Origin of the sequence: Micromonospora lutea (assembly GCF_016863535.1) — a bacterium.
In the GTDB taxonomy this organism is placed as follows: domain Bacteria; phylum Actinomycetota; class Actinomycetes; order Mycobacteriales; family Micromonosporaceae; genus Micromonospora; species Micromonospora lutea.
In genome coordinates this window covers 1-115,343 of record NZ_BOPB01000020.1, presented here as the reverse complement: position 1 = coordinate 115,343, position 115,343 = coordinate 1, and the positions used below count along the sequence as shown (strand labels likewise).

The window sequence follows — 115,343 nt, the reverse complement described above, 5'->3', positions numbered from 1 at the left end:
ACGGTCGGAAGCCGGTGCCTGTGCAACGGTCTCGTCGCCGCCGTCGGTCTGGGCCAGCGGCGACCGGACGGCTATCGCGAGCCAGCGCTGCTGACCCTCGGGCAGGATCTGGCGTTCCTGCCGACGCTGGTCGGCGACGGCGACGACTACGGCGCCGCTGATGTCGTCCACTACCTGCTCGGCACGTCGGTCACCGCGGAACCGTCGGTCCATTCCACGCCCATGCCGTGAGCTGCCCCGCCGAGCACCTGCACTGATGTTGAAACTCTCCGGACAGGGTCCAACGACCCTGCGGACGGCGCCCCACACCGGGGTAACGTTCACGGCGGTCCTGAGTACCAGCGACAAGCCCCGGCTGGCTGGTCGGCAACCCTCCTCCGCGGCGGGGTGCCTCCGGGGGCGACCTGGCCCAGCCGCAGCGGCGGGGCAAGCGCGGATCGGGCGCCCGATCCCCTGATATCCATGGGAGTCGACGTGCGTACAGCCTCGATCCACCCCCTCGAACAGCCGCCCACCATCGACTTCCCGCACGCGCGGACCGAAGCGCAGCCGGGGCGGGGCGCACTGGCCGTGCTGGGCGGCGACCTGATGGTACGGGTCGCCGACGGCCGGCTGCTGCCGTACGCCAATCTCGACATCGCGGCCACCGCGCCGTGCGCCGTGGTGGCGGCCGAGGCGGTCACCCGGCTGCTGCCCTCATACGCCAGCGTCCACCGCGGCGCCGGTGTCCTGTCGCAGCACTGCACCCGCGCCTATGAGCAGGCACGCGCCGCAGTGGCACGGTTCGTCGGCTGCCGCCCGGGCGACCAGGTGGTGTTCACCCGCAACAGCACCGACGCGCTGAACCTGCTCGCCCACGTCGTTCCGGCCTCGACCCCGGTGCTGACCTTCCTCGGTGAGCATCACGCGAATCTGCTGCCATGGCGGCAGACGGTGCATCTCCCGCTGCCCCGCACCCCCGGTGAGGCCGTGGCCGCCGTGGACGAGGCGTTGCGCCGGCACGGTCCCGCGCTGGTGGCGGTGACGGCGACCAGCAACGTCACCGGCGAGGTGTGGCCGGTCGCCGAGATCGCCCGGGTGGCCCGCTGGCACGGCGCCCGTGTGGTGGTCGACGCCGCCCAGCTGGCGGCACACGGTCCGGTGAGCCTGGCCGACCTGGACGTGGACTATCTCGTGCTGTCGGGTCACAAGCTGTACGCGCCGTTCGGTGCCGGCGTGCTGGCCGGGCGCGCTGACTGGATGGATGCGGCACGGCCGTACCTGTCCGGTGGCGGTGCCTCCCGACACGTCGGTTCCGACGGGACGGTCCAGTGGGCGCTCGGACCGGGCCGACACGAGGCCGGCACCCCGAATCTGGTCGGTGCGGTGGCGATGGCAGCCGTCTGCGAGGCGGTGACCGCGACCGGCTGGGCCGCACTGACCCACCACGAGCAGCAGCTACTGGAGCGGCTGGACGCCGGCCTGGCCACGGTGGCGGGCGTACACCGCCTGGTGTTGTTCGGTCCCGCGCATCCCCGCCTGGGAATCGCGGCCTTCGCCGTCGCCGGGCTGGACTCGGCCGAGGTGGCCCGGCGACTCGCCGACGATCACGGCATCGGTGTTCGGGACGGGCTGTTCTGCGCCCACCCGCTGACGCGGCACCTGCTGGCCTCGGCACCGACCCGACTGCCGGGAACCGCGGTCCGGGCCAGTCTCGGCGCCGGGACCACGCGGGAGCAGGTGGACCGACTGGTCGCGGCCGTCGCGCGGATCGCCGCCCAGGCACCATCGCAACGACCGGCCTCCCGGGACATCGCATGATCGACGACATCCGCGCGGCCTACCGCCGCGATCCCGCACTGCACGGCCTCCACGCCGTGGAGGTACTGCTCTACCCAGGGTTGTGGGCGGTGTGGAGTCACCGCGTCAGCCACTTCCTGCACCGGCGCGGCCTTCCCCTGCTGCCCCGGATGCTCAGCCAAGTCACCCGGTTTCTGACCGGCATCGAGATCCACCCCGGCGCGTACATCGGGCGGCGGCTCTTCATCGACCACGGCAACGGCGTCGTCATCGGGGAGACCGCGCGGGTCGGCGACGACGTCACCATGTACCACGGCGTGACCCTCGGCGGTGCCGGCTGGTGGGCGGACGCCAAGGGCGCCCGCCGCCACCCGATGATCGGTGATCGCGTGGTGCTCGGCGTCGGAGCCTCGGTCCTCGGCCGAGTCCACGTGGGTGACGACGCCCGAATCAGTGCTCACTGTCTGGTGCTGCACGACGTGCCGCCCGGCGCCCGGCTCCGCAGCCCGACCGCGTGCGCCGTCGGCGATCCGGACAGCGCCATCCCGACCACCGCGAAGGAGCAGTAAGTGATTCATTCCGATGTGACCGCGCTGATCGGTCGCACGCCGCTGGTGCGGTTGGCGCGCACCGCCGCGGAGCTGCCGGTCACGCTGCTGGCCAAGGTGGAGTCCGCCAATCCGGGCGGCAGCGTCAAGGACCGGATCGCCCTCGCCCTCGTCGACGCCGCCGAGACCAGTGGCGAACTGCGGCCAGGCGGTCTGATCGTCGAGGCGACGAGTGGCAATACGGGGATCGGGCTGGCCATGGTCGCGGCCGCTCGGGGCTACCGGCTCACGCTGACGATGCCGGCGAGCATGAGCCTTGAACGACGGGCGCTGCTGTCCGCGTACGGGGCGACGATCGTGCTCACCCCTGCCGAGGACGGCATGCCCGGCGCAGTACGCCGGGCCAGGGAGATAGCGGATGCCGAGGGCGCCTGGCTGCCTCGGCAGTTCGACAACCCGGCCAACCCGGAGGTCCACCGACGTACGACCGCCGAGGAGATCTGGGCGGACACCGCCGGCCAGGTGGACCTGTTCGTCGGCGGCGTCGGCACGGGTGGCACTCTCACCGGCGTGGGGCAGGTGCTGCGGTCCCGCAAGCCCGACCTGCGGGTGGTCGCGGTGGAGCCGGCGGAGTCGCCGGTCCTTTCCGGTGGCCGAGCCGGCCCGCACGGCATTCAGGGGATCGGTGCGGGTTTCCTACCCGAGGTGCTCGATCCCACCGTGTACGACGAAATCGTCCAGGTCGACGTCGACCAGGCAGCCGCCGCCGCCCGCCGCCTCGCGCGTACGGAAGGGATCCTCGCGGGCGTCTCCAGCGGCGCGGCGCTGCACGCCGCCGTCACGTTGGCGCTTCGACCCGCACACGCCGGAGCCACGATCGTGGTGGTGCTGCCCGACACCGGCGAGCGGTACCTCAGCACGAAACTGTTCTCCTCACCCGACGCGGCCTGACCGCACTGGTGACGGACGCCCGGCCGGCACCAACCCGGGCGGTCATCTCCTACCTCGGGACGAGGATCGGGTCGGCAGCCTCGGCGGCCCCTCCCAGCCCGGGCGGGAGGAGCGCGGCCGGGTGCCGCGGCTGCGGTAGGGCACGTAAGGGCGGGTGAGATAGCCGACGGGCGCACTGAAGGCGTGCACCAGGCGGGTGAACGGCCAGAACGCGAACAGCGCGAACGCTGAGACGACGTGGAGTTGAAAGCCGACCGGTACGCCGGCCATCAGCTCCGGGTCAGGGCTGAGGTAGAACAGCGACCGGAACCAGGGCGAGACGGTCTCGCGGTAGTCGTAACCACCTTCGGTGATGTTGCCCGCCACGGTGTTCCACAGCCCCAGGACGATGACGACCGCGAGGAACACGTACATGGTCTTGTCGTTGCGGGTGGTGGCGGCGAAGACCGGCCCGGTGAGGCGGCGACGGGCGATGAGGATGACCATGCCGGCCAGCGTGCAGAAGCCGGCGACGGTACCGATGAACACGGCCATCAGGTGGTAGGTGTGTTCGGTGATGCCGACCGCTTCGGTCCACGACTTGGGCACGATCAGCCCACCGACGTGACCGATCAGGACCATCAGGATGCCGAAGTGGAACATCGGGCTACCCCAACGCAGCACCGCCGACTCGTACAGCTGCGAGGAGCGGGTCGTCCAGCCGAACTTGTCGTAGCGGTAGCGCCAGATCAGCCCACCCACCAGGATCGCGATGGCCAGGTACGGGTAGACCACCCACAGCAGCACGTTCACCGGCGGCCTCCGGTGGTGTCGACGAGTCCGAACGGTCGCCCACGAGCTTGCCGCATGATTCGGCATCATGGGTGCCAAACCGGGTCGACGGTGGCGGGCAGGGCCTACGCGGTGGGCTGCGGCGAGGTGAGCCGGTCCCAGGCCGGAATCGGCAGTGCGATGACCGCGGCCGGGAACAGGCCGTGCTCCTCGTTGTCGATGTGTCGGCGCAATCGGTCCAGGGCGGCCAGCACCTCCGGCCAGTCCGGCGCCGTGCGGTCGAGGGTACCGAGGACGCCGTGGATGTCGTCGTGTTCGTCGCACAGCCGATCCACGGCCTCGGTGAGGCTGCCCTCGGCGCGTAGCTCGACGAACAGACCACGTTCCTCGGTGTCGGTGTGCGGCATCAGCAGCGCGAGCAGGTCGTCGAGGCGGGCGACGGGGTCACCCGTACCCGAGGTGATCGCCGCGCGCAGCCGCCCGGCGGCGTTGACGATCGCCTCGTGTTCGGTGGTCAGTTGGCCGATCAACGGGAACTCCCGGCAACCGCAGTAGTTACACATGATCGATCTCCCGACGGTGGTCCGGTGATACATCCAGCTTGCCCCGACAGGTCTTGGGCGAGTAGGGCCGATGGGCACGTAGCGCGGCGGGGCGGACGGCCGGCACCGATCGTCGCGCCGGCGCCGGGGCTGCTCCGTGCACCGCCCCGGCGTCGGCCGTCGAAACGCTCAGGCCGCGACAGGCAGCCGGTGCAGGCGGATCTGCCAGACGTCGGGGCCGTTCTGCAGCCACTCGGCGGTCACCTGCCCGGCGAAATGGGAATCGATCTCGGCCAGCAGGGGCCGCGGCGCGTGCGGGGCGACCAGAACCATCGCGGCGTCGGCGGGCAGGGCGTCGAGGGCGGCGAGAACTCGGGCGTGGCGCTCCCCGTGGGGCAGATCCCGCACATCCAGTCGAGGATCGATGCTCAGCAGCGGGGCGTCCGCCTCCGCGCCGGCGGCATCGCCTCCGCACCCACATCCACCGCTACCGCCGCCGCAGCCACCCGCCGACGAGCCGGTCTCGGTACCGACGATGTCGTGCATGCCGTCGAGCAGCGCGGCCAGCGACACCATCTCGGCGTTGACCAGCAGAGGCACGACGAACTCGTTCTCCTTGGCCAGGTGGACGGCGAACACCGCCTGCAACGCGCGGGCGGCGGCGGCCGCCACCGTCGGGGAGGTGGTCTCGTTCAGTTCGATGACCAGCGCCGTGATGGCGCGATGCTCACCGAGCATCGCCTCCACCAGCAGCCTGCCCGCCGGCAGGTCGGCGGCGGCCGGATACAGGGCCGTCTCCTCGGCGGACGCGTGCGGCAGCAGCTCGCCGTGCAGCCAGGCCACCAACTCGTCGCGGCACGACCACGCCTGCCGGGTGTCGCCGAGATCGACGGCACCGACCAGTCGCACCACATGCCCGGTCAGTGTGGCGGACAACTCGCTGTGGTGGCGCACGACCGCGCGGGCGGCCTGTTCGTCAGCGACGAGTTCCGACTGTGACATGAGACCCTCCAGGGTTTCTACGTCGTTTGACGTTGTAACGTTATGCGACATGGATACTCCGCCGAAAGGCCCCAGCGGGGAGACGATCGACACTCCCCGTCACCGCGCTCTGGGTTCGACCAGCCGGGTGTCGATCCTGCGCCTGGTACGGGCCGCCGAGAGCGGCGTCACCGCCACCGAGGTGGCCGAGCGCACCGGGCAGCACCTGTCCACGACCCGCGCCCACCTGGACCGGCTCACCAAGGCCGGGCTCCTGGTCAAGGCCCGCGCCAGCGGCGGCCTGCCGGGCCGTCCGGCGTGGCGGTACCGGGCGGCGGCGGCCGATCCCGCCCCCGCCGCCTACCGGGACCTGGCGGTTGCCCTGCTGGGACACCTCTCCCGCAGCGGCGGCGACGTCAAGGCCACCGCAACCCAGGTGGGCCAGGACTGGGGCCGACAGTTGGCCGCTGCGGCACCGCCCAGCGAGGATCCGGTCGACACCGTCCTGGCGGTCCTGAACGGCTTGGGTTTCAGCCCGCGACGCCAGCCCACCGCCGACGAGGGCACCCGAACGGAAGTACACCTGCTGACCTGCCCGTTCCTGGAACTGGTGGGACAGAATCCCGACGCGATGTGCGGCCTGCACCTCGGCGTCGTCCGGGGAGCCCTTCGGCACGACGACGCGCCGGTGGTGCTGGAGCCCTTCGGCGCGCCCGCCGCGTGCGTCGTGAGACTGCCCGCGGCGAGGCGAGCGGCCGGGCGACAGCCGTGAGCCGCCCGGTCGCGGTGCCCGTCCGGTGGCGGCTGCCCGCCCTCGCCACCGCCGCGGCCGCACTGCTCGCCGGCCTGTACGCGGGCCTGCTGCTGCTCGGCACGCCGATCCCCGCGCCGCCGGTGGCGCTGGAGCAGGTGCACGGGCCGCTGATGGTCCTCGGCTTCGTCGGCACGCTGATCGCGCTGGAACGCGCCGTCGCGCTCGGCGCTCGATGGGCGCTGCTCGCCCCCACCTGTTCCGGGCTCGGCGGTCTCGTGCTGGTCGCCACTGGACCGAGCCTGGCCGGCAAGGTGCTGCTCATGTCCGCGTCGGTGGTCCTGCTCGGGATCTACCGGGCGCTGTGGCGTCGCCAGCCCGGCGTCGCGCTGCTCGCCCAGGCCGCCGGCGCGTTCGCCTGGTACGCGGCCGCGCTGCTGTGGCTGGCCGGCTACCCGGTCGCCGAGACCGTGCCGTGGCTGATGGTCTTCGTGGTGGCCACGATCGCCGGCGAACGCCTCGAACTGGCGCACGTCACGCTGCGCCACCCGCACACCGAGCGGTGGTTCCTCACCGTGCTGGCCGCCCTGCTGGCCGGAGCCACGGCGAGCACGCTGTGGCCGTCGACCGGCCCTCACCTGCTGGGTGCGGGCGTCCTCGCCGTCACCGCGTGGCTCGCGATCTTCGACGTCGCCCGCCACACCGTCCGGGCGACGGCTCTCCCCCGCTACGTCGCGGTCGGTCTGCTGTCCGGTTACGGGTGGCTGGCCCTGGCCGGGGTGTTGTGGACCGGAGGTGGACCGGTGGTCGACGGCCCCCGGTACGACGCCACGCTGCACGCGGTCTTCCTCGGCTTCGTCATGTCGATGATCTTCGTACACGCCCCGGTGATCCTGCCGGCGGTACTGCGCCGGCCGCTGCCGTACCACCGGGTGCTCTACGTGCCCTTGGCCGTGCTGCACACCTCGCTGCTGGTCCGCGTCGGCCTCGGCGACGCCGCCGGCATGGAGCAGGTGTGGCGTTGGGCCGGAGTCGCCAATGTGGCCGCGGTGCTCAGCTTCGCCGGCTGCGCCGTTGCACTGTCACTCCGTCAGCGGAAGCCGGCGCGTCCGCCGACGCGGGTCCGTCGACGGGTCGCGGTAGGTGTGTCATGAAACCCACGGTGGTCAGTGACGCGGCCCCGGCCGGCAGCGGTGGCCCCGTCGGCCGCGCCACCTGGCACCGCCGCGTCGCAGTGCTGCCGCTGGCGTACCTGGTCATGCTCGTCGCCGTCACGCTCGTCCATCCGGTTCTGCCGGGCTGGCGCTGGCTCGGCATGCACCTGCTGCTGCTCGGCGTCGCCACCAACGCCATCGTCATCTGGAGCGCACACTTCACCAGTGCCGTGCTGCGCAGCCCGGCGCCGGCCAGCCGCCACGGTGAGGGACTCCGGCTCACCGTGCTCAATCTCGGCGTCGTCGGCGTGCTCGCCAGCGGCGTCGTCGGCCGACCGTGGATCGGCGTGACCGGTGCCGGCCTGGTGTTCGCGGCGATCGCAGCACACCTGGTGTGGTTGGTCGCGCGCCTGCGCGCGGCGCTGCCCGCCCGCTTCACCGTCACCGTGCACCACTACCTGGCCGCCACCGGTGCCCTGCTGATCGGGATTCCGGTCGGCGCCTGGATGCTCGTCGTCGACGACGACAGCCGGCCGCGACTGCTGTTGTTCCACGCCCACGTCAACCTGCTGGGCTGGGTGACGTTGACCGTGCTGGGCACCCTGCTCACCCTCTGGCCCACCGTGCTGCGTACCCGCATGGCCGACAGCGCCGGCACCGCGGCCCGGCGAGGGTTGCCGACGGCGATCGCCGGGCTCACGGCCGTGGGCATCGGCGTGTTGGCCTGGTGGCCGGCGTTGGCCGTTGGCGGGCTGGCGCTGACCGCCACGGCCGTCCTGCTCACCGCGGTGCCCGCCGGGCAGGCCGCCCGCCAGAAGACACCGGCCTCCTTCCCGAGCTGGTCCATCACGGCCGCCGCCGGCTGGCTGCTCGTCGCGCTCGGCGTCGACGCCTGGACGCTGCTGTCCGCGCCCGACCCGGCCGGGGCGGCGGACCGCTTCGGTGCCGTGCTCGTCCCGTTCCTCATCGGCTTCGTCGGCCAGGTTCTCCTCGGCGCCCTGGCGTACCTGCTGCCCATGGCGCTCGGCGGCGGACCGGCCCGGGTACGCGAACGCACCGCCCGACTGGACCGTCACTGGCCGCAACGACTCGCCATGACCAACGCCGCCCTGGCCGTCTTCGTCCTGCCGACACCCCCGTACGTACGGATCACCACCTCGCTGCTCCTGCTCGCCGCCCTGCTGCAGTTCCTCGTGCCCGCCGGGCACGTCCTGCTCGCCTCCCGGAGACAACCGTGACACCACCCGTCGCCACGACACCGACACCGACGCGCCCGCTCGGCGGCGTGGCGGTGGGGCTCGCCCTGGTTCTGGTGGCCGTCCTGATCGGTATGGCCGCCCAGCACAACACGGCGCCGGCGATCACCTCCACCGCGGTGGCGGCAGGCGTGACACCCACCGGGCAGACCACCACCGTCGCCGTCACCGCAACCGGTATGCGATTCCACCCGGACCGCATCACCGTCCCGGCCGGAGACCGGCTCGTCATCGAACTGACCAACGACGACCAACGCCGCCATGACCTCGTGCTGGCCACCGGAGCCAGGACCCCCATCCTCTCCCGCACCAGCACCACCCGCCTGGACGCCGGCATCATCGGTGCCGACGTCGAAGGCTGGTGCTCGCTGCCCGGGCACCGCCAGGCCGGCATGACCCTGACCATCACCACCACGGCGACACCGGCCGGGACCGACAGCCACTCCCACGCCGCGCCGAACGACGATGCGTCGTCCGCGACTTCCATCGACGCGATGGCGGAGCCCTCGACCGGCTTCACCGCCCGCGACGCCACCGCCCCGCCCGTACCGAACGGCCGGCTCCACCGCATCGAACTGCGGGTACGAGAGGTCGTGCGGGAGGTCGCACCCGGCGTACGGCAGCGGCTCTGGACGTTCAACGGCACGTCACCGGGGCCGGTCCTGCGTGGCCGGATCGGCGATGCCTTCGAGGTGACCCTGATCAACGACGGCACCATCGACCACGGCATCGATTTCCACGCCGGCGCCCTCGCCCCGGACCGGCCCATGCGACCCATCGACCCGGGGCAGCGGCTGACCTACCGGTTCACCGCCACCAAGGCCGGGATCTGGATGTACCACTGCTCGACCATGCCGATGCTGCACCACATCGGCAACGGCATGTACGGTGCGGTCATCATCGACCCGCCCGACCTGCCCGCCGTGGAACACGAATACGTCCTCGTGCAGTCCGAGCTGTACCTCGGCCCCGACAGCCAACCCGGCGACCTGGCGAAGATGCAGGCCGAACGACCCGACGCGGTGGTCTTCAACGGTTACGCCTCCCAGTACGCGTACCAACCGTTGACCGCCGATGCCGGTGAACGGGTGCGCATCTGGCTGCTGAACGCCGGTCCCAACCGCTCCAGCGCCTTCCACGTCGTCGGCGCCCAGTTCGACACCGTCTACGCCGAGGGCCGCTGGCAACTGCGGCCCGACGAGCCCGGGGCGGCACAGGTTCTCGATCTCGCTCCGGCCGCCGGCGGTTTTGTCGAGACGGTTCCGCCCGAGCCGGGAAACTATCCCTTCGTCACCCATGCCATGGTCGACGCCGAACGCGGCGCCCGTGGCATGATCCAGGTCAGGTGAGCGGCCGATGTCCACTTCCGTGCCCAGCACCGTCAGATCCGCCACCGGGACGCGACCCCGCAGGCGTCGACAGTTCATCCCACCTCAGCACGGCGCGTGGGCGATGCTCCTCGTGCCGTGGCTCGCGGCGGTCCTCACCGTCGGACTCCGCTGGCCGCACCTGCCACTGCTCGGTGCCTGGCTGACCGGCTACCTGTTCAGTTACTACCTGCTGCAAGCGGTCAAGACCCGCCGTCCCGGCCGGGTCCGCGCACAGCTGTGGACGTACGGCGCACCGACCGCGCTGCTCGGCGGGCTGGTCCTGCTGCTGCGCCCGGAACTGCTGTGGTACGCCCCCGCCTACGCCGCTCTGCTGGCCGTCAACGTGGTCCACGCGCGGCGGCGCACCGAACGCGCCCTCGGCAACGATCTCGCCTCCGTCGCCCAGAGCTGCCTCATGGTGTTCGTCTGCGCCACCGTCGCCGGCCAGCCTCCCGGGACGGTCGGCACCGTGTTCCTCGCGGTCGCCGCCTACTTCATCGGCACCGTCCTGTACGTCAAGACGATGATCCGCGAACGCGGCAACAGCACCTACTACCGAGCCTCAATTGGCTACCACATCATCAGCGCCGCCCTGGCCGCCTTCCTCGGTCTTGCCCTGCTCGGTGTGTTCCTGCTCCTCCTCGTCCGCGCCGCCGTCCTCCCCCGACATCGACTCACCCCGAAACAGGTCGGTGTCACCGAGATCCTCGCCAGCGTCCTCCTGCTGCTCGCCACCACGATCTGACCGGCGACGGTCGCTGCCGCCTCGGCGAGCGCTGCAGACACCCCTGCGCTGGCGCGATCGGACAGCGCGCCGCACCCGACCTCCCCCGAACCGGGCTGGCCCACCGATTGCGAAACTGCTTCAATCTGCGTCGGCAGGAGCAGTCGGGGGCGGCCACACTTGCCGGCCAGGTGACACCACGTGCCTGACCGGTGGGCCTGACCGCCATCTCCGGCAGGCTCGACATCGGCAGGATTCGGACGGAGGACGGAATGTCCAGTACACCGCCGTCCCTGCCGCAGCCGACCGCGCGGACGCCCGAGTTCGGCCGGGACGCGCTCATCGTGTGCGAGAACCTGGTGCGGATCTACCAGACCGGTTCGATCGAGGTGCAGGCACTGCAGGGACTGGACCTGGCTGTGGAGAGCGGTGAGCTGGTCGCCGTCGTCGGTGCCTCCGGGTCGGGCAAGTCGACGCTGCTGTCCATCCTGGCCGGCATCGACGCCCCCACCGCCGGGCGGGTCCGGGTCGACCGCTGGAATCTGCTGGCGATGTCCCGCGCGGAGCGGGTGGACTACCGGCGGCACACCGTCGGGTTCGTACGGCAGCAGACCGCCAGCAACCTGATTCCTTACCTGACTGCTCGGGAGATGGTGGACCTGCCGATGACGGCGGCCCGTGTCGCGAAGCAGGAGCGTCGAGAGCGCGCGGCCGAACTGCTGGACAGCCTCGGTGTGGCCGACTGCGCCGACCGGCGTCCCGGGCAACTCTCCGGGGGACAGCAGATGCGGGTCGCGATCGCGGTGGCGCTGGCCAATCAGCCGCGGGTCCTGCTCGCCGACGAGCCGACCGGCGAGCTGGACGCCGCCACGTCCGCGGAGGTCTTCGGCGTGCTGCGGGACGTCAACCGGCGCTACGGCGTCACCGTTGTCGTGGTGACCCACGATCCGGAGGTCAGCGGCCAGGTCGAACGGACCGTCGCGATCCGGGATGGGCGCACCAGCAGCGAGGTGCTGCGCCGCGCCACCGTCGACGCGGAGGGCGACACGCACATGATCGCCGAGGAGTACGCCGTGATGGACCGGGCCGGGCGGGTGCAGGTGCCCCGCGACTTCCGCCAGGCGCTGGCGCTGACCCGGCGGGTCCGGCTGGCCCTGGAACCCGACCACATCACGATCCGCCCCGACTCGGGACGCGGCGAATGAGCAGCGCACCGCTGCTGCGGGTGCGCGGCGTGCACCGGCGCTTCCGCACCGGGCCGACCGTCGTACACGCTCTGCGTGGCGTGTCGTTCGATGTGGCCGCCGGTTCCATGGTGGCGCTCGTCGGCCGGTCCGGCTCGGGCAAGACCACCCTGCTCAACACCATCGGCGGCCTGGATCGCCCGGACGCCGGCAGCGTGCACGTCGACGGCACCGACGTCACCGCGCTCGACGAGGACGGCCTGTCCCGGCTGCGACGGGAGAAGGTGTCGTACGTCTTCCAGAGCTTCGGGTTGATCCCGGTGCTGTCGGCTGCGGAGAACGTCGCCGCCCCGCTGCGACTGGCGCGTGTCGCTCCGGCCGAGCGCGAGCGGCGGGTCGAGTTGCTGCTGGAGCTGGTTGGCTTGGCCGACCACGCCCGGCAGCGGCCGGCCGAGTTGTCCGGTGGCCAGCAGCAGCGGGTGGCGATCGCCCGCGCGCTGGCCGCCTCGCCCCGGCTACTGATCGCCGACGAGCCCACCGGGCAGTTGGACGCTGAGACCGGCCTGTCGGTGATGGCCCTGCTGCGTGGGGTGGTCGAATCCGAAGGTGTCACCGCCCTCGTGTCCACCCACGATCCGGTGATGATGGCATTGGCCGACCGGGTGATCCACATCCAGGACGGGCAGCTCGCCGAAGAGGCGGCCGGGCAACCGGACGAGCCCGTGCCGGACGCCAGGTGACGCGCCGATGCTGAGGCTGGTCAGCCGGCGCGCCCGCGCGCAGTGGCCGTTGCTGGCGGCGCTCATCGGGGTCGTCACGGTCGGTGCGACCCTGCTGGGCACCTGCACCCTGCTGAGCACCCGCACCGCCGAGCGAGCGCTGGAGGTCGCCATGGCCCGCGCCGCCCCCGCCGCCGTCGACGTGACCGTCTACACCGGCACCGTCGAGGGCCGGGACGCGCGCTCCGTCGCCGTCGACACCCGCGATGTGGTGACCGACGCGCTCGCGCCATTCCCGGTGACCACGACCACGCGGGCGTCGACAGTGCTGCGGGCGCTGCCGCCCGCGCTCGCCCCGGGCACCACCGTCGGAGCCCAGGCGTACCTGTCGGGGCTGGACGACCTGGCGACCCGAGCCGAGCTGGTCGCCGGGCGTTGGCCGCACGACCGTGGTGACGCTGTGGTGCTGGAGTCCACCGCCCAGCTGATCGGCCTCGCCCCCGGTCGCCGGGTACGCCTCGGCACCGAGCTTGCCCACCCGCCCGTCCCGGCCATCGACGTGACCGTCGTCGGTGTGGTACGCCCGTTGCCGGGGCGGGGCTGGGACCGCGACCCGCTGGCCGCGGCAGGCTCCGCCATGGGCTACCGGGACGGCCGCTTCCAGCAGCCGGTCAACGCCTACGGTCCGTTTCTCGTCGACCTCGCCGACCTGGTCACCACCGGCGCCACCGTCAACCGGATGGAGGTCACCGCCCATCCGGACCTGTCCCAGGCCAACCGCCGCGACCTGGAGACCGCGGCCGAGGCCGTCCGCACTGCCGACCGCCGGCTGGCCGGCACCCTCGGCGACCGCGTCCGGCTCGCCCGTGTCTCCTCCGAGCTGCCGCTGACCCTGCGGGCCGCCGACGATCAACGGCATGTCACCGCCGCCGTCGTGCTCGCCATCGCCGTCCTCGGCGGTGTCCTGGCCGCGACGGCACTCGTCCTCGCCGGCCGGCTGACCGCGGACATGCGCGCGGACGAAACCGCCCTGCGGTCCGCCCTCGGCACCAGCCGCCGGCAACTGGCCGCCACCGCGACACTTGATGCCGGGCTCGTCGCCGTCGTCGCCGCCGCGCTCGCGATACCGGCCTCGTCGGCCCTGCACGCCGGCCTGACCCGTCTGCCGTCGCTGGACGGCGCCGGTCTGGCCGTCCGGCCGGCCATCACCGGCGCCCAGGTCCTGGCGGTCGCAGGCGGCGCGCTGCTGCTCGCCGCGGTACTCACCATCCTGGCGATCCGAACGCGCCCGGCAGCCGGCGACCGACACACGCGCCACGAACTGCTGGCCCGATCCGGCGTCGACCTGATGCTCGCGGTTTTCGCCGCCATCGCATGGTGGCAGTTGTACGCGCAACCCACCGCCGCCAGCCCACGCGCCGACGTGGTCCGGGTGCTCGCGCCGGCGCTGCTGCTCACCACAGGCGTCGCCCTGGCGCTGCGGGTGGTACTGCCCGCCCTGCGCGGCGCCGACCGGTTGGCGTACCGTGCCCGTGGGCTGGCGCTTCCGCTCGCGGTTTCCGAGGCCGCCCGCCGGCCCCAGGCGGTCGCCGCCGGACTGCTCGTCGGGCTGGCCTGCGCGGCCGGGACCTTCGGCCTCGCCTTCGACGCCACATGGCACCAGTCACAGCGCGACCAGGCGGCGCTTTCCGTCGGCACCGACCTGGCCCTCACCCTCGACACGGCTCCGGTGGCCGGAGAGGGCGCGGTCGTCGGCGCGGCCACGGCGGGAGCAGTGAGTCCGGTCCTCGACCGCGGTACCGCCGTCGGTCAGTGGCTCGGCACCGCCGGCGATGCGCCGCGCCTGGTCGCCGTCGACACCACCCGCGCCGACGCGCTGCTGCGCGGGCGGCTCGACCGCGACCGCACCTGGACGGACGTGGCAGCGAGGCTCGCCCCACCGACCCGCGTCATCGGCCTGCCCGTTCCGGCTGGTGCCCCGCTCGTGTTGAGCGGCACCGCGACCGGTGACACGTCGCTCACCGTCACGCCTCGGCTGCTGCTGCAGGACGCCACCGGTCTGCGCATACCCTGTGCCGGTTCTCCCGTGCCGCTCGACGGCCGGGAGCACCGGCTGCCCGAGTGCGCTACCGGCGACGGACTGCGCCTCGTCGCGGTGTCCCTGCCGGTGGCGGCCGGGCCGGATGTCGGGTCCGTGGGCGGTGGCCGCACCGCCCTGGCCGTCACCCTCACCGTGCCGCCCACCGGATCGGCTGAGGGATCGGAGTGGACCGCCACGTCCGTGCCGCCGGTCCCGAGCAGGGTGAGTGACCCGACCGTCGTGCTCTCCGCCGCGCCGACGGGAACCGCGCTGCGGATGGCGGCGACGGTCGACCTCGGCGGCGGCGAGGACGCCGCCCGCGCCCTCGTCGCCACCGCCTTCCCGGATCCCGGCCCGGTGCCCGTCGCCGTCTCCAGCCGCTTCGCCAACGAGGTCGGAGCCGAGGCCGGCAGCCAGCTCAGCGTCACGGTCGGCGCCACGCCCGTCCCGATCGTCGTCACCGAGGTCGTGCCAACCGTGCCGTCCGCCCCCGGTGCCGTCGCCGTCCTGGCCGACCTGGACACGCTGTCCCGCGCCCGCGTCCTCACCGGCGACCTGACCTTCCCGGTCGACGCCTGGTGGGTCGGCCACCCAGCCGGTCCCGGTGCCGCCGAACGGGCCACGGCCCTGCACCTGGGCACCGTCACGACCCGCGAGGCGGAGACCGCCCGTCTCACCAGTGGCCCGCTGCACGCCGGGCTGCCAGCCGCGATCCGGCTGATCGTTCCGGCTGCCGCCCTGCTGCTGCTCACCGGCGTCGTCCTGCACGTCACGTACGACCTGCAGGTCCGCGCCGTCGAGGTGGCGCGGCTGCGCGGCCTGGGGATGTCCCGACGCGGTATCCGGGCCGTGCTGTTCGGCCAGCACGCCGGCGTTCTGCTTCCTCTGCTCGCGGCGGGCGCGGCCGTCGGCGCGCTCGCCACCCGCGTCGTCGCTCCCCTGCTCGTACGCTCCGACACCGGCGCCGCGCCCGTTCCGGCCGTCCAGCCACACTGGCCGTGGCCAGCCGAGGTCGCGCTGCTCGCCGGACTCGTGGCCGGATGCATGGTGGCGGTCGCCGTTGTGGTCATCGTCCAGGTTCGCCGGGCCGACGCCGCGCACCTGCGGGTGGCGCCGTGAACCGGTGGCTGGCTCGCCGGTGGCCGGCACCGCACTGGCCCAGCGTCCGTGGCCGTGGCCGTACCGACGTCGGACCGCTGCTGCTCACCGCCGCCGTCATCGCGGGCGTCGCGCTGCTCGCCGGGGCCGCACCGGCGCTGCTCCGTGCCGCCGCCGACAACGCCGTCCACGACGCGGTCCGCCGCGCCGGCCACGCCTCGAACGTCCTCGTACACGCCAACTGGGAACGCGACGACGGCCCGACCGGCGGACGGGTCCGGTTACCCCGCCTCGCCGACGACGTCGACGACTTCCGCGCCCGGGCGACATACCTGCTCGGGCCCGACCTGGACGCCGCGCTGCTCCCGCCCATCGCGGTGGTCGACAGTCCGATCCTCAGCATCACCGGCGGCAGCGTGCCGCGCACCTTCCAGGTCGCCTACCTGGCTGGTGATCTTGGCGGTCCGGACGTGACCTGGATCGCCGGCAGCGCGCCCGGCCCCGCGGTCCCCGAACGGTCCATCGAGATCCCCTCCAACGGACCGCCCTGGCCGGTGCAGGTCGGCCTCTCCGAGGCGGAGGCTGCGGCACTCGACCTCGGCCCCGGCGATCGAATCCCGGTCCGGGACGGCCAGGGTCCCGACAAAGACGTCCACATCAGCGGGATCTACCGACCCGTGGACAGCGCCGACCCCGCCTGGCGGCTCATCCCGGCGCTCCTGCATCCCGTGCCCGGCGCCGACGGTGTGGGCACCACCCGGTTCGCCGGCCTGCTGTCGCGCGAGTCGCTGCCGGACGCACGGCTCGCCTTCGACGAGGACCAGCTGCGGCGCACCGTCCAGTTCGCCCCCGAACCCGAGGCGCTCGCCTGGAACGCCACCGCGAGGCTCGCCAGTCAGGTGGTCAAGCTCAAGGCAGCCTCCGGCCCGTCAAGCGTTCGCGACCAGTCTCTGAAGTGGGAATCACAGCTCGACACCGTCCTGCGCGACGCCCGTACACAGATCAGCGCCGCTTCCGCACAGGCCGCCGTCCTGCTCACCGGAGTCCTGACCGTCACGGTGCTGGTCCTGCTGCTCACCGCCGACCTGCTGGTTCGCCGCCGTACCCCGGCGCTGAACGCCGCCCGGCAACGTGGTGCGGCGCTACCCGACCTCGGTGCGGAACTGATCATCGAGTCCACCGTGGTGTCTCTGTCGGCCGCCGCCGTCGGGCTCGCACTTGCCCGCGCAGCTGCTCCGGGTGTCTCGTGGACCTGGACCGTTCCCGCGGTCCTGGCCGGTGCTCTCGCCGGGCCGGCGTTCGGGACCCTGGCCGTTGCCCGCGCCAGCCGGGACCAGCGCCAGCCCGCCAACCCGGCCGCTCGGCGCTGGACGCTGGCCACCGGCAAGCTGCGCCGCGCCGCCGTGGACGCCGCTGTCCTGGTCGCCGCGGTCGCCGCCTTCGTCACCCTGCACCAGCGCGGGCTCCTGCCTGTCGCTTCCGACGGCGACACCGGTGAGCTGACCGGCGACCTGGTGCTACCGGTCAGCGCCGTCGCTCTGGGCGTGCTCGCCGGCGCGCTCGCCTTGCTGCGGCTGCTGCCCGTGGGAGTGCGCTTCGCCCTCCGACAGGCCCTGCGCTCGCGCCGCCCGCTGGCCGTGTTCGGTGCCGCGCGGGCGGCCGCAACGGCCGGACGCGTACTGCCGCTGCTGGTTCTGGTCAGCGCCACGGCGCTCGCGTCGTTCGCGCTTGTCGTCGGCGCCACCGTCGCCCGGGGTCTGACCGACAGTGCGTGGAGCACCGTCGGCGCCGACGCCCGCCTCGACGTCGGTGCCGACGTCGAGGCCGCGACGCCCGCACTCGCCGAGCGCATCGCTGCCGCGCCCGGGGTTGGGCAGGTCGTCGTCGCGCAGGTGACCGACTCGGCGCGCGTCTTCACCGAATCGACGCTGCTCACCCCGCGTCTGGTCATCGTGGACGCCGCCGCGTTCCAGCGCCTGCTGGCCACCACCCCGCTGCCCGACGCGCCGGCGCTGGGTCGGCTCACGACGCCCAACCCTGACCTCGTGGGGGTCCCAGCGTTGGTCCGATCGAGCGACGGCAACCTGCCGACCGGCACGCGGCTGCAGCTCACCCGGGATGGTGCCCCGGCGATCCGTCTCACCGCGGTCGGTACCGCTCCCTCCGTCGGCGGCGCCGCCGACGTCGTCATCGTGGACGCCGCGGCCCTCGCCGACGCAGGTTTGCCCGTGGTTCCCAACACCGTCTGGGTGACCGGCCCCGGCGCGGCGCGGGCCGTGTCGAGCAGCGGTGTCGCTGCCGACGTCGTGCTGCGCGCGGACGTCCTGCAGGCGCAGCGAGTGGCTCCGCTGACCGCAGGGTTACTACGGCTGGCGTGGACGGCCGCTGCGGTGTTGCTGGCGCTGGGGTTGCTCGGCCTCACGCTCGCCGCCGCCGCGGGTGCGTCGGAGCGGTGGCAGACCCTGACCCGGCTGCGGACCCTCGGCCTGCGGCCACGCGACGCTCGCTGGGTCGCCGCCGGAGAGCTGTTGCCGCCGGTCGTGGTCGCCGCGGTGGGTGGCCCGCTCCTCGGGGCCCTGCTCGCACGCCTGATGCTCGGCCCGCTTGAGCTACGGCTGCTGACGGGTCAAGCCGCCGACCCGGCGGCGGTTCTGCCGTGGTGGCTGCTCGGTGTGGTGAGCGCGGCACTGCTGACGGCGGCCGTCGCGGTCGTACCTGTCGAGTCGGCGCTGCGGCGACGCGACCGGCTCAGCGAGGTACTCCGCGCCGGCGAGTGACCGGCTGGTGGTACCCCGTCGTTGACGGGTCCCGGGGGCCCGTCTCTGCGCGCGCCTTCTCGACTCGGCATGATTCTCGACGGAGACCGACTGATCGGGGCGGCAGGGATGTGCGGCACGGGCGAGTTCCGAGCGACCGTCCGCTACGAGCGGAGCCAGGGTCTGTGATCGGTAGACGGCACGGTGATCGGCGTCGCTACGAGGCCGTGGGCGCGGTCTCCCGGCTCACCCCGTTCCGGTACATCGTGGACGGCATGCGTCGCTGGGCAGCCACATTTCCGGCGTCCCGGATCCGCACCACCACGGACTCCTCGATGTTCGGCTGATCGCCAGAGCTGCTGGAGCGAGCGTTCACTCAGGTACCACTTCCTGGCAACCGGGGCTGGTTACGTTCAGCGCTCCCCCACAGCGAGGAGATTCGATGAACCGGCGTAGCATTCTGCGGGCCACTATGGTCGGGGCGGGTGCGGTGGCGTTGCCGTTCACCACGTGGTCGGCTGCGTACGCGGCACCGGCGCAGAACGGGGTCGGACCGTACGGGCCGCTGCAATCGGCCAACGCACACGGGATCCAACTGCCGGCCGGGTTCACCAGCCAGATCGTCGCCCGCTCGGGCCAGGTCGTCCCCGGCACGTCCTACGTGTGGCACAACGCGCCGGACGGTGGCGCGGTCTTCGCCAACGGCACCGGCTGGATATACGTCTCCAACTCAGAGACCAGCGCCGGCTCCGGCGGCGGCGCGTCGCGGATCGTGTTCAACTCCAGCGGGGCGATCACCGGTGCCTCACGGATCCTCTCCGGCACCAACAACAACTGCGCGGGCGGCAAGACGCCCTGGAACACCTGGCTGTCCTGCGAGGAAGTCAGCCTCGGCCGGGTCTGGGAAACCTACCCCCTCGGTGGCACCGCCGTGGTCCGGCCGGCGATGGGTCGGTTCAAGCACGAGGCCGCCGCCGCGGATCCGGTGCGGCGGGTCATCTACCTCACCGAGGACGAGACCGACGGCAAGCTCTACCGATTCATCCCCGCTGTCTGGGGCGACCTGTCCGCCGGCACCCTGCAGGTACTGGTAGCCGGCACGGGCACGTCCGGGTCGTTCAGCTGGACGAACGTTCCCGACCCGGACGGCTCACCAACCGCCACCCGATACCAGGTCTCCGGCGCCAAGACGTTCAACGGTGGCGAGGGCTGCCACTACGCGAACAACACCGTGTGGTTCACCACCAAGGGCGACAACCGAGTCTGGCAGCTCAACCTGTCCAACAACACCTACGAACTCGCCTACGACGACAACCTGGTCAATCCGGGCCCGGCGCCGCTGACCGGCGTCGACAACATCACCGGCTCGACATTCGGAGACCTGTACGTCGCCGAAGACGGCGGGAACATGGAAATTTGCATGATCACCCCTGACCACAAGATCTCGGTGTTCGCGCGGATCAACGGCCAGTCCGGGTCGGAAATCTGCGGCCCGGCGTTCACCCCGGCCGGCAACCGGCTGTACTTCTCCTCCCAGCGCGGCACCACCGGCTCCTCCTCCGGCGGCATCACCTACTGCGTGACCGGTCCGTTCCGCACCTGACCACCCTGACCCGGCAACCAGCAGTCACCGCGATCAGCCTGTCACCGCGGTGCGGACCATCCGCGTGAGGCTCGGACACGCCGACGCAAGCCCTACCCGCCGCACCTGGCAGACCGGGCTTGCGTCGGCGCGCTGCCGGTAGAACTTGGGGTCGAAGGCGGATGGCCGGACCTGGCTCATCACGGCCAGGGTGTCCCACAGCGTTCACTCGGCGACCGGTGCCGGCCTGAGCACGCAACGCTCAACCGGTGTGGCGGGTCCGGTCCAGCTTCCAGCGCACTTGGAATGTCAGCGCCGCGGCCATCAGCACCGCCGGGACCACGGTGAAGCCGATCAACAGGGCGGTGTGGGCGGACTCCGGCTGCGTCACGGTCTGCCCCTCGGTGGTGGAGATGAAGCCGCCCAGGGCGAGCACGGCCGAGTACACGTACGGGCCGATTGCGGTGCCGGTGGCTTCGGTGGCAGTCCAGACACCGGTGTAGGCGCCAGCCCGGACGGTGCCACGCTGCTCGGCGGCTGCGACCGCGTCCGGGACCATCGAGAACGCGAAGAGCTGCAGCCCGGCGAACGCGATGCCCAGGACACCGACCACCGCGACAGCCGGCCCGGTGCCGTAGCCGAGCAGCGGCGCCAGCGAACCGGCCACGAAGACCGCCTGGCAGATCAGCAGGCCACGCTGTTTGCCGATGCGCCGGGACACCTGCATCCACACCGGGCCGGCGACGACCGCTGGCCCGAGGAACGCCCCCATGAACACGGCGGTCAGCCCAGAGTTGTCGAAGACGTACCTGGTGTAGAACGGCAGCGCTGCGAGGAACAGGTGCGTAGTGGTGCCGGTGAACAGGTAGGACAGCACCAGCGAACGGAAGTCGGGGTCCCGCCAGGCGACCGCGATGTCACCGATGGTCGAGTGGGCCGCCTGCGGGTCGGGCATCCGGAAACCGGCGTGGGCGGTGAGACGCCGTACCCCGGTCAGTGCGACCAGCCCGGAGATCACCATGACGCCGGAGAGCAGCAGGGCCATCCAGCCGTAGTCGCCGCGCCGTCCCGACTCCACCAGCGCCGGTGCGGCCACACCGGCACCAAGCAACCCGAGGGTGAGGAAGAGCATCCGGAACATGAAGACCCGGGTGCGCTCGTGGTACCCGACTCGAAGATCGGACGGAGTGGTCAGGTAGGGCACCTGGAAACACGCGAAGAGCAGGTTGCCGGCGATGAACCAGCCGCCCACCCAGAGCGCCGCCGATGCGCCGGAGAGACCGGCGGGCACCGAGAACATCGCCACCATGGCCACCGGAAGCAGCAGACCGACCCGCAGCATGCCGAGCCGGTGTCCGCTGCTGCGCGCTTCCCGGTCGGATCGGCTGCCCAGCATCGGATGCACGATGATGTCGATGATCTTCGGCAGCAGCAGGGCGAGACCGGCCAGGAACGGCGAGACACCGAGCGTATTGGTGAGGAAATAGAGCAACAGCAGGCCGGGAACGGTCACCCAGACGCCCATCCCGACCGAACCGCTGGCGTACGCGACCAGGTCACCTGCCCTGGTCCGCACCTCGCCCGCCGCCCCACGCAGCGCCGTCATCGGGTCGCCTCATGCCGTGCGACCACACCCGCGGCCAGCTCGGCGCCCTGGAACGCGCCGGAGCGGATCCGGCCGGCGAGGGTGCGTGCCACGATCCGATCGGTCAGCGCGGGCAGGTGACGGGCCAGGAAGAACTCGACCGCGCCCCGCCGGGTGGTGGGTAGATCACGGCGAGGACGACGACTGAGCGCGGCGCGCAGCACGGTCCGGACCACCCCGTCCAGCGGCTCGTACTGGCTCATGCCCTCCAGCGAGAGCCCGGCCGCCGCCGTCGAGTCGTGGATCGGGCTTCGTACCGCCGACGGGTACACACAGGTGACGCCGACATGGGTGCCGAGCTCCAGACGCAGCGCGTCCGCGTACGCGACCAGGGCGCGCTTGGAGGCACCGTACGCAGCGGCCAGCGGCAACTGCATGGCGGCCATCCGCGAGCTGAGCATGACGATCCGGCCACCAGAGGCGACCAGCGCGTCCACACATGCGGCGGTGACCCGCCAGGTGCCCAGCAGGTTGATGTCGAGCTGGCGGCGTACTTCCGCGCCCGGCGCCAGTTCGGCCGGGGCGGGCCCACCGATCCCGGCGTTGTTGATCAGCAGGTCGAGCCCACCGAGCTGGTCGATTGCTTCGCGTACCACCGCCGGCACCGCGTCGTCGTCGGTGATGTCGCAGGCCAGGACCCGGACCGGGTCATCGGCCCGGGGGGCCAGGTCCAACCCGACGACCTGGGCCCCGAGCTCGTCCAGCCGGGCACAGATGGCCCGGCCGAACGTGCCGGAGGCGCCGGTGACGAGGACACGCATTCCGCGGGGGTCTCGGGTGCTCAAACCACACTCTCCTCGGCGGTGAAGGTGCGTCCGCCCCGGGCGAGGCGATTCCGGCCAGCCGCGATCTCCCTGGGCAGGTCGGCGACGTACCGGTCGAAATCGATACGCAGGTGCGGCCGCGCGTTCGTGCCCCACCGCTCGATGGCGGCGCGCAAGGCTCGCTGCACGGCGTGCTGCTGCTCGTCGGCACCGGGCAGGGCATAGCCGCCGGAGAAGTACGCGGCGACCAGTTTGGCCTGGACCTCCACGACCGGCAGAGCGGCACCGGTGGACTGCATCAGGCCGACGAATGCCAGGCTGGGGTCGTCGAGATGGAAGACCCGCTGGTACAGCGGCAGTTGCTGGGGGTCGGGGCCCAGCCATTGAGGGGACAGGAACGGGATACTCACCCGGTACCCGGTGGCCCAGACGATCACGTCGACCGGGTCGGCGCTGCCGTCGGTGAACATCACCCGTTCCCCGTCCAGCCGTTCGATGCCGGGACGTGGGGTCACCTCGCCGTGGGTGAGCCGGTGCAGGATCGTGTCGCTGATCGTCGGATGGTTCTGGAACAGGCCACCGGCCGGGGCGGGTAAGCCGTACCTCTGCGGGGTCCCGACGGCGAGCCGCAACAGGGTCTCGGCGATGCGCTGCCGCAGCCGCCACGGCAGGGCCGCGAGGGCGCCGCCGGTCGCGTCGGCCGGGCGGCCGAACAGGTACTTGGGGACGATGTGCACGCCGCGCCGGGCGGAGAGCAGGACCGGCCCCCGAGCGACGTGCGAGGCGTCCACCGCGATGTCCATGGCCGAGTTGCCCATGCCGACGATCAGCACCCGCCGATCCCGGAAGACGTCCGGAGTGCGGTAGTCGTGGGCGTGCATCTGGGTGCCGTGAAACGTCCCCGGATAAGCCGGATCCGGATAGCGCGGATCCCAGTTGTGCCCGTTCGCGACCACCACGGCGTCGTACCGCTCGGTGTCACCGGACTCGGTCGTCACCGCCCAGAGCCGGTCACGCTCGACGCGGGTGACCGTGCTCCCGAACCGGATGTGCGGAATGAGCCCGAACGACTGCGCATAGTCGTCCAGGTAACCGGCGACGCGACTGGCCGACGGATAGTCGGGCCAGTCCGCGGGCATCGGAAAATCCGCGAACTCGGTGCGGCGTTTGCTGGTGTTCAAGTGCAGGGAGGCGTACGCCGAAGACAGGCCGCTGCTGTTGTCCCTGACCCACAGGCCACCGGGCCGGTCACCCTTCTCGTACGCCACCACCGCACAACCGGCGTCGAGCAGCGCCTTCACCGTGGCGAGACCGGCTGCTCCCGCACCGATCACCGCCACCCGACTCGACGAAACGGCCATGGTGCTCCTCGACGGTTGTAGCTTCCGCCAAACCGTAGGGCCTGGCACGGGGGCGAATACATGGCGTGGAGCACGCGATTTCGGGTTCTTGTTGTAGCGCACCACAACGGCGGGGAGCATGACAGGATGACGCATCCGGACGGCTGGACGACGATGGTGGACCTGATCGAACGCGTCGTGGGCGATGACGAACTGCTGCCGTCGGTGGTCGCCGGAGTCCGTACCACCGTGCGGGAGGTTTCCGCGCTGCCCACCTCCGACATCGCCGGGCACACCCGCGCTCTGCTGGTGGCCGCAACCCGCGCCTTGGTCGCACGGCGCGGCCCCACCGAAGCTGAGCTGTCGTTCGTCGCGGACCTCGGTGTCGCCCGTGCCCGGCAGGGCGTGCCGATCGAATCGGTGCTGGGCGCGATCCACTTCGCCGAACGCGCGATCTGGGCCCGGGCCCGGGAACTCGCCCGCGACCAAGGCGTCAGCGCCGAGCAACTCCTGGACGTCCGGGACCTTTACGACGACTGGGCCGAGGCCGTCCGGGCCCGGCTGATCAGCGCGCATCGGGCTACCACAGCCAGCACGGATCCACTTCCCGGGCACCGGGACACGGCACTGCTGCGGCGGCTGCTCCAGGGTGGTTCGGCGGCTACGCTGGCGGCCGCCGAGGCGGGCCTTCCGGTCGCCGACGGGCTGTGGGTGCTCGTCGCCCGGCCCGGGGAGACCGCCGCCGGCATCGAACGAGCCGTGCGCGAGCACCCGCCGGTGCTGTGCGCAACCGTGGACGACCTGATGGTCGCAGTTCTGTCCCGGGCGCCGTCCGCCCGCCTGAAGGGGACCGGGGCCGTGGCAGGGCTCGCCGGTCCGGCCGAACCGGAGAAACTCGCGCGAGTGCAGCGGCTCGCCACCGCGGCCCTGACCGCCGCCGAGTCCACCGGCCGCACCGGACTGATCCACATTGCCGAGGTGGCCTGGCTGGTGGCGTTGACCGAGCGGGCAGACCTGGCAACGGTGCTGCTCGACCGGTACGCGCCCGCTTGGGCGGCACTCGGACCGGCTGCCGAATCGGTGGCGCACGCCGTGCTCGCCTGGCTGGAAAGCGACCGCGATGTCGACCTCGCCGGGGCGAGACTTTTCGTGCACCCCAACACGGTTCGCAATCGGGTCCGGCGCTTCGCCACCGTCACCGGCATCGACCCGGCGGGCACCTTCGGTGCCATGACCGCCTGGTGGCTTTGCCGAACCTGGCTGCGCGACGCGACCTGATCTTGCGCCAGGTGTGTGGGGACCAGGCGCGGGATGCGTCGGAGGCCGTGTGGTGCGTACAGTTCCGGGTCGGACTTGGGGTGGGCCGGATAGATCCGGCGCAGGGAACGGGACGAGACAGCGACAGCATGACGGCGGACAGAATCGCGGAGACCGGTCAATACCGCATTGACCCGGCCCAGCTGGAGACCTGTATCAGCGTCTTCGAGGCGTTGGAGGACCTGCCTCCCGATCACCCCGACGTGGTGCGGGTACAGCGGGCCACCGCGAAGCTCTACAAAATGATCAAGCAGCGGCGACGCGAGCAACGGCGGGATGCCGTCGCGGCGGCCGACCGCGCGGTGACGGCAGCCACCGCCACCGGCGCCCCGGGCCGGATCGACGACGAGACCCAGGGCAACCCGCTGGTCTCCCCCACCGTGGGTGCCACGGCCGGCGTCCTGCACAAACCGCGCGGCTGCTACATCTGCAAGCAGCGCTACCGCGACGTGGACGCCTTCTACCATCAGCTCTGCCCGCCCTGCGCCGCGCTGAACCGGGAGCGCCGCAACGCCCGCACCGACCTGACCGGCCGACGCGCGCTGCTCACCGGCGGCCGGGCGAAGATCGGCATGTACATCGCGCTGCGACTGCTGCGCGACGGCGCGCACACCACGGTGACCACCCGGTTTCCCCACGACGCGGTCCGCCGATTCGCCGCGATGCCCGACAGCGGGGAGTGGCTCCACCGCCTGCGGATCGTCGGGATCGACCTGCGCGACCCCGCCCAGGTAATCGCCCTCGCCGACTCGGTCAGCGGCCAGGGACCACTCGACATCCTGATCAACAACGCGGCGCAGACCGTCCGTCGCACACCTGCGGCGTACGCGCAACTCGTCGCCGCGGAGGCGGCGGCCCTGCCGGACGGCCCACTGCCGGAGATGATCACGTTCGCCAAATCGGCCGGCCGGGGCGATCCGGCGGGAAGCCTGATCGCCCCACTGAACTCGCCCACCATCACCCCCCACGCGCTCACCGCGCTGGCGCTGACCAGCGGCTCCGCCTCACCGGAACGGATCGCAACCGCCAGCGCCATCGACGCCGGCGGTCTGGTCCCGGACCTCGACCCGGTCAACAGTTGGGTGCAGCGGGTGCACGAGGTGAACCCGGTCGAACTGCTCGAAGTCCAGCTGTGCAACGTGACCGCGCCGTTCGTACTGGTCAGCCGACTGCGACCGGCGATGGCCGCAGCGACCGCCCGCCGCAAGTACGTGGTGAACGTGTCAGCGATGGAGGGCCAGTTCGCCCGTGGCTACAAAGGACCAGGACACCCGCACACCAACATGGCCAAGGCCGCGCTCAACATGCTGACCCGCACCAGCGCCCAGGAGATGCTGACCGACGGCATCCTCATGACCAGCGTCGACACCGGCTGGATCACCGACGAGCGGCCACATCCGACGAAGATGAGGCTGGCGGACGCCGGCTTCCACGCCCCGCTGGACCTCGTCGACGGCGCCGCCCGGGTCTACGACCCGATCATCCGCGGCGAGCAGGGCGAAGACCTGTACGGCTGCTTCCTCAAGGACTACACACCCTGCGCCTGGTGATCGCTGCCGCCCTGTCGAATCTCTCCCGCCCACCCCCACGTCATCGTGATAATTGGTACGACCCGAACCCGGGTGGCCACACTGGGCAGAATCCGAAGTGCATTTCCCCAGCTGCTGAGGAACTGATCGTCACGGTTACGGTGGTTTCAGGCGACTAAGGTCCTCAACGTAGACGAGATCCTTTCCATCAGGCGGCCACGACAACGACGGCTGATCGGCGACTTTGAATCAATAATTGATCGACGAACGTCTGTCTTCTTTTCGACAGCGGCAGTCTAATGATGTCCAACCTAGTCCAGGATGCCGTAGAGGAACGAAAAACGATATCGGCCGGGGCAGTCCCGGTATCTCACACGGCCCGGGAAGAGGGATGTTCAATGAGAGCAAGAACAATCGGTGATCGGCGCCTGACGTACCCCATTCTGGCCCTGGCCTTGACCCTGCCGCTGCTCACCGTCGGCCAGCCGGCGCAGGCGGCTCCGCACCCCGACGGTGACAGCATCCGTCAGGTGGCCACGGCCGTCAGCGCCGAGGCGTGGGCGGCCGGCAGACAGCGGTACGGCGCGCAGGTGACTGCCGACACGGCGATCGAGGCGTACTGGACGCCCGAGCGGATGCGCAATGCCAAGCCCATCGAGGAGTCCCCCTCGTACCAGGCCGCAGCACGACGTTTCGCCCAGAGTGGAGGGACCTCGGCTGCCGCGCCGACCAACCGGTCCAGGCCGGTGGATGTGCCTCCGGTGGCGGGCCTGATGGGCACCCCGGGCATGTCCACGCAAGCCATCAACCCGAACCTCGGCTCCAACCACCCGACCGCTCGGTCCAACGGCAAAGTCTTCTTCAACATGGACGGCGGATCGTGGGTCTGCTCCGGCGCGGTCATCAACTCGGTCGGCTTCAACACCGTGTGGACGGCTGGCCACTGCATCCACGGCGGCCCCGGCAGCAGTCTCGCCACCAACTGGTCGTTCGTCCCGGCGTACGACGATGACCTGGTCAACCCCCGGCCGCACGGCACCTGGACGGCCCGCGAGCTGTGGACCTGGAGCAGTTGGATCGACAGCTCCAACTGGGAGGCCGACATGGCCGTGGCCATCATGAACACCCGGAACGGGGTCCACATCGTGAACCAGTTCGGGGGCCACGGCTTCCGTACGCACCAGGGCTTCACGGTCGGCATCAACAATTTCGGCTACCCGAGCGGCGCGCCGTTCGACGGCGGCAACCTGTTGAGGTGCAGCGGCAACTCGACCCAGTCCGGGGCGCGGATCCGCATCAACTGCGACCTGACCGCAGGTGCCAGCGGCGGCCCGTGGTTGATCAACTGGGATGGGAACTGGGGCTACCTCAACGGGGTCAACAGCACGCTCAACTCGTACACGGCACCGACGTTGTGGTGGTCACCCTATTTCGACGACACCGCGTCGGAGTTGTACAACTTCACCGCCACTCACTGACCGGTGTCCGGTGACAGATATCTCGTCCCGGTAGTGCGCCCTTGATTCGAGCGGGCCTTCTCCAATGGCACATGATCGAGCGACTGATCGCCATTGGAGCCGGCCCGCGGCGTGTCCGACAAGCTACTCGCAGAGCGAGGTGCGATCGTTCTCTGTGGCGAGGCATCGGTGTGTTGCAGGGCGTCGCGGCCGGGAGACTCGCGCCCCGCGTCGGCGCAGTGCACAGACGATAGTCAGCTGGTGCCGGCGAGCAGTGCGGTGATCAGTGTGCTGGGCTCGGTGGTGGTGGGGCGGTCGCTGACCTGGCCGTCGCCGATCTCGATGATCCGCCAGACTCCGTCGGCGCGCAGGGCGAGGTCGACTGTGATGAACGGCAGGCCGAGTGCGGCGATGACCGGTGTGACCGCGTCCAGGTCCAGGTTGTGGGGCGGGACGTCGTTCGGGGTGTCCGGATGCGCGCTGACCAGGGCACAAACGCCGTTGACCCACCAGGTACGCGCCTCGACGGAGGTGAACCGCTCATAGCGGCGGAGGACGAACCCGCCGACGAAGTCGTCCTCCCGCAGGTGTCGCAGGCGGCTCGCCACCTTCCACGCCGTCTCGCCATCGGCGAGGTCGGGGATGAACGCCGCCTCGTGCCAGTAGTGCTTCATCGACTTGGTGTAGTCACGCAGGACAGCCGGGCCGGTGCCCAGCTCGACGCGGACCCGATCGAAATCGGCGCGCAGGTCGCCCGTGGTCCATATCGACGTAGGGGTGTGCGCCGCGAGGGCGGCGTACCAGCCGGGCAGTTCGTGGGCCTGCCGGTACTGCTCGGCCGAGGTTCGCAGTGTCACGCCACGTCGGGACAGCGCCTCGGCGAAGGCCGCGTACTGCTCGCTGCGCAGCATCCAGCCTCGGTAGACCGCCTCACCGCCGGCGGGCACCAACGCCACCGCCTGATCCGCATGACCCGGCCTGGTCAGCGCGTCGTGGTCGACCACCGCCACGTCGAGCCCGGCATCACCAGCGGCGACCGCCTCCGCCCTGAAATGCTCGTCGGGACGACGCGGTCGCAGGGGGTCCGCAGGAACCAGCAGCATCACACCCCGCATCGTGCCCGACCCGGCCAGCAACCTCCACGCCATATTCCGGCCGTAGGGCGGCAAACATCGGTCCGGCGGCCTCAACGAACAGTGCCGGTACGCCGCCGACCTCACGCTGGATCACGACACGCGGGCCCAACGAACCTTCCGCCGGATGGACTTGAGCTGGTGCGGGCTGTCCCAGGGGTAGCCGGTGATGCGATTGCCCAGCACCGCGAGCCGCGCCGCGGCGGCCGGCAGATCACCGGCCCGCCAGAGGGCATACGAGAAACTGCACTCCGCCTGTGCCCAGCCATGCACGGGACGGAATTCCGGGTGTCCGACGGACCTGGCGACAGCGTCCCGGATCTCATCGAGCACCGCTGGCTGGCGCATGTACCCGACGCCGAGTTCGAACGCCACCTCCAGGTGTGCCTCCGCCACTGCCGTCGCATTGAGCGATCCGGGTGGCGCAGTGTCGGCGCAGCGCCGCGCGAAGCTGAGCAACTGCTCAAACGAACCGCCCCACTTCGGGCACAGCTGCTGAACATGCGTCAGCTGGGCGTAGAACGGATGCGAGCGCGCCTTGGCAGCCCGTTCGTACCGTCGGTTCGCCTCGGCTTGACCCATCTCCAAGCCACGTGCGGTGCGCAACCGTGCCGTCCACGCCGCGATGTTCCCCGGCTCCTCCGCGGTCACCTCGCCGAGCATCCGCTCGGCCTCGCCAAGAATCTTGTGGAACGACGCGAACCGGCGACGACTTGTGTAATTGGCGCGCGCCGATCCGCGCGCCTGCCACGCCATCCACACCAACCGCGCACCGAGCAACGTGCCGGCCAGGGTGGATCGGGCCGGTCCGCCCCCGGCCACCCGTAGAAACCTCTCCACGCCTCTCATCTCCGCGACCATGGCGGTCGCGACTGTCGGGTCGTCGTGCTCTGGCAGGTGGTCGAAGAAGGCGACCACAGCCGGCCAGTCCTCGGCGCGTAGCGCCCGCCGGAGCGGGGCGAGATCGGGATAGTGATCAACGAGGTCGTAGCTCGGCCACCCGAGAAACGAGGAAATCTGGGCGAGAGGCATGCGGGAGAGCATAGGAGCCGGACCGCAGGTCAGATGACGGGTACCCGAACGGTTGCCCGCACCCGGCCCTCGGCGGCGAGCAGCCGGCCGACGTCGCCCGGGTGGGCCGGTCCACCCGGCCGGCGCCCCGTTCGCCGCGCCCGGTCACCGCAGCGGGTCGAGGCTGCGCAGCGCGTGGCCATCGTCATCATCCTGTTGGGTGGTCCCGCGATGCCCTCGTCCGAGTGGGTGCCCGGCGCAGGCAGAGTGTCCTATTCGACGGCCGGGGCGGGCGTCGTGTCACGCCACGACGGTCCGGGCCCGGGTCGGCGGATCGCGTGGCGCAGCACCCGGCGCACCATCGAGGGCCGCATGAGGGCCTGTGGTGGGTCCATCAGGCCGGCCACCCGCATGAAGCCGTTGGTCACCTCGGGATCCTTGGTGGCGGCGTACTGGAGGCGGGCCATGTAGGCGTTCCCGATGCGCACCTTGAGGTTGCGCCGGCCTTCGACGCCGGGAAAGTCAAGATCGCCACCGGCGGAGATGTCCCACGGCGTGTCGACGACCCGGGACAGGTCAGCGAAGAACCGGTGCGGCTCCGGCGGACGGCCCAGGCGCAGGTGCGACCGCAGGGTCATCGCCTGGATGGCCGCCACGCTCATTCCCTGGCCGTAGACCGGGTTGAAGCTGCAGAAGGCGTCGCCGACGACGAGCAGCCGGCCGGGGAAGCGCAGCAGCCGGTCGTAGCGGCGACGGACGCTGGCGGGGAAGCGGAACGAGACGGCCTCGTCGAGCGCTTCGGCGTCGCGTACCGCCTCGTACACGTCGGCGACCGGCAGGGAGCGGACGAACTCCAGGAACGCATCCGGGTCCGTGGGCGGGTAGTCACCGAGCAGCCCGGTCAGTGACAGGATGCAGACGTCTGGCGCGACCTGCCCGAAGAACGCCCCGCGCGGGTGGGCCGGGGAGGCGACCGGGTTGATTGACTGCACCCCGTCGAACATCTCCGGCCGGATGCGGTAGTGCCGGGTGGTGTAGGCCAGCCCCACCTTGACCCGTTCCTCCTCCGGCCGCTGGAACCCGAGTTCGTCGAGCCAGGCCGGGGTACGGGAGCCGCGCCCGGTGGCGTCGACGACCAGGTCGGCGTCGATCACCTCCGCCTCGGCCGGGTCGGTCCGCCGCCGCACCCGTACGCCGACGATCTGCTCGTGGTCGGCGGTGGCGACCAGGCCGAGAACGTCGCACTCCTCGATGAGGGTCACGTTCGTTATCGCGGCGACGCGGTTGCGAACATGGTTCTCCAGGACGGGACGCGGGGCGGTGACCGAGACGAGTCCGGTGTGGGCTGGCTGGATCCGGCGGCCGTTGAAGAACCAGCGCATCTCGCCCAGGTCACCGGTGGGCACCCCGGCGGCGCGCAGTTCCTCCGTGAGGTCGGGGAAGAGCTCCTCGAGGATGAGGTGTCCCCGGGCGTGCAGCCCGTGGGCGTGGACGGTGTGTGGCGCTCCTCGACGCGGGGTGCTCACGCCCAGCACCCGGTCGCGTTCCACGACGACGACCTCTGCGTACGATTCGGCCAGGACCCGGGCGGCGAGGACGCCGCCCATGCTGCCGCCGAGCACGACGGCGCGGGCTCCGAGTTGAGTCATCGGCACGTACCTTCCTGATGGGGGTGGGGCCTCGCCGGCCTGCCAGACGACGACGGCCGGACGGTGCGCCGCGACGGGTCGCCTGCACGGGCGTCGTCCACGGGGCTACCGCCAGCGTCGCGAGCCTCGCCGGCCGAGGCATCTCCGTGCGTGCGGCCCCGGCCGGCGGCTCAGGAAGGGTCAGGCACGGGCGGGGCGCCGAAACAGGAGCAGCACGACCACGAGCAGCGCGATGCCATCGATGACCAGCAGCGTCGCCCCGAACGGATCGACGCTGTGGGCGTGGGCAGTGGGCGGCGACACGGCCGGCCCCCCGGTGGCGCCGACGGTGAACCGGACGGTGCCGGAGACGGCGCGCCCGTCGACGGAGACGACGTGGTAGGCGACGACGATCTCGGCCGGGCGGTCGAGGACGATCGCCTGGCTCAGGCCGTCGTCGCCGTCCGGGCTCACCGCCCCGGTGTCCAGGCGGGACGACCCGTTGTCGTACACGGCGATGTGGGAGCGGGCGCTGTCCGGCCGTCCCGAGACCCGGATATGGACGGCCGCCGGTGCCGCGCTCACCACCGCGCCGTCGGCGGGGACGACCGAGACCACCGTCAGCGGCGAGTCGGCCGACGATGTGGAGTCGACGCGGGCGGCGAAGGCGAGGAGCGCGACCAGGGTCGCCACGGCGACGGCAGCAACGGCGTAGATGCGGGCCGGAGTGGACATCAGCCGACGGCTAGTCACCCAGGGCCGCGACCGGCCGCAACGTACGGGCCTGCCCGGTGCCTGGAGCACAGGCGCAGGCCATCGAGGCACGCTCGGCGTCGTTGGGCCGAAGGTGCAGGTATGCGGCGATGAGCATGGGGATGAACACGACCGAGTTGTAGAACAGGTGCAGCTCCACCCGGGGAACGATGAGCTGCAGCAGGCTGGTCGCGACGGTGGTGCCCGGGAACCGGAAGGAGCTGTGGGCCTGGATAAGCAGCAGCGCGTGCTCGATGTGGTGCCAGAACTGGAGGGCGAGCGCCACCGTCCACCACGCCTTGGCCCGCCCGGTGAAGCCGGGGCGCAGCAGGAAGAGGCCGACCAGCATCACGATGGCGTAGCCGTAGTGCAGCCACTCCGAACTCACCAGCCAGGGGAACGGCATCCCGAGCACGCCGCGGGCCTCGGACCGTTGCCAGCCCAGCACCCAGATCTGGTACGCCTGAACGAGGTGCTCGGCCCAGTGGGCGACCACGATGAGCATGTAGACGGTCAAAGCGGTCCGGTGGAAGCGGCCGTTGAGGGAGGACAGCAAGCCGGTCCAGGCCCCAGTCGAGGTGATGGTCATGGATCCTCCAGAGCGTCGCCGATCGACTCTTGTGGACCACAGTAGACAGTTTGGTTTCCGAAAGTAACTCTCACTTTGCGGAAAGTAATCGAGTGCGCCCTCACCTCTGCTCGTGCAGCCGGACGCTGAGCCCCTTGCCCTCGAACTCCTTGCAGACGAAAGCCGGTTGGCGAGGCCTGCTCAGCGTCGGCTCGTAGCGGTAACCGATCTCGGCGAATTCGGTGATCGCCTCGGGCTGGTCGATGCGGTTGGTCAGCATCCAGCGGGCGAACGCCCCACGCGCGATCTTCGCGTGCACGACCACGAACCGCGGCTCGCCCGTCTTCGGATGCACGGTCAGGAAGCGCGGGCTGACGAACCGGTCCCGGTCCAGGAACCGCGTGACGGTCCGGTGGTACTCCTCCGCCGCCAGGTTGACCACAGTCCCCCGCCGCGGTAGGCACCCAGCGATCCGGTCACCCCAGAAGTCGTACAGGTCGGCGTAGCGCGGATCGGGCAGTCGGTAGCCCATCTCCAACCGGTACGGCCGCACCGCGTCGTGCGGGCGCAGGATCCCGTACAGCCCGGAGAGGATCCGCAACCGCTGGTCGGCGTAGGCCCGGTCGTCCTCGGTGAGATCACACGCGCGTAGGCCGCTGTAGATGTCGCCGGCGAAGCTGTCCACCGCGGGCGACTGCCGGTCCGGCTCGACGCCCCAGTCGGCGAGCAGTGTGCGGGTCTTGGCGGCCAACGTCGGCGAGATCGCCATGACGGCCGCGAGCTGCTCCACCGACAGCGTCTTCAGGTAGCCCGCCAACTCCTCGGCGGGACCACGCAACGCCGGCTCGGTCAACCCGCGACCACCGGTCGGGGCCGGCCGCATCACCTTCGACGTGTGAATGAGGACGATCATTACTTTTCGATCGACTTGATGAGCTGCTTGACGATTCGCTTCAGCTCGGCCTTCTTCGCCTTGGCGTCCTTCATGTCGTAGAAGTACGCCATCCGACGGCCGTCGGCATAGTCGCCTTCGAGCAGTTCGCTCTCGATGTTCACCACCTGCGGGTTGTGGAACACCAGGTGGACACGGTCCTTGGACCACAGGTTGAACGTCACCAGGTACTCACCCTGGTAGGCGAAGGATGGCGCCTTCCACTTGACCTGCTCGACGATCTTGGTGTTCACCGACTTGATGCCCTCGCGCAGCAGCTCGACCTCGGCCTTGAAAGGGTGATCGAGCTTCTCCATGAACGCATCGACCTCGTCGGTCCGGTTAACGGTGTTGTCGACCTTGCCCACGTTCGCCTCCGCATCGACGTCGATACCGGCGGTGAGCATACCGAAGCCGGAGCGCGACGACCGCGCTGGCGAGCCGACCACGCCGGGCCGGTGGTGCGACGACCGCGCTGTCGCCGCACCACCGGCGGTCACCGGATCAACCTGCCGTGCGGTGGACGAAATCCTCCAGGGTGGTGACGATCTCCGACCGGTTCTCCCGGTGCCGCACGCAGTACCGGGTGGGATACCAGCCGCCGATCTGCCACGCCTGCGGCTGCTTGATGGGGAAGCAGCCACCGGAGCTGACCCCCTCGACCACGCTACGGAACCAGTCGTGGGTCACCATCGGCTCGTAGAACGTCAGCTGACCACCGTAGGAGCCGTAGATGAAGGTGTGGTGGAACAGCTCACCGTTGATCTCGGGCCCCGTCAGGTCGATCAGGTGGTTGCCCATGCCGGGCTCGACGGCGCTGAAGTCGCTGTAGTCGGCCGGCAGGTACTGCGGGGGTAGCGGCAGGCGACCCACCTCGAAGTCCTCGCAGTCGACAAGCATTCCGCACGGACCCGGCCGGATGGCCATCCGCTCCTCATTGGAGTTGAGGTAGAAGTGCACGTCGAAGTGGGGACGATCATAGATGTGCTCGGGTAGGTGCCCCGCCGGGTTCCAGTTGGTCAACACGTACTGGAAGGGGGTGTCCACCTCATCGCGGAACTCCTTGCTGAGCTGCAATGGGAACTCGTACCCGCCGGTGCACTCGGTGTGCGGATCGGTTTCGCCGTCCTGGTTGACGTCGTGGCACCAGCGGCCCTCGGTCGCCGGGTGGCTCGGCAACCCGTCCAGCGCGTCCTCGGTCATGGACAGACCGATCGCGTGTGGGACCCCGTCGTGGGACTGGGTGAACGCCCGGATGGTGCCGTTCCCGAGCTTTGTCGACTCCCCGTACGAGGCGCAGACGCCGGGGTAGGAGGAGGTGCGACGGAGCAGCGAGTTCGCCACCGACCTCGGCACCTTGGCGGTGACCTCGAAGCCGCCGCTGGCGGACGGCGCGACACAGACGTCGACCTGCCGCCAGCGGGCCGAGACGGGATTCGGGGTGATCACGATGACGAGGGCGAGCGCGAGCAACACCACCGTCGCCGCGGCGGCGGTGCGGATTCTTCGACGCGGCATGGCAACTTCCTCAGTTCGTCGGGCGGAGGGGCCCGGGGTGGTCCTGCGTCACCCGCACACGGGGTGACGGCAGGGCGGGTCCTGGCGTTGTCCCGGGGCGGCGCCCGGGCGGGTACGAGCCGGGACGGCTCGCGGGAACGTCGTCAGGGAGCCGGTGATGCCTCGCCCGACGACGGCATGCCGGGATGACCTGCGCCGGTCGGCGGCAGCCCTTTGAGTCGGATGGCGAGCGTGAGCGCGACCGCCAGGAAGAGCACGAAATTGATCAGGCTGGCGCCGTGCAACGCCTCGGTGAACGCCTCCCGTGCCGAGTCGAGCAGCTCGGCCGCCACGGGCTCCGGTAGGGTCTCCGCCACCGCCACGGCGCCGACGATGCTCTCCCCCGCCGGCACCGCGGCCGGCGCGGGCACCTCGGCCGGCACCTGCACCGCAGAGCCGTAGACGGCTCCGGCGACGCTGCCGAGGATGGCGACACCCAGCGCGACGCCGAGCTCTCCGCCGGTCGACGAGAGTGATCCGGCCGCGCCGGCCTTCTCCGGCGGGGCCGACGACATCAGCACCGCGTTGGCCAGGGTCGCGCTGGGGCTACCGCCGATGTACATCACGACCAGGCCCACGAGCAGGGTGGTCAGGCCACCGGTGACGCTGACCTGCGTGATGATCAGCGCGCCGGCCGCCGCGAGGAGCATGCCGGCGGAGAGGACGTAGGCGGGTCGGACCGTCCGGGCGATGGCTGGCCCGACGTTACCACCGATGATCATCGCAGCCGCCGGGATGAGCATCCACAAAGCCACCTTGAGCGGGCTCAGTCCCGCGACGAGCTGCATGTAGAGCGTCGCCACCAGGCCTGTTCCCGCGGTGATGAAACCGAACGCCAGACCCAGCACGATGATGGTGTTCACCATCGGATTGCGGAACAGCGCCAGGTCCAGCATCGGCTGTTCGAGGTGCCGCTGGCGATGCACGAACATCAGGCCGAAGGCGAAGCCGACGAGGATCGTGCCGCCGGCGCCCGCGTCCCAGCCGGCGCGCGCGACCTCCTTGAGGCCGTAGACCACCGGCAGTAGCGCGGCCAGCGAGAGCAGCGCGCTGAGCAGGTCGAGCCGGCCGGGCCGGGGATGCCGCGAGGCCGGCAACAGCCCGGGCCCGACCAACAGCAGCAGGGCCATGACCGGGACGCCCAACAGGAAGATCGAACCCCACCAGAAGTGATCGAGCAGCAGACCGCCGACCACCGGGCCGAGGATCACCCCGAGCATGATGGCGGTGCCCCAGATCCCCATGGCGGCACCCATCTGGGCCGGGTTGGGGAAGAGCTGGCTGATCAGGGCGAGCACGCACGGCATGACCGTCGCCGCCGAGATGCCCAGGAGAGTACGCGAGACGAGCAGCATCTCGATCGAGGTCGAGTACGCCGCCAGCAGTGACGCGACCAGAAAACCGGCGGCACCGCCGAGCAGCACGTTGCGGTGCCCGATCCGGTCGCCGAGCGTGCCCATGAGCACCAGGAACCCGGCGATCACGAAGCCGTAGATGTCGGTCACCCACAACTGCTGGGTGGCGCTGGCCCCCAGGTCGGTGCCGAGCTTCGGGAGCGCGAGGATCAGGACGCTGATGTCCACCGTGGTGAGCAGGGTTGGCAGGCACAACACGCCGAGCGCCAGCCATTCCCGCCGACCCGCCCGGGCTCCCATGTCAACTGTCGTCACGTTGCGGTCCTTCTGTCGAGGGGGTTGACCGGTACGAGGTCGTGGTTGGCGTCCGGTCGCGGCCCGGGCGGTGCCGGTCGGTCAGCCGGGCGGGGCCGAGACCTGCCATGACGCCGGGTTCAGGAGGCGTCGGCCAACGACCGGAAGAACGCGCGCACGTCGCCGACGAACAACTCCGGCACCTCCATGGCAGGAAAGTGCCCACCCCGGTCGAACTCCGTCCACCGGGTGACGGTCGGGAAGTCACGGTCGGCGAGCCGGCGGATCGGGACGATGCAGTCCTGCGGGAACACCGCCACCCCGAGTGGCACGCTCAGCGGCTGCTCCCGGTACCCGGTAAGCATCTCCCCGTTGGGGTCCTCGGTCGCCGCGCGCTGTTCTTCGGTGATCTCGCGGTACATCTGGGCCGACGAGCCGGCGGTGGCGGTCAGCCAGTAGATCATCACATTGGTGAGCAGCAGGTCTCGATCGATGACCTGGTCGGGCAGGTCGGCGTCGGTCCACTCCTTGAAGCGCTCGATGATCCACGCCAACTGCCCGGCGGGCGAGTCGTTGAGCGCGTACGAGACCGTCTGGGGGCGCGTCGACAGCAGCTTGCGGTAGCCGGAGCCGTCGGCGTCGAAGCTGGCCAGTCGGCCCAGCCGGCCCAGGTCCTGCTCGCTGAGGCCGTCCAACTCGGCGGGGTCGCCGGAGGGGAAGACGGTCAGCATGTTGCTGTGTACGCCGACGACGTGCTCGGGGGCGAGGCGGCCCACCGCGAGGGAGATCGGTGATCCGAAGTCCCCGCCCTGGGCGCCGTAGCGCTCGTAGCCGAGGCGACGCATCAGCTCCACCCACGCGGCCGCGACCCGGTTGACCGTCCAGCCGGCGGCGGGCAGCGGACCGGAGAAACCGAAGCCCGGAATCGACGGCAGCACCAGGTGGAACGCGTCCCTGGCGGAGCCGCCGTAGGCGACCGGGTTGGTCAGCGGACCCACCACGTCGAGGAACTCCGCGATCGAACCGGGCCAGCCGTGCGTCATGATCAGCGGCAGCGCGTCCGGTTCGGGCGAACGGATGTGCGCGAAGTGCACAGTGGCCCCGTCGATGGTCGTGGTGAACTGCGGCAGCCCGTTGAGCCGGGACTCGGCCAGCCGCCAGTCGTAGCTGGTCAGCCAGTGGGCGACCAGCTCCTTGAGGTAGGCCAGGGGTACCCCACGCGACCAGCCCGTCTCGGGCAGATCCGGGGACCAGCGGGTTTGCGCCAACCGACGTCGTAGATCGTCGAGCTCCGACTGTCGGATGTTGATCGTGAATGGCTGCACGTCTCGTCTCCTCAAGATTGCCATCCGGGGTGCGGCTGCGTCCGCCCGGTCGTCCCGAGATCTGCCGCGGGTGGCGGGCCCGTCATCGCACCGGCCATGACGTCGCCCATGACCGTGGCACCGGATGTCGGGCCGCCGCACCTTCCGGATTGCGGCGAGGGTCAGCCGCACCTGCGGCTTTCGGTGACACCGACGGCGACGACCAACGCACGCACGGAGATGCCCGCCCGCGACAGCAGTTGGAATCGTGAGCGGCACGTCGCCTGCCAAGGCCAGTGCGGCGCCGGTCCGACCAAGGAGAGTGATCACGGGTGACCACCCCGTACCCCCCACCGCCGACCGTGCGGAGCCCCTTGTCCAGCAGGACGAACCACTTCGTCCTGCCCAGGCAGTGGGCGTCCATGCGGCGGGCCGAGCAGCTCGAGCGGGAGACCGGCACCCAGGTCATCCACCTCGAGAAGGGTGACTTCCAGGGCGAGGAGTTCCGGCCCGCACCGCACATCCTCGACGCGTGCGCCAAGGCGGTGCACGACGGGCACGTGCGTTACGTACCCGGGCCCGGCCTGCCCGAGCTGCGGGACGCCATCGCGGCGGAGGCGACGCGTCGCGGCCGACCGACCGCGCGCGAGGAGGTGCTGGTGACGATGGGTGCCAAGCACGCCCTGACGCAGAGCCTGCTCACGCTCGTCGACACCGGCGACGAGGTGATCTTCCCCAACCCGGGCTACCCGCCGGACGAGTTCTGGATCACCTACGCCGGCGGGCGGGTGGTGTACGCGCCGCTGGTCGAGCCGGACTTCCACTTCGACATCGACCACCTGGCGCGGCTGATGAACGACCGCACCAAGCTACTGATCATCAACTCTCCGCAGCGACCCAACGGCATGACGGTCGACCGGCTCGAGGCGATCAGCGAGCTGTGCCGCCGGCACGACGTGTCGGTGGTCTCCGACGAGATCTTCAGCCACCTGGTCTACCCGCCCGCCGAGCACCACACCATCGCCGCCGTGGACGGCATGGCCGACCGGACGCTGCTGGTCGACACGTTCAGCAAGAGCTACATCATGACCGGGTTCCGGATCGGCTGGTGCGTGGCGAACCGCGACCTGATCACCGCGATGGACATCTTCCAGCAGAACTCCGTGACCAACGTGCCAGCCTTCGTGCAGCTGGCCGCCCTCGCCGCGCTGACCGGCCCACAGGACCACGTCGTGGCCACCCGGGACCGGCTGCGCGCGAAGCGCGACCGGGTGGTCGCCGCGCTGAACGCCCTGCCCGGCGTCACCTGCCCCTCCCCCGACGGCTCGTTCTACGTCTTCCCGGACATCCGTGGCACCGGCCTGACCGCGCAGCAGTTCACCGACCACCTCATCGACCACCACTCGGTGGGAGTGGTGGCCGGCACGGCCTTCGGTGACCGGGGCGAGGGACACGTACGGATCACCTATGCCGCGCCGGACGACGTCCTCGACGAGGGGCTGAGCCGCATCCGCCGGGCCGTCGAGAGCCTCGGCTGACCGATGGACATCGGACGGATGTTGGCGTGGGGGGCGGAGCGCCACCCGCACCGGCGCGCGGTCGCTGGTCCTGTGCCGATGACCTTCCGCCAGTGGGACGCCCACACCAACCAGGTGGCGCGTGCCCTGGCCGCTCTCGGGGTCAGCCGCGGCGACCGGGTGGTGCTGCACATGGCCAACGGGGCCGGCCTGGCCGGCGGATATCTCGCGGTGCAGAAGCTCGGTGCGGTCGCGGTCCCGCTGTCCACCCGGTACGGTCTGGCCGACGTCGAGCACTGCCTGCGCGACAGCGCACCCGCGCTGGCGGTCACCGACGCCAGCACGTCCGATCTCTGCGCGCGGGCCCGCGAAGGGCTACCCGATCCGCCGACCTGGATCGCTGCCGGTGGCCCCGACGACGCGACGTCCGGCGGTGTCACGCTGGCCTCGCTCGCCGCCGGCCAGTCCGACGGTCCGTTGCGGATCGCCGTCGCCGGGCACGAACTCAGCGTCCTGTTGTACACCTCCGGCACGACCGGTCAGCCCAAGGGCGTGCCCCGGACCCACGCCGGCGAACACGCCGCCACCGTGGCCCACGTGCTGCAATCGGGGTTCCGTGCCGGGGACGTCACGCTCGGCGTGATGCCGCTGTTCCACACCATGGGCGTACGCACGTTGCTGGCCAGCCTGCTGGTCGGCGGTACCTGGGTGCCCCAGCGCAGGTTCGACGCGGACGAGTCGGCGGAGCTGATCAGCCGGGAGAGCGTCACCGCGCTGTACCTGGTGCCGACCATCTACTGGTCGCTGCTGCGCACCGGTCGGCTGCCCGAGCTGGCGTCGCTGCGCCGGCTCGGGTACGCCGGCGCGCCGATGGCCCCGGACCTCGCCGGCCGGCTCGTCGACGCGGTACGCCCGGACGCCTTCGTGAACCACTACGGCAGCACCGAGATCTTCACCTTCACCGTGGAGCCGGACGTGGCGGCCCGACCCGGCAGCGCCGGACGCGCCGGCCTGTTCTCCCGGGTACGGGTCGTCGTCAACGAGGCCGACGCCGGCCCCGGCGACCTCGTGGGTCCGGGTGAACCAGGACAGGTGATCGCGTCGATGGGCTCACCGGAGGCGTTTTCCGGCTACTGGAGACGGCCGGACGCGGACCGGACGGCGATCCGGGACGGCTGGTACCGCACCGGCGACCTCGCCACCTGCGACGAGCAGGGCAACCTGTGGTACCAGGGACGGGTCGACGACATGATCCTCTCGGGTGGCGAGAACATCTACCCGGCGGACATCGAGGCAGCGCTGGCAACCGCTCCCGCCGTCGCCGACAACGTCGTGGTCGGGCTCCCCGACGAGCGCTGGGGGCAGTCCGTCACCGCGTTCGTCGTCGTACGCCCCGGCATCGACCCCGCGCAGGCCGTCCGGGAGGTCCAGCGCTTCGTCCGGACCACCGCCGGGCTGCCGTCGCTGAAACGCCCCAAGCGGGTCATCGCCGTGGAGCGGATCCCCCGTTCCCCGGTGGGCAAGATCCTTCGTCGGCGGCTCGCCGACGGTGACTACCACGCCCTGGCCGACACCGCCGTCGACCGAGGCAACCCGGATCCGACGGAGGCGATCCGATGAGAGAAGTGCCGCCCGGCGCGGGGCCACCGCCTGCCGGGCTGTCCGGGCGGACGGTCGTCGTGACCGGCGCCGGCGCGCCGATCGGCGACGCGTACGTGCGGGCCTTCACGGCCGCCGGCGCCGACGTCGTCGCCGTCGACCTGCTGAGCACCACCCGGCAGGCGTTGAAGACGGCCCGCACGGCGACCCGGACCGGGCCCGGCCGCGCGGTCTTCGCGCCCGCCGACGTCACCTCGCCCGCCGACTGGCAGCTCGTCGTGGAGCGGACCATCGCCGAGTTCGGCCGCCTCGACGTGCTGGTCAACAACGCGGCCGTCTACCGGTCGCTCGCCCGCAAACGCCCGCTGGGCGAGCTGCGCGTCGAGGAGTGGGACGCCGTGTTCGCGGTCAACGTGCAGGGCACCTGGCTGGGCATCAGGGCGGTCACTCCACCTATGGTGGACTGCGGCGGCGGGAGCATTGTCAACATCTCCTCGGTGGTGGGGCGCAGCGGCGCCGTCGGCTTCGCCCACTACGTCGCCTCCAAGGCGGCGGTGGAGGGGCTCACCCGGGCCGCCGCGCGGGAGCTTGGCGCACACAACATCCGGGTCAACGCGGTCGCCCCCGGCCTGGTGGACAACGACGCCAGCCGGACGCTGAACACCGGGCAGTACCTCACGGCGGCAGCCCGGGCCCGCGCCCTGCCCCGGCCGATGCACGCCGACGACCTGATCGGGCCGCTGCTCTGGCTGGCCTCACCGGCGTCGGCGTTCGTCACCGGACAGACCGTCATCGTCGACGGCGGGCAGGTGTTCGCGTGAGTACGGCAGCCGTCCAGCCGATCGACCCGACGACCCTCACCCCGCTACCCCCGGTCGAGGTCACCACGCCGGCCCAGCTCGACGAGGCCGCGCAGCGGGCCGAGGCGGCGCTACGGGGCGGCTGGCCGGTCGACGGCCGCCGCCGGGCCACCGTCCTGCACGGCTGGGCCGAGGCGCTGGCCGCGCATTCGAACGAGCTCGTCGACGCGCTCGTGACCGAGACCGGCAAGCCGCTGGCCGAGGCGGCGCAGGAAATCCGGGCCGCGGTGGACGCGCTGACCTACAACGCCGGCCTGGCCCGCCACCTGGGAGGCGTCGCCGGCACCCTGCCCGACGCCACGGTGGCGCACATCGTCCGGCAGCCGGTCGGCGTCACCGCCTTCGTCGTGCCCTGGAACTGGCCGGTGCTCCTGTTGATCCGGGACCTTGCACCCGCCCTGGCAGCCGGCGTGACGGCGCTGGTCAAGCCGGCCCCGCAGACCAGCACGGTCACCGCACGGGTACTGGACCTCGGGCGCGCGGCCGGGCTGCCCGACGACGTCGCACACCTCCTCGTGGGTGGCGCCGAGGTGGGCCGGGTCGCCGTCGCGCATCCGCTGGTGCGGGCCGTCGCGTTCACCGGGTCGACCGGGGTCGGGGCGGAGATCCTGCGGACGGCCGGCAACGGCATGAAACGCACCCTGCTCGAACTGGGCGGCAAGGGGACCCTCGTCGTCTGTGCCGACGCCGACATGGACGCCGCAGTCCTCGCGGCGGTACGGGCAGCGGTGGTCACCAGCGGCCAGATGTGTCTGGCCTGCACCCGGGTGCTGGTGGCCCGGTCGGCCTACCGGGACGTGCTCGACCGGCTCACCGACGGGCTCGACCGGATCCGGGTCGGCCACCCCGGTGATCCCGACACGCAGATGGGGCCACTGGTGTCGCCGGCTGCCGGCGAGCGGTTGAGGCGTACGCTGACCGTCGCCGCCGCCCGGCACCGCGTGCACGGCGGCCACCGTGTCCACCCCGCCGGACTGGCCGGGTACTTCGTGCGCCCCGCCGTGGTGACGGAGGTCGGTCCGGACGCGCCGGTAGTTCAGCAGGAGCTGTTCGCCCCGGTGGTGACCGTGGAGCCGTTCGACGACGAGGGCGACGCGGTACGGCTGGCCAACGCGACACCGTACGGCCTGGCGGTGGGCGTGTGGACGCGCGACATCGGGCGGGCGTGGCGCCTCGCCCACGCGATCGAGGCAGGCACGGTCTGGATCAACGGTTACCACCATTCCTACCCGGAGACACCCAGCGGAGGCGTCAAGTCCTCCGGTCTCGGCCGATCCCGCGGGGTGGCCGGGGTCGAACAGTTCACCGAGCTGAAGCACATCCACTTCGCCGTACCAGCACCAGGAGCGCGGACGTGAACCTGCCCGCCGTACCCGCCGCTCAACCCGCAGGGTGGCCGGTCGAGCAGAACCTGCGTTCCTGGCTGTCTCACCTGCTCGGTCGGGGCCGGCTCGGCCAGGTGCGGTCCCAGGTGGAGCCCGACCAGGAGGTGTCGACGGTCCTCGAACGTCTCGACGGTCAGCGGGCGGTCCTGTTCCGCGACGTCGCCGGGGCAGAGTTCCCGCTCGCCGGGAACCTCGTCGGCGACCGCGCCGACCTCGCCGAGGCGATGGGCTGCCTGCCCCAGGAGACCGCCACCCGCTACCTGGCCGCGCTCGACCGGCCTCGGCCCTGGACGCCGGTGCCCGACGGGAACGCTCCGGTGCTCGCCCGACGGCTCGACGGCGAGGCGCTGCTGTCACGGCTCCCGCTGACGGTGCAGCACGAACACGACGCCGGCCGCTATCTGACCTCGGCGCTGCTCGTCGTCCGGGATCCGCAGACCGGTGCGACGAACCTTTCGATCAACCGGATGCTGGCCGTCGGCGAACGGAGCCTGCGTACGCTCGTGCTGCCCGGACGGCTGCGCCGGATCCTGACCGGGACGGAGCGGCGCGGGCTCGACCTCGACGTGGCGATCGTGCTGGGCGTCGATCCGCTGCTCGGCCTGGCCAGCCAGGCGCCGGCGACTGACCGGAGTTTGGACGACCTCGCGGTGGCCAGCGCGTTGCGGACCGGCCCGCTGCCGGTGGTCCGCTGCCCGGTCAACGGCCTGCCGGTGCCCGCCGACGCGGAATTCGTCCTCGCGGGACGTTTCCGGGCGGACGTCCGGGAGCCCGAGGGACCGTTCGGTGAGTTTCCCCGCACCTACGGGCCGAGCGCCCCGGCACCCGTGATCGAGCTGCTCACCGGCTGGCACCGCGACGGCGCGGTGTGCCAGACGATCCTGTCGGGCGGACGCGAGCATTTCCTGCTCGGCGGTATCCCCCGGGAGGCGGCGCTGCTGCGGACGCTGCGCTGGGCACACCCGCAGGTGACGGCCGTACGACTGACGGAAGCCGGCTCGTGCCGCCTGCACGCCGTCGTCGCCGTACGCGGAGAGACCGCCGGATCGTCGATGAACGTCCTGCTCTCCACGCTCGGCGCGGCGGGCACGGTCAAGCACGCGATCGTCGTCGACGACGACGTGGACATCCACGACGACGAGCAGGTCGGCTGGGCAATGGCCACCAGGGTCCAGGCGGACCGGGACGTGCTCGTGCTGCCCCGGGCCGCCGGCAGCGGGCTCGACCCGTCCGCGACCGGCGGGACGACCGCGAAGCTGGGCATCGACGCCACCGTCGCGGGCGACGTACGCCGTCGGCACGCCCGGATGCGCACCCGGCCGACCCGACCCGAGTGGATCGAACGGTTCCTGGCGGAGGCCGCCTCCTCGTGAACACCCGCCCGCCGGCCGGGTCACGGCGGCGTGACCCCGCTGTCGGTGGCCGGGTGCCCCCGGCCATCCCGCCTGTGAACGGAAGGTCAGCAGCTGTGGCAACCGACGAACTCAGCCGGATCATGGCGGCGTTGGCCGACCCGACCCGGCGGGCGATCCTCTCCCGGCTGGCCCGTGGCGAGGCCACCGTGACCGAACTCGCCGCCCCGTTCGCAATGACGATGCCCGCGGTGAGTCGCCACCTGCGGGTGCTGGAGCGCGCCGGGCTCGTCCGACGGCGGCAGGACGCCCAGCGGCGGCCCTGCCGGCTGGACACCACACCGCTGTGGACGGCGGTGAGCTGGCTGCGGGAGTTCGTCACCGAATCCGGCGAGGGCGCCGGTGGCCCCGGCGACGGTCCGGTCCGGCCGGCCGAGGCGACACCCGACGTCATTCTGTAGACCTTCACCGTCTCCTCGGCCAGCGGTGCGGGGACGGGTGCGGACGGTTTACGGACCCTGGCGACACGGCCATCGAACGGGCAGTCGGCCGGAGGTTCGCGGTCACATTCCCGCGGCTTTTCGGCGTGCTTTTCCGCCGCCCGTCCCCCGCCGAGCCGTCCCGGCCATGACCAGCGGGTCTTCCCGCCGGCAAGGGCAGTCAGGGAGATGCCCGGCGACCACACCGGCTGACACGATCCCACACAGAGCAAGCCTGGATGTCGAGCCGATCCCGCCCAGGCACCGAAACGATTTTCGTGACGTCGCCGAAATCGTTCATCACACAAGGGAGACGACCGTTCATGAACAGATTCGTCGGAGAACGCGCGGTCGTGCTGGGTGGCAGCATAACCGCACTGTTCGCCACCAGCGCGCTGTCCGAGAGCTACCGCGAGGTCATCATCGTCGACCGCGACGAGCTCCTCGGGGTACGTGAGGCGCGCCGTGGGGCGCCGCAGGCGCGCCACATCAACGGGCTGCTCGCCCGGGGCGCGCGCGCCATGGAGGAGCTCTTTCCCGAGATCACCGCACAGATGATCAGTGCCGGGTGCCCGCAGACCGACCTGTCCGGCACGGTGCGCTGGTACTTCAACGGCAAGCCGCTCAAGCAGGTGCGGGCGGGCCTGACCAACGTTGGCGCCCGCCGCCCGATCATGGAGGCGCACGTTCGGGAGCGGGTGCAGGCGCTCGGCAACGTCACCTTCATGGAGCGGTACGACATCACCGGGCTGGCCACGTCGCCGGACCGGTCCCGGGTGACCGGGGCACGGGTGCAGCGGCGCGACGGCGGCGCGGAGGAGACGCTGGAGGCGGACCTGATCGTCGACGCCACCGGCCGCGGTTCCCGTACCCCGCTGTGGTTGGAGGCCATGGGCTACCCGCGCGTCGAGGAGGAGGGCACCAAGATCGGGTTGGGCTACGTGACCCGGCACTACCGGTTGCGGACCGACCCGTTCGGCACCGACCATTCGATCATCGCGGTGGCGAACCCTGGGCTGCCCCGCGGCGCCATCTTCACCAAGACGGACAGCGGTTTGGTCGAGTTGACCGCCTACGGTCTGCTCGGTGACCATCCGCCCACCGATCCCGACGGGTTCAACGCCTTCGTCAAGACGCTGGCCGCCAAGGAGATCCACGAGGCGGTCGTCGAGGCCGAGCCGCTCAACGACCCGGTGCTGTTCCGGTTCCCGACCACGCTGCGGCGCCGCTACGACCGGATGGCGCGGCTGCCCGAGCGGCTGATCGTGCTCGGCGATGCCGTCTGCACCCCGAACCCGGTCTTCGCCCAGGCGCAGAGCCTCGCCGCGCTACAGGCCCTTGCGCTACGCGACACGCTACGACGCGGCCAGGCACCGGATTCGCTGGAGTTCATGCGGGAGGTCGGGCGAATCATCGACCCGGCCTGGGACATGACCGAGGGCATCAACCTCAGCTTCCCCGGCGTCGAGGGTCAGCGGACCCCGATGCTCAAGCTGATCCAGGCCTACATGTACCGCGTCCAGGTTGCGGCTACCCGGGACGCCGCGGTGACCGAGCAGTTCATGCGCTCGGCCGGCCTCGTCGACCCGATCGAGGCGCTGATGCGGCCGAGCATGGTGCTGCGCGTACTACGCAACTCGCGTACCGCGGCCTGAGCGACGCCGGCCGAGCGACCACCGCGACGCCGGCGACGTCGCCGGGCCGTCGAGAGCCGCCGGCGAACGTCGCCCCTGCCCCCATTCCCGACCGTCGGCGGTACCGACGGACGTTCCCACCCGGAGGTGCACTCCATGACGATCACCCAACCCGGAGCACGGCCGGAGAGCCCTCCGGGAATCGGCGGTACCCGCCTGCCGTCGCTCACGGGGCTTCGGGCCCTCGCCGGCCTGTCGGTGTTCTTCACCCACGGGCTCGCCCTGGGTCTGTTCACCGACCCCCAGGTGATGCTCAACTACGTCCAGTACGGCGCCAACGCCGGGATGTTCGGTCTCGCCTACTTCTTCGTCCTGACCGGTTTCGTGGTGACCTGGATGGCGTCGTCGACCGACAACGCCCGGTCGTTCTGGCGTCGTCGCTTCTTCAAGCTCTTCCCCAACCACGTGGTGGTGTACGCCATCCTGCTGGTCCTGCTGATCCCCACCGGTGCGCCCATCAAGGCGGCCGAGGCGTTGGCCGGGTTGTTCCTGATCAGCTCCTGGTTCCCGACCGAGTCGTTCCTGTTCGGCAATCTCAACGGTCCGATGTGGTCGGCCAACATCGACGTGCTCGCGTACGCGGCGTTCCCGCTGCTCTACGTCCTGGTCAAGAAGATCTCGCCGAGCCGGCTGTGGGCCTGGGCGATCGGCGTGACGGCCGTGGCGGCGCTCATCCCGGTGTTCGCCAACGCCTTCCTGCCGGACCACCCACCGTCGATGGTCGCCCCCGAGGTGTCCTGGCCCCAGCACTGGTTCGGCTTCTACTTCCCGCTGACCCGGGCCCTGGAGTTCGTGGTCGGCATCATCATGGCGCGCATCGTGCTCACCGGCCGGTGGATCGGCCTGCGCGCCCTGCCCGCCGCTCTGCTCACTGTCGGCGCGTACCTGGTCACGCTCGACGTGCCGATCTTCTACGGGTACACCTTCGTCCCGCTCATCCCGATGGCGCTGCTGATCCCCGCCTTCGCGATGGCCGACGTCCACGGGCGGCGGACGCTGATGAACAGCAGTCTGATGGTGTGGCTGGGCGATCGGATGTATGCCTTCTTCGTCATCCACATCACCGTGATGTTCATGGTCCACGCGGCGTTCAGCGGCGAGAACGGTGTCTCGGGCATGTACAGCCGCGTGACGTTCGATCTGGGTACCGGCATCGCGGTGCTGGTCGCGACGTATCTGCTCTGCCTGGTCCTGGCGTCGATCCTCTACGCGCTGGTCGAGCAGCCGGCGATGCGCCGCTGGTCGCGGCCGCGCCGGGGCGTCGACCGGCCGGTTCGTCCGGCGCAGCCGCTCCCCGATGCCACCGGTGGCGGCCGGTCGAGCTGACCGCCAGTCGGACCGACGGCCGCGCCCGGTAAACCGGGCGCGGCCGTTCGCCGAGCGGGGCTGACCGGCCTATTCGGGGATCTCGACGCGGCTGTGGTCGCCGCAGACGACCCGGCAGCCGGCACGCGGATCGCCACGGCCGATCGTCGCGGCCCGACCGACGATCGAGTCGACCAGCCGGCGCACCCCCGATATCCGCGCCTCGTCCATGACCACCGAGCCGGACAGCTCGCTGTCGCGGATGACGCAGTTCCGGCCGATTGAGGTGTAGGGACCCAGGTGAGTGCCGTCGATCACCGATCCGGCACCGATGATCGCCGGACCCTCGACGTGGCTGCGGATCACCCGGGCACCGGTTTCCACCCGTACCCGGGGGCCGAGGACGCTGAACGGGTCGACGACTCCGCCTCGGTCGGGCTCGACCGTCGCCAGCAGGTGCCGGTTGCCGGCGAGCACGTCACCGCTGTCGGCGATGTCCCGCCAGTAGCCGGCGTACTCGCTCGCGCGGACGATGACCCCCTGGTCCACCAGCCACTGCACGGCGTCGGTCAGCTCCAGCTCGCCGCGCGGCCCCGGGCGGATCGCCTCGACCGCCTGGTGCACGACCGGCGTGAGGAAGCAGGCGCCGAGGAGGGCGAGGTCACTGCGCGGGTGTCGGGGCTTCTCCACCAGCCGGATCACCCGGCCGACGCGGTCCAGCTCCACCACGCCGTACGGCCGCGGGTCGGTGACCTTCTGCACCAGCAGGTGGGCGCCGGCCCGCCGACGGCGGAACTCCATCGCCGGATCGCCGAGCCCGTCGGGCAGCAGGTTGTCGCCGAGGTGGAGTAGGAAGTCCGCGTCGCCGAGGTACTGCCGGGCGATCCGCACCGCGTGGGCGAGCCCGCGCGGCGCGTCCTGCGGCAGATAGGTGATCGTTACGCCGTGCCCGGAGCCATCGCCGAACGCCTGTCTGATCTGCTCCTCCCCGGCGCCGACGACCATGCCGACCTCGGTGATCCCGAGGTCACGGACGCCACGCAGCACGTGGGCGAGCAACGGCTGGTTGGCCAGCGGGACCAACTGCTTGGGCAGCGAGTGGCTGAGCGGTCGGAGGCGGGTGCCCGATCCTCCGGACAACACCAGGGCCTTCACGAGTTCTCCCATCAGTTCGGGCGACGCCCGTGGCGGGCCGTGGCGTACCGGCGGACCGGGTGCCGTCGCGGCCTCCCCGGGACGTCGGCCGTCGGACCGGCCGCGCCGGCCAGCCCGCGGCCGGTCAGGGCAGTAGCAGGATCTTGCCGACCGTGCGACGCGACGCCAGCGCCTCGTGGGCCGCCGGGGCGGCCGACAGCGGGAACGTGGCGTGCGTACGGATCCGCAGCCGACCGGCGAGCACCTCGTCGAAGACGGCGGCGGCGCGCCGGCGGGTCTGGTCGGGGGTGCGGTCGTAGTGACTCAACGACGCCTTGGTCAGGAACAGCGAGCCGAGCGAGTTCAGCAGCGCCGGGTCCACCGGGTCGACCGCCCCGCTGGCCTGTCCGTAGAGGACCATGGCACCGCCCGGTCGCAGGCAGGCCAGGCCGTCGGTGAAGGTGTCCCGGCCGACCGCGTCATACACCACGTCCGCTCCCCGGCCGCCGGTGATGTCCCGTACCCGGGCGGCGAAGGAGGTCGTGCGGTAGTTGACGACGTGGTGTGCGCCGGCGGTCGACGCGGCGGCCGACTTGTCGTCCCGGGAGACCGTCCCGATCACGGTCGCACCCCGCCGGGCGGCCAGCTGGCAGAGCAGACCGCCGACCCCGCCGGCGGCCGAGTGCACCACACAGACGACACCGTCGCCCAGCGGGTACACCTCGGTAGCGAGCAGGTGTGCGGTCATGCCCTGGATGAGGAGTGCGGCCGCCCCCGTCAGGCTCAACCCGTCGGGCACCGGCACCAGGCGGGCCGCCGGCACCAGACAGTGCGTGGCGTACGCCCCGGGTTGTCCCATCCAGCCGACCCGGTCCCCCGGGACGAGGCCGGTCACGTCGGCACCGACCCGCAGCACCGTGCCGCTGCCCTCGATGCCCGGAGTGAACGGCAGGGCCACCTGGTACGTGCCGCTGCGCTGGTAGAGGTCGACGACATTGACGCCGGCCGCCGCGACTCGGACGAGTACCTCACCGGCCGCCACCGGGGGCAGGCGCACCTCGCGGAGGGTGAGGACGTCGGGCGGTCCGTACGCGTCCATCACCACCCGTCGCACCGCGTCGTCGGACTCTGCCGGTGGCCGCTCGCCGGCCCCCATCAGCCGCCGGCCATCGGCGAGAGGATGGTGACGACCGCGTCGGGGCCGACGGTCGCGGCGGCCCGCTGGTGGCGCGGGATCAGGTCATCGTCGATACAGATGTTGACATATCGCAAGGGCGCTCCGTCGGCGTCGAGCAGCCGCCGGCCGAACTCCGGATGGCGGGCGACGAAGTCCCGGATGACCTCGTCCAACGGGCCCGGCGTGCCCTCGAAGTCGGTCCTGCCCTGGGGCGTCCAGACGGTGGGCACCACAATCCTGACCATGTCTCTCCTCAGCGCTGTAGGTCGGCCGCGCAGCGGAACCCGTGCGCGAAGCTGGACCAACCACCGGGGTCCCCATGCATGCGTTCGCTGCATCGGACCTGGTAACGGAAGTTCATCCACGAGCCGCCCCGGATGACGCGGTAGCGGCCCATCGCCATCGCGACCGTGGGGTCGCACCGGACGGTGTCCGCGTAGAGCCGGGACGACGTCGAGGTCCACTCGTAGACGTTGCCGGCCATGTCGGCGCAGCCGAAGGGGCTGTCGCCCCGCTCGGAGAAGGCGCCCACCGGTGAGGTCCGGGGCACCGGGCCGTGTCGCGCGCACTCGACGCGCCACCACTGCTGCCAGGCGGCCAGTGAGGTCAGCGGGCCGGCGTGCAGTTCCGCCGTGTTGGCGGCCCCGGGGTCCCACTCGTCGCCCCAGGGCCAGATCCGGAAGTCGGGCCCGCGGGCGGCGAACTCCCACTCCGCCTCGGTGGGCAGCCGCTTGTCGCACCAGGCGGCGAACTCCTGGGCGTCGGTGAAGGAGACGTGGACGACGGGATGGTCGTCGAATTCGGTCCCGCCGGTGCCCGGACCGCCGGGCGCGTTCCAGCTGACGCCGTCGCGCTCCACCCAGCCGTGCTCCGTGTAGACCAGACCGAAGCCACGCCGCTCCGCCTCCGTGCGGTAGCCGGTGTCGCGCACGAACCGGGCGTACTCGCCAACGGTGACCGGGAACCGGTCGATGCGGAACGGCGCCACCACGGTGCTGAACTGGGGTGTCTCGTCGGCGAACCAGAGACGCGGCAACGGCTGGTCGGCGTCGTCGAGCCAGTCGAGCACCCACTCGGGGGTGCCCTGCCGGAACATTCCGCCGGGTACCCGCCGCATCTCGCCCATCGCGTCCACCTTCTGCCGCCGGTCGGGCCGTTCGCCCCTGGTCCGCGTCGTGGGGCAATCATTCATTCGGGCGTCTGCGGCAGGCACCTCTCGCTGTGCCCTGCGGGCCGCCCGCCCACCGCATGAGCATCCTCGAAGGTGAGCACCAGGCATCGATGCACTGCAATTGGTTTACGCCCTGCTGGCAGTAGATGACTGGTGTTGGCAGGTGCATGAGGGGGCGGGCGGGATGGCCGCCCCCTTGCGCTTTGCCTCAGAACGGACGCCGACCGGTCTGCGCCACGGAGCCGGAGAGGCGGAAGTCGTGGGCGCCCTCGGGCGTGCAGCGGGTCAGCGTCGGCGGTCCGGGAACGACGTGCGGCCACCGCGCGGTCCCGGAGGAGGGATCGCGCGGTGGCCACGGGCGGCCCGCTCTCAGGCGGTGCCGGGGCTGTTCTGGTACGCGGCGAGCTGCCAGCCGCCGTCGCCCTTGACCATCAGCCAGCTGGCGCGGATCGCCCGCTCCGGCGCGACCGTGTTCTCGCCGGGCAGCAGGACACCGCCCTCGGTGAGCACGACGGCGACCTCCCCGTTGAGGAAGCGGATGTCGATGGGCTGGCCGGTGACGGTCGTGCCCCGGTACGGCCCGGCGAAGGCGTCACGCATGAAGGCCACGATGGCGTCGCGGCCCTTGAGGTACAGGTCCGGCAGGATCATGGTGCCGTCCTCGACGAAGACCGCGCCGAAGGCGTCGGCATCGTGCTGGGCCCACGCCGAGACGATGCGGCCGGGAAGCGCGGCCACCCCGGCCTGGTCGACGGGGCTGGGCCGGAAGCCCGCACTGGTTGTGGACACGATGGTGCTCCTCTGGATCGGGACCGGGGACCGGTCAGACGTACAGGCTGTTCGGCCCGAGTCCGCTGAGCAGACGGCCGTACAGCTCGGCGTTGGTGTCGGGATGCATCAGCGCGTGCAGGCTCATCGCCTGGATGTCCCGCTGGATGCGCTGGATGGGCACATCGAGGTAGATGGACGATCCGCCGCTGGCGTCGGCGAGAAGGGCGACGGCCTCACGGGCGCGCTGGACGGCAGCGCCCATGTCGGCGCGGGCGAGCACCCGTTCGTGCATCGTCCACGCGGCCTGCTCGGCGGCCTTACGGTCGACGGTCGCGGCCAGGCGATGGGCGTGGAACTCGGCCTCGTCGATCCGGGTGGCCGCGTCGGCGAGCCGCAGGTGCGTGATCGGCGCCTCGCGCTGGCTGGCGTAGTCGGTATAGGTGATCTTGCGATCGGCGAGCCGCTCGACGAACGCGTCCAAGGCCGCCTTCGCCAGGCCGAGCGCGACGCCGACCGAGGAGGCCGCGGCCACCGGCAACAGCGGCGCCTGGTAGATCCTGCTGGACTTGTTGGCGTTCGAGGCGCCCTGTCCCTGCAGTATCGCGCCCAGCGGCAGGAACCGCTCCTGGGGCACGAAGAGGTCCCGGGCCACGGTGCTGACGCTGCCGGTGCCCTTCAGGCCCGCGGTGTGCCAGTCGTCGACGACCTGCAGTTCGCTGGTGGGCACCAACGCGATGACCGGCATCGGCTCGGCCTCCGGCGCGAGCAGGACGGCGATGATGGCCTGCCAGCCGCTGTGCAGGGCACCGGTGATGAAGCCCCACTTGCCGTTCACCACGATGCCGCCCTCGGTGGGTGACGCCATGGCGCTGGGACTCAGCGTGCCGCAGATCAACGAATCGGGGCTGGTGAACACCGAGTCCTGGACGTGGTCCGGGAAGTGGGACGCCATCCAGGTCGGGATCCAGTAGACCGAGGCGGTCCAGGCGGCCGCCCCGTCCCCACGGGCCAGTTCGGCGGCGACGTCGACGAGCGTACGGGTGTCGCACTCGTAGCCGCCGTACGTCAAGGGGGTCCGCAGGCGGAACACGCCCGCCTCCGCCAGCGCGGCGACGGCCTCGTCGTGGATTCGTCGGTTCTCCTCGTGCCACGCTGAGAACGTCCGCAGCGTCGGTACGAGGTCGGACGCGCGACGTACCAACTCGGCGCGTCCGGGTAGATCGTTGCTCAAGGATGCCTCCTCAGAGATCCGGCTCGGCTGAGCCGGGACGGCGGTGCCCGCGGTCGCGTAACGTGGTCACGAAATCGACGGCAAGCGATATCTGGGGTCCTCCGACATGGAGGCCTGGGCCGTGCTGGCCGGGCGTACGATCAGGCGGCCCGCGCTACACCGCCCCAGCGGGCCCGGCGGACAGTCACGACGGCACGGACGTCGGGCAGCGCTACCAGCATCGGTGGATCGCACAGGCGCGCGGGCCTGAGCCGCACGACAAGATCGAGAGCCTGCTCCGGACCGATCCGGAACGGGCCGTGGCAGCCGAACATGGCGGCCGGTTCCGGCCCGACCCCACCATCCTCGCCCGGGACCGTACCGAGGGCGTGGCAGAGCAGGTACCACGTGCCCTCCGGCACCTCGCCGAGCGTGAAGCGCCCAGGGCCGCGCAGGGTCGTGCAGCTCACCGGGCGGCCCTCCGGGATCCGGCTCTTGAACAACCCCAGGAACACCGCGTCGAGCGGCGTCGACGAGCAGCCCGAGACGACGCCTGAGACGACGCCGGTGGCTGGCGTGGCACCGTCCGGTTCGTCGCGGACGATCGTCCGCAGCACACCCTCGCGCCGGCGGTACTCGGTGGGCGACAGACCGACGCTGCGGGTGAAACGCGAACTGAAAGTGCCAACGCTGTTGTACCCCACGTGCACGCTGATATCGGCGACGTTCATCGACGTCGAGAGCAGCAGCGACTTCGCGCGTTGCAGGCGCAGCGCCGACAGGAACCGACCGGGCGAGACGCCTGTCACGCGTTGGAAGACCCGTGTGTAGTGGAACTTGCTGAACATGGCGGCACGTGCCATGTCGTCCACGGTCAACTGCTCGCCGAGATTGTCCCGCATCAACACGATCGACCGCTCTACTGCATCAACAAAATGGCTGCTCACTACGCCTCCCCTGCCAATGGCGCACCATTAGCGACGATTCACGGGGCGAGAGAACAATCGCGCCCCGGCACGCGGCACCGCCGGCGATTCGCCGGGCGCACATTCAAACGCTCCGCATCGGCCACAAATCCTGGCGCCTGCGGCACAATCAGAGCCGAACCGTCTTCTGTCTTCCGTCACCGACCGCAGATGGTGTCGCAGCACGGGCTGCCACCCGTCGGACAGGCCACCGACCCAGGCGGGGTGACTCGACCGAGGTAGACCTGTGTCGGTCGTCGGATGCACGCATTAGCGACTGGCAACTTCCGCTCCCCTTGGACTCCGCACGCCTTGGGCATGCGATTGCGGTAATCCTCGCGTTACGGAGAAGAGCGCAGCATCTTGAAAAGTGCGGTCAATCCCGCACGCTCGAAGAAAAGATCAGTGCCACACATCACGCGGCGGCTCACCGACCAAGAAAGGACGGAAGGAGCCGCTGCGGTCACAACGCGTCATGAACGCGCCCGCGTTTCCCCGGATTCTCGACGCTAAGTCCGGTGCGAAACGTGACGGCCATGTCAGGGAGACGCACGGCAGGTCGGCTGAGACTCCGCCGGGGGGTGACTCACCGTACCGTCAGGGGCGGTCGACACGTACGCGCAGGGCGCGACCCGGAGCAGCACGTTCGGTCACCAGTGCCGTCCGCGGTGCGGCTGGAGGCGAACGTCCCATTAGACAGCACATCGACGTCGGTCGCCATAGTTCGCCTCCGCGACGCCCCGGCGGGCCCGTCCCCGCCGGGACACCGTTGCGGCCACAACGCCGCTGCCGCCGGCCGGGACGATGACCGCCGTCCCGGCCGGCACCAACTCACCTCGCGGGCTGCGGGCCGGGCTCCGGGCCGACGGGCCGGGTCTGCCGCGCCGGTCGGCGCAGCCAGGCGATCCACCACACGAGTCCGCGGATGAGGCAGACGAGGGTCAGCGCGAAGAAGGTCGTGTAAACGACGTTGAAGGCGATCAGAATTCCGTAGACGGCGGCCACGCCGCAACCGAAGGCGAACTGGTTCCACCCCTTGGTCGGCGTGGTCCCCGGATCAGTGATCATGTAATTCGTGAACAGGACGAACGCCACCCCGGTTATCGGGACCAGCGCACCCCACAGCGCCACGTCGAGCGTCCAGTGCCGGACCAACGCCTGGATCACGAAACCGCCGACCCAGCCGAGGATGAGCGGAACCTTCTTGGTCAACATCGCGTTCAGGACGGTGCCCGAGGTGATGATGAACAGCGGCACGATGATGCTGATCGCGTCGGGCACGTGTTCGGTGAAGTGGTACGGCGGCGCCACGTTCACCCACGGAAACATCAACAGAGCCACGGTGATACCGAGATTGGACGGATTCATGAAGTGCCGCATCCGTCCGTTGACCGGCGCGCGGAGCACGGCCTTCTGACCGATGGCGACGACGACCGCGAACGCGATCGGCCAGAACCGATCGTTGGCGTACAGCAGCATGTTCACCGCGAGGGCGGTGATGTGTGTGGGAAGCAGGAACTCGAACATTCCCCGCGCCCCGCGACCGGTGAACTCAGGTGCGCGCCGATGCGCGGCCGCGGTGACCAGTTCGATCAGGATCTCCGCCGCGTAGCCGACCAGCAGCGCGAGGATCGGCCACGCCCACGGCTGCTCGAAGCCGAGCACCGTGTAGCCGAGGATGTTGAAGACGGTCATCGAGATGGCGAAGTTCCGCAGCGCGAGGTAGCGCGGGTCCTTCGGCGGCGTAGCGGTTTTCGGCCGACCGCTGGGCGGATCCCCACCGACCCGCTGGGGGACGGCTGGACGGTCGGTGCGACGGTCGGTGCGGTCGATGGACGGGGCGCTCACGGCACCCTCACCGCCTTGGCCTGATCGGTGAGCATCAGGCTGTGCCAGCCGCGGGTCATCTGCTGTGTCCGGGTGTGCACCACGCCGTCGAGGTCACGCCAGGCAAGTTCGACCGAGACCGGCTGTTCGCCAATCTCGCCCAGCCCGAACACCAGATCGAAGCTGCGCTTGCCGGAGTGGCCGCCCCCGCCATCGAGCTGGGCGAGCCGGATACGCCCGTCGGGCGTACGGACCCTTACCTGGGCGCCGTACGCCGGTGTGCCGATCGCGTCCGGTGAGGTCGCCGGCCGGTAGAGGCGCAGACCGAGGAAGTCTCCGGGACGCGCCGTGGTGTTGCGGTAGAAACTCGGCTGGCCCCACTGGCGGGCCACCGCGAAGTCCTGGGTGCCGTTGCCGTCGACATCGGCGATCGCAACGCCGCGACTCGGCGTGTCGTCGGTCATGCCGAGTTCCGCGCCGAGGTTGGCGTACCGACCGTTGCCCTCCGCCGCCCAGAACGCGATCGGCTGCGAGCCGGCAATGTCGTCGCCCGGCCGCGAGTTCGGCCACATCTGGGGATTACGCAGCATGAGGTCGTTCGCCATGGCCAGCTCCTGGAGCCAGGCCCACCGGTTGAGGCTGCCCTTGATGAAGCCGTTGGTCTGTACGACCTCGACCTCGCCGTCGTTGTCGAAGTCCGCCATCTTCGTGTCCCAGCCCCAGCCCGACCAGGCGAGGTTGCGGTCGGCCGCCTCGTTCTCGTACGGCGCCCGACCGGCACGCAGCATCTCACCGGCAGCCTGGGGGCTCGATGCGATGTTGCGCCAGACGAAGGTGCTCTCCTCCAGCCCCCACGAGGTGGTGATGTTGCTGACGAAGGCGTCGAAGCGGCCACTACCGTGCAGGTCACCGAACTCGATGGACATGCCCTTGAAGGAGTCGTGGCCGAGAACCAGCGACTTCGGGGTGAACGGGTCCCGCTCGCCCTCGGCCAGCTCGAAACGGATCTCGCCGGCAACCGATCGGTTGTGGAAGAAGCGGTCGTTGCCGAAGTCGTTGGCGAGGTAGAGCTCCGGCAGCAGATCCCCGTCCAGGTCGGCTGAGGCCGCGCCCAGGGTCCACCCGCTTCCGACCGCCGGGTCTATCGCGACCTGCTCGGTGTACGTGACCGAGGGCTCGCTGCCGGCCTGGGCCGAGGTCCAGCGCAGGATGTGTGCCCCGCCGGCATTTCGGGCCCGGGACATCGAGTGGTTCATCTGCACCCCTGCCCGCCCCTGGGGATCGAGCACCTGGGAGTCGGGGAAGTAGTTGAAGACGCCGATGTCGACGTGCCCGTCACCGTCGAAGTCCGCTACGGCCACGGCATTGGTGTTCCAAAGCTGCCCGTCGTACACCCCGTCGCCGCGGTCGCGGGTCGGCACGAGTTCCGTCGGCCGGAAGCGGCCCGGGGCGAGCGGTGCCCGGCCGCCGCGGTTCATGAACAACACGGGGGTACGTCCCCAGTAGTAGACCAACAGATCGGTCCAGCCGTCCTCGTTGAAGTCACCGGGTACACAGCCCATCGGCGCCATCGCGCGGTGGGTCGGCAGTGGGGTCGGAGTCAGGATGAACGGCTGGTACACGTTGGCGCTGCCCGGTGCCGGCGTGATGATCACGCTGTCACTGCGGGGATCCACGAGGCACACGTCGTTGGCCACACCGCCGCCATCGAGATCGTTGATGGCGACTGCGGCGCCGACCGACGACACCCAAGACCGGATGTGCTCGTACTCGGGGTTCACCACCCGGACGCTGCGCTCGGGCAGGCCGTCCGGCAGTACGATCGGCAGCTCGGTGAATCCGAACCGGGCGGCCAGCCGGGCACGGTCGGTCGGCGACGCCTGCGGCAGTCTCGCCAGGAGGTAGGTGGCGACCAATAGCACGATCACCGTGAACACGGGTATGAGCCGGCGTAAGATGCCGACCGGTTGCGATGCCAACGGGCTCCCCTTCGAATGTGGCAGCGCCATCGCGACAACGTCGCACGCTGCGTCGAAATGCGACGGTCCGGGACAACCGGCGATTGGTCCGCTTCCGCGTTCCCCGTGGACGTCCGGTGCCGCATCCGCTTCTACGCACGGGCACGAGGCAGGTGACCGCGGCCCCGACAATGGCCGGGAAACGCGCCGGGATTTCGCGCCCACGCATTAGGCGCGGTGTGGATACACCGGCTTGAGAACGACGACCGCACCATCGGAGTGGTCCCGAACCACAAACATCATGGCCGACGCGCGTTATTCAGTTCTTCTCGCAGGTTGCGGTGGCATTCGGGGTGGATGCGCCGGGCAGTGTCGGCGGCGCCGGACGCAGGACCCCACCGCTCCGCGTCCGACGCCCCCGGCTTTCACGGTCGTTCGCCGCGCTCCGCTCCGCCGGCTTGACCCAGGTGTTCCCGGGCGAGTCGCCGCAGCGCCAGCAGAGCGGCGTCCAGCAGGACGAGTTGTGCGACCACGGCCACCGCGTCGGCCTCCGACTCGATCCGTGGCGGCAGCCCGGCTGCCTCCATGGTGGTCAGCGACATCGCCATCGCCGCGTAGGGCATCAGGGCGCTCACCTCGACGCCGGCATGCTGTTCCAGCGCCGCGAGCACCTGGGCCAGTGTGTGTCGGCCGGGCGAGTCCGGATCGACCCGCCAGCCCAGGTCGTCGACGAGGGCGTCTACGCGGGCTGCCGCCTGTCGACTCCCGACGACCTCGGTCGCACCCGTGTCCCCGGCGGTCATCGCGTCGTTGATGACCGCGGAGAGGTCCGCGGTCCGGGTTCCCCCGTCGTCCAGCGCCCGCACGACCGTACGCACCGAGGCCAGGCTCATCCCGCCGAGGACGGTCAGCGTCCGGATGAGCGCCAGCCGGGACAGATGCCGCTCGTCATAATGCAGCTGCCGGCTTTCCCGAACCGATCTTCCGGGCGGAAGCAGCCCCTCTCTCAGGTAGAATTTGATGGTTGGTATCGGCATTTCCGCACGATGACTCAGCTCTCCAATCCGCACAGCAACTCTGCCCTACGTACGCATTTACAGGACTTGCCGGATATCCGGCATATAGGCTAGGAAATCCCTTATGTCGCACGGCAGAGGCTCACCCCCTCGCTCAAGAGTCTGCCGCGCCGCGCTCGCCGAGATCACGGACGGTGGCCGGCCTGCGGTAGCGGTGCCAGCCGGGCGCCACCGGGTCGTCGCACCCCAGGACATTGCGAGCGTCCACTTGAGACGCTTTTGCCAGAACCTCTCCGGAAATAGCAAATAGTGCCACTATCTGTTACTGGCGGTAACCCATTCAAGAGCGTCATAAAATCGGGAGTTGCCCATTCCAATGACGGGCGATAGCATCTAACGCCAGCAAGACGCCGATAAATGGGAACCTCCTCGGAAGAACAAATCTATGCGCATACATAGCCAAGCGGCGCCGCGTCATGGACGCCCCCAACGAACGTTCGACCGACCCTCCGGGTGATTCGATGTTGATGGGGGAGGTAGCCGTCAGGCGTGCATTGTGGACGATGCGCGAAAGGCTTGGGGAGCCGCTGACAATCGACGAACTCGCGAGCGTGGCGATGTTCAGCAGATATCACTTTTCGCGGCTGTTCCGCCGGATGACAGGGATATCACCGGGACGCTTCCTCGCCGCGATCCGGATTCAGGAGGCCAAGCGCCTGCTCGCCCACACGTCGATGACCGTGGCGAGCATCAGCATCTCTGTCGGATACACCAGCCTCGGCACCTTCAGCTCGCGATTCCATCGCAGTGTCGGAGTGTCCCCGATGGCCTACCGGCGTCGATTCCTCGATCCGCTGCCGCCGATCGGGCAGAACCGGTCGCCGCAGGGCAGCGCCGTCATCAGCGGGGAGATGCGCACCTTCTGCCCACGCTTCGCCAAGCCCATCTTCATTGGACTGTTCCCGGACGCCATCGCCGAGGGCCCTCCGGAGAGCTGGACCACCTTGAGCCGTCCCGGCCCCTACCGGCTCTCCGGGATCAGCGCCGGTGACTGGTACCTCGTCGCGCACTCCGTGGGTCAGTGGCAGTGCCCGCCGATCGACCAGCACCAGGCCGACCACATCACCGGGGTCGCCCGGTACGGGCCGATCCGGGTCACCGAGGGTGAAAACGTACAGGGGGCGGAGGTGTTCGTCCGCCCTCACCGCGACCTCGACCCACCGGCGCTGCTGTCCCTGCTCGACCTGTCCCCCGAGACGGTGCTCAGGATCCGACGCTCCCAGGGACGCGACCGCCGTCAGCCGCCCCCGTCCACCGTTCTGACCAGCATCGGCAACCCGCCACGGATCCTCAGCGACAGCATCGGCTCCGGGACGACCTGGTGCCCGGGTGGCGTCGAGAGTCGGAACTCCCGGGCGATCATCGCCAGCACGAACACCGCCTCCATCAAACCGAGGTTGCTGCCGACGCAGATGCGTGGGCCGGCCCCGAACGGGATGTAGGCGTACCGGGGTCGGTCCCGCACCCTGGTCGGGTCGAACCGCTCCGGGTCGAACCGCTCCGGGTCCACCCAGAACTCCCGGTGCCGGTGCAGGGTGTACGGCAGGATGACCACATCGGCTCCGGCCGGCACCGCGTGCCCACCCACCACGTCGGGCGCGACGGCGATCCGGGGCAGCAGCCACACCGGCGGGTGCAGCCGCATCGCCTCCTTCACCACCATCGTGGTGTAGCGCAGCTGGTGCAGGTCCTCGTAGCCAGGTAACCGCCCGCCCAGCACGGCCTGCGCCTCCGCCCGCAACCGGTGCCGCACCTCCGGCTCGCGGTCGACGCGGTACAACGTCCAGCCGAGGGTGCTGGCGGTGGTCTCGTGGCCGGCCAGGAGCAGCGTGACCAACTCGTCGCGAAGTCGACCACGCGCGACCCGGGGATCCGGCTCAGCACGGGTGGAGACGATGAGCCGGGAGAGGACGTCGTCCTGGCCGTCGGCATCACCCGCCCGCGCCGCCACCAACTGGTCTACTACCCGTTGCAGCTCACGACGGGCCCGCCGGAAGCGCAGCTGGCGAGGCAACGGCACCCAGGCGGGCACCATCCCGAGTGTGGCCAGCTCGAACATCGCCTGGTCCTGGACGGCCGCGAACTCCTCGCCGACGGACCCGAACGGGCTCAGGTCGGCATCGAGCAGGGTCCGGCCCAGCACGCCCAGGGTGAGGCCGGTGAACTCGGCGACCACGTCCACCGCAGCCCCGCCCTCACGCTGGCGGAGCCGGTGGACCAACCGCTGCGCCTCGGCCGCGATGAGGCCGGCGTGGTGGGCCAGCCGCCGCGGCTGGAACACCGGCTGGATCACCTTGCGCTGCTTGCGCCACAGCTCGCCCTCGCTGGTCAGCAGGCCGTCCCCGAGCGCCCGTCGGGCATGCACCAGACCGATGCCCTTGCGATAGTTGCCCGCGTTGTCGGCCAGCACGTGCTGCGCGTGGTCCGGGTGGTTGAACACGTGCAGCCTCTTGTGGCCCACCGGGATCCGCACCGCATCGCCGTACCGGTCGACGGCGTCACTGATCATCCCCAGCCGATCGCGGGTCATCACCGCCAGCATCCGCAGCGCCGCCCGCCTGGGCGGCCCCGGCGGCGCCACCGGTCGTGGGTCCCGTGCCGTCATCCCCGTGCCCTCCACTCGTACTCGGTCGTGCCCAGCTGTCCGTCGTGGAACAGCAGGGCTCCGCCTGCGGCGACCCGCACGGCCGAGAGCAGCCGGCCGACGACGATCGTGTGGTCACCGCCGTCGTACCGTCGCCACGACTCGCACTCGAACCAGGCCAGGGCACCGGCGATCAGCGGTACACCGGTCCGTGCCCCGGGCACCGTCCGGATCTCGGCGAACTCCCCCGGGCCGACCGGGCGTCGGGAGTCGGCGAAGTACTGCGCGATGCCGGCGTGACCGGCCGCGAGCACGGAAACCCCGAAGCTCGACGCGCCCGCCAGGCAGGCGTGCATCACCGTGGAACGGCCGACGCAGACGAGCACCAGCGGCGGGTCGAGCGAGACGGACGCGAAGGAGTTCGCCGTCATGCCGTGCGGATGCTCACCCCCCACCGTCAGCACGGTCACCCCGGTGGCGAAGGTGCCGAAGACCCGCCGCAGTTCACGGCCGGTGGCGAGGTGCCCATCGGGTGGGGGGTCGGTTCGCGCACCCGCCGCCCCGGTCACGACGCCTCCGCCCGCACGTACGGCGCGAGCGCCTGGGCCAGGGCCTCTGGTACCCGGGTGGGCACGGTACGGGTGTTCGGGCCCCGCATGCAGGCCACCCGCTGCATCCCCCGCGCCACCAGCGTCTCGCCCCCGGTCTCGGCGAGGCGCAGGTAGTCGAAGCCGAACTCGACCTGCGTCTGCGCCAGTTCGACCAGTCGCATCCGGACGGACACCTCGTCGAGAGCGGAGATCTCGGCGAAGAACTCGCAGTCGACCCGCAGGGTGAACAGCTTGAGATCCGCTCGCAGGTCGTCGAGCACCTGCGGCACCCGTTCCCGCAGGAACATCTCCCGACATCGGCCCTGCCACCGCAGGTAGTGCACGTAGTAGACGTTGCCGACGAGGTTGGTCTCCTCGAACCCGACCACGTGCCGGTACTCGAAATAACGGGACATCAGCCCTCCCCTGTCAGTAGCCCGAATACCACCGGCTCGGACACGTCCCGCAACGCCGTCACGAAGGTCGCGACGGTGATCGGTCCCGCGCTGAGCACCACCCAGCCGGGGTGCTCGACGGGCCGGACGGTGAGCGGGCCCGCCAGGGGCTCGCCCGCCTTCTGCAGGCATTCCATGGCCACCCAGACGCGGGTACCCGCCACGTCGCGGTTGTCGCCACCCTCCGGGCCGGTCAGCAGCGGCAGCAACTCCGCGTGTGCGCCGAGCAGACCGCGCCACTCCACCGGGGTGCGGGGCACGACCGCCTCCACGTCACAGGCGGTCGGCTGGGACGCCACCGCGCACACCGTCAGGCCCGCGCCGTGCGCGAACGACACCTCCCGGCCGCCGTCGATCTCCGGCCGGCCGTCAGCGCGGTACCGCACCGGCCACCTGCGCCCGGTGGCGCGAGCCAGTGCCCGGGCCGAGCGGGACCTGCGGGTGGCCAGCGGATCGCCGGTCTCCGCCGCGTCCGCGCCGTCGGGCTCGACCCCGACCGCGATCTCGACGCCGGTCAGCTCACCGACCGCGCGTTGCAGGAACGGCCCGAGCAGCGGCGCGAGCCACGGGCCCCGCCCGTCGCCACGGCGTACGGCGCGCAGACTCAACCCTTCCCAACGTTCGACCACCTCGCCGTCGCCGGTCCGCAGCACCACGTCGTACACGTAGGTGTCTCGGTCGCGGGACCGTTCGACCGCCTGATACCGGTACGGTCCCGGCCCGTTCCCGCCTGCGGCCGTCCAGATTCGCGCGACGCCGGTCGGCAGGAGGGTGGCGTTGGGTACGCAGACCTGGTTGCCGTGCATCAGCGCGTCCCGGACGCCGGGGTCGCCGAGCAGCAGGGTCCGTGGATGGAAGGCGGCGAACCAGTCGTGTTCCTCGGAAAGCAGGGCCGCGTCGACCTCGCGGGCCGCCGCGTGGTGGTAGCGCAGCACGCGCTGGAACCGCCGGCCCTGGAACAGCAGGTCACCGTAGAGCTCTGTCGCCGGGCGCAGCGGTACCTCCGGCACGTCCGTCGGCACCGGCCGGGGCGGTCCGTCGGGTACGGCCGGCGTGCCGTAGCGCAGGCGGGCCCGGAAGTGTTCGGCGGCGAACCGGGTCTCGCTGCTGTGGATGGCCACCTGCACCACGTCGGGGCCGGTAGCCACGGCGGCGACGCGGATCCGGGTCGCCCCGTCCGGTGCGACGACGATCGGTCGCAGGAACTCCGCGTCCTGCACCGTCGGCGCCGACGACCGGCCGGTCAGGGCCGATGCCACCTGAGCCATCGCCTCCATGCCGAGGACCGCCGGAAACAACAGATTCCCGTCGAGGTGGTGATCGGACAGGTAGGGGTCGCTGCCGGTACTCAGCTCCGCCTCGGTCACCAGCTCGACCCGGGGATAGTGCACCAGCGGCCGTTCCAGGAACCGCAGCAGCGGTAGCTCCACCCGCTCGTAGCGGACGGTGTCGATGCCGGAGGTGCGTCCACTGACCACCACCACCGGCGGCGCCGCCGGGTCGGTCACCAGCCGGCGCAGGAGTTCGACACCCTGGGTGGGAGTGATCGGCGTGACGCCCTGCCGGGCCAGCGTGTCCACGACGGAGAGCCGCTCGCCCATCCCCACGCCGGACCACACCGACCATTCCAGGCAGACCGAGCGGCAGCTCGGATGCTCCTCGCCGACCGTCCGGGTCAGGTCGGCCAGCCACTCGTTGGCCGTCGCGTAGTGGGCCTCGCCCTGAAGGCCGGCCCGGCCGATGATGCTGCCGAGGGTGACCAGCAGACGCAGGTTGCCGGCCCCGACGACGTCCAGCACCGCGCGCAGCCCACCCACCTTCGCGGCGAAGGCACGCCGCAGCGCCGCGGTGTCGAGGTGGTCCAGCGCCGCCGGTTCGTTGGTACCCGCGCCGTGCAGCACCGCGGTCACCGGACCGAGCTCCCGGACGGTCTCGTCGACGGCCGCCGCCACCTGCGCCGGTTCGGTGACGTCGGCCCGCACGTAGTGGGCGGTCACGCCGTGATGGGCCAGCCGCTCCAGGTTCGCCGCCAGCTCCGAGTCGGTCGCCGGGTCAGACCGGCCGAGCAGGGCGAGCCGGGCGCCGGTCTCCACGGCCAGGGCGAAGGCGCACTCGGCCGTGATGCCCTTGCCGCCGCCGGTGACCAGCAGGACGTCCGACTCGTCCAGTGGCGCCCGGGTCTGCTCCGCTTGAAGGGGCATCGCGCGCAGCGTCGGCACCCGCCGCACGCCGTCGAGGTCGTAGTACGCCTCGGCGTACTGGTCGGTCGCCCGCACCTCGCCGACGACGTACTCGATCGCGTCGGCGGTGGCCGGGACGTGCGCGATCGTCACCCGCACCCGGGGCTGCTCCATGCGCAGCGTCTTCGCCAGGCCCGCGGCACCGCGATCATGCTGGACGAGCACGAACCGGTCGACGTCCGCATCGGCCAGCGCTTCCTGGGCGCCGTGCAGCGCTCGCTCCAGGTCGGGCTCCGTACAGCCCGGCGGTAGGCAGACCAGCACACCGGAACCGGTCTCTGTCGCCGCTAGCCGGTCGGCGAGGGCGGCGGCGAACGGGTGGTCCGCCGGTGCGTACAGTCGCCAGCCGCCCGGCCCGAGCGGGTCGACCGGCTCGGGCACCGGGGCCGGGTCCAGGTCGACCACCCAGGCCCGGGCCCAGCTCTCCGCGCCGACGACCGGCGGGCTGGCCGCGACGGCGGTCTCCCCACCGGTCGCGTGCAACTCCTCGAGCGCGGTGGCGAGTTCCCGTACCGACGCCGCCGCGAAGTTCAGGGGCATACTCACCGCGCCCAGGCCCATCCGCTCGGCCACCTCGTTGACGAGGTTGCCGACGGTGATCGAGCTCAGGTGCAGGTCGTCCAGGAGCCGGCTGTCCGGCCGCACCATCTCGACCGGGAGTTCCGCCCGCGTCGCGGCCATCTGCCGGAGCAGGTCGAGCGTCCCCGACCCGGACCGGTCGGCGGGATCCGCGGGCCACGTCGTCCTGGCCGGGCAGGCGGCCGGACCAACGGCCGCGCCCTCTCCCCCGGCGACGGCGGCTACCGGCACCGCCTCGCACGGGCTGGTCAGCACCGCCGGTGGCGCGGTGATGTCGATCGGACGGGCCAGGCGGTCCTCGAACAGCGCGGCGGGCATCCCGGCCGCGCCGCGGACGTACGCCGCCCCGACCACCTGTAGCAGGCTGACCAGCGACTCGTCGTCGGTGTCCAGCGGTACCGCTGTGACCCCGGTGGCCTCGGCCGCGAGCCGCGACAGCACCCGGCCCGGTCCCACCTCCACGAAGAGGTCGACCTCCCCGCTGGCAACGGCGACGGCCTGGCTGAACCGCACCGGCTCGGTGATCTGCCGGCGCAGCAGGGACGGCACGTCGGTCTCCGCCGGCAGCGACTCGCCGGTGACGGTGGAGACGACCCGACGTCCGAGGGGGGCGAGGTCGGCGCCGACCAGCGTGGCGGCGAACACCTCGGCCGCCGGCGCGACCAGCGGCGAGTGGAAGGCGTGGGAGACCGCCAGCGGGGTGGCGCCCATGCCGTCGGCGGCAGCCCGGCGGCACGCCTCACGTACCGCGGCGACCGCACCGGCGACCACCGTCTGCGCGGGACCGTTGTATCCGCTGACCACGACCGGCAGCCCGTCGATGAGACGCTCGACGATGGCCGGTGGGGCGGCGATCCCCGCCATGGTGCCCGACGCGCTGTGCCGCGCCATGGCCGCACCCCGCGCGGTCGCCATCCGCAGCAGCTGCGCCTGGTCCATCACTCCGGCCCAGTGCAGCGCGGTCAGCTCGCCGAGGCTGTGGCCGACGGCCACGGTGGCCTCGATGCCGAGCAGCGTCAGCGCGGACAGGCCGGCGACCGAGCCGGTGACGATGCGGGGTTGGGCGACCTGGGTGGCGACCTGGTCGGCGTCGCCCGACAGCGCCGCCTGCCGATACACCGTGTCCACCACCGGGAACCTGCGCCGCAGCGCACCACCGGCCGTGCCCCGACCGGAGCCCTGGCCGGGAAAGAGGTAGCCGATTCGGGCTCGGCCGGTGACCTGCCCCAGGAAGACCCGATCCGCACCGGGGGGAAGCGACTCCTCGCCCCGGCTCACGGCGTCGACGATCCGGCGCAGTTGGCGTTCGGCATCCTCCGGGTTCACCACTACGACCGCGGCCCGGTACGGCAGGTCGCGCAGCTCGTGCCGAAGCATCACGGCGAGGTCGGTCAGCTGCGCGTATGTGGCGGCGCCGGCGAACGCGGCGAGTTGCTCCGCCCGGTCCCGCAAGGCCGCCCAGGACATCCCGTCGAGCACGAGCAGCTCGGCGTCCTGCGCTCCGACTGCCAGCGTCGCGGTCCGTGAGTCGAGCCCGCCCGGGCGCCTGGCCCGGCTGCTCTCCACCACCACGTGGGTGTTGATCCCGCCGAAGCCCATGGCGGTGATGCCAGCCCGTAGCGGGGCACCGGTCGGCCAGGGTTCGGCGGCCGGAAGCACCCGCAGGGTGCGCTGCGCCCCGGTGAGCAGTTCGTGGGGCTCGGGGCAACCGAGCGCCGGGGGCAGCACCTGTTGGTGCAGCGCAAGGACGGCCTTGATCAGACCGGCGACCCCGGCTGCGGCCTTGGTGTGCCCGATCATGGCCTTGATCGAGCTGATCACGGCGGGCGGCGCGTCGGGGTCGGCCATCCGGCGGGCCTGGGACAGCGCGGACAGCTCGGTGCTGTCGCCCACCTTCGTACCGGTGCCGTGCCCTTCGAACAGCGCGACCGTCTCCAGTCCGAACCCGGCCCGCGCGTACGCCCGCCGCAACGCCAGTTGGTAGCCGCCGATCTCGGGTCGGGTGATGCCACCACGGCCGTCGGAGGAGACGCCCCAACCGGCCACGGTCGCGTAGATACGGTGTCCGGCGCGCCGGGCGTCCGGCTCGCGCATGAGTACCACCATGCCGCAGCCCTCACCCGGCCAGAACCCGTTGGACTCGCGGTCGTACACCCGCATCTCGCCGGTGGCGAGGGCGCCCGTCCGCGCGAACCCGATGATCTCGAACGGGTCGATGGAGAGGTCGACCCCGCCGGTCACCATGACGTCGACATCGCCGTCGACTAGTGACCGGCAGGCGGTGGTCACCGAGAGCAACGACGATGAGCAGGCACCGTCCACCGTGTAGCCGCCCCCACGCAGGTCGAAGTGGTTGCAGATGCGGCCGGCGATGGTGTTCGACAGCGCCCCGGCGAGGGTGTCCTCGTCGATGGGTGGGAAGGGCCGCTTGTAGTCGGCCTCGACGAGGTCGAGGAAGTCCCGCAGCCGCTCCTCGTCCCAGTCCAGCTCGGACAGGGCGGGCGCGAGCACCCGCCGGACGAATGGCCAACGCAGTCGTAGCTGGTTGGCCCGGGCGAACTCCCCGGTGAGGCTGTTGCCGACCACCACCCCGGTGCGCTCGGTGGGCAGCCCCGCCCCCATCGGGAAGCCGGCGTCGGCCAGCGCCGCGGCGGCGACCTCCAGGGCCAGCCAGTGCGTCAGGTCGGTGGACCGGTAGGTGCTGCCGGCCACCTTGAAGGCGACCCGGTCGAACTCCCAGTCCTGCAGCACGGCGGCGTTGCGGGCGTAGAAGCGGTCCGGCGCGGCGGGGTCGGCCGACCAGTAGTCGTCCAGACGCATCCGGGCGTCGGGCAGCCGGCGGAAGGCGCGCCGGCCCGCGACCGCGTTCTCCCACAGCTCCGTCGGCGACGACGCGTCCGGGTATCGGCAGGCCATCCCGACGATGGCGATCCTTGTCATGGTGGCGGAATCTCCGATCTGGTCGCAGCGGCGACCGCAGTGGCTAGTGCGGTGTCCAGGCCCGATTCCAACGCCGCCGGTCGTCGGCTGGGCCCGGTGCGGCCCGGTGAACGCTTCTGGCCACCGCACTAGCGGTCGTTCGCGACGCGGGCGCGCTGGCCGACGACGAAGGTGTCCCGGACCCAGTTCCGCCAGATCTCGTACATCGGTGGCTCACCGGGCAGCGACAGGCCCGGACGGACCCGGTCGGTGACCGCCGCCGCGTCGGCCGGCGAGAGGTCGCAGAACAGCCCGGTGGCCAGCTCCACGTGAGGCACCACGAGCCCCGCCCGGACCCGGGCCGCCGCGGCGAACGCCGCGCCCTGCGCAAGGTGGGTGCGGTAGCTGGCCGCCCGCCGCCACAGCTCGCGCAGTTCGGTTTCGTCGGCTCCGCCGGCATAGGTGGCGGCCAGTCCGACGCCGCTGTACAGATCGGCCCGACGGGATTCGGCGAACCCCTCGACCAGGCGGGTGACCTGGAGTACGTCGGTGCCGCCGACGAACCACAGGGCACGACCGATGCCCTGGTCGATGACCCGGGTGGCGTACCCGGTGTCGTCGTCCACGGGCCAGGGGAACCGCTTGTGTCGGAACTGCTCGATCACGTACTTGTGGGTGTGGAAGTACGCCTGGTGGAAGCCGTACCCGTCGAGCACGAGCCAGCGCAGCAGTGGATCCGGGGCGTACAGCCGGGACCACCGGAACCGGGGCAGCCGGGCCATCGCCCAGCCGATCCCGACGTACGCCATGTAGATGTGCGGGTTGCCGGGGCCGGCGAGGAACTCCTTGACCCGGCCCCCGCCGAACGGCAGGCAGTCGCGGACGGCCAGTCCCATCGCCGCGCCCTCGTAGGCGAAGCCGCGGAAGCGGGTCGGTATCCGTTCCAATGCCGGCTCGGTGTCGGCGACCCGGCGGGCCTCGGCCGCTTCGCCGTACCCTTCGAGGAACGTCCGGCCTATCGTCTCGAGCAGGTCCCGCGCCTGCTCGGATCGAGTGTGGAAGCCCCGCACGCTCATCCGGGTTTCGCTGGTGTCCGGCGTCAGGGCGGCTCGGCGCAACGAACCGATGAAAGCCACAGTTACCCCTCATATGGTCAGCGTCGACCGGACGGATCGGGGTCGTCCGTCCGATCCGCCTGCGCGACGTGGGTGACGGCGGGTCGACTACCCGCCATGGATGGGTCAGGACTCCGGCGTACCTGCCGGCTCACTGGTCAGGTGCGACCGGATCCGGCGGCGCCACATCTCGTACGGAGGATCGGCACGCCCGGCCGTCGGCCCATCGACCGCGACCTCGTCGGCCAGGGTCGACGCGGCGGCGACCGACAGGCCGGTCAGCACCGCGACGGTGTCCTCGGTGTGCGGCGGCACCGCACCGGAGAAGGTGCGGGCCCGGGCCGCGAAGACCGCCCCCTGGGCCAGGTGTGGCCGGTGCCCACCGGCGTGCCGGCGCAGCGTCACCAGGCCGGCCGGGTCGCACCCGCCGGCGAAGGTGGCCGCCAGGCCGGCACCGGCCCACAGGTCGGCCTGCCGCTCGCCGGCGAAGCGGCCGATCGCCGTCGCCACGTCGTCGGGTCGGGCACCGTGGATGAACCACAGGGCGCGGCCGACCCCCTGATCCACGGCCCGCAGAAAGTAGTCGGGCGCACCCGCCCACGGGTACGGACGCGGTCGTTCGCCCCTGCCGACCCAACGTTCGACGTCGAAGAAGGCCAGATCGAAGCCGTACCCGTCGACGGCGAGCCAGCTCATCGTCGGGTGGTAGGGCAGTCCGGACAGCTCCGGCAGGATCCGGCGCCAGGTCGCCCGTGGTAACCGCGCCATGGCGAACCCGATGCCGATGTAGTTGAGGAATACGTGTGGCCGCCCCGGCCCGAGGAGCAGATCGCGGGTGCGGCTGGTCCGGAACATCGACATCGCGTCCCGGATGGTGAAGGCCATCGTGGCGCCCTCGTACGCGAAGCCCTGCAGGTACGGGTCGACCAGCGCGAGGCGTTGTTCCGCCTCCGACAGGTTGCACGAGTCGATACCCCACTCGAATCCACACACGACCGCCTGCGGGATCGCCTCCAGATGCCTCGTCGCGGCCGAGGTGGTGGTCGGGAAACCCCGCACGACGAAGCCCACCTCCTGCCACGACGGAGCCAGGACGTGGCGACGTAGCGAACCGACGATGGTGGGCATCGCTCCCACTCTCCTACCGAGGTCGACTGATCACCGTCAGCTACCGACGGCGGTTCCATCGTCGGCTACCGGGGCGGGCGATTCTTCTTCCGCTGTGCCCAGTGCCCCCTCCCGAGCAGGCGACGACCGGAGCAGGGCAGCCACCGTGGCGGCCACGTCGCCGGGCAGAAGCGCACAGCGGGAGAGGACGCCGTCCGGCCGCGTCGGCAGGCTGAACCTCGCCACTGCCCCGACGCGTTCGCCCGCACGCCGCCGTGACGGCGGGCCCGCGGGGTGGACGGGGCCCCATCAACCGCGAAGGAACGAGATGGACGAGTCGAACGTGTTCGCCGATCTGGCGGACGACTGCGCGGAATTCGACCAGCTGCTGGACACGCTGGACCCCGACGACTGGGCTCGACCGACGCCGGCGGTTGGCTGGGAGATCCGGCACCAGGTCGCGCATCTGAGCGCGGTCTTCCGGATGGCGGCGATCGCCGCCTCCGACGCCGAGGCGTTCCGGGCGCTCACGGCGCAGCTCAGTGACGACTTCGACGCCAACGTGGCGGTGGCGCTGTCCCGCTATCTCGACGGCGGCACGGCGGCCCTGCGCGGACGCTGGCGCGAGGAGTGGACCACGGCGGTGGAGGCGCTCGCCGGGGTGCCGGCCGGCCAGGTCGTGCCCTGGCTCGTGCGGCCGCTGCCGGCCCCGGTCCTGGCCGCCGCCGGGATGATGGAGCTGTTCGCGCATGGTCAGGATGTCGCCGATGCCCTGGGCCGGGTGCCCGAGCGCACCGACCGGATCCGGCACGTGGTCGATTTCGCCGTCCGGACCTGGGACTTCGGCTACCTCAGTCGGGGCCTGACGCCCGTTGGGCAGGGCTTCCGGTTCGAGCTGACCGCACCTTCGGGCGAGGTCTGGGTGCACGGGCCGCCGGACGCCGAACTGATCGAGGGCCCCGCCGTCGACCTCTGTCTGCTGGTCACCCGGCGACGACACCGGGACGACCTCGCCCTGCGGGCGACCGGGGTCGACGCCGAGCACTGGCTGGACCTCGCCCAGGCCTACCGTGGCCCGGCGGGCCCGGGCCGCCGGCCGGGACAGTTCTCCGCGGGCGCGGCCATGGCACCGGGCGCCGCCGGGCGGGACCGGTGATGGCCGCCACTACGCCGGCCGATCCGGCGACCAGGGCGACGCTGGAGGCTTTCGCCGACACGATCATTCCGGGCGTCAAGCGGTCACCCGACGACCGGGCGATCGCGGGTGTCGAGGACGATCCGGGCGCGGTGCAGGCGGGTGCGCTGGAGGTGCTCGCGGATCCCGCGCTGGGGCTGGCAGAGGCGCTGGACGGGATGGCCGGCCTGCTCAACATGCACGCGCAGAACCACGCGCGGGCCGGGCAGCACATCCTGGATCCGGCGGTGCCACCGTTCGTCGCCCTCGACTTCGATACCCGCACCGCTCTGGTCCAGGAGCTGACCGACCCGTCACATCCGGAACGGGAGGTGTGGTTCGGCGTCGCCCTGTTCTGCACCATGGCCTTCGACAGCGCCCCGCATCTGCCCACCGCCGAGGCGCTCGCCCAGGGGCACCCCGGGCTGTCCCTGGTCGGCCTGCGCCGGCCGGACGCCGACGGGCTCTGGCGGTTCCCGCACTTCTCCTACCGGCGGCGGTTGGCCTCCGTCCACCCGCACACCACGGCGACGGGAAGCCCGGCATGACCAGCATCGAGCAGACCGACGTCGTCGTCGTGGGCAGCGGCTTCGGCGGCGCGATCCCGGCGTACCACCTCGCCGCCGGCGGGGCCCGGGTGGTGGTGCTGGAACGAGGCCCGTGGCTCGCCAGCCACGAGTTCCAGCACGACTTCCTCCTCGGCTCGTCGTACACCCGGATCTTCGACTTCACCGTCGGTGATGGGATGAGCGTGCTCGCCGGCAACTGCGTCGGCGGTGGCAGTGTCGTCTACTTCGCCACCATGCCGCGCGCCCCTCGGTTCGTCTTCGACCGCACCGGTGGTCTCGGCCGGCGGATGTGGCCTTCCTCGATCGACCGGGACACCCTGGACCCGTGGTACGACGTCGTCAGCGACGCGTTGCCGGTGACCGAGCAGACCTGGGACGACGTGCCGTTCGCCGGCGGCCTCTTCGCCGCCGCCTGCTCCCGCGCCGGGCGTACCGCCAACCCCGTCCCCTCGGCCATCGACAAAACTCTCTGCACGAACTGCAACTGGATGATGGCCGGTTGCCGGTTCGACGCCAAACGGTCGCTGCTGCTGAACTATCTGCCCGCCGCGCTCGCCCACGGCGCCCGGATCCGGCCCCTGCACGAGGTGCAGCGGCTGACCCGGACTCCGACGGGCGGATACCAGGTCCACTACGACGTCGTCGACGACACCGACTACCGCCTCACCCGGGGCACCGGCGTCATCGAGGCGAAGATCGTGGTGCTCGCCGCTGGGGCCGGCGCCACCCCGGTCATCCTGCAACGGTCGGCGGGAGCACTGGGCACGATGCCACCGGCCGTCGGCCGCTACTTCTCCGGCAACGGCGAGCGGCTGAACACCGCTGTGGTGGACGAGGCGCGGGCCCGCGATCTGCTCGGGCTCGACCGGGGCGACGGCACCGCGTACGAGGCGTACCAGATCGGGCGGGGTCCGTGCGTGGCCACCTGGGACAAGCTCGACGACTCGTTGCCCGAGTACAGCCGCTTCTCGCTGGAGCAGTTGTACTTCCCGCCCGGCCTGGGCACCGTCCTCGCCCAGGTGCCCGGCGCCACCGGTCCGACCTGGTTCGGCCGGGAGAAAAAGGAGATGCTGCGCCGGTGGCGTTCCTGGCTGACGGTCTTCACCATGAGCGAGGACGACAACGAGGGGGTCTTCGGCGCCCCACCACAGCGCGGCAACGCCGAGCGGATCGCCCAGCAGATGCTCGGCCGTGGTTCCCTGCGCTACGACCCGACCGAGAACACGCTGCGCGGCTGGGCCGAGTCCGACGCCGAGGTCCGGGACATCCTGGAACGCGACGGCCTGGCCCGGGTCAGGCCGTGGACCAACGACCAGGTGGGCGCCTACACCGTGCACCCGCTGTCGTCCTGCCGCATCGGCGACGACCCGGCGACCTCCGCCCTGGACGACCGCCACGAGTTGCGGGACCATCCAGGCATCTTCGTCACCGACGGCTCGGCGGTGCCGGGAGCGTTGACCGTCAACCCCGCCCTGACCATCGCCGCGTTGGCCGAACGCGCCGTACCCGGCCTGGTGCGCGCGGCCCAGCGGCGGGGCGTCGCCGTCAGCTACGGCGCGCCCAGTCCCGACGGCACCCGAACGAGGGCGCTGCCGCCGCCGCTGGCCGCGTGAGCGCGGAACGGTCGCCAGAGGAGACGCCATGGGCATCCTGCTCGCCCGGCTGACCAACCGGGTCACCCAGCGACACATCGAACACCTACGCCCTGTCCCGCCGCGGACCGCGCCCCCGCTGGTCCGCCAGGTCTACCGCCAGCTCGCCCGTGAGTTCGGTTTGCTCGCCCCGCCGATCACGCTGCATGCCGCCGCGCCACCGGTCCTCGGCGCCTGCTGGTTGATGCTGCGCGAGGCCCTGCTCTGCGACGGCCCGGTCGACCGGAACACCCGAGAGGCGGTCGCCGCCGCGGTCTCCCTGGCCAACCGCTGCCCGTACTGCGTCGAGGTGCACAGCAGCGCGCTGCGCGGGCTGCTCCGCGGCCCGGATTCCGCTGCGGTGGCCGACGACCGGATCTCCGAGATAGCCGAGCCCCGGCTGCGGGAGATCGCCGCGTTCTTCCGGCACGGTGGCGACGTCCCACCCGTTTCCACGGCCCGGCTCGACCCCACCGAGCTGGCCCACCTGATCGGCGTGGCGGTTCTCTTCCACTACCTCAACCGCATGGTGAACGTCTTCGTCGCGCCCTCGCCACTGCCGGCCGTGCCTTCACCGGCGCTCGGCGCGGTCCGCTGGCTGGCCGCGCTCATGATGGGCCGGCTGGCCCGCCGTGGCGGTGCCCCGGGGCGGCAGCTGGACCTGCTGCCGCCGGCGGACCCGCCGCCGGACCTCAGCTGGGCGCGGCCGGCTCCCACACTGCACAGCGCCTTCGCCCGGGCGTACGGAGCCATCGACGGTGCCGCCGAGTCGGCGGTTCCCTCGTCCGTCCGTCGGCTGCTGCCCGAATTGCTGGCCGGGCCGCGGGCGCTCACCGACCCCGGTGAGGTGGAGGCGGCGCTCGACGGGCTCCCGGTGCGGGACCGGAGTGCCGGGCGGCTCGCGCTGACCATTGCGTTCTTCTCGTACCGGGTCACCGACTCGATGGTGGCGAGCTACCGGCGGTACGACCCGGCCGACCGCCGCCTGCTGGAGCTGGCCGCCTGGGCCAGTCTCACCGCGGCGCGGGTGGCTGGCCCAGGGCTGCACTCGGCATGGCACAACCCGACCTCGGCATAGAGTCGGGCGCCGTCCGCCGTGGACCGGCGGCTCATGGCGGAGGACGAACGTGGCGGCCCGGGTACCCGGGCCGCCACGTCGGTGTCGGGGGTGTACTCACACGATGCGCACGTGTGGGACGTAGAGGATCCAGCGTCCGCCCTGAGCCACGAAGTGACGCTCCTTGGCCATGATCTCCTCAGCGTGGTTCCAGGCGAAGAGCAGGGCGTAGTCGGGGTACGGATCCGCGAACGCCGCGTGCGGGCGCACCGGGATGTGCATCCCCGGTGAGAGCCGGCCCTGCTTCTCCGGGGTGGTGTCGCAGATGAACGGCACCAGGTCGGGCCCGATGCCGCAGAAGTTGGTGACTGTCGCGCTCTTGGAGGTGGCGCCGTAGCCGACCACCCGTCGCCCGGCGTCACGCAGGTCGGTCAGTAAGGCGACCAGGTCGGCGCCGACGCGTTCGATCTGCCGGGCGAATCGGAGGTACGTGTCGTACTCGCCGATCGCGGTGCGCGCCTCCTCCTCGATCATCCGGTCCACGCTGTCGCGGCGAGGGCGGGCACCGGGCCGCGCGACGGTGAAGCGCAGCGAGCCGCCGTGGATCGGGATCCGTGCCACGTCGACCAGCTCGAAGCCGAATCGGGCCACCATCGCGTCCACCGCGCGCACCGAGAACAGGTAGAAGTGCTCGTCGTAGATCTGGTCGAAGTACGCGTACTCCACGATGTCGGCGACGTACCGGTCCTCGAACACGAAGATCCCGTCCGGCGTGAGAAGTCGGTCGACCCCCCGGAACACGGTGCCGATGTCGGCGACGTGGCTGATGGTGTTGGCCGAGAACACGACCCTGGCCGGCCCCCGCTCGGCGCGGATCGTCGCGGCGGAGATTTCGTCGAAGAAGTCGACCTGAACCTCGGCGCCCCGGGCCATGGCCGCGTGCGCGGCGCCGGCCGACGGGTCCACGCCGAGGTGCCGGATACCCGACGCGCCGAGCACACCGAGCATGACCCCGTCGTTGCAGCCGATCTCGACGACCAGGTCGGCGCGGTCGGTGAGTTCGGTGTCGCGCAGCCAGTCGGCCACCGCCTCGAAGTGCCGGCGCAGGCCGTCCGAGGTGGACGAGCGGTAGGGATAGTCGGCACGGAACATGCGGTCGGTCGGCATCGCCTCCAACTGCTGGACCATCGTGCAGTCGGCACAGATGCCGACCGCCAGCCGGAAGAATCGCTCCGCGCCGGTCTCGTCCGGCCGGGGAAAGGCGTTGGAGGCCGGTTGCCGGCCAAGATCCATCCATTCGCGCACCGGGCCGGCACAGAGCCGGCAGGTTGGGGCGACTGACACCAGCTCGGGGTCATTCACGTCGTCGTACTCCTTCCGCCGACCGTCATCGTCGCCAGTACCGACCGGCCGGGGCACATCCGAGATTGCTCGACCCGGGTCGGCTCGGCAGCCGCATCCGGGCGTCCCCGACGACCGGTCTGGGTGGGCATGCAGGGAGATGCCGTGCCCGCCGATCGGCGACAGGATCTGTGGCATCGGGAAACGAACCCAGCTCAGCCCAGCTCACCGTTGACCGGCTGCCGGCGGCTGGCGATCCCGAACACCCTCCCGGTCCGACGCTGCGGCAACAGCGTCGGACCGGGAGTTGATCTGTGTGACGAGGGTGAGGGAACACGCATGTCCAATGCCACACCGCGGGTGGGCCCGGCGGCTCCACCGCGCCGGGTGCGGACCGAATCCGGGCACACCACAGGCCGGACGGGAGGAGCGGCGTGACCGAACCACCCGTGGTCGCGGTCGTCGGCATGGGCTACGTCGGATCGTGTGTCGCCGCGACCCTCGCCGATCGGGGCCTCTCCGTCGTCGGCGTGGACACCGACGCCGCCCTGGTGGAACAGCTCAACCGTGGCACCACACCGCTCAAGGAACCAGGCCTGACCGATCTGATCGCCACCGAGGTCGGCCGTGGTCGGCTCCGCGCGACCACGGCCGAGCGGGCCTGCGCCAGCGCCGACGTCGTCCTGCTCACCGTCGCCACCCCGGTCCGGCAGGACGGGTCACTGGCCGACGAACACCTCCGGGCGGCCTGTACGGCGTTGTGCGCGAACCTGCGCTCCGGGCACCTGGTGATCCTCAAGAGCACCGTGCCCCCCGGCACCACCAGGGACCTCGTCCGCCCGCTGTTGGAGGCGAGCGGCCTACGGGCCGGCACGGACTTCGCGCTGGCCTACGCGCCGGAGCGGCTCGCCGAGGGTACGGCGCTGCACGACCTGCGTACGCTGCCGGTGGTCGTCGGGGGTTTCGACCCTTACAGCACGCGGCTCGCCGCGGACTTCCTGCACAGCTCGCTCGGCACGCCGACACTGCCTCAGCAGTCGCTCGAGGCCGCGGAGATCGTCAAGCTGGCCGACAACTGGTGGATCGACCTGAACATCGCCCTGGCCAACGAGCTGGCGATGTTCTGCGATCTGTACGGGGTCGACGTGCTGGACGTGATCACCGCCGCGAACGCGATCCCGAAGGGCGACGGCCACGTCAACATCCTGCGGCCGAGCGTCGGCGTCGGCGGCTCCTGCCTGACCAAGGACCCCTGGATGGTGTGGCAGTCCGCCCGCCGGCACGGGCTGGAGATCACCACCGCGGCAGCCGGCCGCGAGGTCAACCAGCGGATGCCCGGTTACACCGCCCGGCTGATCCTCGACGACCTGGCCACCCGTGGGGTGCCCCCGGCCGAGGCGACGGTGGCGGTGCTCGGTCTGGCGTTCAAGAACGACACCGGCGACCTGCGGGCGACCCCGACCGAGCCGGTGGTGGCGGCGCTGCGCGCGACCGGCGTCCGGGTCCGGGTACACGACCCGCTTGTCGATCCGGTACACGCCCACCAGACCTTCGGCCTGCCGGTCACGGCCACCGTCGAGGAGGCGGTGCGGGGTGCCCACTGTGTCGCCCTGCTGGCCATGCACCGCGAGTTCCAGGCTCTCGACTTCGCCCGGCTGCCGGTCGCCGAGTCCTGCCTGGTCCTCGACGGACGTGCGTATCTGTCCAAGGAGAAGATCGCGATGCTGGAACGCCTGGGTTACACCTACCGCGGGATCGGCCGGTGAGCGGCCCCCGCGTGGTCGTCACCGGCGGCCACGGGTTCGTCGGCAGCCACCTCGCCGAACGCCTGGTCATGGCCGGGGCGCAGGTGACCGTGCTCGACAGCGGCGACCCTCCGGCGCACCTCAACCTGCTGCGCCGGCACGCCCGGCACGTACGCGGTGACGTGCGGGACCCGGACCGGCTGGCCAAGGTGATCACGCGGGGCGTGCAGGTGGTCTACCATCTGGCCGCGGCCGTGGGCGTCGACATGTACCTGGACCGTCCGTTGGAGGTCATCGACGTCAACTTCGTCGGAACGCAACGGGTGCTGGAGCGCGCCTCCGAGGTCGACGCGCGGGTGGTCGTCGCCAGCACCAGCGAGATCTTCGGCAAGAACCCGGCGGTGCCCTGGCGTGAGGACGCCGACCGGGTGCTCGGCCCGACCAGCGCCCAGCGGTGGAGCTACTCCAGCAGCAAGGCGCTCGCCGAGCACCTCACCTTCGGGTTCGTGCAGCAGCACGGCCTGGCCGCCGGCGTGGTCCGCTACTTCAACGTCTACGGCCCCCGCCAACGCCCGGCGTACGTGATCAGCCGCAGCGTGCACCGGGTGCTGAACGGCCGTCCGCCGATCGTCTACGACGACGGCAACCAGACGCGCAGCTTCACCTACGTGGCCGACGCGGTCGAGGGCACCATCCTCGCCGGGGCCAGCGCGCAGGCCATCGGCAAGGCGATCAACATCGGGCACACCCACGAGACCACCGTCGCCGACGCGGTCGCGCTGGTCACCGCCGTGTCCGGAACTCGTGACGGCGCGGTCGCGGTCGACACCGCCGAGCGGCTCGGCGCGAGCTACCAGGATCTGCCGCGGCGGATCCCCGACACCAGCCGCGCCCGGCTGCTGCTCGGGTGGAGCGCGCGGACCGGCCTGCCGGAGGGGCTTGACCGCACCGTCTCCTGGGCGCGGGCCAACCCCTGGTGGTTGGCCCTGCCGGACAGCGGTGCCGGCCGATGAGCCCGGCGACCCGGCCGCTGACCGGCGACGAGTACGTCGAGACGCTCCGCGACGGTCGGGCGGTCTACCTGTACGGCGAGCGGATTCGGGACGTGACCCGTCACCCCGCCTTCCACAACCCGATCCGGATGACCGCCCGGCTCTACGACGCGCTGCACTCCGACGAGCACCGATCGGTGCTCACCACCGCCTGTGACGCCCCCGGCAGCGAGGGCTACACGCACCGGTTCTTCACCACCCCACGCAGCGCCGAGGACCTGGTCGCCGCCGAGCGGGCCATCGCCGCCTGGGCCCGGATGAGCTACGGCTGGCTGGGGCGCAGCCCGGACTACAAGGCGTCCTTCCTCGGCACGCTGGGCGCCAACGCCGACTTCTACCAGCCCTTCGCCGACAACGCGCGCCACTGGTACCGGGTGTCACAGGAGCGGGTGCTCTACTGGAGCCACGCCATCGTGCACCCGCCGGTGGACCGGTCGCGCCGACCCGACCAGGTCGCGGACGTGTTCGTCCGGGTGGAACGGGAGACCGACGCCGGGCTCGTGGTGAGCGGCGCGAAGGTGGTGGCGACCGGGGCCGCCCTGACCCACCACACGTTCGTCGCCCACTACGGCCTTCCCGTGGCCCGGCGCGAGTTCGCGCTGGTCGCGGCCGTGCCAACGGACGCGCCGGGGGTACGGCTGATCTGTCGTCCCTCGTACGCGGCCACCGCGAACGTGATGGGCAGCCCGTTCGACTACCCGCTGTCGTCCCGGTTGGACGAGAACGACACGATCCTGGTGCTCGACAAGGTCCTCATCCCGTGGGAGAACGTCTTCGTCTACGGCGACCTGGCCAAGGTTCAGACCTTTGCCGGCCGCTCGGGATTCACCGAACGGTTCACCTTCCACGGCTGCGTACGCCTCGCGGTGAAGCTGGAGTTCCTGGCCGGCCTGCTGGCCAAGGCACTGGAGACGACGGGCACCGCCGACTTCCGGGGCGTGCAGAGCCGGCTGGGTGAGGTGTTGGCGTGGCGCAACATGTTCCAGGGGCTGGCGGGCGCCGCTGCCCGCGATCCGGTGCCGTGGCACGACGGCTCCGTGCTGCCCAATCCGCGGTACGGAGCGGCGTATCGGTGGTTCATGCAGGTGGGCTATCCGCGGGTACGGGAGATCGTGCTGCAGGACGTGGCCAGCGGCCTCATCTACGTGAACTCCGGCGTCGAGGACTTCGCGAATGCCGAGATCCGCCCGTACCTCGACCGATATCTGCGCGGTTCGCAGGGCATCGAGGCAGTCGAGCGGGTGAAGGTGATGAAGCTGCTGTGGGACGCCGTCGGGTCGGAGTTCGGCGGCCGGCACGAGCTGTACGAGCGCAACTACGCCGGCAACCACGAGAACACCCGGGTCGAGCTGCTCTCGGCGGCGATCGCCGACGGTGACCTGGCCGGGTGCAAGGCCCTCGTCGACACGTGCCTGGCCGAGTACGACCTGACCGGCTGGCGGGTCCCCGACCTGTCCTGCTACGAGGGCCCGCGCCCGCCGCACTGAACCACCGCACAGCCGAGCGCGAGAAGCCCTCAGTCGTCGACCAGGAGCGCGGCCGCCGCGGCGTCCCCGGCGTCATGAGCGGCGACCAGGGCGGCGAAGCGCTCGGCCGGCATGATCCGGACACCGAGAGTGGCCGCCTTGTCGGCCTTGCCCCCTGCTCCCTCGCCGACCACCACCAGGTCGGTGCGAGCGGAGACCGACCCGGAGGCGCTGCCTCCCAGCCGTTCCACCGCCTCGTTGCCCTCGGTACGGCTCAGCCCCGGCACGGCGCCGGTCACCACCACCCGCATCGGGGTGCCGTCGGGCCGGCGCAGCAGCCCACCGGTCGCGCCGACCGGGGCGGGTCCGGTTCCGGTATCCGCCGGTGGCGTGGCGGCCGGCTCGACCAGGTTGACCCCGCGCGCGGCTAGCCGGTCGATCAGCGGGGTCAGCTCCACGAGGTCGGCGACGATGGTGGCGGCCCGCTCCGGACCGATCCCGTCCACCTGCTGCAACTCGTCCACGCCGGCGTCGAGCAGGGCCCGCATCGTGCCGAAGTGCCGGGCCATCCGCCGTGACAGGGCCCGCCCGGTCATCCGTACGCCGAGCCCGATGAGCACCCGCGACAACGGGCGGCGGGCCGATGCCTGGATGCTGGCGACGAGCTTGGTCGCCGAGACCTCGCCCATCCGTTCCAGGGCCACCAGCCGTGCTGCGTCGAGGTCGTACAGATCGGCCGGGTCGGTGACCATCCCGGCGGCCACCAGCGATTGGATGATCTTGCCGCCGAGCCCGTCGATGTCCATCGCGTCGCGGGTGACGAAGTGCGTCAACGCCTCGTGGGCGCCGCAGGCCCGGCCCGCCGCGCACCGCCACCGCTTCTGCGAGCGGTCCAGCGGGCCGTCACACCGCGGGCAGGTCACCGGCGGCTGGTACGGCGTGGAGGCCGGATCACGGCGGTCGAGCATCGCCCCGGTGATCTCCGGAATGACGTCGCCGGCACGCCGGACGAAGACGATGTCGCCCGCCCGGACGTTGCGCCGGGCCAGGTCCTCGAAGTTGTGGAGCGTCGCCGAGGTGACGGTGACGCCGCTGATCTGCACCGGCTCCAGCACCGCCACCGGCGTGACCACACCGGTCCGGCCGATCTGCACCTCGATGCCGAGCAGCGTGGTGGTGCGGGTGTCCGCGGGAAACTTGCAGGCGATGCCCCACCGCGGTGCCCGACTCGACGACCCGGCCAGCTCCCGGTCCCGTGGCCGGTCCGCCTTGACCACCGCGCCGTCGACGCCGTACCCGAGGGCGCCGCGCGCGACCCTCAGCGACTCGACCGCCGCGACCGCCTCGTCGATGGTGGCGCAGACGGTCATGCCGCCGGTGTCCGCGGTGGAGGTGACTCCGAGTTCCGCGAGGGCGGCCATCTCCACCGAGTGCGGCGGCGGGCCGTCGGCCGCCGTGCTGACCGCGCCGCGCACGTCGTAGGCGATGAAGGACAGCGGTGCGTCGTAGGCACGGCCCTCGGCGCGAAGCGTGCCGGCGGCGGCGCTGCGCGGATGCGCAAAGGGAGGTTCGCCGTGCCCGGTGCGCAGTTCGTTGGCCACGACGAAGTCCGCGTCGGTCATGAAGACCTCACCGCGGATCTCGACGGTCAACGGCCGGTCGAGCTGCCCGGGCAGGCCGGCGGCACGCCGGGCCTGAGCGGTCACATCCTCACCCGCCCGCCCGTCTCCCCGGGTGGCTACCCGGGTCAGGCGACCGTCGACGTACCACGCCGCGATCGCCAGGCCGTCAATCTTCGGCTCGACGACGAGCGCGTCGGCCGGGCGGTTGAGCAGCCGCTCCAGTCGGCCCGCCCAGCGCCGCAGCTGCTCCTCGCCGAAGACGTTGTCCAGGCCGAGCATCGGCTCGCTGTGCTCGATCTCGCCGCCGGCCGCGACACCCGCGGCCACCAGCTCGGTCGGCGAGTCCACCGGCTTCCACCTCGGCTCGCGGGCCTCGGTGGCGGCGATCCGGGCCAGCAGGGCGTCGTAGGCGGCGTCGTCCATCAGCAGATCACTGCCGTTGTGGTACGTGGCGGCGGCGGCCCGGGCGGCGGCGAGGGCGTCAGTGTAGGCGGAGCGCTCGCTGAAGGGGGTGGCCTGCTCGGCGTCCACGATCGGGGGGTCGGTCATGGTGTGCGGCTGCCTCCTGCGTCGGCCATCGGCCCGCCCCGATGGCGACGAGCGTCCACCGGGCGGGCCGAAGAGAGCGGCGATTTTCTACCGTCGGTTCCGGGCGTCCCCGGCAAGGCTCTCGAGGACCGGCACGACGTCGTTCGGGCTGGGCATGGCCCGCCAGACATCATAGATCGCCTCGGCGCCCCGCCGGTAGGACGCGTCGTCGAGCACGGTCCGGATCGCCTCGCGCAGCTCCGTCACCGACTGCGTCTGGTGGTCCAGCCGCACGCCTGCGCCCCGGGAGACGACGTAGTTGGCGACCGGGGTCGCCTCGAGCTTCTTGGCCGGCATCACCCAGCGCACGGCAGGCCGTTGCTCTCGGGCGTCCAGCTCGCGTACGCCGTACTCGACGCCGGAGCGGTAGATGCCGGTCTCTTCGGTCGACTCCTCCGAGACGTCCTCCTCCATCCGCAGCATGATCGATTCCCGGGTGTCGCAGACGAGCTGCGGCACCCGCGCGGCGACGGCCGCCTGGAAGGTACCCAGACCACCGTGGTGGATGACCGCCGCGCAGGTCGGCAGGATCAGGTTGAGCGGCAGGTAGTCCAGCGTGCGCACGTTCGGGGGTGGGATGCGTCCGTCCAACTGCACGTCGTTGAGGGTGGCGACAACGTCGACGTCGAGGTCGGCCAGGGCCTCCAGCAGCATCGGGGTGCGGTTCCAGTCGCCCCGGATGAAACGTCGGTAGGACTCGCCGAGGGTCAGGCAGATCCTCGGCCGCTCAGCCGGCTCCCGCAGCCAGTCCGGTACCGGGGCCGCACCGTTGTACGGCACGTACCGCAGGGGCACCTTGCGGGTCCGGGTCGGTAGCTCCAGTCCGGGCGGCGCGGTGTCCAGGGTCCACTGCCCGACCAGCAGTTCGTCGTCGAGCTCCACGCCGTACCGGTCGGCGAGCGGACGCACCAGCGTGGCCAGTGGATTCTCGTCGAGACCGGCCGCGACGAGAGCGTCCCGGCCGGCGGCGAGACGGTCGAGGCTCCAGCTCGCCGGGTCGTAGGCGAACACGAGCCGCGCGTGCGCCGCCCCGCTGACCCGGGCCGCGATGGCGCCGGCCGCCTGGGTGAGATCCCAGATCACCAGATCCGGTCGCCAGGCGCGGGCGAAGTCGATGAGAGCGGCGGCCTCCGGGCGGTCCGGGCGCAGGTAGTCCGCGGTGGGGGTCAGCAGGTACTGGAAGAAGAGGTACCAGTACTCGCGCTCCTCCGGGCCGAGGCCGAGCACTTCGGCGTACCGCTCCGCCTCCAGGTGCCCCTTCGGCTCCAGCGGGTCGTCGCTGATCCGGGCCGCCCAGGCCGCGTCACCCAACGGCACCGGGGTCAGCCCGGTGGCGGCGATCTGGTCGCTGAAGGCAGCCGGGGAAGCCAGCCGCACCTCATGGCCGGCGCTCTGCAGCGCCCAGGCCGTGGGCACCATGGGGTACAGGTGGGCGATCGACGGGTCGATGGCGAACAGGACGCGCATGTCTCTCCCTCGCTAGCGGTCGGGTCAGAACGTGGGAACGGGGGACGGCTCGGTGCCGGGACGGCCCGCTGGTCGGCGTACGCCCACCAGCAGGGGCCGTCCGGTGAGGCCGGTGGGGAGGAAGTCGGCGGCGCATCCCGCCGCCGCCAGCGCGTTCAGGTGTTCGCGCCGGCCGAACGCGTGCAGCGTCCGGCTATCCGCGGCATGCCGGACGCCGTCACCCTCAGCCAACAGGACGTGCCGTTCGAGGCGGTGTGCGCCGTCGCGGGGTGCGCCCCGCGACACCCGCGCGAGCGTGCGGCCGTCGTCACCACGGCTCAGTTCGTCGCTGGCCGTGCGCCGGATCGCCACGTCGGGCATCCAGAACGGGGCGAGCAGCAGAAGCCCTCCGGTGTCCAGCAGCTCGGCCAGGTTCCGCAGCACCTCGCGGTAGCCGGCGAGCGGAAGCTCGGCCAGCCCGTCGTACAGGCAGGCCACGACGTCGTAGCGGCGGCCCAGGTCGAGCCCGCCCAGGCGCGCCTGGTGGATCGTGGTACCGGGCGACGAGCGTCGGGCTACGCGCGCCGTCGCGTCGTCGGCAACGACGCCCTCGACGAGGCTGATGCGCTGGCCCAGCACCCGCAACCGCTCGCCCGCGCCGCACCCCACCTCGATCAACGAGCTGGCCTGTGGGTGGCGGGCCAGGATGATGCGCAGCATGGTCTGGGCCTCGGCCAGGAGGTCGCGGCTGTCGTCGGCCTGGAGCAGGTCGTGGTATGTGGACTCCGCCTCCACGGGCATCGTCACCTCCGGTCGGGTCGGTCCGGTACGCCTCGCGAACAGCGAGGCGTACCGGCGCGTGGTGGTCTCGCCCTCGGTGCGGGCATGACCGGCGCTGCCGCTCAGGCGGGCAGCGCGCGGTCCAGGGTGTCGCGGTAGTTGTCGGCCAGGCCGGCCATCGTGGCGGCGCGGAACTGGCTGCGGCGGTAGCCGATGCTGCCGACGATGCCGCCGGCGGCGTCGAACTCGACCGCCCAGAGCGCGCCGTCCGGGATCTGCGAGCCAATCTCCTGCGACCGCAGTCGCCGCCGCAGGGCCCGGTAGGTCAGGTCGCCGATGCGCTCGTCGATGGTCATGAACGGGGACTGGACCAGTTGGAACACGCAGGACGCGTGTTCCTCGCCGGCCGCCGCACCCATCAGGGCGGGTGCCACGGTCAGCAGGTCGACGAAGGGAATCTCGTGGCGGTAGGCCGCCACGCAGGTGGCTCTGACCCGGTCCACCAGGTCGGCGAAGCGGTCACCCGGCGGCGTGGCGACCCGCAGCGGCAGCAGGTTGAAGAACGAGCCGACCATGTCGAGCGTCCACGCCGGACGGCGTCCGGGGGTGAAGGTCGGCATGACCACCTCGTCGAGCCCGGTGGCGTCGGCGAGTTGCCGCAGGTACGCCGCCGCCAGCACCATGAAGGGGGTGCAGCGCCGGTCGGCCGCGTACGCCTGCACCCGGCGACGCAGGTCGTCGTCGTACCCGAAGCGGTACCACCCGGTGCCGTCGGACTGTTGCCGCCCGCGGGGCCAGTCCAACGGTATCGGTGTGACCACCGCCCCAGCCAGGTGGTCGCGCCAGTACCTGCGGGCGGTGGCGGCGGCGGGAGCGTCGGCCGCCTGCCGCTGCCACCGCACGTAGTCCTGATACTGGCGCACCTCGGGCAGCTCGGGAGAGCGGCCGGAGCGTCGCGCGCGGTAGCAGAGCGCCAGGTCGCGCAGGACCACCTGGATCGACCAGCCGTCGACAGCGGTGTGGTGAGCGGCGAGCACGAGTACGGCGTCCGCACGGTCGAACCGCCCCAGGTACGCCCGCAGGCTGGGGCGCTGCGTCATCGGTACCGGCCGGGACTCCACCTCGTTGAGCAGGATCTCCGCGTCCCGATCCCGGTCCGTGCCGGTGCTCGGCAGCGCCTCGACGTCCAGGCTCGGCTCCTCGGGCGGGCGGACCAGCTGGTGCGGATCACGGGGCTCCCGGACGATCGACGTCCGCAGCGACTCGTGCCGCGCGACGACGTCGGCGAGGGCGGTCCGCAGCACCGCGACATCGAGCGGTCCGGTGATCCGCCACCCGCCGACGATGGTGTAGCGCGGGCCGAAGGGTCCGGATCCGTCGCCGCTGTCGACCAGACGGAGGAACTCCTGTTGCCGGGAGAGCGCGAACCGCCGCGCCGGCCCGGAGAGCGGGTCGGGTCGTTGCGCGCCGGGGGTCGGAGGATCCTCCGGAAGGGTCCACAACGACGGCGTCGGGCCGGGCTCATTCCGCGTCATGCCCCGCCTCACGAGGTGCCGGCGCACCGGCCGTCGCCGGAGGCTCGGGTCTGCGCCACCGCATCCCGTCGGCCGACGGGACGAGCCCGCCCGGACGGATCGGGCGTTGGTCGTCGACGTTGCCACCCAGCGCCGCCTGGGTCTGCATCCGGACCCCCTCCTTGAGGACGTCCTTGAGCAGTGCGGCACCCAGCAGGTCACGGTCCTCCCCCGGTACGGCGACGGGGCTCTGCACGACGTCGGTCAGCTCCTGGAACGCCTCCTTGCGATCGCGCAGGTATGCGTCGGGGTCGAGGAGCGCGCCCTCGCCCGAACCTCCGCCACCGACGAGCCGCACGAAGGACTGCACCGCACTGGCGACACCGTCGTCGTTGAGGCGCTTGGCGGCCCAGAAGTACGAGTCCTCGTCCTGATGGGTGTCGTAGAAGGCGACGAGGAAGTCGTGGAACAGGGCGTACTCGCGGCGGTAGCGCGTCTCGAACTCCTGGAGGACACTCGGCTCGTCCAGCTCTGCGGCCAGACAGCTGTTGATCGACCGAGCGGCGAGCAGGGCGCTGAACGTGGCCAGGTGCACGCCGGAGGAGAAGACCGGATCGATGAAGCAGGCCGCGTCGCCGACCAGCAGCATGCCGGGTCGGGTGAAGGTGTCATGGAGGTACGAGTAGTCCTTGCGGACCCGCACCTCGCCGTACGGTCCGTCGGTCACCCGGGTCGCCTCGGCCAGGTACTCGGCGATCAGCGGGCACTCGCTGACCAGCTGGCGCAGCACTGTCTCCCGGTCGCCCTCCCGGACCCGGTCCAGCGCCTCCGGCCGCAGGACGGCGCCGACGCTGGTGAGGGTGTCGCTGAGCGGGATGTACCAGAACCAGCCGCTGGGGAAGGCGACGGCGAGGATGTTGCCGCTGTTGGGCTCGGGGAGCCGCTTACCGCCCTCGAAGTAGCCGAACAGGGCGAGATTGCGGAAGAAGTCCGAGTAGTGCCGCGTGCCCCCGATCCGGTGGTGGATGCGGCTGCGGTGACCGGACGCGTCCACCACATACCGGCTGCGCAGTTCCCGGCGTACACCGTCCTCGTCGTCGAAGCGGACGCCGCACACCCGCTCCCCCTCCTCCAGCACGTCGACCACCGCGCACCGCTCGCGTACCGTCACGCCCTTGCGCCGGGCGTTGTCGAGCAGGATCTGGTCGAACTTCATCCGCTCGACCTGGTACGCGGTCGCGCCCTCACTGGCGAAGCGGGGTGAGATCGCGAAGGCGAACGTCCACGGCTCCGGGTTGCTGCCCCAACGGAACGTGCCGCCTCGTTTGACGGGGAAGCCGGCTCGGGCCAGGTCGTCCGTGACGCCGGTCAACCGGCACACGCCGTGGATGGTCGAGGGCAGCAGCGACTCCCCGATCTGATACCGGGGAAATGTCTCCCGCTCCAGCAGCAGGACCCGGTGCCCCTGCATCGCCACCAGGGTGGCGACCGTCGAGCCGCCCGGTCCGCCGCCGACCACGATCAGGTCGTAGTCGAATTCGTCGTCGGTCACGTCATGTCCTCCAGGATTGCTCTGGTTCGTACGGGTCACCGCAGGACCACCCGGGCGCTCAGCACGGCGTCGAGTAGTTCGCCGCGGCTCAGCGCGGTCGCCACGGCGGCGAGGTCGTCGGCCATGTACCGGTCCTCGCGGAGGGTGGGTGCGAGGGAGCGGGTGAGGTCGTACGCGGCACGGCCGGCCGGGCCCAGTCCTTCGGCGCGGCCAGCCACATCGACCGCCTGGGCGGCGGCCAGCAACTCCACCGCCAGGATGGTGTCGTTGTTCGTGAGGACCCGGCGGGCGTTGCGGGCACTGATCAGGCCCATGCTCACGATGTCCTGGTTGTCGCCGTTGGAGGGGATGCTGTGGATGCTGGCCGGGCCGATCGTGCGGTTCTCCGCGACCAGCGCCGTGGCCGGGTACTGCGCGCCGGCGAAGCCGCTGTTGAGCCCCGGTTCGCCGAGCACCAGGAACTCCGGCAGGCCGTAGCTGAGATGTCGGTTGAGCAGCCGGTTCGTCCGCCGCTCGGAGAGCACTCCGAGCTGGGTCAACGCGATGGTCACGTAGTCCATCGCGAAGGCGACCGGTTGGCCGTGGAAGTTGGCCCCGTGGAAGACCTCTCCGCTGCCGAAGAAGAGTGGATTGTCGTTTGCCGAGTTCAGCTCGATCTCGACGGTCGCGCGGGCGTGGGCCAGGGTGTCCCGTACCGCGCCCAGTACCTGCGGGACCGCACGCAGCGAGTACGCCTTCTGCAGGTAGATTTCGGTGCGCTGGACCGCCTGCTCGTGCTGCCACTCCTCGGCGACCTGCTGGCGCAGGGCGGTGTGGGTGACGGCGAGCGTGCTGCCGTCGAGCAGGGCCCGCATGTTCGCCGCGGAGTCGATCTGGCCCGGGTGGGGACGGGCCAGATCGTGCCCCTCGGCCAGGAACGGACCGGTCGATCCGCGCAGGGTCTCGATCACCAGCGCGGCCACGATCTCGGCCTGACGGACCTGTTCGGCCGCCCGGCCGAGCACCAGGGCACCCAGCCCGGTCATCGCGGAGGTGCCGTTGATCAGGGCGAGACCTTCCTTGAAGCGCAGCTCCAGCGGCTCGATGCCGTACTCCCCCAGCACCCCGGCGGTCGGCACCGGCTGACCGTCGCGCAGCACGTAGCCCTCGCCGAGCAGGGTGCTGGCGATGTGTGACAACGGCGCCAGGTCACCGCTGGCGCCCAGCGAGCCGATCTCCGGGATGGCCGGGATGATGCCGAGGTTCAGGTACATCTCCAGCCGGGTGATCAGTTCCGAACGGACGGCGGAGTAGCCCTTGGCCAGGGCGTTGAGCCGGGCGACGAGGATCGCGCGAGCCTCCACCTCGGAGAAGTGCGGCCCGACTCCGGCGCTGTGGCTGCGGATCAGGTTCGTCTGGAGTTCCACCTCTTTGGGGTGGTCCACCAGCATGTAGATCATCTCGCCGTACCCGGTCGTCACGCCGTACACCGGCACGCCCTGCCGGACAATGTCCTCGAACCGCTGCCGGCTGGTCACCGCGCGGGCCAACGACGCCGCCGGCACCACGCAGGGCATTCCCCCTTCGGCCACCTGCCGGACCGCGTCCACGGTGAGTCCGGCACCGTCGAGGACCACCGGCGTCGCGCCGCTGTCGATGTCAGCCATGCTCTTCTTCCGTTCGTCGTGGGCGGCCGGCGGACCCGGCCCGTCCGGGGTCGTCGGCGACGGTGCGAGGATCGGGCAGCCGGGCCCGGTCGACCTTGCCGGCGGGGTTGCGGGGGATCCGGTCGAGCGGGACGAAGGAGGTGCGGTGGCTCACTGGCCCGTGGCGTCGGCGCAGCAGCCCGCGCAACTCCGGCACCACCACCGACAGCTCCACGCCTGCGCGCAGGGCCACGAAGGCGACCAGCCGGCTGACCAGGCCGTCCGGGTCGGTCACCGGCGCCACGGCGCAGTCGATGACATGTGGATGCTCGGCCAGCCCTTCCTGCACCGCCGCGAGTTCGAGCCGGTGACCGGCGAGTTTGACCTGGTGGTCACGGCGGCCGAGGTATTCCAGCTCGCCGTCGAGACGGCGGCGACCGAGGTCACCGGTGCGGTAGCAGCCGGCTGCCGGGTCGGCGGCCGGGGGCAGGCCCGGCAGCGGACGGAACGACGCGTCGTCGGGGCCGGCGCCGGCCCCGACCGGCAGGTATGCCGGGCCGGCGTAGCGGCTGCGGACCACGATCTCGCCGGGCACGCCGGCCGGGCAGTGACGGCCTCGCCCGTCGACGACCAGGACCTGCCGGCCGGGTATCGACCGGCCGATCGGGACGCGCTCACCGTGGACCGGTGCCACGATCTCGTAGACGCTGGCCGCGACCGTCTCGGTCGGGCCGTACAGGTTCCACAGTCGGACGCCGGTGAGCGCCTGGCGCAGTCGGTTCGCCACACCCGCGGCGAGAGCCTCCCCGATCAGGAACAGGTGAGCCAGCCGGTCCGGAACCCTGCCGTCCTTTTCGATCACGCCGACCAGTTCGCGGGCGAAGCTCGGCACCGTCTGCACCATCGTGATGCCCTCGCGGTCCAGCCAGTGGACGAAGCGCTCCGGGTGCACGCGTACCCGCTGCGGCACCGGGACCAGGGTCGCGCCGGAGGTGAGCGCCGCGAAGACCTCGCACAGCGCCGGGTCGTGTGTGATGGCCGCCCACTGCGCGACGCGGGATCCCGGTCGCAGTTGCGCGGTGCGCCCCAACCAGAGGGCGAACTGCGCCAGGGCCGCGTGGGTCTGCACCACCCCCTTCGGCCGCCCGGTCGACCCGGCGGTGAACGCGACGTAGGCCGCCGACGTCGGCGCGGCAGGGGATGGTGTGGGCGGTGAGGCGGGCGGGAGTGGCTCCGACCCGGTCGTGAGCACCAGCCCACCTCGGGCGATGCGGAACCATTCGGCCAACGGTTCGCCGGTTGCGGCGTCGCCGAGGAGCAGGACGGCGGGGCTCAGGTCGCCCAGGAGCGTCTGGACCCGGTCCCCCGCGTCGGCCGGGTCCAGCCAGGTGATGTGGCCACCGGCGTAGAGCACGGCCAGCGAGGCCCGTACCAGCGCCGGTCCCATCGGCAGGCGCAGCGCCACCGGGCGGCCGGCGACCGGAACCTGGGCGGTCAGCCAGGCAGCCAGCGCCGACGCCTCGGCGGTCAGCTCCGCGTACGTCAGGTTGCCGGTCTCGCCGCGGACGGCCACCGCGTCGGGAAAGCGGTCCCGGCACCGGTGGATCAGCTCGGTCACCGGCCGGGGCGTCGGCACCGCTGTGGCGTCGGCGGCGTGGAGCGTCGCGGCCCGGTGCGCCGCGTCCTCCAGCGGTAGCTCGGCGAGCGGGAGGTCAGGGTCGCGCAGCGCCACGGTCAGCAGGGTCCGCAGTTGCCTGAGGAAGCCCATGATCCAGCGACGGCCGATCCGGTCGGCGGGGGACGCGAGCGTGCCGGCGAGGGTCCCGATGGTGGGCTCGACGGTGAGGAGCAGGTCGACGGGAAGCGCCCGAACCGGGGACGGCAGCGCCAGCACCTCGGTGCCGGCCAGCCGCAGCGGGGCCGGCACCGCGACGGCGAGCACGGTGGCGCGCGGCCCGCCGCCGAGGTCCGGGTCACCGGCGCGGACCAGCCACCGCAACGGCGGCGGCCGGTGTCGCCGGACGTCGTGCCGGCGGCGCGCCATGCACCGCAGGTACGCCCGGAAGGTCTGCGCGTCGCCGACCCGCCCGTCGACCGGCGACAGGGTGGTCAACGGGCCGACGACGTGTTGCTGTCCCGGCTGCCTCAGGTCCTCCGCAACGGCGATGGGTCCGTCGTCGTCCTCGCGGTGCCGGGCCAGCACGACGTGGCAGGCGCTCAGCAGCACGGTGTCGACGGTGGTGCCCTCCCGCAGGGCGAGGTCCCGGACGGCCCGCCCGAGGTCCGGCCTCCAGTCGAAGGCCACCTCGCCGGCGGTGGCGAGCACGCCGGCGTCCGGTGCTGGGGTGGGCGGGAGCGTGGCGGCACGGACCGGCGCGATCGCAGCGGCCTCGCGGTACGCCGTCGAGAGATCGGCGGCCAGGGCCGACATCGAGGTGGGGTCCGCCACGGCCAGGTGTGCGCGGAGCACGACGCGGTGGTGTCGGACGGTGACCGGGTACACGGTCAGCTGCGCGAGCGGGCCGGTGCCGAGGTCGGCGGGGGCGGTTGGGGCGGTTGGGGCGGCCTCATGCCCGTGCACCGCGAAGGAGTCGGGGTGCGGTCCGGGCGACGAGACGGGCACGCCGTCCACTGTCTGCGGTGCCGGGTGCAGCGCCGCGTGCCGGTCGAGCACCAGTTGCCAAGCGGCCCGCAGGGCGTCGAGATCGAGCGGACCGCTGACCCAGTACGACCTGGACAGGACCGGCGGGGTGTCCGGGCGCAGCCGGTCGAGCATCCGGACCGCCTTCCGCACCTCGGCGGCGACCGGGTCCAGGTCGATGATCGGCACCGGCTGCGGCGCGGGGACGTGGATCGTCACGCAGCAAGTCTCGGCAAGCGCCGCCGGGCGGGCATCTCTCGACGTGCGCGGCGGTGACCGCTGCTGGCCGGGGTTGGTCCGAGGAGGCGGCCCGGTCTTCCGGAGTGCGCATTCGCAGAGATGCCCGCCACTGCCGGCGCCCCGCACGATGAGGACAGAGCCGAGCGCGTGCTGGAAGAGAGTGCCGATGAACGAGATTCCGGGGGCCACCCCGACCGCACTGGACGTCCCCGAGCTGCGCCGCCGGGTCGGTGCCATCTGGCGGGACGTGCTCGGCGTCCGGGACGACGCGCCGATCGACGCCACCTTCCTCGACCTGCAGGGCCAGTCGATCTCCGCCGTCCGCATCACCGGGCGGATCGAGGAGGAGCTCGGCATCGAGGTCGACGTCGAGGTCCTGTTCGAGGACCCGGACCTGGCGACCTTCGTGGACCTGGTCATCGCGAGCGCCCGGGGCGGTCACTAGTGCGGTGGCCGCGCACTAGCCGACGCCGGTCCCGGGCCCGCCTGGGCCGGCGTCGCACCGGAAGGAGGAGCGGGTAATGCTGTCCATCAGGCTGTACGACATCGCGACCGGCCATGTCCAGACACTCACCGAGGTGATCGACCTGGCCAGTGCCGACCGGTGGCTCACCCAGTTCGCCGCCGGCGGCATCGGCACCAACGACGTCGTGTACGTCGTGGAGTCGGCGCAGCCGGCCACGGCGGGCCGACCGGGCGTGAGCTGCCCGGTCGCGGCCTGACCGGCCACCGATCCGCCGGGCAGGAGCGGTTGCCTTTCCGCAGACGTACGCCCCGACCGAAATTCATCGGTCGGGGCGTAGTTTCGTTCCCGTGATCGTGACATCGAGCCGGTAGGTCATCGACGGGTGCACGTATAGATCATTGATGATGATCTCGTCACGTACCTAAGATCAACCACATCGGCGGGAATCGGTCACGTTAGAGCGACCGGCAGTAGGGCGGTGGAGGCGAGGCGGGTCCTGGCCGAGGGTGGCAAGGCGGAGGAGGAGGCCATGCCGGTGTTGCATGGCCGACGACGACAACGCCGCCAGCCGAAGTGCCAGGGCGCGCCGCAGCCCCGCCAGCCCTATTGCCGGTCGCTCTTAGGACCATTTTCTGGTCTTCGTGACGCAGCGCGGACACTCCCGCATCAATCGACGACCAGCGAAAGGGCCACCATGACTCTGTCCGTACTGCGGCGTGGACGACGCAACGACGACGGTGGCGGCGGCCCGGCCGGCCGGAGAAGGTCACTCGGGCGCCGGGCGGTCGCCGCCGTCGCCGCCGCCGCGACGGTGCTCGTCCTCGGGGCGTCCTCCTCCTCGGCCGCCGACCCGTACGTCGAGCCGCTGACGGGCAGGGCGGTCTTCGATCCGTCCTTCCGGCACGGCACCGTGGGCGTCGACGGCGGCCGGCTGCACTACGTCACCGGCGGCTCCGGCCCGGTCCTGGTGCTGCTGCACGGCTGGCCGCAGACCTGGTGGGCCTGGCACGACGTGATGCCGGCCCTGGCCCGCAACCACACCGTCGTGGCGTTCGACCTGCCCGGCCTCGGCGACTCCAGCCACTTCATCGACGGGTACGACAAGGTGACCACCGCGCACCGCATCCGCCAGGCGGTGCGCGCCCTCGGGCACCGGCAGGTGTCGATCCTGGCGCACGACGTCGGAGTCCTGGTCGCGTATCCGTACGCCCGCGAGTTTCCCGCCGAGGTTTCCCGGATCGCGGTGCTCGACTCGACGCTCTCCGGCTTCGGCCTCGAGGATGCCTACACGTTGAGCTTCCACTTCCTGTTCAACGCGGCGCCCGCGCCGATCCCCGAGCGGATCCTCGACAACGACGACGTCCCCACCTACCTGGGGATGATCTTCGACTTCAGCGTCAACACGGAAGCCATCGACCGGAGCGTCTACTACCGCTACTACCGGGACCCCGCCGACCGTACCGCCGGCTACAACTACTACCGCGCGTACGCCGGTGACGCCGAGAACAACCAGGCCAACGCCCACCGACGGTTGCCGATGCCGGTGCTGGCGATGGGCGCCGCGGCGACGTTCGGACCGGCGGTCGCGGCGTCGTTCCGGCAGGTGGCCGACGACGTACGGGAGGTCGTCGCGCCCGACTCAGGCCACTTCATCCCGGAGGAGAACCCGCGTTTCCTGGTCTCCTGCGTCAACCTCTTCACCGGCGCGACGGTCACCCCGTCGACCCCGGAACTGGCCAACTGCGCCGCCTGATCCTTCGGCTGCACCGGCAACGTCCGGCCGCCGCGCGTACCGCGTACGGCGGCCGGACGGGTGCTGCGGCGGTCGTCTCACGCCTCGTCCAGCAGGGCGGGCGCGGCGAGGTCCGACGCCGGGTACGGCCACTGCGCGACCAGGTCCAGCCGCGCCGAGACGAGGGCCAGATGGATCCGCGCCGGCCAGGCGTCGACGGCGGCGTCCCGGCACAGGTCGCTCGACCAGTCAGCCGGCACGCAGCCGGCGACCACCAGGCCCAGCTCCGTTCGGATCCGACCGCCGAGTTCCACGGCACGATCCCACCAGCCAGGCGCACCGGGCAGCAGCAGCACGCCGTGGACCCCACGGCGTTGGCACCCGGCCAGCTCGCGCAGTGTCTCGTCGGCGGTCCACGGATCGGCTGTCGATCGGGCGACGAACCGCAGCGGGTGTCGCCCCGGGGCCAGCAGCCGACCCTCGGTGCCCGGGGCCCAGCCGGTGCCCGCCGGGCGGGCGGGGCACGGCCACGGCTCCAGCCACCCGGCGGGGGTGGGACGCGGTCCGTCCCACCTGGGCGCTGCGGGGTGGGGCCCGCCAACGCCGACCAGCCGGTGGGGTAGGCGCAGCCCGGGCACGGTGAACGGCTCGGCGACCGCGTTGCGGCCGGTGGTCGATGCCGGCGGTGTGGCCGCAGCGACACGATCGGCCGCGCAGCCGCTGGCGGTCGCGCCGTCCGCGACCGGGGTTCCGCCGGATTCAGCGGCGACGGCCTGCCGGAACGCCGTCTCCGCCGCGTCGACCGGGGCTGGGCAACGTCGCCGCAGGCCGAGGTAGCTGAGCGCGGTCGTACGGGTGATGAAGTGCAGGCCGAACTGCGCCGCCGGCAGCTGCATCCGCCGCCCGTAGGTCTCCCACCACCGCATGCTGGGCGCCGCCAGGCGCTGCACGCGCGCCGCGGCGGGCCGGCGTTGACGCTCGTACGCGGCGAAGGAGTCGGCCACGGTGTCCTGTCGGTGCAACGCCGCCGCCAGGGCCAGCGCGTCGGCGAGCGCCATCGAGGTGCCCGACGCGACAGTGAAGTGTGCGGTGTGCGCGGCGTCGCCGATCAACACGACGTTCTCGTCCGACCAGCGCCGGTTCGTCACCACTGGGAACCGGGACCACCGGCTGCGGTCGGCGAACAGTGGAGCGCCCAGTTGCTCGGCGAAGACGTCGTCGAGCAGAGCCAACCCGGCCGGGCCGATCTCGCCGGGCACCGTGCCGGCGTGGCGTGGCTGGTCGAGACCGGCCCGGCGCCAGGTGTCCTCGTCCATCTCGACCACCACGGTGCTCGGGCCGGCGCCGCAGGAGTAGGCGTGGGCGGCCATCGGTCCGTGCTCGGTGGGCACGAAGAACATCGTCGCGGCGTCACCGAGGTCGGCGTCGGTACCGAGCCAGATGTAGCGGGCGAGGCCGGTGCGGACGGTGGTGCCGAACGCCGCCGCCCGCGCTGTACGGTTCGTCGAGCGGGCCCCGTCGGCGAGGACGGTCACATCGGCGTCGAGATCGGCGGCGCGTACGTCGCATCCGTGGTGCACACGCACTCCGGCCTGGCGCGCCTGCTCGCTCAGTACGGCCAGCAGGGATGCGCGGGAGATGGTGGCGACCGGGAAGTTGTCGTAGCGCAGCCGCCGGTCAGGCAGCCGCAGCTCGATGCCGGACAGCGGCCGGGCGGCCTGCCCGATCCGCTCGGCGACCACCCGGTCGCCGGCCGAGAGCTGCCGCATCGTCTTCTCGGACAGGGCGATGCCGAAGCCGCCGGTGTCACCGGGAGCGGCACGCTCGTACACGTCGACTGCCGTCGCGCGTGTCGTGAGGCCGAGCAGCCGGCCGAGGAAGAGTCCGGCCGGGCCGGCACCGATTATCGCCACCCGCCGCGCGCCCATGTCCCTCCACACCGCCGTCCTCAGCGGCCGGGCCGCATCCCCTTCCCGCAACAGACGCGGCCCGGCCTTGTGTTCGATGCTGGCACCGTCGAGGGGGCGAGCACACCTTCCGTCGTGCGCTGACCCGGACACCGCCTCATGCGCAGCCGGCCGGACACCGCCGTAGGCCTGGCCGGCCCGACGCCGCCCTCAGGAGGCGCACTCACGGAGGTGCCCGGCGAGCACCGTCGCGACCACGATCGGTGCGTCCCCGCAGCCGCCACACCACCGGGAGGTCCGGTCGGACCGTCCGGCTCGGGCGGGAAGGAGAACCATGGGCACCGACCGGCACGTGGCGGTTTCGGAATCCGACTACCTCCGGCTGCTGGCCCACGGCACCACCGCGTTCGAGCTGCTCCGTACGGCCCTGGAGCTGGGGATCTTCGAACACCTGGAGCACTACGGTGGGATGGATCCCCCGCGGTTGGCGCAGGCGCTGGGCATCGAGGCCCAGCCGGCCCGCGTCATGCTGCTCGGACTCTGCGCGCTGCGGCTGGTCGACAAGCGCGGCGACGCGTACGTCAACGCCGGGATGACCCGCCGCAAGCTGCTGCGTTCCGGCCCGCGTTACCTCGGCCCACTTGTCGATGTGCAGGCCAAGGTGATTAACCAGGCGCTGCCCGACCTGGCGGAGTCCGTCCGCCAGGGCACCAACATCGGACTGCGGCACCTCGACGGCCCCGGATCCACTCTCTACGAACGGCTCACCGCCCATCCGGAGCTGCAACGGGTCTTCTACGCGAACATGAGGGACGCCTCGCGCAAGGCGATCGGTCCGCTGTTGGACCGTTACGACCTCAGCGGTGTCCGGCAAGCGGTCGACGTCGGTGGCGGCGACGGGACGAACGCCATCCACCTCGCCCGGCGCTACCCGGGCCTCACGGTCACCGTCTTCGACCAGGAGAGCGTCACCCAGCTCGCCGCCGATCGTGTGGACGATCCGGACCTGCGGCGACGCGTGCGCTTCCACGCGGGCGACATCATGACCGAGCCACTACCCGAGGGCGCCGACGCCGTCCTCGTCTTCCACATCTTCGAGATCTGGTCCCGGGAGCGGAACACGGAGTTGCTGCGCCGGTGCCGGGCCGCGTTGCCGGACGGCGGGGTCTGCCTCGTCTACAACTTCGTCTCGGACGACAGGGGCACCGGTCCGATGAGTGCCGGGTTGGTGTCCCCCTACTTTCTCGCCCTCGCCTCGGGCGAGGGGATGGCCTACTCCGCCGCCGACATGGAACAGGCGGTCCTCGACGCCGGCTTCTCCGAGGTCGAGCGGTACGAGGACATGGGATTCAGCCACGCGCTCGTCGTCGGCCGCCGATAGGCGCCGCCTGGGCCGCACCTGACCGCCGCGTCCGGTGCCCTCGCCACGCGTCAAGGAGCTGTTATGACCTCGTCCGAACCCATCGCCATCGTGGGGATGGCCTGCCGGTTCGCCGGTGACGTCGATTCGCCCGAGACGTTCTGGGCGTTGTTGCGCGACGGCCGGGACACCGTCGGGGAGATCCCCGACGACCGCTGGAGTTGGTACGCCCGGCAGAGCCCAGAGCATGCGGAGGCGGTGGGCGGGGCAACTCGGCACGGCTCCTTTCTCAGCGACATCGCCGGCTTCGACGCCGACTTCTTCGACATCACTCCCCGGGAGGCGGCCCTGCTCGACCCCCAGCAACGGATCGTGCTGGAGCTGGCCTGGGAGGCGCTGGAACACGCCGGGATACCACCGAGAGGGCTGGCTGGCGGCGACGCCGGCGTCTTCATGGGGGTCGGCACGGACGACTACGGCCGTCGGCTGCTGGAGGACCTGCCTCGCGTCGAGGCGTGGACCGGGATCGGTGGTGCGTACTGTGCGGTGGCCAACCGGGTGTCGTACGTGCTGGACCTGCACGGACCCAGCATGACCGTGGACACCGCCTGCTCCTCCTCACTGGTCGCCATCCACCTGGCGGCGCAGGCGCTGCGCGCCGGCGAGTGCGACCTCGCCCTGGCCGGCGGCGTGCTGGTGATGGCCGCCCCCGGCCTCACCCTGGTCCTTGATGCGGCGGGAGCGACCGCGCCGGACGGGCGCTGCAAGTCCTTCGACGCCGGCGCCGACGGCTACGGCCGGGGCGAGGGCGGCGGCGTGGTGGTGCTCAAGCGCCTCGTCGAGGCCCACCGCGACGGCGACCGGATCCTGGCCGTGCTCCGCGGTAGCGCCGTCCGCCAGGACGGGCGGACCAACGGCATCATGGCCCCGAACGGGCGCGCGCAGGCCGAGCTGATGCGCCGCGCGTGCCGCGACGCCGACATCGACCCGAGCACCGTCGACTACGTCGAGGCGCACGGCACCGGGACTCCGGTCGGCGACCCGCTGGAGGCGGGCGCGCTCGCGGCGGTCTACGGGGTGGGGCGGCCTCCCGCCCGTCCGCTGCTGATCGGCTCGGTGAAACCGAACATCGGCCACCTGGAGGCCGGCGCGGGCGTGGCCGGTGTGATCAAGACGGTCCTCGCTCTCCGGCACGACCTGCTTCCGCCGAGTCTGCGGGTCACCCAGCCCAACCCGGCGGTGGACTGGGAATCGTCCCGGATGCGGGTGGTCCGGGAGGGAACGCCCTGGCCCCGGGGGGACAGCCCCCGGCGGGCGGCGATCTCCGGCTACGGGTACGGCGGGACCATCGCGCACCTCGTCGTCGAGGAGCCCGATCCGGTGCCGCGCCGGCCGCACCGACCCGGGCCAGACGGGCCCCGGCTGTACCCGCTGTCGGGCGTGTCCCCCACCGCGCTGCGGCAGTACGCCGACCGCCTCGCCACCCGCCTCGAAGCGGATCCGGACCTGGCCGCCACCGATGTGGGTCACACCCTCGCCCGACGCCGCAGCCACCTGCCCTACCGCGCTGCCGTCGTCGCCGCCGGCCGGGCCGAGCTGATCGACCGGCTCCGGGAGCACGCGGCGACCGGACGCGGCGGTGCCGCGGATGCCGCGCCGGCCGGGGAGCGGGAGATGGTCTGGGTCTTCTCCGGGCACGGCTCGCACTGGACGGGGCTCGGCCGGGACCTGATCGACGACACCCCCGCGTTCGCCGACGTGTTCGACCGGCTCGATCCGATCTTCCTGACGGAGGCGGGTTGGTCGGCGCGGTCGGCACTGTTCGACGACCGGACCCAGCCGGTGGACGTGGTACAACCGATGATCTTCGCTGTCCAGGTCGCGCTCGCCGCCACCTGGCGGTCGCTCGGGCTGCGCCCCGCCGCCGTGATCGGCCACTCCGTCGGCGAGATCGCGGCGGCGGTGACCGCCGGAATGCTCACCCTCGACCAGGGCGCCCGGCTCGTCTGCCGCCGGTCCGCGCTGCTGCGCGATGTCGCCGGGGCCGGCGCGATGGTGATCGTCGACATCGACGCCGGCGAGGCGCAGCGGCGGCTGCGGGGGCGCTCCGACGTGGTCGTGGCGATCACCGCCTCCCCCCACGCCTGTGTGCTCTCCGGCGACGTGGCGGCGATCGCCGAGGTCGCCGCGCGGTGGCGGGCCGATGGGACGCGGGTGCGGACGGTCAACTCCGACGTGGCGTTCCACAGCCCGCAGATGGACCCGCTGCTGGACGGGTTGCGGCGCGCGGCTGCCGACCTGCCGCCCACCGACGCCCACACACCGGTGTACACGACCGCGCTCGCGGACCCTCGCTCGACCGCACCGCGGGACGGGGATTACTGGGCGCGGAACCTGCGCGGCGTCGTCCGCTTCGCCCAGGCGGTGACGGCCGCCGCCGAGGACGGTCACCGGCTCTTCCTGGAGGTGTCCGGACATCCGATCGTGGCCCACTCGATCGACGACACGCTGGCTGCTCGGTCGCTGACCGACACCCGGGTGGCGTACTCGCTGCGCCGGGGTTGCGCCGGGCGCGAGACGCTGCTGACCGGTCTCGGTGATCTCTACCGGCACGGTGCGGCGGTGGACTGGTCGGCGCTGTGGCCCGACGGCGACCTGGCGGATCTGCCCACCCCGGCGTGGCAGCGCCGCCGGCACTGGGCGGCGGAGCCGTCGCCACCGGCCGGCGCGACCGGTACCCGCCACGACCGGGCCGGCCACACGCTGCTCGGCGGGCGGATGGTGGTGCGGGGTGCCTGCCCCGTCGATGTCTGGCTGACGCGCCTGGATCACCGGAACCGCCCGTACCCCGGCGAGCACCCGGTCCGCGGCGTCGAGATCGTGCCCGCCGCTGTGCTGCTCAACACCTTCCTCGCCGCCGCGTCCACCGGACGGGGCTGGTTCGACCTGGTGGACGTCGCCCTGCGGACACCGGTCAGTGTGACCCGGCCCCGGGAGGTCCAGGTCGTCCGTCAAGGCGAGGACCTGCGACTGAACTCCCGTGTACCGGGCGACGACCCGGACGAGCACGCCGGCTGGGTGACACACACCGTCGCCGCCGCCGACCCGCACGCCGGCCTGTCGGCACGCGCCGACGCGCCCGCCACGGTCACCGACGTGCTGGACGAGAACCACGTCGTCGACCGGTTGGCCACCCTCGGCGTGGCCGCGATGGGCTTTCCCTGGGTCGTCCACCACCTCGGCCGCACCGCGGACGGTCTGGTCGCCGACGTCGAGGCCGACACCGACGCCCCGGGTGGCCACAGCTGGGCGCCGATCCTGGACGCCGCGTTGTCGATTGCGTCGGTGGTCTTCGCCGGCCCGGACGTGCTGCGGATGCCGGCGCACATCGCGCGGGTCACGCTGTCTCCGGCGGCGGTCGCCCGTGCCCGGCTCACCGTCCACCGTCGCGCCGAGGACCTCGTCGATGTGGAGCTGGTCAACGCCTACGACGAGGTGGTCGGCCGGCTCACCGGCCTCCGTTACGGACTGCTCGACCGGGACGTGGCACAGCTCGACGACCGGACGCCGCTGGTGTACGACACCGCCTGGCGACCAGCGCCGCACCTGCCCGGCGACCTGCCGGACGGGGTGGTTCTGGTCGGACCACCGACCCCGCTCGCCGACGGGCTGACGGCCCGGATGAACGAGCGGGAGGTGCCGTGCCGACAGGTCACCGACCCGGACCAGATCGCCGCCGATGAACTGCTCGACGGCCGGGCGGTCGTGGTGGTGCCCGCCGAGGCCGGCACCGACGACGTGTCCGACCTGGTTACCGCGAACGCCTGGCTGCTGGCCCGGACCGCGCAACGGGTCACGGCCGGCCGGGGCGCCCGCCTGTGGTGCGTGACACGGGGTGTCCGCACCGGCATCCGGCGCGAGTCGCTCGGCCACTGGGCGCTCTGGGGACTGGGCCGGATCATCGGCGGCGAGCGACCCGAGACCTGGGGTGGCATCGTCGATGTCGGCGACGACGGACGCGACCTGTCCACCCTCGTCACCCTCGTCGGCACCAGCCACCGCGAGGACGTGGTGGCGGTCCGCGACGGGGATGCGTTGATCCCACGGCTGCGGGCGGTCACGGAAGTCCCTGCGGCGCCGCCGCTGTCGTGCCGGCCCGACGGCACGTACCTGATCAGCGGTGGGCTGGGCACGCTCGGGCTGGAGGTGGCGGCGTGGCTGGCCGCGCGCGGTGCCCGCCGGATCGTCCTGGCCGGACGGCGCGGCCTGCCGACGCGCGAGACGTGGGACCGGCTCACCGACCCGGGGCAGCGGTCGGCCGTGCGGACCATCCGGGCACTGGAGCGGTTCGGGGTGACGGTCGCCGTCGCACGCCTCGACATCGCCGACCCGGACCAGGCCGCCCGACTGCTGCGGACCGCCACCCACGGACTGCCGCCGGTACGCGGGGTGGTGCACGCCGCGGGCGTCCTGGACGACCGGACCCTCGACACGCTCGACGAGCCCTCGCTGCGGCAGGTGCTCCGACCCAAGGTCGCCGCGATGACCCTGCACACGCTCTTCCCGCCGGGCAGCACCGACTTCTTCGTGCTCTTCTCCTCGGCCGGCCAACTCCTCGGCCTGCCCGGCCAGGCCAGCTACGCGGCGGGCAACTCCTTCCTGGACGGTCTCGCCCGGTACCGGCGCGCGGCTGGCGACGCCGGCACGCGAAGTATCCGCTGGACCTCCTGGCGGGGACTCGGCATGTCCACCTCCAGCGCGGTCATCAACGCCGAACTGGCCGCGCGGGGCACCGGGGACGTCAGCACGGCCGAGGCGTTCTCCGCCTGGGAAGAGGCGCACCGGCACGACCTGGGCGAGCCGGTCGTACTGCGGGTGCTGCCGGAGACGGCCGGCGGTCGTCGCCCGCCGCTGCTCAGCGAGCTGGACCCGGCAACGGGGACGGACCTCGCACCGGACGACAGTGACCCGCCGTGGGCCGGGCTGGACGTCGCCGCGCTCCGCGCCCACCTGCGGGAGCGGATCAGCGCGCAGGTCGCCGACGAGACGCGACTGCCCGGCAGCGAGATCGACCCGCATCGCCCGCTGTCGGAGATGGGGCTGGACTCGGTGATGACGACGCGGATCCGGGCCGCCCTGGAACGGCAGTTCCGACTTCCGCTGCCGACCACCCTGCTGTGGGACCGGCCGACTGTCGAGGGCGTGGCGGAGTACCTCGCCAGCCATTTGACAAGCAGCACCGACCCGAGGAGCACGCGATGACCACCGACGACGGGCTGGTGACCTGGCCGGAGGATCTGGCGTACGCCTACCGGACGGCGGAGTGCTGGCGCGGCCGCCCGCTCGGTGACTACCTGTGGGAGTGGGCGGACCGGTGGGGTGAGCAGGTCGCGGTGGTTGACGGCGACCGCCGACTCACCTACCGGGAGTTGGCCGAGCTGGCCGACGGACTGGCCGAGCACCTGAGCGAGAACGGGCTGCGCCGGGGCCACCGGGTCCTGCTGCAGCTGCCGAACTGCTGGGAGTTCGTGGTCGTCACGCTCGCCTGCTTCCGGCTGGGCGTGGCCCCGGTGATGATGCTGCCGCAACACCGCGAGCACGAACTGTCCGCGATCGCCGCCCACGTCGGGGTCCGGGCGCTGATCGTGCCGGACCGTTGGCGCGACTACGACCACCAGGCGCTCGCCTACCGGGTGGCGGCCGGGCTGCCCGGTCCGACACCCGTCTTCGTGTTCGGCGAGGGCACCCGCGCCCCGGGGCGCGACGGGCGGGACCTGCTGCGCGCCGATGGCGACGTCGAGGCGCGACGCCGCCGGCTGGACGCGCTCGCCCCGGCCGGAGACGACGTGGCGCTGTTCCTGCTCTCCGGCGGCACCACCGCCGTACCGAAGGTCATCGCCCGCACCCACAACGACTACGAGTACAACATCCGGCGCTGCGCCGACGTGTGCCGGTTCGGGCGGGACACCGTCTACCTGGCGGTGCTACCGATCGGGCACAACTTCCCGCTGGCGAATCCGGGGGTGCTGGGAACGCTCTACAGCGGCGGTCGGGTGGTCCTGCTGCCGTCGCCCCGCCCGGGCCCGGCGTTCGCGGCCGTCGAGACGGAGCGGGTCACCACGACCTCGCTGGTCCCGGCGGTCGCGATCACCTGGACGGTGGCGGCCACCGACTGCGGGCGGGACCTGTCCAGCCTGCAGCAGGTCCACGTCGGCGGGGCCATGTTCGCCCCCGAGCTCGCCGCGGCGCTCGGCCCCGCCCTCGGGTGCGAGGTGCAGCAGGTCTACGGCATGGCGGAGGGGCTGGTCTGCTACACACCGGTCGGCGCGCCGCCCGAAGTCGCGCACCGCACGCAGGGTCGACCGCTCAGCCCGTTCGACGAGTTGCTGGTGGTGGAGCCGGGCACGGAACGGCCGGTTGCGGCGGGCACCATCGGCGAGTTGCTCACCCGTGGCCCGTACACCCCGCGCGGCTACTACCGGGCGCCGGAGCAGAACGCCCTCTCCTACACCGCTGCCGGCTGGTACCGCACCGGCGACCTGGTCCGACTCACCGACGGCGGCGACGTCGTCGTCTGCGGGCGGATCAAGGAACTGATCAACCGGGCGGGCGAGAAGATCTCCGCCGGTGAGATCGAGATGCTGGCGCAGGAGCTACCGGAGATCGCCGAGGCGGCGGCCGTGGCGATGCCCGATCCTGCGGTCGGGGAACGGCTCTGTCTCTTCGTCCAGCTGCATCCCGGGCGCGGGTTGACGCTGCGCCGACTGGCCGCGGCACTGACCGCGCGCGGCCTCGCGGCGTTCAAGGTGCCGGAGCGTCTCGTGGTGTTGGACGAGCTGCCGCACACCCCGGTCGGCAAACCGGACAAGAAGGCGCTACGGCTGACGCTGATGCCCGGGGTGGATCGCTGAAGTTATTCTCCCCGGACCGCTTATCCGGCGGCAGCGCCGTCGTCATAACTGTCAGAGCGCTCTGGATGTGGCTCGACGGACGACAATGCATCACGACACGGGTGCCCGCCTTCCGTCGTGTCACGTCACCCCGCTCCCTCGGGAGAGGAAACGACCGGTCCCCGCAGAAGTGTGCCTCGTCCAGGAAATGGAGCGTCACGTGTTTGTCAGGAACTGGAAACGCACCCTGTCCGCCCTCGGCGTCGGTGCGGTGTTGGCCCTCGGGCTGACCCTCACCGGATCGGCGCCGGCCGCCAGCGCCCCGACCAAGCCCGGCGAGGCCCCCGCCGCCGCCACGGTCACCGTCACCCCGGCGACGGGCCTCGCCGACGGCCAGGTGGTCACCGTCGATGCCGCCGGGCTGCGGCCGAGCACCATCTTCCACATCGGTCAGTGCGCCATCGTCGGCGCGGAGATGCCGTGCAACGGTGCCGAGACCATCAGCGTCAGCACGACCGCCAGCGGCACGCTCTCCGTCAAGTTGGCGGTACGCCTCGTCTACCGGGGCACCCTCGGCCCGGACGGCACCCCGTGGGGTGTCGTGCACTGCGGCAGGACGCCGTGCGGCATCGGCATGTTCAACAACCTCGGTGAGGGCGCGGGCGCCGCGATCTCGTTCCGATAGATCCACGAAACGGGCTGTTCCGGGACGCATCCCGATGCGTCCCGGAACAGTCTTTCCGCGTTCCTGCACACCATGAAGCGGACGCTCCGGGAAACGATTGTCTGTCGCACTTTCGAGCTCGTTCCGAGCGGTAACACACAATGTTGTCGACGGTTATCCGGCGTAGGTGGTCCCCCATTTCCGGAGGCGTCCCGGCGGCGGCGCTCTGCCCGCGCCACCACCGGCACCGCGGCGGCGCCCACCGTCCGACTCGTCCGCCCGCCGGTCCGGCCCGGCAGTGCCCGGCCGCATGCAGGAAGGTGCCGGCCCAACCCGCGCGCTCCTACCGTCGACCCACGACTCGTCACGCGTGCGCCGACGCCGCCCGCCAGGTCCCGCGGCCGACCGCACGGACCACCCCGATGCCGGCGTCACCGCCTCCTCCGACCACGGACGACCATGCCCGCCTCGCCGCCGTCCGGTCCGGGCGCAGCGGCCCGCCGGCATCAACGGGACCCGGTGCCGGCGCTCCACCGTCCGATCCAGGAGGTCCACATGAGTTCAGTGCGACACGGCGCCCTCGAGGTGCCCGGCGCCCGGCTGTACTTCGAGGTCCGTGGCGACGGCCCGCCGCTGCTCTGCGTCCCCACCGGCAACGGCGACGCCACGCCGTTCGGGCCGCTGGCGGACACCCTGGCGACACGGCACACCGTGATCACCTATGACCGGCGGGGCTTCTCCCGGAGCCCGGTCTTCGAGGCGGTGGTGGACCACCGACGGGTCGAGGTCGACGCCCGGGACGCCAGGCACCTGCTCGACCACGTCGTCGACGGGCCGGCGGACGTCTTCGGCACCTGCTCCGGCGGGATCGTGGCACTGGCACTGCTCCAGGCACATCCGCACCGCCTGCGCACCGTGGTCGTCCACGAGCCACCACTGGCCTCGGTCCTGCCCGACGCCGAGCACTGGTTGGCGTTCTACGACAACCTGTATCTGACCTACCGCGAGCGCGGCATCGAGGCCGCCCGTGAGATGTTCCGCGCGCACGTGGGTCTGGCGGGCGAGACGCGGCCACCCAGGGACGCCCAGCTCCCGCCAGATGCGCTCGCGCAGCTACAGGCCCGACTCCGCCGCAACCAGGTGTTCTGGTTCGAACACGAGACCCGCACCTTCCCCGCGTACCGCCCCGATCCGGTGCTGCTGCGCCGGTACGCGGCGCAGTTGGTGCTGGCCGGCGGCAGCACCTCACGGGAGCAGTACGCCTACCGTCCGAACCAGGCTCTGGCCCGGCTGCTCGGGCTCACGATGGTCGACTTTCCCGGCGGGCACGTCGGACACGTCACCCACCCGTACGAGTTCGCCGACCGGCTCGTCGACGTCCTGCACCCACGCCGCGAGCCGGCTCCGTTGACCGGGCAAGCGTAGCGGCAGACATGCATCTTTCGTTCATTACCGATTGCCGAACATAACGATGCCCGCACGAATAGATGCGGCGACCGCAAATCGCTGCGCACTACGGGAGGCGGTACGGCTCCACCGTTCCGACATACTGATTTCACGAGGCGAAAAGAAAGGGGAGGGCGACCCCCGCCTCAGTGGCCGCGGAACATTTCCGTGATCACGTACCACCATTCGACATGGAGAACAACATGCGTAAGAAGCGAACCGTCGTCACCCTCGCCGCGGTGGCACTGGCCGCCCTGACCACGCTGTTCCTCGCGGGGAACGGGGCGGCCACGGCCGGCTCCCAGGAGGCCGCGGCGGCCCCCACCAAGTTCAGCAACGACGATCTCCGGCAGATGCTGGTGCCGGAGAGCGAGCAGCGCAAGACCGCGTCGTCCGTACAGCCCTCCATCACCATCGCGGAAGCGCTCGCGACGGGGCAGTTCGGCACCGGTCCCGGTATCGCCTCCGAGCCGAGGGCGTGCCTGGAGATGACCACCGCGCTGGGCGACCTGAGCGGTGTCGAGGGCTACATGCAGTCCGGCGAGCGGTCGCAGGCCGCCGCGCCGGAAAGCCTGCAGCGGTACTTCATGACCGCGGTCTTCCAGCTCCCGGGCGGTGCCAGCACGGCGATCGACAAGGTGGCCAAGGTGCTGCGGACCTGCAGCGCCGGCACCATCCGACTGGACACCGGCAGCGGTGAGTCGCTGCGGGGCAGCATTTCCTACGCGGAGCACCGGGCGCCGGCGGTCGACGGTGCCCGTACCTTCGCCTCGACCCTCACGACCATCCTCCCTTGGAACGACCCGTCGTCGACGGACAATTCGGTGCAGACGCTCCAGGAGTGCGAGGCCCAGCTCACCCTGGCCGCCAGCGGTGACCTGCTGATCTGGTCCGTCGAGCCGACCGAGCAGCTGGCTGCCAACTCGGTCCGTACCGTCCACGAGCGGGCTCTGGCCCTGCGCTGATCCACCCGTCGCCCTCCCAGGTCGTGCCTGCGCCGTCCGGCGCAGGCACGACCGTCGTGGGTGGAGCGACACGACCGTTCCCGTGCTGTGGGCGACGGGCGTCAGTGGCGGACGCTACGCGCCATCGCCGTGATGAGCACTCCGCCGACGGCAAGGTGCATCAACGCGAGTACGGCCGTCGCCGCACCGCTCTCCGCCGCGAACGGCCCGGCGAGGGAGAGCACCGTGAAGAGCACGGCCACGATCATCCAGATGCGCAGACCGTGTCGGGTGACCTTCTCCAGCAGTGCGAGCAGCGCCCAGCCGAGCAGCGAGATGATCAGCGCCGCGACGGTCACCGTGCCCACGCCGATCTCCATCGGCGGTTCTCCCTCCGCCACCGTGGCCGCCAGGTCCACCCCGGCCAGCGGTACCGCCACCACCCAGATGAGCACAGCGGCCAGCACGGCCGCCAAAACGCCGATCGCGCGCTGACGCCAGCGCGGACCGTGACCTTCCGAATTTGCGATGGCCGGTGATACAGCAGAATCCATGACCCATCCTCAGATCGTCTGAATGGCTTCGTGACACGGGCACCCGGCATATCCACGAAAGGCTCGAGTGTCCTGATCGTACCGTCGGCGGACCACCACGGAGAGGCCCGAACGCCTCATTTGTGGACGCGTCCGCGGGTTTCTTTTTGTTGTCTCCCTCGCGGTGCGCCGTACCGCAGGGTCGGCGCGGTGCGCGATTCGGTCGAAAGGGTTCAGTCGATACCCAATGCCCGACCTGCCGGCTCGACGCGTCGCCGTCAGCCGAACGTGAGCAGGTGCAGCAGCGCGGCCAGAGTGGTCGCCTCAACGACGTCACCGACGGCGATAAGTCTTCGCACCTCTGGCCGAGGCACCCAGACCACCCGGTCGGCCTCCCAGAAGTCCACCGGTGGGCCGAGGTAGCTCGCCCCCTCGGCCCGGAACACGTGATGCTGCACGGTCAACAGGCCGGCCATCGGTTGCAGGCGCACCAACGGTCGCAGTCTTCCGTCCGGCCGCCACCCGGTCTCCTCCGCCGTCTCCCGCCTGGCCGCCGCGACGGGCTCCTCCCCCGGCTCGACGGCGCCGCCCGGGATCTCCCAGCCCCAGGTGTTCGTGATGAACCGGTGCCGCCACAGCAACAGGATCCGGTCACGGTCCACCACGACGGTGAACGCGGCGTCCGGCCGGTGGATGACCCGGTGGTCGAGATGGACGCCGTTCGGCAGCACGACGTCCGCACGTTGCAGGTGCAACCACCGGTCACGGTAGATCGTCCGCTCCGACTCGACGTACCAACGCATCTCCACCCCTTCTCGACGGCACCGCCAAGGCCAACCCCGGCCCCGCGCGTCGGTGGGCGGACCCACCGCCCCACCCGCCTCCCAGCGTCGTGGTGATCTCAACCCGGTGACATCTTCCAGCCTGCGCTGGCCGGCCACGCCACCGTCACGGTGCCGCACGCGGCGAGAAGACACCCAGGGCCCTCCCGGGCAGGCTGAATGGGCACAAACGCCGGTGGTACCGACGAGGAACGGCCCGACGGCCGGGCGGTGGCGGGTCACCGAGCCGCGCCAGGGGACGCCACCACGCACATCACGGGCGCCGCCCGGCGGTCCGCCCGGTACCGGGCGACCACGACGGCGGACCGGTCGGCGGACCGGTCGGCGGGTCGCGGCCACCCGTCGGACGCACCGCGGCGGCCGGTGACATTGACCAGGAGGAGAACGCATGTCGACCCCAACGACGACACCCGCCGAGCCGCCGAGCTTCCCGATCGGCCGGCAGTGCCCGTACCGGCCATCGGCCGACTACGCGGCGATCCGGGCCGAGGGGCCGCTGTCCCGGGTACGGCTCTATGACGGACGGGAGGCGTGGCTGGTGACCGGGCACACGGAGGCCCGGGTTCTGCTCGCCGACCGCCGGTTGTCGATCAACGCGCGCACCGACGGCTTCCCCGCGCTCAGCGCCGAGATGGCGGAGCTGGCGAACACCGGCTACACCGACGTCCTGATCGGCGTCGATCCGCCGGAGCACACCCGGCAACGCGCCATGCTGATCCCGAGCTTCTCGGTCCGCCGGATGAACGCGCTGCGCCCGGCCATCCAGGACATCGTCGACCAGCGTATCGACGCCATGCTGGCGGCCGGGGCGCCGGCGGACCTGGTCGCCGAGTTCGCGCTACCGGTGCCGTCCATGGCGGTCTGCGTCCTGCTCGGTGTGCCGTACGAGGACCGGGTGGCCTTCGCCGGACCGGCCCGGGAGCTGTTCGACGCCGACCCGGACCGGGCCGCCGCAGCGATGGCAGCGCTGACCGACTACTTCGGCCGACTGATCTCCGCGAAGGAAGACGAGCCGGGCACCGGGCTGCTCGACGACCTCATCGCCGACCAGGTACGCGAGGGGCGGTTGAGCCGCGACGAGCTGATCCTCTACGCGATGCTCATGCTGATCGCCGGGCAGGACACCACCGCCAACGTGATCTCCCTGGGGAGCCTGGCCCTGCTGGAGCACCCCGACCAGTTCGCCAAGCTCCGGGCCGACCCGGAGTTGGTGACCGGCGCGGTGGAGGAGATCATGCGGTACGTCTCGCTGGTGGAGGCGATCTCCCGGGTGGCGCTGGAGGACATCGAGATCGCCGGGTATCGCATCAGGGCCGGTGAGGGCGTGTTGATCGGCGCCGCCGCCGCGAACTTCACCACCGCACTGGTGTCCACCCCGGAGGAGTTCGACGTGACCCGGGCGCCACGCCACCATCTCGGCTTCGGGTTCGGCATCCACCAGTGCATCGGGCAGAACCTGGCCCGGATCGAGCTGGAGCTGACCTTCCGCACGCTCACCCAGCGGCTGCCCGGACTGCGGCTCGCCATACCGCCCCAGGAGATCCGCAGCAACACCACCGGTCCGATGGAGCGGCTGACCGCCCTCCCGGTGACCTGGTAACCGCCGAGCGAGCCGGGGGCGCACCGCCGACATCCGGCGGTGCGTCCCTCATGGACGCCGCCACGTGAGCGCCGACCCGCCTCGTGGCGGCGTTCCGGTGTAGCCGACGCGGCGCTCTGGTGGCCCGCCCACCCGTCGTCGGCGGACGGCAGCCCGGGCTCAGCCGGGCCGGTCGGTAGGCGGCATCGCCCCACCGAGCGAGGCGTACCGCGCGGCGAGGGCATGGAAGGACTGCTTGGGCTCCCACCGGTAGGCAGACGCCGGGTCGTGGTGGTCCTCCCGGACCGTCCGCACCAGAGCCATGCTCGCCACGTCGAGATCAAGCCGAGGGTCAGCGGAGTACGGATGGGTCGGATGAATGAACTCGCTGACCGCCACGCCGTGCACCCCGGCCCGAATGAACACGTCCAGCATCCGCTGGTGGAAGGCCGCCTGAGCGGGCTCGTCGCGTCGCACGTCGGGGCGGACGGTCGGCAGGGCCGCGCCGCGGTCGACCACGTCAAAGGAGAGGAAGGCCATCTCGGCGGCGCGGGCGTGCGTCGCGGTGCCGAACTCCGCGATCATCACCGGTTTGCCCCACCGGTGGTACCGGGCTATCTCCGCGACCCGGTCCTCGTCGCGGGCCGGGTAGCCGAGCGTGTAGAAGTGCATCAGCCGGATCACGTCGAAGAGCCGCCAGTCGACGTCCTCGAACGGCGCCGCCGCGTACCCGACCTCACCGGAGAAGATCGATCGCACGGCATTCACTGCCCGGTCGAGGAGTTGGTTGAGCCGCTCGTTGCCGTCCACCAGGTCGACCGGGTCGGTCGGCCTCAGCAGCCGGTGGTCGGCATCGGCGAAGATGTTGGCCATCCGCTCGTGGTAGCGCCCACCGGGCACCAGTCCCGGAGTGAAGACGGAGTGCACACAGCCAGTGGAGAAGCTGATGGCCGCCCCGTCCCGACGCAGCCGCTCGGCGACCCGGGCGGCTTCGGCGAGGTGGTCGACGATATCCGACTGCGACCGGTCGACGAGCCGCGGTTGCAGCCAGACGTGCATCCCGGTCTCGGCCGCCGTACGCGCGGTGTCGGCGAGCCGCCCGAGGTCGCTGCCGTAGACCGTCACGGAGTTGCAGTGCAGCCGCCGCCGGATCGCGCCGATCTCGTCGACCATCCGGCCGGTGCTCCAGAGCACCCGGGACAGCTCACCCTGCCCGGTGGCGAAGTTGGTGCCGGTGTCGTAGGCGACCCCCACCGAGCGCAGGCCATTCCGCTCGGCGGCAGCGTGTGGGATGTCGGGCTGCGGACTGCCGGTCATCGCGATCTCCCTGGTGACGTGGTGTGGTGTGACGTGCCCGGGCTCGACCCTCCCAACCGGCGCGCCACCGATGCACCTCCGGACGTGCGACCACCGGGGATGCGTCGCCGGCCGAGCGCACGGACGGAGATGCCCGGGCCATCCGCCACTGCCACGCTGGGCGCATGGCGGAGTTTGACGGCAGGACGGTCCTCATCACCGGCGGCGGCAGCGGCATCGGCCTGGCCACCGCGCGTGCGTTGCTGAACGCGGGGGCTCAGGTGGTGATCGCTGGTCGAGACGCCGACCGGCTGCGGGGCGCGGTCGAGACGCTCGACGCGGCCGGCCGCGTCGTCGCGGTCCCCACCGACGTGGCGCGGGAATCCGACCTCGACCGCCTGATAACGGTGGTACGCGACCGGTTCGGCCGCCTGCACGGGGTCTTCGCCAACGCCGGAATCGCCCGGTTCAACCCCTGCGCCGCGGTGACCGGCGGGGAGTACGCCGATCTGCTCGACACCAACGTCCGGGGGGTTTTCCAGACGATCCAGAAGTCGTTGCCGTTGTTGGCCGACGGCGCGGCGATCGTGGTCAACGGGAGCTGGCTGGTGCACCGGGGCATCGCGACCACCCCGCTGTACGCGGCCGGCAAGGCCGCGGTGGTGAATCTCGCACGCTCCCTCGCCGCCGATCTCGGTGCCCGGGGCACCAGGGTGAACGCGGTAAGCCCGGGCTACGTCGTGACCGACATGTTCCTCGGCATCGCCGAGACGGAAGAGGCCCGCGAGGGCGCCCGCCGCCAGGTGCCGTTGGGGCGGCTGGGCCGCCCGGCCGAGGTGGCGGAGGCCGTGGTCTTCCTGCTGTCCGACCGTTCGTCCTACATCACCGGGCAGGAGTTGCTGGTGGACGGTGGCCTGATCACCTCGGTGCCGAACTGATACCTGGTGGCCTGCGGGAGCAGGGTCACCTGTGCCGGCCGGATCGGCGTACCAGGCGTGGTGGATCCGGTATCCCACGCCGGGGCGGGCACCGTGCGTCTGCTCAGGGTGTGATCGAACGCGCGGTGCCCGCCCGGTCCGTCTCCGGTCAGGAGAGCCGGGTCAGGGTGGCGTGCATGAACGTGACCCAGGTGCCGTCGGGCGTCGGGAAGTCGCAGTCGTAGCGGATCGTCCGGTCGTCACTGGCCTGGCGCACGTACTTCGCCGGACCGACCAGGACGAGCCGGTCGTCCTCGAAGTCGCCGATGTAGCGGCTCTGCTCCTCGTTGAAGGGCCCGAAGCTGCTGAAGTAGTGCGTACGGTACTTCCGGGTCTCGGGGTCGAAGTCGAAGAACTCGTAGCCGACGTCCGGGATCCGGCCTGCGGCTCCCATGTCGATCACGCAGTCCCAGCGGTGGACGAGGAAGTAGCCGCCCGACAGCCACTCGAAGGTCTCGGTGCCGGAGAGTTCCGCCGGCGGACCCATCGGGCCGACCTCGGTCTTGCCGCTGAGCTTCCAGGTGCCGACGAGGAAGTCGAGACGGCGCAGCTCGGGGGCGGGTTGCGGCGGGATGGGCGTCTGCTGGGCACTGTCGGACACGGGTCGCTCCTCCAACATTTCCGCGGACCGGGCTCCTGGTGTGACATCACGTCGAACAACGCTCGCGCCACACCTGTTGTGACGCCTCCGACGCGGGCAACTCATCGGTACGGTCGACGGACTTTCCGGCGACCAGCCGGTCCGGTACGACGGCCGGGCGTG

General features: G+C 71.5%; 90 protein-coding genes, 1 pseudogene and 1 riboswitch (1 of these 92 running past the window's edge). Of the genes and pseudogenes, 45 read left to right on the top strand and 46 right to left on the bottom strand.

Annotated elements, in window-relative coordinates; genetic code table 11:
• The 4 genes from Vlu01_RS18190 to cysK all read left to right on the top strand — a co-directional run.
• Window positions 1–231, top strand: the end of a protein-coding gene (locus Vlu01_RS18190) for a nitronate monooxygenase (protein ID WP_239095981.1). 1,197 nt of this gene lie to the left of the window's left edge; only the last 231 of its 1,428 coding nucleotides appear in the window; its start codon lies beyond the left edge, outside the window; its stop codon occupies window positions 229–231.
• A 96-nt stretch (window positions 232–327) separates the two neighbouring features.
• Window positions 328–439, top strand: a riboswitch (SAM riboswitch).
• A gap of 149 nt (window positions 440–588) precedes the next feature.
• Window positions 589–1,800: an aminotransferase class V-fold PLP-dependent enzyme gene (locus Vlu01_RS18185; RefSeq protein WP_204001113.1), complete on the top strand. Its 1,212-nt coding sequence runs from the start codon at window positions 589–591 to the stop codon at window positions 1,798–1,800.
• Window positions 1,797–2,348 (top strand): serine O-acetyltransferase EpsC, encoded by a 552-nt coding sequence (epsC, locus tag Vlu01_RS18180; RefSeq protein ID WP_204000989.1) that lies wholly within the window; start codon window positions 1,797–1,799, stop codon window positions 2,346–2,348. The genes Vlu01_RS18185 and epsC overlap by 4 nt, the downstream gene beginning before the upstream one ends.
• Entirely contained in the window at window positions 2,349–3,278 is a 930-nt protein-coding gene (gene cysK / locus Vlu01_RS18175; RefSeq protein WP_204000987.1) for a cysteine synthase A, read from the top strand.
• A 42-nt stretch (window positions 3,279–3,320) separates the two neighbouring features.
• Here cysK and narI read toward each other — a convergent pair whose 3' ends face one another.
• From narI to Vlu01_RS18160, 3 genes are all read right to left on the bottom strand, one after another.
• A complete protein-coding gene (gene narI, locus Vlu01_RS18170) occupies window positions 3,321–4,070 on the bottom strand; it encodes a respiratory nitrate reductase subunit gamma (protein WP_239095973.1) in 750 nt (249 codons plus the stop codon).
• Between the two features lie 104 nt (window positions 4,071–4,174).
• Window positions 4,175–4,612 (bottom strand): hemerythrin domain-containing protein, encoded by a 438-nt coding sequence (locus Vlu01_RS18165; protein WP_204000985.1) that lies wholly within the window; start codon window positions 4,610–4,612, stop codon window positions 4,175–4,177.
• A gap of 168 nt (window positions 4,613–4,780) precedes the next feature.
• The gene (locus Vlu01_RS18160; protein ID WP_204000982.1) at window positions 4,781–5,593 is read right to left on the bottom strand and encodes a DUF2249 domain-containing protein; all 813 of its coding nucleotides are present in this window, start codon (window positions 5,591–5,593) and stop codon (window positions 4,781–4,783) included.
• Window positions 5,594–5,642: 49 nt separating this feature from the next.
• Here Vlu01_RS18160 and Vlu01_RS18155 point away from each other — a divergent pair, with 49 nt between their 5' ends.
• From Vlu01_RS18155 to Vlu01_RS18105, 11 genes are all read left to right on the top strand, one after another.
• The gene (locus tag Vlu01_RS18155; protein WP_204000980.1) at window positions 5,643–6,344 is read left to right on the top strand and encodes a helix-turn-helix transcriptional regulator; all 702 of its coding nucleotides are present in this window, start codon (window positions 5,643–5,645) and stop codon (window positions 6,342–6,344) included.
• On the top strand, window positions 6,341–7,477 hold the full coding sequence (locus tag Vlu01_RS18150; protein ID WP_204000978.1) for a DUF8744 domain-containing protein: 1,137 nt from the start codon (window positions 6,341–6,343) through the stop codon (window positions 7,475–7,477). Before Vlu01_RS18155 ends, Vlu01_RS18150 begins: the two co-directional genes overlap by 4 nt.
• Window positions 7,474–8,715, top strand: coding sequence for a hypothetical protein (locus tag Vlu01_RS18145; RefSeq protein ID WP_204000974.1), 1,242 nt, complete (start codon window positions 7,474–7,476; stop codon window positions 8,713–8,715). The genes Vlu01_RS18150 and Vlu01_RS18145 overlap by 4 nt, the downstream gene beginning before the upstream one ends.
• Entirely contained in the window at window positions 8,712–10,082 is a 1,371-nt protein-coding gene (locus Vlu01_RS18140; protein WP_239095972.1) for a multicopper oxidase domain-containing protein, read from the top strand. The genes Vlu01_RS18145 and Vlu01_RS18140 overlap by 4 nt, the downstream gene beginning before the upstream one ends.
• Before the next feature lie 7 nt (window positions 10,083–10,089).
• Window positions 10,090–10,848, top strand: coding sequence for a YwiC-like family protein (locus Vlu01_RS18135; RefSeq protein ID WP_204000971.1), 759 nt, complete (start codon window positions 10,090–10,092; stop codon window positions 10,846–10,848).
• Between the two features lie 251 nt (window positions 10,849–11,099).
• The gene (locus Vlu01_RS18130) at window positions 11,100–12,032 is read left to right on the top strand and encodes an ABC transporter ATP-binding protein (RefSeq protein WP_204000967.1); all 933 of its coding nucleotides are present in this window, start codon (window positions 11,100–11,102) and stop codon (window positions 12,030–12,032) included.
• Window positions 12,029–12,751 carry an ABC transporter ATP-binding protein gene (locus tag Vlu01_RS18125; protein ID WP_204000964.1) on the top strand — a complete coding sequence of 241 codons (723 nt, stop codon included), beginning with the start codon at window positions 12,029–12,031 and terminating at the stop codon, window positions 12,749–12,751. Before Vlu01_RS18130 ends, Vlu01_RS18125 begins: the two co-directional genes overlap by 4 nt.
• 7 nt (window positions 12,752–12,758) lie before the next feature.
• A complete protein-coding gene (locus Vlu01_RS18120) occupies window positions 12,759–15,929 on the top strand; it encodes an FtsX-like permease family protein (RefSeq protein WP_204000961.1) in 3,171 nt (1,056 codons plus the stop codon).
• Entirely contained in the window at window positions 15,926–18,685 is a 2,760-nt protein-coding gene (locus Vlu01_RS18115) for an FtsX-like permease family protein (protein WP_204000958.1), read from the top strand. The genes Vlu01_RS18120 and Vlu01_RS18115 overlap by 4 nt, the downstream gene beginning before the upstream one ends.
• 164 nt (window positions 18,686–18,849) lie before the next feature.
• Window positions 18,850–19,011 carry a hypothetical protein gene (locus tag Vlu01_RS18110; RefSeq protein WP_204000956.1) on the top strand — a complete coding sequence of 54 codons (162 nt, stop codon included), beginning with the start codon at window positions 18,850–18,852 and terminating at the stop codon, window positions 19,009–19,011.
• A 95-nt stretch (window positions 19,012–19,106) separates the two neighbouring features.
• Window positions 19,107–20,267, top strand: coding sequence for an alkaline phosphatase PhoX (locus tag Vlu01_RS18105; protein WP_204000954.1), 1,161 nt, complete (start codon window positions 19,107–19,109; stop codon window positions 20,265–20,267).
• A gap of 241 nt (window positions 20,268–20,508) precedes the next feature.
• Here Vlu01_RS18105 and Vlu01_RS18100 read toward each other — a convergent pair whose 3' ends face one another.
• From Vlu01_RS18100 to Vlu01_RS18090, 3 genes are read right to left on the bottom strand one after another with little or no spacing between them, the layout of a single operon-like run.
• Window positions 20,509–21,852, bottom strand: coding sequence for an MFS transporter (locus Vlu01_RS18100; RefSeq protein WP_204000951.1), 1,344 nt, complete (start codon window positions 21,850–21,852; stop codon window positions 20,509–20,511).
• A complete protein-coding gene (locus Vlu01_RS18095; RefSeq protein WP_204000950.1) occupies window positions 21,849–22,652 on the bottom strand; it encodes an SDR family NAD(P)-dependent oxidoreductase in 804 nt (267 codons plus the stop codon). Before Vlu01_RS18095 ends, Vlu01_RS18100 begins: the two co-directional genes overlap by 4 nt.
• A 20-nt stretch (window positions 22,653–22,672) precedes the next feature.
• On the bottom strand, window positions 22,673–24,016 hold the full coding sequence (locus Vlu01_RS18090; RefSeq protein WP_204000948.1) for a flavin-containing monooxygenase: 1,344 nt from the start codon (window positions 24,014–24,016) through the stop codon (window positions 22,673–22,675).
• 126 nt (window positions 24,017–24,142) lie between these two features.
• Here Vlu01_RS18090 and Vlu01_RS18085 point away from each other — a divergent pair, with 126 nt between their 5' ends.
• The 3 genes from Vlu01_RS18085 to Vlu01_RS18075 all read left to right on the top strand — a co-directional run bounded on the left by Vlu01_RS18085 (window position 24,143) and on the right by Vlu01_RS18075 (window position 28,319).
• The gene (locus Vlu01_RS18085) at window positions 24,143–25,273 is read left to right on the top strand and encodes a helix-turn-helix domain-containing protein (protein WP_204000945.1); all 1,131 of its coding nucleotides are present in this window, start codon (window positions 24,143–24,145) and stop codon (window positions 25,271–25,273) included.
• 128 nt (window positions 25,274–25,401) lie between these two features.
• Window positions 25,402–26,862: an SDR family NAD(P)-dependent oxidoreductase gene (locus Vlu01_RS18080; protein WP_204000943.1), complete on the top strand. Its 1,461-nt coding sequence runs from the start codon at window positions 25,402–25,404 to the stop codon at window positions 26,860–26,862.
• A 377-nt stretch (window positions 26,863–27,239) separates the two neighbouring features.
• A complete protein-coding gene (locus Vlu01_RS18075; RefSeq protein WP_204000941.1) occupies window positions 27,240–28,319 on the top strand; it encodes a trypsin-like serine peptidase in 1,080 nt (359 codons plus the stop codon).
• A 233-nt stretch (window positions 28,320–28,552) separates the two neighbouring features.
• Here the strand turns inward: Vlu01_RS18075 and Vlu01_RS18070 are convergent, their stop codons facing one another.
• From Vlu01_RS18070 to Vlu01_RS18020, 11 genes are all read right to left on the bottom strand, one after another.
• Window positions 28,553–29,446, bottom strand: coding sequence for an ATP-grasp domain-containing protein (locus Vlu01_RS18070; RefSeq protein WP_239095971.1), 894 nt, complete (start codon window positions 29,444–29,446; stop codon window positions 28,553–28,555).
• 78 nt (window positions 29,447–29,524) lie between these two features.
• Window positions 29,525–30,463 carry a hypothetical protein gene (locus Vlu01_RS18065; RefSeq protein WP_204000939.1) on the bottom strand — a complete coding sequence of 313 codons (939 nt, stop codon included), beginning with the start codon at window positions 30,461–30,463 and terminating at the stop codon, window positions 29,525–29,527.
• Window positions 30,464–30,492: 29 nt separating this feature from the next.
• On the bottom strand, window positions 30,493–30,645 hold the full coding sequence (locus Vlu01_RS18060; RefSeq protein ID WP_204000937.1) for a hypothetical protein: 153 nt from the start codon (window positions 30,643–30,645) through the stop codon (window positions 30,493–30,495).
• Between the two features lie 69 nt (window positions 30,646–30,714).
• Window positions 30,715–32,091, bottom strand: coding sequence for an FAD-dependent oxidoreductase (locus tag Vlu01_RS18055; RefSeq protein WP_204000935.1), 1,377 nt, complete (start codon window positions 32,089–32,091; stop codon window positions 30,715–30,717).
• A 180-nt stretch (window positions 32,092–32,271) separates the two neighbouring features.
• Window positions 32,272–32,805, bottom strand: a complete 534-nt coding sequence (locus Vlu01_RS18050; protein ID WP_204000932.1) for a copper resistance protein CopC — start codon at window positions 32,803–32,805, stop codon at window positions 32,272–32,274.
• Between the two features lie 10 nt (window positions 32,806–32,815).
• Window positions 32,816–33,412: a hypothetical protein gene (locus Vlu01_RS18045; RefSeq protein ID WP_204000930.1), complete on the bottom strand. Its 597-nt coding sequence runs from the start codon at window positions 33,410–33,412 to the stop codon at window positions 32,816–32,818.
• Window positions 33,413–33,512: 100 nt separating this feature from the next.
• Window positions 33,513–34,304, bottom strand: a complete 792-nt coding sequence (locus Vlu01_RS18040; RefSeq protein ID WP_204000929.1) for a YaaA family protein — start codon at window positions 34,302–34,304, stop codon at window positions 33,513–33,515.
• Complete coding sequence (locus Vlu01_RS18035; protein WP_204000927.1) at window positions 34,304–34,822, bottom strand: DUF1801 domain-containing protein; 519 nt, start codon at window positions 34,820–34,822, stop codon at window positions 34,304–34,306. Before Vlu01_RS18035 ends, Vlu01_RS18040 begins: the two co-directional genes overlap by 1 nt.
• Window positions 34,823–34,826: 4 nt before the next feature.
• A complete protein-coding gene (locus tag Vlu01_RS18030) occupies window positions 34,827–35,840 on the bottom strand; it encodes a hypothetical protein (protein ID WP_204000925.1) in 1,014 nt (337 codons plus the stop codon).
• Window positions 35,841–35,983: 143 nt separating this feature from the next.
• A complete protein-coding gene (locus Vlu01_RS18025) occupies window positions 35,984–37,549 on the bottom strand; it encodes an MFS transporter (RefSeq protein ID WP_204000923.1) in 1,566 nt (521 codons plus the stop codon).
• Window positions 37,550–37,668: 119 nt separating this feature from the next.
• A complete protein-coding gene (locus Vlu01_RS18020; RefSeq protein ID WP_204000920.1) occupies window positions 37,669–38,853 on the bottom strand; it encodes an epoxide hydrolase family protein in 1,185 nt (394 codons plus the stop codon).
• 311 nt (window positions 38,854–39,164) lie between these two features.
• Here Vlu01_RS18020 and Vlu01_RS18015 point away from each other — a divergent pair, with 311 nt between their 5' ends.
• From Vlu01_RS18015 to Vlu01_RS17980, 8 genes are all read left to right on the top strand, one after another.
• Window positions 39,165–40,370 carry a pyridoxal phosphate-dependent aminotransferase gene (locus tag Vlu01_RS18015; protein WP_204000917.1) on the top strand — a complete coding sequence of 402 codons (1,206 nt, stop codon included), beginning with the start codon at window positions 39,165–39,167 and terminating at the stop codon, window positions 40,368–40,370.
• Between the two features lie 3 nt (window positions 40,371–40,373).
• The gene (locus tag Vlu01_RS18010; RefSeq protein ID WP_204000914.1) at window positions 40,374–41,969 is read left to right on the top strand and encodes a class I adenylate-forming enzyme family protein; all 1,596 of its coding nucleotides are present in this window, start codon (window positions 40,374–40,376) and stop codon (window positions 41,967–41,969) included.
• On the top strand, window positions 41,966–42,769 hold the full coding sequence (locus tag Vlu01_RS18005) for an SDR family NAD(P)-dependent oxidoreductase (protein WP_204000911.1): 804 nt from the start codon (window positions 41,966–41,968) through the stop codon (window positions 42,767–42,769). The genes Vlu01_RS18010 and Vlu01_RS18005 overlap by 4 nt, the downstream gene beginning before the upstream one ends.
• The gene (locus tag Vlu01_RS18000) at window positions 42,766–44,166 is read left to right on the top strand and encodes an aldehyde dehydrogenase family protein (protein WP_204000908.1); all 1,401 of its coding nucleotides are present in this window, start codon (window positions 42,766–42,768) and stop codon (window positions 44,164–44,166) included. The genes Vlu01_RS18005 and Vlu01_RS18000 overlap by 4 nt, the downstream gene beginning before the upstream one ends.
• Window positions 44,163–45,566, top strand: coding sequence for a UbiD family decarboxylase (locus Vlu01_RS17995; protein WP_204000905.1), 1,404 nt, complete (start codon window positions 44,163–44,165; stop codon window positions 45,564–45,566). Before Vlu01_RS18000 ends, Vlu01_RS17995 begins: the two co-directional genes overlap by 4 nt.
• A gap of 95 nt (window positions 45,567–45,661) precedes the next feature.
• Window positions 45,662–46,006 (top strand): ArsR/SmtB family transcription factor, encoded by a 345-nt coding sequence (locus tag Vlu01_RS17990; protein WP_373307431.1) that lies wholly within the window; start codon window positions 45,662–45,664, stop codon window positions 46,004–46,006.
• 341 nt (window positions 46,007–46,347) lie between these two features.
• On the top strand, window positions 46,348–47,679 hold the full coding sequence (locus Vlu01_RS17985) for an FAD-dependent oxidoreductase (RefSeq protein ID WP_204000902.1): 1,332 nt from the start codon (window positions 46,348–46,350) through the stop codon (window positions 47,677–47,679).
• 135 nt (window positions 47,680–47,814) lie between these two features.
• Window positions 47,815–49,044 (top strand): acyltransferase family protein, encoded by a 1,230-nt coding sequence (locus Vlu01_RS17980; RefSeq protein WP_204000899.1) that lies wholly within the window; start codon window positions 47,815–47,817, stop codon window positions 49,042–49,044.
• A gap of 69 nt (window positions 49,045–49,113) precedes the next feature.
• On the opposite strand, the gene Vlu01_RS17975 is transcribed toward Vlu01_RS17980, so the two are convergent.
• The 10 genes from Vlu01_RS17975 to Vlu01_RS17930 form a co-directional block, all read right to left on the bottom strand.
• Window positions 49,114–50,178, bottom strand: coding sequence for a glucose-1-phosphate thymidylyltransferase (locus Vlu01_RS17975; RefSeq protein ID WP_204001102.1), 1,065 nt, complete (start codon window positions 50,176–50,178; stop codon window positions 49,114–49,116).
• Between the two features lie 124 nt (window positions 50,179–50,302).
• Window positions 50,303–51,313 (bottom strand): quinone oxidoreductase family protein, encoded by a 1,011-nt coding sequence (locus tag Vlu01_RS17970; protein ID WP_239095969.1) that lies wholly within the window; start codon window positions 51,311–51,313, stop codon window positions 50,303–50,305.
• Complete coding sequence (locus Vlu01_RS17965) at window positions 51,313–51,579, bottom strand: MoaD/ThiS family protein (protein WP_204000896.1); 267 nt, start codon at window positions 51,577–51,579, stop codon at window positions 51,313–51,315. The genes Vlu01_RS17970 and Vlu01_RS17965 overlap by 1 nt, the downstream gene beginning before the upstream one ends.
• 8 nt (window positions 51,580–51,587) lie before the next feature.
• Window positions 51,588–52,460, bottom strand: coding sequence for a formylglycine-generating enzyme family protein (locus tag Vlu01_RS17960; protein ID WP_204000893.1), 873 nt, complete (start codon window positions 52,458–52,460; stop codon window positions 51,588–51,590).
• A gap of 414 nt (window positions 52,461–52,874) precedes the next feature.
• Window positions 52,875–53,294: an SgcJ/EcaC family oxidoreductase gene (locus Vlu01_RS17955; RefSeq protein WP_373307430.1), complete on the bottom strand. Its 420-nt coding sequence runs from the start codon at window positions 53,292–53,294 to the stop codon at window positions 52,875–52,877.
• A 34-nt stretch (window positions 53,295–53,328) separates the two neighbouring features.
• Window positions 53,329–54,507 carry an acyl-CoA dehydrogenase family protein gene (locus tag Vlu01_RS17950; RefSeq protein WP_204000890.1) on the bottom strand — a complete coding sequence of 393 codons (1,179 nt, stop codon included), beginning with the start codon at window positions 54,505–54,507 and terminating at the stop codon, window positions 53,329–53,331.
• A gap of 140 nt (window positions 54,508–54,647) precedes the next feature.
• The gene (locus tag Vlu01_RS17945) at window positions 54,648–55,433 is read right to left on the bottom strand and encodes a helix-turn-helix domain-containing protein (RefSeq protein WP_204000887.1); all 786 of its coding nucleotides are present in this window, start codon (window positions 55,431–55,433) and stop codon (window positions 54,648–54,650) included.
• Between the two features lie 849 nt (window positions 55,434–56,282).
• On the bottom strand, window positions 56,283–57,299 hold the full coding sequence (locus Vlu01_RS17940; protein ID WP_239095968.1) for an enediyne biosynthesis protein: 1,017 nt from the start codon (window positions 57,297–57,299) through the stop codon (window positions 56,283–56,285).
• Window positions 57,296–59,287, bottom strand: a complete 1,992-nt coding sequence (locus Vlu01_RS17935; protein ID WP_204000883.1) for a CRTAC1 family protein — start codon at window positions 59,285–59,287, stop codon at window positions 57,296–57,298. Before Vlu01_RS17935 ends, Vlu01_RS17940 begins: the two co-directional genes overlap by 4 nt.
• Window positions 59,288–59,661: 374 nt before the next feature.
• Window positions 59,662–60,306, bottom strand: a complete 645-nt coding sequence (locus tag Vlu01_RS17930) for a MerR family transcriptional regulator (protein WP_275409371.1) — start codon at window positions 60,304–60,306, stop codon at window positions 59,662–59,664.
• Window positions 60,307–60,728: 422 nt separating this feature from the next.
• Here Vlu01_RS17930 and Vlu01_RS27805 point away from each other — a divergent pair.
• Window positions 60,729–61,082: pseudogene (locus Vlu01_RS27805) on the top strand (helix-turn-helix domain-containing protein); the annotation flags it as partial.
• 467 nt (window positions 61,083–61,549) lie between these two features.
• Here the strand turns inward: Vlu01_RS27805 and Vlu01_RS17925 are convergent.
• From Vlu01_RS17925 to Vlu01_RS17900, 6 genes are all read right to left on the bottom strand, one after another.
• Complete coding sequence (locus Vlu01_RS17925; protein WP_204000877.1) at window positions 61,550–62,917, bottom strand: cytochrome P450; 1,368 nt, start codon at window positions 62,915–62,917, stop codon at window positions 61,550–61,552.
• On the bottom strand, window positions 62,914–63,465 hold the full coding sequence (locus Vlu01_RS17920) for a flavin reductase family protein (protein WP_204000875.1): 552 nt from the start codon (window positions 63,463–63,465) through the stop codon (window positions 62,914–62,916). The genes Vlu01_RS17925 and Vlu01_RS17920 overlap by 4 nt, the downstream gene beginning before the upstream one ends.
• The gene (locus Vlu01_RS17915; RefSeq protein ID WP_204000873.1) at window positions 63,462–63,902 is read right to left on the bottom strand and encodes an acyl-CoA thioesterase; all 441 of its coding nucleotides are present in this window, start codon (window positions 63,900–63,902) and stop codon (window positions 63,462–63,464) included. Before Vlu01_RS17915 ends, Vlu01_RS17920 begins: the two co-directional genes overlap by 4 nt.
• Entirely contained in the window at window positions 63,902–69,700 is a 5,799-nt protein-coding gene (locus tag Vlu01_RS17910; RefSeq protein ID WP_204000871.1) for a type I polyketide synthase, read from the bottom strand. The genes Vlu01_RS17915 and Vlu01_RS17910 overlap by 1 nt, the downstream gene beginning before the upstream one ends.
• Window positions 69,701–69,828: 128 nt before the next feature.
• Entirely contained in the window at window positions 69,829–70,815 is a 987-nt protein-coding gene (locus Vlu01_RS17905) for a DUF1702 family protein (protein ID WP_275409370.1), read from the bottom strand.
• Window positions 70,816–70,920: 105 nt separating this feature from the next.
• Window positions 70,921–71,922: a DUF1702 family protein gene (locus Vlu01_RS17900; RefSeq protein WP_204000869.1), complete on the bottom strand. Its 1,002-nt coding sequence runs from the start codon at window positions 71,920–71,922 to the stop codon at window positions 70,921–70,923.
• Between the two features lie 307 nt (window positions 71,923–72,229).
• Here Vlu01_RS17900 and Vlu01_RS17895 point away from each other — a divergent pair, with 307 nt between their 5' ends.
• The 4 genes from Vlu01_RS17895 to Vlu01_RS17880 are packed head-to-tail and all read left to right on the top strand — an operon-like array spanning window position 72,230 to window position 76,353.
• On the top strand, window positions 72,230–73,057 hold the full coding sequence (locus Vlu01_RS17895) for a TIGR03084 family metal-binding protein (RefSeq protein ID WP_204000867.1): 828 nt from the start codon (window positions 72,230–72,232) through the stop codon (window positions 73,055–73,057).
• On the top strand, window positions 73,057–73,623 hold the full coding sequence (locus Vlu01_RS17890) for a DUF5987 family protein (RefSeq protein WP_204000865.1): 567 nt from the start codon (window positions 73,057–73,059) through the stop codon (window positions 73,621–73,623). Before Vlu01_RS17895 ends, Vlu01_RS17890 begins: the two co-directional genes overlap by 1 nt.
• Window positions 73,620–75,257 carry a GMC family oxidoreductase N-terminal domain-containing protein gene (locus tag Vlu01_RS17885; protein ID WP_204000862.1) on the top strand — a complete coding sequence of 546 codons (1,638 nt, stop codon included), beginning with the start codon at window positions 73,620–73,622 and terminating at the stop codon, window positions 75,255–75,257. The genes Vlu01_RS17890 and Vlu01_RS17885 overlap by 4 nt, the downstream gene beginning before the upstream one ends.
• A 28-nt stretch (window positions 75,258–75,285) precedes the next feature.
• Window positions 75,286–76,353: a carboxymuconolactone decarboxylase family protein gene (locus Vlu01_RS17880; protein ID WP_204000859.1), complete on the top strand. Its 1,068-nt coding sequence runs from the start codon at window positions 75,286–75,288 to the stop codon at window positions 76,351–76,353.
• Window positions 76,354–76,449: 96 nt separating this feature from the next.
• Here Vlu01_RS17880 and Vlu01_RS17875 read toward each other — a convergent pair whose 3' ends face one another.
• Window positions 76,450–77,694, bottom strand: a complete 1,245-nt coding sequence (locus tag Vlu01_RS17875; RefSeq protein ID WP_275409369.1) for a class I SAM-dependent methyltransferase — start codon at window positions 77,692–77,694, stop codon at window positions 76,450–76,452.
• A gap of 413 nt (window positions 77,695–78,107) precedes the next feature.
• Here Vlu01_RS17875 and Vlu01_RS17870 point away from each other — a divergent pair, with 413 nt between their 5' ends.
• The 3 genes from Vlu01_RS17870 to Vlu01_RS17860 are packed head-to-tail and all read left to right on the top strand — an operon-like array spanning window position 78,108 to window position 81,957.
• Window positions 78,108–79,439, top strand: a complete 1,332-nt coding sequence (locus Vlu01_RS17870) for a nucleotide sugar dehydrogenase (protein ID WP_204000852.1) — start codon at window positions 78,108–78,110, stop codon at window positions 79,437–79,439.
• Entirely contained in the window at window positions 79,436–80,431 is a 996-nt protein-coding gene (locus Vlu01_RS17865) for an NAD-dependent epimerase/dehydratase family protein (RefSeq protein ID WP_204000849.1), read from the top strand. Before Vlu01_RS17870 ends, Vlu01_RS17865 begins: the two co-directional genes overlap by 4 nt.
• Complete coding sequence (locus tag Vlu01_RS17860; RefSeq protein WP_204000846.1) at window positions 80,428–81,957, top strand: 4-hydroxyphenylacetate 3-hydroxylase family protein; 1,530 nt, start codon at window positions 80,428–80,430, stop codon at window positions 81,955–81,957. The genes Vlu01_RS17865 and Vlu01_RS17860 overlap by 4 nt, the downstream gene beginning before the upstream one ends.
• A 29-nt stretch (window positions 81,958–81,986) precedes the next feature.
• On the opposite strand, the gene ligA is transcribed toward Vlu01_RS17860, so the two are convergent.
• The 7 genes from ligA to Vlu01_RS17825 all read right to left on the bottom strand — a co-directional run bounded on the left by ligA (window position 81,987) and on the right by Vlu01_RS17825 (window position 93,923).
• The gene (gene ligA / locus Vlu01_RS17855) at window positions 81,987–84,107 is read right to left on the bottom strand and encodes an NAD-dependent DNA ligase LigA (protein ID WP_204000843.1); all 2,121 of its coding nucleotides are present in this window, start codon (window positions 84,105–84,107) and stop codon (window positions 81,987–81,989) included.
• An 87-nt stretch (window positions 84,108–84,194) separates the two neighbouring features.
• Window positions 84,195–85,613: a nucleotide disphospho-sugar-binding domain-containing protein gene (locus Vlu01_RS17850; RefSeq protein ID WP_204000840.1), complete on the bottom strand. Its 1,419-nt coding sequence runs from the start codon at window positions 85,611–85,613 to the stop codon at window positions 84,195–84,197.
• 24 nt (window positions 85,614–85,637) lie between these two features.
• A complete protein-coding gene (locus Vlu01_RS17845) occupies window positions 85,638–86,393 on the bottom strand; it encodes a class I SAM-dependent methyltransferase (protein WP_204000837.1) in 756 nt (251 codons plus the stop codon).
• A gap of 101 nt (window positions 86,394–86,494) precedes the next feature.
• Window positions 86,495–87,907: a condensation domain-containing protein gene (locus Vlu01_RS17840; protein ID WP_204000834.1), complete on the bottom strand. Its 1,413-nt coding sequence runs from the start codon at window positions 87,905–87,907 to the stop codon at window positions 86,495–86,497.
• On the bottom strand, window positions 87,894–89,438 hold the full coding sequence (locus Vlu01_RS17835; RefSeq protein ID WP_239095966.1) for a tryptophan 7-halogenase: 1,545 nt from the start codon (window positions 89,436–89,438) through the stop codon (window positions 87,894–87,896). Before Vlu01_RS17835 ends, Vlu01_RS17840 begins: the two co-directional genes overlap by 14 nt.
• 35 nt (window positions 89,439–89,473) lie before the next feature.
• Window positions 89,474–91,084, bottom strand: a complete 1,611-nt coding sequence (gene cmdF / locus Vlu01_RS17830) for a tyrosine 2,3-aminomutase (RefSeq protein ID WP_204000830.1) — start codon at window positions 91,082–91,084, stop codon at window positions 89,474–89,476.
• The gene (locus tag Vlu01_RS17825) at window positions 91,077–93,923 is read right to left on the bottom strand and encodes an AMP-binding protein (RefSeq protein WP_204000828.1); all 2,847 of its coding nucleotides are present in this window, start codon (window positions 93,921–93,923) and stop codon (window positions 91,077–91,079) included. The genes cmdF and Vlu01_RS17825 overlap by 8 nt, the downstream gene beginning before the upstream one ends.
• 187 nt (window positions 93,924–94,110) lie before the next feature.
• On the opposite strand from Vlu01_RS17825, the gene Vlu01_RS17820 reads away from it, so the two are divergent.
• The 3 genes from Vlu01_RS17820 (at window position 94,111) to Vlu01_RS17810 (ending at window position 96,163) form a co-directional block, all read left to right on the top strand.
• A complete protein-coding gene (locus tag Vlu01_RS17820; RefSeq protein ID WP_204000826.1) occupies window positions 94,111–94,389 on the top strand; it encodes a phosphopantetheine-binding protein in 279 nt (92 codons plus the stop codon).
• Window positions 94,390–94,465: 76 nt separating this feature from the next.
• Window positions 94,466–94,666, top strand: coding sequence for a hypothetical protein (locus Vlu01_RS17815; protein WP_204000824.1), 201 nt, complete (start codon window positions 94,466–94,468; stop codon window positions 94,664–94,666).
• Between the two features lie 438 nt (window positions 94,667–95,104).
• Entirely contained in the window at window positions 95,105–96,163 is a 1,059-nt protein-coding gene (locus Vlu01_RS17810; protein ID WP_204000822.1) for an alpha/beta fold hydrolase, read from the top strand.
• A 77-nt stretch (window positions 96,164–96,240) separates the two neighbouring features.
• Here the strand turns inward: Vlu01_RS17810 and Vlu01_RS17805 are convergent, their stop codons facing one another.
• Complete coding sequence (locus tag Vlu01_RS17805) at window positions 96,241–98,070, bottom strand: FAD-dependent monooxygenase (protein WP_204000820.1); 1,830 nt, start codon at window positions 98,068–98,070, stop codon at window positions 96,241–96,243.
• Window positions 98,071–98,383: 313 nt separating this feature from the next.
• Here Vlu01_RS17805 and Vlu01_RS17800 point away from each other — a divergent pair, with 313 nt between their 5' ends.
• From Vlu01_RS17800 to Vlu01_RS17775, 6 genes are all read left to right on the top strand, one after another.
• Window positions 98,384–99,430 (top strand): methyltransferase, encoded by a 1,047-nt coding sequence (locus Vlu01_RS17800; protein ID WP_204000818.1) that lies wholly within the window; start codon window positions 98,384–98,386, stop codon window positions 99,428–99,430.
• Window positions 99,431–99,493: 63 nt separating this feature from the next.
• Complete coding sequence (locus Vlu01_RS17795) at window positions 99,494–104,671, top strand: type I polyketide synthase (RefSeq protein ID WP_204000816.1); 5,178 nt, start codon at window positions 99,494–99,496, stop codon at window positions 104,669–104,671.
• Entirely contained in the window at window positions 104,668–106,320 is a 1,653-nt protein-coding gene (locus tag Vlu01_RS17790) for a (2,3-dihydroxybenzoyl)adenylate synthase (protein WP_204000814.1), read from the top strand. Before Vlu01_RS17795 ends, Vlu01_RS17790 begins: the two co-directional genes overlap by 4 nt.
• A gap of 199 nt (window positions 106,321–106,519) precedes the next feature.
• Window positions 106,520–106,984, top strand: coding sequence for an enediyne antibiotic chromoprotein (locus tag Vlu01_RS17785; RefSeq protein ID WP_204000812.1), 465 nt, complete (start codon window positions 106,520–106,522; stop codon window positions 106,982–106,984).
• Window positions 106,985–107,518: 534 nt separating this feature from the next.
• A complete protein-coding gene (locus Vlu01_RS17780; protein WP_204000810.1) occupies window positions 107,519–108,388 on the top strand; it encodes an alpha/beta fold hydrolase in 870 nt (289 codons plus the stop codon).
• A 224-nt stretch (window positions 108,389–108,612) separates the two neighbouring features.
• On the top strand, window positions 108,613–109,374 hold the full coding sequence (locus Vlu01_RS17775; RefSeq protein ID WP_204000809.1) for a hypothetical protein: 762 nt from the start codon (window positions 108,613–108,615) through the stop codon (window positions 109,372–109,374).
• Window positions 109,375–109,475: 101 nt separating this feature from the next.
• Here the strand turns inward: Vlu01_RS17775 and Vlu01_RS17770 are convergent, their stop codons facing one another.
• Both Vlu01_RS17770 and Vlu01_RS17765 read right to left on the bottom strand, forming a co-directional pair.
• A complete protein-coding gene (locus tag Vlu01_RS17770; protein ID WP_204000807.1) occupies window positions 109,476–109,907 on the bottom strand; it encodes a DUF6069 family protein in 432 nt (143 codons plus the stop codon).
• 257 nt (window positions 109,908–110,164) lie between these two features.
• Window positions 110,165–110,689 (bottom strand): NUDIX hydrolase, encoded by a 525-nt coding sequence (locus Vlu01_RS17765; RefSeq protein WP_204000805.1) that lies wholly within the window; start codon window positions 110,687–110,689, stop codon window positions 110,165–110,167.
• 427 nt (window positions 110,690–111,116) lie between these two features.
• On the opposite strand from Vlu01_RS17765, the gene Vlu01_RS17760 reads away from it, so the two are divergent.
• Window positions 111,117–112,328, top strand: a complete 1,212-nt coding sequence (locus Vlu01_RS17760; protein ID WP_204000803.1) for a cytochrome P450 — start codon at window positions 111,117–111,119, stop codon at window positions 112,326–112,328.
• A 159-nt stretch (window positions 112,329–112,487) separates the two neighbouring features.
• On the opposite strand, the gene Vlu01_RS17755 is transcribed toward Vlu01_RS17760, so the two are convergent.
• Complete coding sequence (locus tag Vlu01_RS17755) at window positions 112,488–113,624, bottom strand: glycoside hydrolase family 113 protein (RefSeq protein ID WP_239095965.1); 1,137 nt, start codon at window positions 113,622–113,624, stop codon at window positions 112,488–112,490.
• 164 nt (window positions 113,625–113,788) lie between these two features.
• Here Vlu01_RS17755 and Vlu01_RS17750 point away from each other — a divergent pair, with 164 nt between their 5' ends.
• Entirely contained in the window at window positions 113,789–114,541 is a 753-nt protein-coding gene (locus Vlu01_RS17750; RefSeq protein ID WP_204000801.1) for an SDR family NAD(P)-dependent oxidoreductase, read from the top strand.
• A 148-nt stretch (window positions 114,542–114,689) separates the two neighbouring features.
• Here the strand turns inward: Vlu01_RS17750 and Vlu01_RS17745 are convergent, their stop codons facing one another.
• Window positions 114,690–115,181 (bottom strand): DUF1579 family protein, encoded by a 492-nt coding sequence (locus Vlu01_RS17745; protein ID WP_239095964.1) that lies wholly within the window; start codon window positions 115,179–115,181, stop codon window positions 114,690–114,692.
• Window positions 115,182–115,343: the final 162 nt, after the last annotated feature.

Coding starts and splice junctions, on each gene's coding strand:
- Vlu01_RS18185 (WP_204001113.1), top strand. CDS start 589: ATGGTACGGGTCGCCGACGGCCGGCTGCTGCCGTACGCCAATCTCGAC.
- epsC (WP_204000989.1), top strand. CDS start 1,797: ATGATCGACGACATCCGCGCGGCCTACCGCCGCGATCCCGCACTGCAC.
- Vlu01_RS18165 (WP_204000985.1), bottom strand. CDS start 4,612: ATGTGTAACTACTGCGGTTGCCGGGAGTTCCCGTTGATCGGCCAACTG.
- Vlu01_RS18160 (WP_204000982.1), bottom strand. CDS start 5,593: ATGTCACAGTCGGAACTCGTCGCTGACGAACAGGCCGCCCGCGCGGTC.
- Vlu01_RS18155 (WP_204000980.1), top strand. CDS start 5,643: ATGGATACTCCGCCGAAAGGCCCCAGCGGGGAGACGATCGACACTCCC.
- Vlu01_RS18145 (WP_204000974.1), top strand. CDS start 7,474: ATGAAACCCACGGTGGTCAGTGACGCGGCCCCGGCCGGCAGCGGTGGC.
- Vlu01_RS18135 (WP_204000971.1), top strand. CDS start 10,090: ATGTCCACTTCCGTGCCCAGCACCGTCAGATCCGCCACCGGGACGCGA.
- Vlu01_RS18130 (WP_204000967.1), top strand. CDS start 11,100: ATGTCCAGTACACCGCCGTCCCTGCCGCAGCCGACCGCGCGGACGCCC.
- Vlu01_RS18125 (WP_204000964.1), top strand. CDS start 12,029: ATGAGCAGCGCACCGCTGCTGCGGGTGCGCGGCGTGCACCGGCGCTTC.
- Vlu01_RS18120 (WP_204000961.1), top strand. CDS start 12,759: ATGCTGAGGCTGGTCAGCCGGCGCGCCCGCGCGCAGTGGCCGTTGCTG.
- Vlu01_RS18105 (WP_204000954.1), top strand. CDS start 19,107: ATGAACCGGCGTAGCATTCTGCGGGCCACTATGGTCGGGGCGGGTGCG.
- Vlu01_RS18100 (WP_204000951.1), bottom strand. CDS start 21,852: ATGACGGCGCTGCGTGGGGCGGCGGGCGAGGTGCGGACCAGGGCAGGT.
- Vlu01_RS18095 (WP_204000950.1), bottom strand. CDS start 22,652: ATGCGTGTCCTCGTCACCGGCGCCTCCGGCACGTTCGGCCGGGCCATC.
- Vlu01_RS18090 (WP_204000948.1), bottom strand. CDS start 24,016: ATGGCCGTTTCGTCGAGTCGGGTGGCGGTGATCGGTGCGGGAGCAGCC.
- Vlu01_RS18085 (WP_204000945.1), top strand. CDS start 24,143: ATGACGCATCCGGACGGCTGGACGACGATGGTGGACCTGATCGAACGC.
- Vlu01_RS18080 (WP_204000943.1), top strand. CDS start 25,402: ATGACGGCGGACAGAATCGCGGAGACCGGTCAATACCGCATTGACCCG.
- Vlu01_RS18075 (WP_204000941.1), top strand. CDS start 27,240: ATGAGAGCAAGAACAATCGGTGATCGGCGCCTGACGTACCCCATTCTG.
- Vlu01_RS18070 (WP_239095971.1), bottom strand. CDS start 29,446: ATGGCGTGGAGGTTGCTGGCCGGGTCGGGCACGATGCGGGGTGTGATG.
- Vlu01_RS18065 (WP_204000939.1), bottom strand. CDS start 30,463: ATGCCTCTCGCCCAGATTTCCTCGTTTCTCGGGTGGCCGAGCTACGAC.
- Vlu01_RS18060 (WP_204000937.1), bottom strand. CDS start 30,645: ATGGCCACGCGCTGCGCAGCCTCGACCCGCTGCGGTGACCGGGCGCGG.
- Vlu01_RS18055 (WP_204000935.1), bottom strand. CDS start 32,091: ATGACTCAACTCGGAGCCCGCGCCGTCGTGCTCGGCGGCAGCATGGGC.
- Vlu01_RS18050 (WP_204000932.1), bottom strand. CDS start 32,805: ATGTCCACTCCGGCCCGCATCTACGCCGTTGCTGCCGTCGCCGTGGCG.
- Vlu01_RS18045 (WP_204000930.1), bottom strand. CDS start 33,412: ATGACCATCACCTCGACTGGGGCCTGGACCGGCTTGCTGTCCTCCCTC.
- Vlu01_RS18040 (WP_204000929.1), bottom strand. CDS start 34,304: ATGATCGTCCTCATTCACACGTCGAAGGTGATGCGGCCGGCCCCGACC.
- Vlu01_RS18030 (WP_204000925.1), bottom strand. CDS start 35,840: ATGCCGCGTCGAAGAATCCGCACCGCCGCCGCGGCGACGGTGGTGTTG.
- Vlu01_RS18010 (WP_204000914.1), top strand. CDS start 40,374: ATGGACATCGGACGGATGTTGGCGTGGGGGGCGGAGCGCCACCCGCAC.
- Vlu01_RS18005 (WP_204000911.1), top strand. CDS start 41,966: ATGAGAGAAGTGCCGCCCGGCGCGGGGCCACCGCCTGCCGGGCTGTCC.
- Vlu01_RS17985 (WP_204000902.1), top strand. CDS start 46,348: ATGAACAGATTCGTCGGAGAACGCGCGGTCGTGCTGGGTGGCAGCATA.
- Vlu01_RS17980 (WP_204000899.1), top strand. CDS start 47,815: ATGACGATCACCCAACCCGGAGCACGGCCGGAGAGCCCTCCGGGAATC.
- Vlu01_RS17970 (WP_239095969.1), bottom strand. CDS start 51,313: ATGGGGGCCGGCGAGCGGCCACCGGCAGAGTCCGACGACGCGGTGCGA.
- Vlu01_RS17965 (WP_204000896.1), bottom strand. CDS start 51,579: ATGGTCAGGATTGTGGTGCCCACCGTCTGGACGCCCCAGGGCAGGACC.
- Vlu01_RS17960 (WP_204000893.1), bottom strand. CDS start 52,460: ATGGGCGAGATGCGGCGGGTACCCGGCGGAATGTTCCGGCAGGGCACC.
- Vlu01_RS17935 (WP_204000883.1), bottom strand. CDS start 59,287: ATGGCGCTGCCACATTCGAAGGGGAGCCCGTTGGCATCGCAACCGGTC.
- Vlu01_RS17925 (WP_204000877.1), bottom strand. CDS start 62,917: ATGACGGCACGGGACCCACGACCGGTGGCGCCGCCGGGGCCGCCCAGG.
- Vlu01_RS17915 (WP_204000873.1), bottom strand. CDS start 63,902: ATGTCCCGTTATTTCGAGTACCGGCACGTGGTCGGGTTCGAGGAGACC.
- Vlu01_RS17910 (WP_204000871.1), bottom strand. CDS start 69,700: ATGACAAGGATCGCCATCGTCGGGATGGCCTGCCGATACCCGGACGCG.
- Vlu01_RS17900 (WP_204000869.1), bottom strand. CDS start 71,922: ATGCCCACCATCGTCGGTTCGCTACGTCGCCACGTCCTGGCTCCGTCG.
- Vlu01_RS17895 (WP_204000867.1), top strand. CDS start 72,230: ATGGACGAGTCGAACGTGTTCGCCGATCTGGCGGACGACTGCGCGGAA.
- Vlu01_RS17890 (WP_204000865.1), top strand. CDS start 73,057: ATGGCCGCCACTACGCCGGCCGATCCGGCGACCAGGGCGACGCTGGAG.
- Vlu01_RS17885 (WP_204000862.1), top strand. CDS start 73,620: ATGACCAGCATCGAGCAGACCGACGTCGTCGTCGTGGGCAGCGGCTTC.
- Vlu01_RS17880 (WP_204000859.1), top strand. CDS start 75,286: ATGGGCATCCTGCTCGCCCGGCTGACCAACCGGGTCACCCAGCGACAC.
- Vlu01_RS17860 (WP_204000846.1), top strand. CDS start 80,428: ATGAGCCCGGCGACCCGGCCGCTGACCGGCGACGAGTACGTCGAGACG.
- ligA (WP_204000843.1), bottom strand. CDS start 84,107: ATGACCGACCCCCCGATCGTGGACGCCGAGCAGGCCACCCCCTTCAGC.
- Vlu01_RS17850 (WP_204000840.1), bottom strand. CDS start 85,613: ATGCGCGTCCTGTTCGCCATCGACCCGTCGATCGCCCACCTGTACCCC.
- Vlu01_RS17845 (WP_204000837.1), bottom strand. CDS start 86,393: ATGCCCGTGGAGGCGGAGTCCACATACCACGACCTGCTCCAGGCCGAC.
- Vlu01_RS17840 (WP_204000834.1), bottom strand. CDS start 87,907: ATGACGCGGAATGAGCCCGGCCCGACGCCGTCGTTGTGGACCCTTCCG.
- cmdF (WP_204000830.1), bottom strand. CDS start 91,084: ATGGCTGACATCGACAGCGGCGCGACGCCGGTGGTCCTCGACGGTGCC.
- Vlu01_RS17820 (WP_204000826.1), top strand. CDS start 94,111: ATGAACGAGATTCCGGGGGCCACCCCGACCGCACTGGACGTCCCCGAG.
- Vlu01_RS17815 (WP_204000824.1), top strand. CDS start 94,466: ATGCTGTCCATCAGGCTGTACGACATCGCGACCGGCCATGTCCAGACA.
- Vlu01_RS17810 (WP_204000822.1), top strand. CDS start 95,105: ATGACTCTGTCCGTACTGCGGCGTGGACGACGCAACGACGACGGTGGC.
- Vlu01_RS17805 (WP_204000820.1), bottom strand. CDS start 98,070: ATGGGCGCGCGGCGGGTGGCGATAATCGGTGCCGGCCCGGCCGGACTC.
- Vlu01_RS17800 (WP_204000818.1), top strand. CDS start 98,384: ATGGGCACCGACCGGCACGTGGCGGTTTCGGAATCCGACTACCTCCGG.
- Vlu01_RS17795 (WP_204000816.1), top strand. CDS start 99,494: ATGACCTCGTCCGAACCCATCGCCATCGTGGGGATGGCCTGCCGGTTC.
- Vlu01_RS17790 (WP_204000814.1), top strand. CDS start 104,668: ATGACCACCGACGACGGGCTGGTGACCTGGCCGGAGGATCTGGCGTAC.
- Vlu01_RS17780 (WP_204000810.1), top strand. CDS start 107,519: ATGAGTTCAGTGCGACACGGCGCCCTCGAGGTGCCCGGCGCCCGGCTG.
- Vlu01_RS17775 (WP_204000809.1), top strand. CDS start 108,613: ATGCGTAAGAAGCGAACCGTCGTCACCCTCGCCGCGGTGGCACTGGCC.
- Vlu01_RS17770 (WP_204000807.1), bottom strand. CDS start 109,907: ATGGATTCTGCTGTATCACCGGCCATCGCAAATTCGGAAGGTCACGGT.
- Vlu01_RS17765 (WP_204000805.1), bottom strand. CDS start 110,689: ATGCGTTGGTACGTCGAGTCGGAGCGGACGATCTACCGTGACCGGTGG.
- Vlu01_RS17760 (WP_204000803.1), top strand. CDS start 111,117: ATGTCGACCCCAACGACGACACCCGCCGAGCCGCCGAGCTTCCCGATC.
- Vlu01_RS17755 (WP_239095965.1), bottom strand. CDS start 113,624: ATGACCGGCAGTCCGCAGCCCGACATCCCACACGCTGCCGCCGAGCGG.
- Vlu01_RS17750 (WP_204000801.1), top strand. CDS start 113,789: ATGGCGGAGTTTGACGGCAGGACGGTCCTCATCACCGGCGGCGGCAGC.